The organism is Ferrovibrio terrae (assembly GCF_943372915.1).
Classification (GTDB): domain Bacteria; phylum Pseudomonadota; class Alphaproteobacteria; order Ferrovibrionales; family Ferrovibrionaceae; genus Ferrovibrio; species Ferrovibrio terrae_A.
In genome coordinates this window covers 166,094-279,129 of the sequence record NZ_CALSAN010000001.1, presented here as the reverse complement: position 1 = coordinate 279,129, position 113,036 = coordinate 166,094, and the positions used below count along the sequence as shown (strand labels likewise).

General features: G+C 64.8%; 107 protein-coding genes and 1 tRNA gene (1 of these 108 cut by a window edge). 64 read left to right on the top strand and 44 right to left on the bottom strand.

Annotated elements, in window-relative coordinates; all coding sequences use genetic code 11:
- On the bottom strand, positions 1–119 hold the 5' end (the start) of the coding sequence (locus AAG821_RS01390; protein ID WP_341916192.1) for a LysR family transcriptional regulator. It extends 739 nt beyond the left edge of the window; only the first 119 of its 858 coding nucleotides appear in the window; its start codon is at positions 117–119; its stop codon lies off the left edge, out of view.
- A gap of 82 nt (positions 120–201) precedes the next feature.
- Between AAG821_RS01390 and AAG821_RS01385 the strand changes: the two genes are divergently transcribed.
- The 3 genes from AAG821_RS01385 to AAG821_RS01375 are packed head-to-tail and all read left to right on the top strand — an operon-like array spanning position 202 to position 3,319.
- Positions 202–1,236, top strand: a complete 1,035-nt coding sequence (locus AAG821_RS01385) for a GntG family PLP-dependent aldolase (RefSeq protein WP_341908745.1) — start codon at positions 202–204, stop codon at positions 1,234–1,236.
- Between the two features lie 19 nt (positions 1,237–1,255).
- The gene (locus AAG821_RS01380; RefSeq protein WP_341908747.1) at positions 1,256–2,218 is read left to right on the top strand and encodes a tripartite tricarboxylate transporter substrate binding protein; all 963 of its coding nucleotides are present in this window, start codon (positions 1,256–1,258) and stop codon (positions 2,216–2,218) included.
- 48 nt (positions 2,219–2,266) lie between these two features.
- A complete protein-coding gene (locus tag AAG821_RS01375) occupies positions 2,267–3,319 on the top strand; it encodes an LLM class flavin-dependent oxidoreductase (protein ID WP_341908749.1) in 1,053 nt (350 codons plus the stop codon).
- A 3-nt stretch (positions 3,320–3,322) separates the two neighbouring features.
- Here AAG821_RS01375 and AAG821_RS01370 read toward each other — a convergent pair whose 3' ends face one another.
- From AAG821_RS01370 to AAG821_RS01360, 3 genes are all read right to left on the bottom strand, one after another.
- Positions 3,323–3,550, bottom strand: coding sequence for a hypothetical protein (locus tag AAG821_RS01370; RefSeq protein WP_341908750.1), 228 nt, complete (start codon positions 3,548–3,550; stop codon positions 3,323–3,325).
- Positions 3,551–3,726: 176 nt separating this feature from the next.
- On the bottom strand, positions 3,727–5,580 hold the full coding sequence (locus AAG821_RS01365) for an AsmA-like C-terminal region-containing protein (RefSeq protein WP_341908752.1): 1,854 nt from the start codon (positions 5,578–5,580) through the stop codon (positions 3,727–3,729).
- A gap of 168 nt (positions 5,581–5,748) precedes the next feature.
- On the bottom strand, positions 5,749–7,434 hold the full coding sequence (locus AAG821_RS01360) for a tetratricopeptide repeat protein (protein ID WP_341908754.1): 1,686 nt from the start codon (positions 7,432–7,434) through the stop codon (positions 5,749–5,751).
- A 194-nt stretch (positions 7,435–7,628) separates the two neighbouring features.
- Between AAG821_RS01360 and AAG821_RS01355 the strand changes: the two genes are divergently transcribed.
- From AAG821_RS01355 to AAG821_RS01340, 4 genes are read left to right on the top strand one after another with little or no spacing between them, the layout of a single operon-like run.
- On the top strand, positions 7,629–8,462 hold the full coding sequence (locus tag AAG821_RS01355) for a phytanoyl-CoA dioxygenase family protein (protein WP_341908756.1): 834 nt from the start codon (positions 7,629–7,631) through the stop codon (positions 8,460–8,462).
- Positions 8,463–8,468: 6 nt separating this feature from the next.
- Complete coding sequence (locus tag AAG821_RS01350; protein WP_341908758.1) at positions 8,469–9,650, top strand: FkbM family methyltransferase; 1,182 nt, start codon at positions 8,469–8,471, stop codon at positions 9,648–9,650.
- A gap of 21 nt (positions 9,651–9,671) precedes the next feature.
- The gene (locus AAG821_RS01345) at positions 9,672–10,331 is read left to right on the top strand and encodes a hypothetical protein (RefSeq protein WP_341908760.1); all 660 of its coding nucleotides are present in this window, start codon (positions 9,672–9,674) and stop codon (positions 10,329–10,331) included.
- A 13-nt stretch (positions 10,332–10,344) separates the two neighbouring features.
- The gene (locus tag AAG821_RS01340) at positions 10,345–12,528 is read left to right on the top strand and encodes a tetratricopeptide repeat protein (RefSeq protein WP_341908762.1); all 2,184 of its coding nucleotides are present in this window, start codon (positions 10,345–10,347) and stop codon (positions 12,526–12,528) included.
- Between the two features lie 100 nt (positions 12,529–12,628).
- Here AAG821_RS01340 and AAG821_RS01335 read toward each other — a convergent pair whose 3' ends face one another.
- Positions 12,629–14,125, bottom strand: a complete 1,497-nt coding sequence (locus AAG821_RS01335) for a CoA-acylating methylmalonate-semialdehyde dehydrogenase (protein ID WP_341908764.1) — start codon at positions 14,123–14,125, stop codon at positions 12,629–12,631.
- A 133-nt stretch (positions 14,126–14,258) separates the two neighbouring features.
- Between AAG821_RS01335 and AAG821_RS01330 the strand changes: the two genes are divergently transcribed.
- Complete coding sequence (locus AAG821_RS01330) at positions 14,259–15,149, top strand: LysR family transcriptional regulator (RefSeq protein ID WP_341908766.1); 891 nt, start codon at positions 14,259–14,261, stop codon at positions 15,147–15,149.
- A 6-nt stretch (positions 15,150–15,155) separates the two neighbouring features.
- Here the strand turns inward: AAG821_RS01330 and AAG821_RS01325 are convergent, their stop codons facing one another.
- A complete protein-coding gene (locus tag AAG821_RS01325) occupies positions 15,156–16,034 on the bottom strand; it encodes a MurR/RpiR family transcriptional regulator (protein WP_341908769.1) in 879 nt (292 codons plus the stop codon).
- A 181-nt stretch (positions 16,035–16,215) separates the two neighbouring features.
- Between AAG821_RS01325 and AAG821_RS01320 the strand changes: the two genes are divergently transcribed.
- The 11 genes from AAG821_RS01320 to AAG821_RS01270 all read left to right on the top strand — a co-directional run bounded on the left by AAG821_RS01320 (position 16,216) and on the right by AAG821_RS01270 (position 26,047).
- A complete protein-coding gene (locus tag AAG821_RS01320) occupies positions 16,216–17,505 on the top strand; it encodes an ABC transporter substrate-binding protein (protein ID WP_341908771.1) in 1,290 nt (429 codons plus the stop codon).
- 67 nt (positions 17,506–17,572) lie between these two features.
- The gene (locus AAG821_RS01315) at positions 17,573–18,493 is read left to right on the top strand and encodes a branched-chain amino acid ABC transporter permease (RefSeq protein ID WP_341908772.1); all 921 of its coding nucleotides are present in this window, start codon (positions 17,573–17,575) and stop codon (positions 18,491–18,493) included.
- Positions 18,494–18,497: 4 nt separating this feature from the next.
- Positions 18,498–19,517 (top strand): branched-chain amino acid ABC transporter permease, encoded by a 1,020-nt coding sequence (locus AAG821_RS01310; RefSeq protein WP_341908774.1) that lies wholly within the window; start codon positions 18,498–18,500, stop codon positions 19,515–19,517.
- Entirely contained in the window at positions 19,517–20,260 is a 744-nt protein-coding gene (locus tag AAG821_RS01305; RefSeq protein WP_341908776.1) for an ABC transporter ATP-binding protein, read from the top strand. Before AAG821_RS01310 ends, AAG821_RS01305 begins: the two co-directional genes overlap by 1 nt.
- Positions 20,260–20,955: an ABC transporter ATP-binding protein gene (locus tag AAG821_RS01300; protein ID WP_341908778.1), complete on the top strand. Its 696-nt coding sequence runs from the start codon at positions 20,260–20,262 to the stop codon at positions 20,953–20,955. The genes AAG821_RS01305 and AAG821_RS01300 overlap by 1 nt, the downstream gene beginning before the upstream one ends.
- Before the next feature lie 2 nt (positions 20,956–20,957).
- Positions 20,958–21,581 carry an ATP-binding cassette domain-containing protein gene (locus AAG821_RS01295; protein ID WP_341908780.1) on the top strand — a complete coding sequence of 208 codons (624 nt, stop codon included), beginning with the start codon at positions 20,958–20,960 and terminating at the stop codon, positions 21,579–21,581.
- The gene (locus AAG821_RS01290) at positions 21,578–21,895 is read left to right on the top strand and encodes a cupin domain-containing protein (protein ID WP_341908781.1); all 318 of its coding nucleotides are present in this window, start codon (positions 21,578–21,580) and stop codon (positions 21,893–21,895) included. The genes AAG821_RS01295 and AAG821_RS01290 overlap by 4 nt, the downstream gene beginning before the upstream one ends.
- On the top strand, positions 21,888–22,895 hold the full coding sequence (locus tag AAG821_RS01285; protein ID WP_341908783.1) for a Gfo/Idh/MocA family oxidoreductase: 1,008 nt from the start codon (positions 21,888–21,890) through the stop codon (positions 22,893–22,895). The genes AAG821_RS01290 and AAG821_RS01285 overlap by 8 nt, the downstream gene beginning before the upstream one ends.
- Positions 22,892–23,725: an SDR family oxidoreductase gene (locus AAG821_RS01280; RefSeq protein WP_341908784.1), complete on the top strand. Its 834-nt coding sequence runs from the start codon at positions 22,892–22,894 to the stop codon at positions 23,723–23,725. Before AAG821_RS01285 ends, AAG821_RS01280 begins: the two co-directional genes overlap by 4 nt.
- A gap of 31 nt (positions 23,726–23,756) precedes the next feature.
- The gene (locus AAG821_RS01275) at positions 23,757–25,196 is read left to right on the top strand and encodes an NAD-dependent succinate-semialdehyde dehydrogenase (protein ID WP_341908786.1); all 1,440 of its coding nucleotides are present in this window, start codon (positions 23,757–23,759) and stop codon (positions 25,194–25,196) included.
- The gene (locus AAG821_RS01270; protein ID WP_341908788.1) at positions 25,196–26,047 is read left to right on the top strand and encodes an aldolase/citrate lyase family protein; all 852 of its coding nucleotides are present in this window, start codon (positions 25,196–25,198) and stop codon (positions 26,045–26,047) included. Before AAG821_RS01275 ends, AAG821_RS01270 begins: the two co-directional genes overlap by 1 nt.
- Here the strand turns inward: AAG821_RS01270 and AAG821_RS01265 are convergent.
- Positions 26,001–26,852 (bottom strand): AraC family transcriptional regulator, encoded by an 852-nt coding sequence (locus tag AAG821_RS01265; protein ID WP_341908789.1) that lies wholly within the window; start codon positions 26,850–26,852, stop codon positions 26,001–26,003. The genes AAG821_RS01270 and AAG821_RS01265 overlap by 47 nt on opposite strands.
- A gap of 73 nt (positions 26,853–26,925) precedes the next feature.
- Between AAG821_RS01265 and AAG821_RS01260 the strand changes: the two genes are divergently transcribed.
- The 6 genes from AAG821_RS01260 to AAG821_RS01235 all read left to right on the top strand — a co-directional run bounded on the left by AAG821_RS01260 (position 26,926) and on the right by AAG821_RS01235 (position 32,624).
- Complete coding sequence (locus tag AAG821_RS01260; RefSeq protein WP_341908791.1) at positions 26,926–28,137, top strand: ABC transporter substrate-binding protein; 1,212 nt, start codon at positions 26,926–26,928, stop codon at positions 28,135–28,137.
- Positions 28,138–28,273: 136 nt separating this feature from the next.
- Positions 28,274–29,161, top strand: coding sequence for a branched-chain amino acid ABC transporter permease (locus tag AAG821_RS01255; RefSeq protein ID WP_341908793.1), 888 nt, complete (start codon positions 28,274–28,276; stop codon positions 29,159–29,161).
- Complete coding sequence (locus AAG821_RS01250; RefSeq protein ID WP_341908795.1) at positions 29,161–30,123, top strand: branched-chain amino acid ABC transporter permease; 963 nt, start codon at positions 29,161–29,163, stop codon at positions 30,121–30,123. The genes AAG821_RS01255 and AAG821_RS01250 overlap by 1 nt, the downstream gene beginning before the upstream one ends.
- Positions 30,110–30,961, top strand: coding sequence for a phosphoenolpyruvate hydrolase family protein (locus AAG821_RS01245; RefSeq protein WP_341908797.1), 852 nt, complete (start codon positions 30,110–30,112; stop codon positions 30,959–30,961). The genes AAG821_RS01250 and AAG821_RS01245 overlap by 14 nt, the downstream gene beginning before the upstream one ends.
- Entirely contained in the window at positions 30,962–31,405 is a 444-nt protein-coding gene (locus AAG821_RS01240; protein ID WP_341908799.1) for an SRPBCC family protein, read from the top strand.
- Positions 31,406–31,421: 16 nt separating this feature from the next.
- Positions 31,422–32,624 (top strand): Tm-1-like ATP-binding domain-containing protein, encoded by a 1,203-nt coding sequence (locus tag AAG821_RS01235; protein ID WP_341908801.1) that lies wholly within the window; start codon positions 31,422–31,424, stop codon positions 32,622–32,624.
- 122 nt (positions 32,625–32,746) lie between these two features.
- Here the strand turns inward: AAG821_RS01235 and AAG821_RS01230 are convergent.
- Positions 32,747–32,823, bottom strand: a tRNA-Arg gene (locus tag AAG821_RS01230).
- 236 nt (positions 32,824–33,059) lie between these two features.
- Here AAG821_RS01230 and AAG821_RS01225 point away from each other — a divergent pair.
- On the top strand, positions 33,060–33,554 hold the full coding sequence (locus AAG821_RS01225) for a hypothetical protein (RefSeq protein WP_341908803.1): 495 nt from the start codon (positions 33,060–33,062) through the stop codon (positions 33,552–33,554).
- A 27-nt stretch (positions 33,555–33,581) separates the two neighbouring features.
- Here AAG821_RS01225 and AAG821_RS01220 read toward each other — a convergent pair whose 3' ends face one another.
- The 4 genes from AAG821_RS01220 to AAG821_RS01205 all read right to left on the bottom strand — a co-directional run bounded on the left by AAG821_RS01220 (position 33,582) and on the right by AAG821_RS01205 (position 38,191).
- Positions 33,582–36,425, bottom strand: a complete 2,844-nt coding sequence (locus AAG821_RS01220) for a helicase-related protein (protein WP_341908804.1) — start codon at positions 36,423–36,425, stop codon at positions 33,582–33,584.
- A gap of 4 nt (positions 36,426–36,429) precedes the next feature.
- The gene (locus tag AAG821_RS01215) at positions 36,430–36,870 is read right to left on the bottom strand and encodes a PaaI family thioesterase (protein ID WP_341908806.1); all 441 of its coding nucleotides are present in this window, start codon (positions 36,868–36,870) and stop codon (positions 36,430–36,432) included.
- 61 nt (positions 36,871–36,931) lie between these two features.
- A complete protein-coding gene (locus AAG821_RS01210) occupies positions 36,932–37,684 on the bottom strand; it encodes a sulfite exporter TauE/SafE family protein (RefSeq protein ID WP_341908808.1) in 753 nt (250 codons plus the stop codon).
- Positions 37,685–37,807: 123 nt separating this feature from the next.
- Entirely contained in the window at positions 37,808–38,191 is a 384-nt protein-coding gene (locus AAG821_RS01205) for a LysR family transcriptional regulator (RefSeq protein WP_341916190.1), read from the bottom strand.
- Positions 38,192–38,359: 168 nt separating this feature from the next.
- On the opposite strand from AAG821_RS01205, the gene AAG821_RS01200 reads away from it, so the two are divergent.
- Together AAG821_RS01200 and AAG821_RS01195 are read left to right on the top strand one after the other, a co-directional pair.
- Complete coding sequence (locus tag AAG821_RS01200; RefSeq protein WP_341908812.1) at positions 38,360–38,998, top strand: glutathione S-transferase family protein; 639 nt, start codon at positions 38,360–38,362, stop codon at positions 38,996–38,998.
- Positions 38,999–39,180: 182 nt separating this feature from the next.
- The gene (locus AAG821_RS01195; protein WP_341908814.1) at positions 39,181–39,864 is read left to right on the top strand and encodes a hypothetical protein; all 684 of its coding nucleotides are present in this window, start codon (positions 39,181–39,183) and stop codon (positions 39,862–39,864) included.
- On the opposite strand, the gene AAG821_RS01190 is transcribed toward AAG821_RS01195, so the two are convergent.
- Positions 39,855–40,961: a hypothetical protein gene (locus tag AAG821_RS01190; protein ID WP_341908816.1), complete on the bottom strand. Its 1,107-nt coding sequence runs from the start codon at positions 40,959–40,961 to the stop codon at positions 39,855–39,857. The genes AAG821_RS01195 and AAG821_RS01190 overlap by 10 nt on opposite strands.
- Before the next feature lie 849 nt (positions 40,962–41,810).
- On the opposite strand from AAG821_RS01190, the gene scpA reads away from it, so the two are divergent.
- Complete coding sequence (gene scpA, locus AAG821_RS01185; protein ID WP_341908818.1) at positions 41,811–43,964, top strand: methylmalonyl-CoA mutase; 2,154 nt, start codon at positions 41,811–41,813, stop codon at positions 43,962–43,964.
- A 17-nt stretch (positions 43,965–43,981) separates the two neighbouring features.
- On the top strand, positions 43,982–44,386 hold the full coding sequence (locus tag AAG821_RS01180; RefSeq protein WP_341908820.1) for an MAPEG family protein: 405 nt from the start codon (positions 43,982–43,984) through the stop codon (positions 44,384–44,386).
- Between the two features lie 3 nt (positions 44,387–44,389).
- Here AAG821_RS01180 and AAG821_RS01175 read toward each other — a convergent pair whose 3' ends face one another.
- Positions 44,390–44,776 carry a response regulator gene (locus AAG821_RS01175; protein WP_341908822.1) on the bottom strand — a complete coding sequence of 129 codons (387 nt, stop codon included), beginning with the start codon at positions 44,774–44,776 and terminating at the stop codon, positions 44,390–44,392.
- A gap of 150 nt (positions 44,777–44,926) precedes the next feature.
- Between AAG821_RS01175 and AAG821_RS01170 the strand changes: the two genes are divergently transcribed.
- Together AAG821_RS01170 and AAG821_RS01165 are read left to right on the top strand one after the other, a co-directional pair.
- On the top strand, positions 44,927–46,825 hold the full coding sequence (locus AAG821_RS01170) for a PAS domain S-box protein (protein ID WP_341908824.1): 1,899 nt from the start codon (positions 44,927–44,929) through the stop codon (positions 46,823–46,825).
- A gap of 238 nt (positions 46,826–47,063) precedes the next feature.
- Positions 47,064–48,527, top strand: coding sequence for a CHAD domain-containing protein (locus tag AAG821_RS01165; protein ID WP_341908826.1), 1,464 nt, complete (start codon positions 47,064–47,066; stop codon positions 48,525–48,527).
- A 2-nt stretch (positions 48,528–48,529) separates the two neighbouring features.
- On the opposite strand, the gene AAG821_RS01160 is transcribed toward AAG821_RS01165, so the two are convergent.
- From AAG821_RS01160 to AAG821_RS01130, 7 genes are all read right to left on the bottom strand, one after another.
- Positions 48,530–49,354, bottom strand: coding sequence for a phosphodiesterase (locus tag AAG821_RS01160; protein ID WP_341908828.1), 825 nt, complete (start codon positions 49,352–49,354; stop codon positions 48,530–48,532).
- A 17-nt stretch (positions 49,355–49,371) separates the two neighbouring features.
- Complete coding sequence (locus AAG821_RS01155; RefSeq protein ID WP_341908830.1) at positions 49,372–50,418, bottom strand: ABC transporter ATP-binding protein; 1,047 nt, start codon at positions 50,416–50,418, stop codon at positions 49,372–49,374.
- On the bottom strand, positions 50,411–51,223 hold the full coding sequence (locus tag AAG821_RS01150; protein ID WP_341908833.1) for an ABC transporter permease subunit: 813 nt from the start codon (positions 51,221–51,223) through the stop codon (positions 50,411–50,413). Before AAG821_RS01150 ends, AAG821_RS01155 begins: the two co-directional genes overlap by 8 nt.
- A 10-nt stretch (positions 51,224–51,233) precedes the next feature.
- Positions 51,234–52,052, bottom strand: coding sequence for an ABC transporter permease (locus AAG821_RS01145; RefSeq protein WP_341908834.1), 819 nt, complete (start codon positions 52,050–52,052; stop codon positions 51,234–51,236).
- A 72-nt stretch (positions 52,053–52,124) separates the two neighbouring features.
- On the bottom strand, positions 52,125–53,135 hold the full coding sequence (locus tag AAG821_RS01140; RefSeq protein ID WP_341908836.1) for an extracellular solute-binding protein: 1,011 nt from the start codon (positions 53,133–53,135) through the stop codon (positions 52,125–52,127).
- A 2-nt stretch (positions 53,136–53,137) separates the two neighbouring features.
- Positions 53,138–53,950: a DeoR/GlpR family DNA-binding transcription regulator gene (locus tag AAG821_RS01135; protein ID WP_341908838.1), complete on the bottom strand. Its 813-nt coding sequence runs from the start codon at positions 53,948–53,950 to the stop codon at positions 53,138–53,140.
- Positions 53,951–54,092: 142 nt separating this feature from the next.
- On the bottom strand, positions 54,093–54,803 hold the full coding sequence (locus AAG821_RS01130; protein ID WP_341908840.1) for a response regulator transcription factor: 711 nt from the start codon (positions 54,801–54,803) through the stop codon (positions 54,093–54,095).
- A 252-nt stretch (positions 54,804–55,055) separates the two neighbouring features.
- Here AAG821_RS01130 and AAG821_RS01125 point away from each other — a divergent pair, with 252 nt between their 5' ends.
- From AAG821_RS01125 to AAG821_RS01095, 7 genes are all read left to right on the top strand, one after another.
- Positions 55,056–55,559 carry a hypothetical protein gene (locus tag AAG821_RS01125; protein ID WP_341908842.1) on the top strand — a complete coding sequence of 168 codons (504 nt, stop codon included), beginning with the start codon at positions 55,056–55,058 and terminating at the stop codon, positions 55,557–55,559.
- A gap of 105 nt (positions 55,560–55,664) precedes the next feature.
- Complete coding sequence (locus AAG821_RS01120; protein WP_341908844.1) at positions 55,665–56,192, top strand: RNA polymerase sigma factor; 528 nt, start codon at positions 55,665–55,667, stop codon at positions 56,190–56,192.
- Positions 56,193–56,259: 67 nt separating this feature from the next.
- Positions 56,260–57,240 carry a FecR domain-containing protein gene (locus AAG821_RS01115; RefSeq protein ID WP_341908846.1) on the top strand — a complete coding sequence of 327 codons (981 nt, stop codon included), beginning with the start codon at positions 56,260–56,262 and terminating at the stop codon, positions 57,238–57,240.
- A 144-nt stretch (positions 57,241–57,384) separates the two neighbouring features.
- The gene (locus tag AAG821_RS01110; protein WP_341908847.1) at positions 57,385–59,826 is read left to right on the top strand and encodes a TonB-dependent receptor; all 2,442 of its coding nucleotides are present in this window, start codon (positions 57,385–57,387) and stop codon (positions 59,824–59,826) included.
- 16 nt (positions 59,827–59,842) lie between these two features.
- On the top strand, positions 59,843–60,946 hold the full coding sequence (locus AAG821_RS01105; protein ID WP_341908849.1) for a PepSY-associated TM helix domain-containing protein: 1,104 nt from the start codon (positions 59,843–59,845) through the stop codon (positions 60,944–60,946).
- Positions 60,943–61,128: a hypothetical protein gene (locus AAG821_RS01100; protein ID WP_341908851.1), complete on the top strand. Its 186-nt coding sequence runs from the start codon at positions 60,943–60,945 to the stop codon at positions 61,126–61,128. Before AAG821_RS01105 ends, AAG821_RS01100 begins: the two co-directional genes overlap by 4 nt.
- Positions 61,129–61,282: 154 nt before the next feature.
- On the top strand, positions 61,283–61,747 hold the full coding sequence (locus AAG821_RS01095; RefSeq protein WP_341908852.1) for a hypothetical protein: 465 nt from the start codon (positions 61,283–61,285) through the stop codon (positions 61,745–61,747).
- Here AAG821_RS01095 and AAG821_RS01090 read toward each other — a convergent pair.
- Positions 61,744–61,974: a superinfection immunity protein gene (locus AAG821_RS01090; RefSeq protein WP_341908854.1), complete on the bottom strand. Its 231-nt coding sequence runs from the start codon at positions 61,972–61,974 to the stop codon at positions 61,744–61,746. The two genes, AAG821_RS01095 and AAG821_RS01090, sit on opposite strands and share 4 nt — an antisense overlap.
- A gap of 78 nt (positions 61,975–62,052) precedes the next feature.
- Between AAG821_RS01090 and AAG821_RS01085 the strand changes: the two genes are divergently transcribed.
- Positions 62,053–63,027 (top strand): complex I NDUFA9 subunit family protein, encoded by a 975-nt coding sequence (locus tag AAG821_RS01085; protein ID WP_341908856.1) that lies wholly within the window; start codon positions 62,053–62,055, stop codon positions 63,025–63,027.
- Here AAG821_RS01085 and AAG821_RS01080 read toward each other — a convergent pair.
- A complete protein-coding gene (locus AAG821_RS01080) occupies positions 63,024–63,890 on the bottom strand; it encodes a LytTR family DNA-binding domain-containing protein (RefSeq protein WP_341908858.1) in 867 nt (288 codons plus the stop codon). The genes AAG821_RS01085 and AAG821_RS01080 overlap by 4 nt on opposite strands.
- Before the next feature lie 69 nt (positions 63,891–63,959).
- Here AAG821_RS01080 and AAG821_RS01075 point away from each other — a divergent pair, with 69 nt between their 5' ends.
- The 3 genes from AAG821_RS01075 to gltB all read left to right on the top strand — a co-directional run bounded on the left by AAG821_RS01075 (position 63,960) and on the right by gltB (position 71,454).
- Positions 63,960–65,102 carry an acyltransferase family protein gene (locus AAG821_RS01075; RefSeq protein ID WP_341908860.1) on the top strand — a complete coding sequence of 381 codons (1,143 nt, stop codon included), beginning with the start codon at positions 63,960–63,962 and terminating at the stop codon, positions 65,100–65,102.
- 339 nt (positions 65,103–65,441) lie between these two features.
- Positions 65,442–66,887, top strand: a complete 1,446-nt coding sequence (locus tag AAG821_RS01070; protein ID WP_341908862.1) for an NAD(P)-dependent oxidoreductase — start codon at positions 65,442–65,444, stop codon at positions 66,885–66,887.
- An 82-nt stretch (positions 66,888–66,969) separates the two neighbouring features.
- Positions 66,970–71,454 carry a glutamate synthase large subunit gene (gene gltB / locus AAG821_RS01065; protein WP_341909237.1) on the top strand — a complete coding sequence of 1,495 codons (4,485 nt, stop codon included), beginning with the start codon at positions 66,970–66,972 and terminating at the stop codon, positions 71,452–71,454.
- 90 nt (positions 71,455–71,544) lie between these two features.
- Here the strand turns inward: gltB and AAG821_RS01060 are convergent, their stop codons facing one another.
- Positions 71,545–72,468: a cysteine synthase family protein gene (locus AAG821_RS01060; protein WP_341908864.1), complete on the bottom strand. Its 924-nt coding sequence runs from the start codon at positions 72,466–72,468 to the stop codon at positions 71,545–71,547.
- 42 nt (positions 72,469–72,510) lie between these two features.
- Here AAG821_RS01060 and AAG821_RS01055 point away from each other — a divergent pair, with 42 nt between their 5' ends.
- Positions 72,511–72,819, top strand: coding sequence for a hypothetical protein (locus tag AAG821_RS01055; RefSeq protein WP_341908866.1), 309 nt, complete (start codon positions 72,511–72,513; stop codon positions 72,817–72,819).
- A 19-nt stretch (positions 72,820–72,838) separates the two neighbouring features.
- Here AAG821_RS01055 and AAG821_RS01050 read toward each other — a convergent pair whose 3' ends face one another.
- From AAG821_RS01050 to AAG821_RS01040, 3 genes are all read right to left on the bottom strand, one after another.
- Positions 72,839–73,228 (bottom strand): MAPEG family protein, encoded by a 390-nt coding sequence (locus tag AAG821_RS01050; RefSeq protein ID WP_341908867.1) that lies wholly within the window; start codon positions 73,226–73,228, stop codon positions 72,839–72,841.
- Positions 73,229–73,249: 21 nt separating this feature from the next.
- Positions 73,250–73,858, bottom strand: coding sequence for a TetR/AcrR family transcriptional regulator (locus AAG821_RS01045; RefSeq protein WP_341908868.1), 609 nt, complete (start codon positions 73,856–73,858; stop codon positions 73,250–73,252).
- An 83-nt stretch (positions 73,859–73,941) separates the two neighbouring features.
- Entirely contained in the window at positions 73,942–75,831 is a 1,890-nt protein-coding gene (locus tag AAG821_RS01040; protein WP_341908870.1) for a methyl-accepting chemotaxis protein, read from the bottom strand.
- A 232-nt stretch (positions 75,832–76,063) separates the two neighbouring features.
- On the opposite strand from AAG821_RS01040, the gene AAG821_RS01035 reads away from it, so the two are divergent.
- Positions 76,064–77,869, top strand: coding sequence for an ATP-binding cassette domain-containing protein (locus AAG821_RS01035; RefSeq protein WP_341908872.1), 1,806 nt, complete (start codon positions 76,064–76,066; stop codon positions 77,867–77,869).
- A gap of 14 nt (positions 77,870–77,883) precedes the next feature.
- On the opposite strand, the gene AAG821_RS01030 is transcribed toward AAG821_RS01035, so the two are convergent.
- The 5 genes from AAG821_RS01030 to AAG821_RS01010 form a co-directional block, all read right to left on the bottom strand.
- On the bottom strand, positions 77,884–78,477 hold the full coding sequence (locus AAG821_RS01030) for a PAS domain-containing protein (protein ID WP_341908874.1): 594 nt from the start codon (positions 78,475–78,477) through the stop codon (positions 77,884–77,886).
- A gap of 46 nt (positions 78,478–78,523) precedes the next feature.
- Positions 78,524–79,108, bottom strand: coding sequence for a PAS domain-containing protein (locus tag AAG821_RS01025; protein WP_341908877.1), 585 nt, complete (start codon positions 79,106–79,108; stop codon positions 78,524–78,526).
- Between the two features lie 201 nt (positions 79,109–79,309).
- Positions 79,310–80,317, bottom strand: coding sequence for an ABC transporter substrate-binding protein (locus AAG821_RS01020; RefSeq protein WP_341908879.1), 1,008 nt, complete (start codon positions 80,315–80,317; stop codon positions 79,310–79,312).
- 25 nt (positions 80,318–80,342) lie between these two features.
- On the bottom strand, positions 80,343–81,134 hold the full coding sequence (locus AAG821_RS01015; RefSeq protein ID WP_341908881.1) for an ABC transporter permease: 792 nt from the start codon (positions 81,132–81,134) through the stop codon (positions 80,343–80,345).
- Positions 81,131–81,997 carry an ABC transporter ATP-binding protein gene (locus AAG821_RS01010; RefSeq protein ID WP_341908883.1) on the bottom strand — a complete coding sequence of 289 codons (867 nt, stop codon included), beginning with the start codon at positions 81,995–81,997 and terminating at the stop codon, positions 81,131–81,133. The genes AAG821_RS01015 and AAG821_RS01010 overlap by 4 nt, the downstream gene beginning before the upstream one ends.
- Positions 81,998–82,370: 373 nt before the next feature.
- Between AAG821_RS01010 and AAG821_RS01005 the strand changes: the two genes are divergently transcribed.
- Positions 82,371–82,718, top strand: coding sequence for a metalloregulator ArsR/SmtB family transcription factor (locus tag AAG821_RS01005; protein ID WP_341908884.1), 348 nt, complete (start codon positions 82,371–82,373; stop codon positions 82,716–82,718).
- On the top strand, positions 82,715–83,164 hold the full coding sequence (locus AAG821_RS01000) for an SRPBCC domain-containing protein (protein WP_341908886.1): 450 nt from the start codon (positions 82,715–82,717) through the stop codon (positions 83,162–83,164). The genes AAG821_RS01005 and AAG821_RS01000 overlap by 4 nt, the downstream gene beginning before the upstream one ends.
- 3 nt (positions 83,165–83,167) lie before the next feature.
- Here the strand turns inward: AAG821_RS01000 and AAG821_RS00995 are convergent, their stop codons facing one another.
- Positions 83,168–83,440, bottom strand: coding sequence for a hypothetical protein (locus AAG821_RS00995; RefSeq protein WP_341908887.1), 273 nt, complete (start codon positions 83,438–83,440; stop codon positions 83,168–83,170).
- 282 nt (positions 83,441–83,722) lie between these two features.
- Here AAG821_RS00995 and AAG821_RS00990 point away from each other — a divergent pair, with 282 nt between their 5' ends.
- From AAG821_RS00990 to AAG821_RS00965, 6 genes are all read left to right on the top strand, one after another.
- Positions 83,723–84,343, top strand: a complete 621-nt coding sequence (locus AAG821_RS00990; protein ID WP_341908889.1) for a DUF938 domain-containing protein — start codon at positions 83,723–83,725, stop codon at positions 84,341–84,343.
- An 18-nt stretch (positions 84,344–84,361) separates the two neighbouring features.
- A complete protein-coding gene (locus tag AAG821_RS00985; protein ID WP_341908890.1) occupies positions 84,362–85,441 on the top strand; it encodes a metal-dependent hydrolase in 1,080 nt (359 codons plus the stop codon).
- 286 nt (positions 85,442–85,727) lie between these two features.
- Positions 85,728–86,084, top strand: coding sequence for a hypothetical protein (locus tag AAG821_RS00980; protein ID WP_341908892.1), 357 nt, complete (start codon positions 85,728–85,730; stop codon positions 86,082–86,084).
- Positions 86,085–86,273: 189 nt separating this feature from the next.
- On the top strand, positions 86,274–86,516 hold the full coding sequence (locus tag AAG821_RS00975) for a hypothetical protein (RefSeq protein ID WP_341908893.1): 243 nt from the start codon (positions 86,274–86,276) through the stop codon (positions 86,514–86,516).
- 281 nt (positions 86,517–86,797) lie between these two features.
- The gene (locus AAG821_RS00970) at positions 86,798–87,145 is read left to right on the top strand and encodes a hypothetical protein (RefSeq protein WP_341908896.1); all 348 of its coding nucleotides are present in this window, start codon (positions 86,798–86,800) and stop codon (positions 87,143–87,145) included.
- 219 nt (positions 87,146–87,364) lie between these two features.
- Entirely contained in the window at positions 87,365–88,705 is a 1,341-nt protein-coding gene (locus tag AAG821_RS00965; RefSeq protein WP_341908898.1) for a hemolysin family protein, read from the top strand.
- 532 nt (positions 88,706–89,237) lie between these two features.
- On the opposite strand, the gene AAG821_RS00960 is transcribed toward AAG821_RS00965, so the two are convergent.
- The 9 genes from AAG821_RS00960 to AAG821_RS00920 all read right to left on the bottom strand — a co-directional run bounded on the left by AAG821_RS00960 (position 89,238) and on the right by AAG821_RS00920 (position 98,194).
- Positions 89,238–90,473 carry an EAL domain-containing response regulator gene (locus AAG821_RS00960; RefSeq protein WP_341908900.1) on the bottom strand — a complete coding sequence of 412 codons (1,236 nt, stop codon included), beginning with the start codon at positions 90,471–90,473 and terminating at the stop codon, positions 89,238–89,240.
- A 49-nt stretch (positions 90,474–90,522) separates the two neighbouring features.
- On the bottom strand, positions 90,523–91,263 hold the full coding sequence (locus AAG821_RS00955) for a phosphatase PAP2 family protein (protein WP_341908902.1): 741 nt from the start codon (positions 91,261–91,263) through the stop codon (positions 90,523–90,525).
- Between the two features lie 156 nt (positions 91,264–91,419).
- On the bottom strand, positions 91,420–92,034 hold the full coding sequence (locus AAG821_RS00950) for a peroxidase-related enzyme (RefSeq protein ID WP_341908904.1): 615 nt from the start codon (positions 92,032–92,034) through the stop codon (positions 91,420–91,422).
- A 26-nt stretch (positions 92,035–92,060) separates the two neighbouring features.
- Positions 92,061–93,170: a chorismate synthase gene (gene aroC / locus AAG821_RS00945; protein WP_341908906.1), complete on the bottom strand. Its 1,110-nt coding sequence runs from the start codon at positions 93,168–93,170 to the stop codon at positions 92,061–92,063.
- Between the two features lie 9 nt (positions 93,171–93,179).
- A complete protein-coding gene (fabI, locus tag AAG821_RS00940) occupies positions 93,180–94,025 on the bottom strand; it encodes an enoyl-ACP reductase FabI (RefSeq protein ID WP_341908907.1) in 846 nt (281 codons plus the stop codon).
- Positions 94,026–94,156: 131 nt separating this feature from the next.
- Positions 94,157–95,461, bottom strand: coding sequence for a hypothetical protein (locus AAG821_RS00935; protein WP_341908909.1), 1,305 nt, complete (start codon positions 95,459–95,461; stop codon positions 94,157–94,159).
- Positions 95,462–95,535: 74 nt separating this feature from the next.
- The gene (locus tag AAG821_RS00930) at positions 95,536–95,907 is read right to left on the bottom strand and encodes a hypothetical protein (RefSeq protein ID WP_341908911.1); all 372 of its coding nucleotides are present in this window, start codon (positions 95,905–95,907) and stop codon (positions 95,536–95,538) included.
- Positions 95,908–96,074: 167 nt separating this feature from the next.
- Positions 96,075–97,832: a cation:proton antiporter gene (locus tag AAG821_RS00925; protein WP_341908913.1), complete on the bottom strand. Its 1,758-nt coding sequence runs from the start codon at positions 97,830–97,832 to the stop codon at positions 96,075–96,077.
- Between the two features lie 71 nt (positions 97,833–97,903).
- The gene (locus AAG821_RS00920; protein WP_341908915.1) at positions 97,904–98,194 is read right to left on the bottom strand and encodes an SCP2 sterol-binding domain-containing protein; all 291 of its coding nucleotides are present in this window, start codon (positions 98,192–98,194) and stop codon (positions 97,904–97,906) included.
- A gap of 173 nt (positions 98,195–98,367) precedes the next feature.
- On the opposite strand from AAG821_RS00920, the gene AAG821_RS00915 reads away from it, so the two are divergent.
- The 9 genes from AAG821_RS00915 to AAG821_RS00875 all read left to right on the top strand — a co-directional run bounded on the left by AAG821_RS00915 (position 98,368) and on the right by AAG821_RS00875 (position 107,987).
- The gene (locus AAG821_RS00915) at positions 98,368–99,240 is read left to right on the top strand and encodes an SDR family oxidoreductase (protein WP_341908917.1); all 873 of its coding nucleotides are present in this window, start codon (positions 98,368–98,370) and stop codon (positions 99,238–99,240) included.
- The gene (locus AAG821_RS00910) at positions 99,240–100,859 is read left to right on the top strand and encodes a carboxyl transferase domain-containing protein (RefSeq protein WP_341908920.1); all 1,620 of its coding nucleotides are present in this window, start codon (positions 99,240–99,242) and stop codon (positions 100,857–100,859) included. Before AAG821_RS00915 ends, AAG821_RS00910 begins: the two co-directional genes overlap by 1 nt.
- 15 nt (positions 100,860–100,874) lie before the next feature.
- A complete protein-coding gene (locus AAG821_RS00905; protein ID WP_341908922.1) occupies positions 100,875–102,032 on the top strand; it encodes an acyl-CoA dehydrogenase family protein in 1,158 nt (385 codons plus the stop codon).
- Positions 102,033–102,180: 148 nt separating this feature from the next.
- Entirely contained in the window at positions 102,181–104,142 is a 1,962-nt protein-coding gene (locus tag AAG821_RS00900; protein ID WP_341908924.1) for an acetyl-CoA carboxylase biotin carboxylase subunit, read from the top strand.
- Positions 104,143–104,147: 5 nt separating this feature from the next.
- Complete coding sequence (locus tag AAG821_RS00895; protein WP_341908926.1) at positions 104,148–104,684, top strand: GNAT family N-acetyltransferase; 537 nt, start codon at positions 104,148–104,150, stop codon at positions 104,682–104,684.
- Between the two features lie 2 nt (positions 104,685–104,686).
- Positions 104,687–105,829: an acyl-CoA dehydrogenase family protein gene (locus AAG821_RS00890; RefSeq protein WP_341908928.1), complete on the top strand. Its 1,143-nt coding sequence runs from the start codon at positions 104,687–104,689 to the stop codon at positions 105,827–105,829.
- Between the two features lie 2 nt (positions 105,830–105,831).
- Entirely contained in the window at positions 105,832–106,299 is a 468-nt protein-coding gene (locus tag AAG821_RS00885) for a hypothetical protein (protein ID WP_341908929.1), read from the top strand.
- A gap of 88 nt (positions 106,300–106,387) precedes the next feature.
- Complete coding sequence (locus AAG821_RS00880; RefSeq protein ID WP_341908930.1) at positions 106,388–106,717, top strand: DHCW motif cupin fold protein; 330 nt, start codon at positions 106,388–106,390, stop codon at positions 106,715–106,717.
- A 43-nt stretch (positions 106,718–106,760) separates the two neighbouring features.
- The gene (locus AAG821_RS00875) at positions 106,761–107,987 is read left to right on the top strand and encodes an MFS transporter (RefSeq protein ID WP_341908932.1); all 1,227 of its coding nucleotides are present in this window, start codon (positions 106,761–106,763) and stop codon (positions 107,985–107,987) included.
- A 2-nt stretch (positions 107,988–107,989) separates the two neighbouring features.
- On the opposite strand, the gene AAG821_RS00870 is transcribed toward AAG821_RS00875, so the two are convergent.
- Positions 107,990–109,720, bottom strand: a complete 1,731-nt coding sequence (locus AAG821_RS00870; protein ID WP_341908934.1) for a Na/Pi cotransporter family protein — start codon at positions 109,718–109,720, stop codon at positions 107,990–107,992.
- Positions 109,721–110,088: 368 nt separating this feature from the next.
- Positions 110,089–111,009 (bottom strand): IclR family transcriptional regulator, encoded by a 921-nt coding sequence (locus AAG821_RS00865; protein ID WP_341916189.1) that lies wholly within the window; start codon positions 111,007–111,009, stop codon positions 110,089–110,091.
- An 81-nt stretch (positions 111,010–111,090) separates the two neighbouring features.
- On the opposite strand from AAG821_RS00865, the gene AAG821_RS00860 reads away from it, so the two are divergent.
- Positions 111,091–112,158 (top strand): ABC transporter ATP-binding protein, encoded by a 1,068-nt coding sequence (locus tag AAG821_RS00860; RefSeq protein ID WP_341908937.1) that lies wholly within the window; start codon positions 111,091–111,093, stop codon positions 112,156–112,158.
- Positions 112,155–113,024: an ABC transporter permease gene (locus AAG821_RS00855; protein WP_341908939.1), complete on the top strand. Its 870-nt coding sequence runs from the start codon at positions 112,155–112,157 to the stop codon at positions 113,022–113,024. The genes AAG821_RS00860 and AAG821_RS00855 overlap by 4 nt, the downstream gene beginning before the upstream one ends.
- The last annotated feature ends 12 nt before the right edge of the window (positions 113,025–113,036 follow it).

Here is a 113,036-nt window from a genome sequence, read left to right as displayed (position 1 = left end):
CCGAACCAGACTTCCAGCTGCTTCACCTGCAGACTGACGGCGCTCGGCGTGCAGCCGACCTGCTGCGCGGCAGCGGCGAAACTGCCGCGCTCAAGAATAGCGGCAAGCGTGGACAGCATGGCCATATTCATAAGAAATCCTCATGTCTCAGATTTCGATATATCGCTTTTCTTATCATAGGCGCCGTCTAGCATCGGCGCCATGCATGATTTCCGCAGCGATACGGTCACGCTGCCGACCCCAGCAATGATGGCGGCGGTGGCGGTGGCGCGACTGGGCGATGCTGCCCGTGGCGATGATCCCACCGTGCTCGCGCTGGAGGCATTGGCATGCGACCTCACCGGTAAGGCCGATGCATTGTTCCTGCCGTCGGGCACCATGGCCAATCTGGCGGCGCTGATCGCACATGACTGCAGTGGTGGCGCGATCCTGCTCGAGGACAGTGCCCATATCCACACTGCCGAGGGTGGCGGGTTCGCGACCCTGGCCGGTGCAGCGGCCCTGCCGTTGCAGGGCCGGCACGGCCTGCTGGCGCCGGCCGATATCGACGCTGCCATCGCGGCTGCCGCGGATGTACGGCTGGTTTGCCTGGAGAATACCCACAACGCCGGCGGAGGCACGGTGATGCCGCTCGACACCATGGCGGCAATTCATGATCTCGCCCGGCGCGCCGGTATCCCGGTGCATCTCGATGGCGCACGGCTGTTCAATGCTGCGGCCTATCTGAACCGGCCGATCATCGATCTCTGCCGGCAGGTCGATTCCGTGTGGTTCGCGCTGTGCAAGGGACTGGGTGCGCCGGTCGGCGCCATTCTTGCGGGTGACGGCGCCTTCATGATGAAGGCGCGCCGGGCCACCAAGATGCTGGGCGGTGCGATGCGCCAGGCCGGGCTGATTGCCGCGCCGGCCATTGTCGCGCTGCAGGACGATCCCTATGCGCGACACCGGCGCGACCATGCGCTGGCGCGCCGGCTTGCCGATGGTCTGGCCGCGCTGGATGCTGCGCTGGTCGATCCAGCCGGTGTGCAGACCAACATCGTGAATGTCTTCCGCGACGACGCCGAGGCGATCCGCCAGGCCTTGCGCGCGCAGGGCGTGCTGGTGCTCGGCAAGGGCCGCAAGATTCGCTTCGTCACCCATGCGCAGGTCGATGCCGCCGCCGTGGACGCAGCCATCGCGGCTTTCGCCGGCATCCTGAAATCACTTCCGGCTGGTCATGGCATGGCGGCACAATAGGAGAGACATGATGACACATATGGCAAAACCGCTGATCGCAGTGTTGCTCGCTGCACTGGCCCTGGCCGGCCCGGCCGCACAGGCGCAGGCCTATCCGGAAAAGCCGATCAGCTTCATCGTGCCCAGTCCGCCCGGCGGTGGCACCGATGCGATGACCCGCCTTCTGGCCAATAAGCTGACCGAGCGGTTGCAATGGACCATTGTGGTCGAGAACCGTGCCGGGGCCGGCGGCAATATCGGCCTCGACTTCGCCGCCAAATCGGTGCCCGACGGCCATACCATCGTGATGGGAGAATCGAGCAATCTCACCATCAATCCGTATCTCTATAAGAAACTGCCCTTCGATGCGGCGAAAGATGTCACGCCGGTCGCGCTCGTCGGCACCGTGCCGCTGGTGCTGGTCGCGGCGCAGGCCAAGCCCTTCGACTCGCTGCCGACCCTGATCGCGGCAGCAAAGCAGAAGCAACTCAGCTTTGCATCCTCGGGCAATGGCACGGTGGGGCATCTGGTCGGCGAGACCTGGCAGCGCGCCGCCGGCATCACGCTGGTGCATGTACCTTACAAGGGCGCTGGCCCAGTGATGGTCGATCTGCTCAGCGGCGAAGTCGACATGCACTTCGCCTCGCTGCCGGCGGCCATATCGCTGATCAAAGGCGGCAAGCTGCGCGCCCTCGCGGTCACGGCACCGCAACGCCTGGCAGCCTTGCCCGATGTCCCCACGCTGATCGAATCCGGCTATGCGGCTGCCGAATACAGCGTGCTCTATGGCGTGATGGCGCCGGCCGGCACGCCGCCGGCCATCGTCACCAGGCTGAATGCCGAAATCAACCGCGCGCTGGCGACCGACGACATGAAGGCGGCACTGGCCGACCGCGGTCTGGTGGCGCGTCAGGGTCCGCCCGAACAGTTCGGTGCCTTCCTGGCGGCTGAACGCACGAAATGGGAAACGGCGGTGAAGCAGTCAGGCGCGACTGTGGATTGACGGCATTGCACGGTTGCCAAGGCCCGGCATCTGTCCTAGATGCCGGGTATGACCCAGCCGATCAGCCTCTCCGTCCTCGACCAGTCCACCGTTTCCGCCGGCACGCCGGAAGACCAGGCGATCCGCGATACCGTGTCGCTGGCCCAGCATGCCGAGGCGCTGGGCTACCGCCGCTTCTGGATCGCCGAACACCATAATCATGCCTCCATCGCCGGCTCCTCGCCCGAGGTGCTGCTGGCGGCGCTGGCGATGAAAACCGAACGGATTCGCTTAGGGTCAGCCGGCGTGATGCTGCCGCATTATTCCGCGCTGCATGTGGCCGAGCAGTTCCGCGTGCTGGATGCGCTGGCGCCGGGCCGCATCGATCTGGGCGTCGGCCGCGCGCCGGGCTCCGATGGCCGCACGGCCTATGCGCTCAACCCGCATAACGACGGCGCCGATGATTTCCCCGCCCAGGTGCGCGACCTGCTGCACTGGAGCCATGGTCTCGAGCTGCCCGAGGGCCATCGCTTCCGCAGCATAACGGCGCATCCGATGTCAGACGCCACCGCGCCGGATCTGTGGATGCTGGGCAGTTCGGATTACGGCGCGCAGCTGGCGGCGCATTTCGGCCTGCCGTATTCATTCGCGCATTTCATCACCGACGGGCGCGGCGCCGGCCAGGCGCTGGAACTGTATCGGCGCGGCTTCAAGCCATCGCCGTTTCTCCAGGCGCCGCAGGCCAATCTCTGCGTCTGGGCACTCGCCGCCGAGACCGAAGATGAGGCGCGCCACTGGTTCCGCAGCCGGGCGCGCTGGCGTATCGACCGCAACCGCGGCCGGCTCGGGCCCTTGCTGGCGCCCGACGACCTGCCGCCGTTCAGCCGCGACGAGGAAACGGAGATGGAAAATCTCTGGGCCAGCTCCTATGCCGGCTCGGCCAAACAGGTGGCGGATAAACTGCGCCGGCTGGCGCAGGAGCAGCAGCTGGACGAGATCGTCATCCTGACCTGGGCGCACAGTCGCGACGTGAAACGCCGCAGTTACGAATTGCTGGCACAGGAATTCGATCTCGCCGCCACGGCGGCAGAGCCCCGGCGCACGGCGCGGGCGGGACTTTAGATTTCAGCTGCGCTGCTGCCGCATTGCCAGGGTGAAGGCGACGCGGGCTTCGCGCATGGCAACGCGTTCGGCATCCGGCGCCGCATAGCGGGCGGTCGGCTTGGCGCGGATGAAGGCAACGTCGTAACTGCCATTGGTGCCGTCATACAGCGACACCACGTAATCATCGTTCTCGGCAATCATGGCGGCGGCGTCGACAGTCCAGTCCAGGCTCTGGATATTGGTCTGCATGGGGAGCACTCCTTTTATCCTGATCCGACAGCCCGATGTGCGACACAGTCTGTGGCCGCATGGGGGCAGGACAGGTTTAGGCTGTTTATATAACGCGGCGTTGACAGCACCGTTCCGTTCGCCATCACAGTTTTGGCGATTCTGCGCGATATGGCGCAGAACCGCGACGAATGGCGTCACTGCATGCAGGGATTGGCGCGGGCCAATGCGCTCTGCTCGGGTGGCAGGGCCGGGGCCGGCAGGTTCGGCAGGCTGGCGCCGCGCAACGGCTGCACCGACAGGCTGGCCAGCGGGCCATGGATGCGCAGCGGAATATCCAGCGCCAGCAGGCCGGTGGTTTTCGGGTCGGAACGCAGGGTCATTTCCAGTTGTTGCGGCGCCAACTCGATCTGCCCGGCGCCACGCACCGTGCCGCCATCGCTGCGCAGCACCAGCGGCGCCAGCAGCAGCGTGCCATCTTTCAGCGTGGCGGCAGCCAGCAGGCAGCGCAGCGCGGTGTCGTCCTCGCGGCTGCGGAAGATGGCGCTCAGGTCGGCCGAGGCGGCCTCCACCAGCTTGCGCGCGATGCGGCCCTGCTGCATCGCCAGTACGGCATGGCCGCGTGCGGTTTTCATCGCATCGCCCAGCGTGATGCCGGTCAAGGCCAGATTGGCGCGGCCATCCACGTTGCCGGCCAGCAGCGATGCATCGCTGCCGAGCCCGAGCAGCTGCAGCAGGGCGCCGGCATCGGCCTGCTCCAGCCGCACTGCGGTCTGCAGCGTGGCATCCTTCTGTCCGCTGCCGGCAGCCAGATGGCCATTCAATTCAAGATGGCCGTCGCCGAGTGAAGCTTTGGCGCCATGCAGGCGGATATGGCCGGCCGCGACTTCCACGGCGGCGGCGACACGCTGCAGCCGGCGGCCGTGATGCAGCAGGGTCTGGGCGCTGACCTGAAGATCCAGATGCGCGGTATCGGGTGCGGTGGCCGGGGGCAGGGTGATGCGGCGCCAGTCGCCACCGTCATCCTTCGGCAGCACGGTGGGCAGATCCAGCCGGTCGAAATCGAGGTGGATCTGCAGTGCATCGGCTTCGCCGCGGCCGCCTTCATCCAGTGCGAAGCGACCCTCGAAACGGTTGCCGCCGATATCGCCGGCCATGTTCTCCAGCCGCCAGGCATCGCCGGCGCGACTGAAGCCGCCGGCCAGTTTCAGCGGTGCGGCGATGCCGACCGGTTTATCGAAAATGGCAATCACATCATCCAGCCGCCGTGCCTCCAGCCCCAGGCGGCCTTCGACATCATCGAAATCCAGCGGGTTGCCGATCACGCCCTTGAAATCCAACCTGGCGCCGGGGGTGACGATGCTGAAGGCGGCATCGAAGGGCCGGGTCGCATCGCGGAAGGCATTGAAGGATGCGGTGGTGGCGGTCAGCTGCGCATCGGTGTCGTTATAGCCGCCATCGAAAATGATGCTAGCCGGCGCATCCTCGTCACTCGCCTGGATGGCCAGATCATCCAGCGGCAGGCGCAGCCATTTGCCGGAAGACGTGCGGATGCGCAGCTCGCCGTGGCTGAGGCGGAAATCCAGCAGGCTGGGAAACTGCCGGCGGTTTTTCGGCACCAGCACCAGCCGGCCGGTCGCTTCGGCACTGTTGCTGCTATCGTCGCTATTGCTGCCGAATTCCCAGTTGCCGCGACCCTGGGCATCGCGCTCCAGTGCGATGCGCGGCCGTTCCACGCGCAGCTGCCGATAGATCAGCTTGCCCTGCAGCAGCGCAGCACGATCGATGCTGGCCTCCAGCCCTGCAATCGCCACCATGGCGGTGTCGCTGCCGCCCGGCATGTTGGCGATGCTGAGGTCCTGCAGCGCGATCTGCACCGGCTCCTGCCACCGGATGCTGAAGGCGCCGAGCGTCACGCGCCGGTCGAGCAGATGGCTGGCGAGATATTCCACCGCCGGGCGCGGCCAGGTCAGCAGCAGCGCCACGCCCAGCATCGCCAGCAGCAGCAGGGCAACAGCGGTGACGGCAGCAATCTTGGCGACACGGATCATCCGGCGCGGGCGTCCTGTGCATGGCTATCGGGCGTGGCAATATGCTCGCGTCGCGGCTCCAGCGCAATCTGGCGCGGCGCGAGTATGGGTCCATGTGTCGAACGCGCGGGCATGGAAAAAATCCCGCAGATCCTGCAGCCAAGCATCGCTGCGGTGCCGTCAGCACCTTCAGGTTTTCGGCGCCAGCCGGCTGAATTTGTCAAACGCGCGCTGCACGCGGTCGGGCCGGTGCGGCGGCAGCGGCGGGGGCTCCAGCCCGCACGGCTTGCCGTCGCGCCAGGCCTGCTCCACCACCGCCGGGGCATGATGGGCATCGAAATGGGCACGCGCCAGCGCCGACTGCCGCGCCAGTTCGGGTCGCGACTGTGCCGCCTGCAGCGCGGCGGCCAGGCTGTCATGGTCATGCCAGAACAGCGCATCCGGATACATCATGTCGGCCACGCCGCTGCCAAAGCGCGACAGGTAATTACGATGGCACAGCACCGGCGTGCCCGATGCCATCGCTTCCACGCCGGCCTTGCTGCCGCCGCCGGGGAAGGAGGTGAGATAGAGATCGACATCCAGCTCGCCCAGCGCCCGGCTCAGGCTCGGCACATTGGCGATATGGCGGAACCGAGCGGTGGCAATGCCGGCGCGCTGCAGGTTGCCGGCGATCAGGCCGAGGAAATCCGCTGGCAGCGGGCCGATATGCACATGCTCGCCATCGGTGCGCGCCAGGATGAAGGGCACCATCTCGGCGTAGCGATAGGCATAATCCTGGTCGGTGAACTTGTTGGCGCTGGCGCAGACCGCGGTGCGCAGCGGGCGCGGCGCCAGGAAACCCTGCGGATCGCGCGCGCCGGGATCGGGAATGGTGAGCGGGATATACAGCGGGTTCAGCCCCGGCGTGGCGCGGCACAGCACATGATGGCAGGCCGGCGTCTCGTCGATATGACCGGTCACCGGAATGCTGGCGCCCAGGCTGAAGCCGCCATCGGCATGGTGGTTGAAATACACCAGGCCGGGTTTCAGCAGCGCAATCGCCGCCGGGCCGATCGGATCGTAGGGATGGTTGAAGATGAAGCTGGCGGCGGGTTTCAGCGCGGCGAGCTGCTCGAACAGCCAGCGCGCGATGGCGTCGTTGCGGCCGCCGGGCGAGCGCAGGATGGTGTAGTCGATGCCGGCCAGCTGGGTGTCGAGGATCGGCTGCAGCACGGCGGGCGGCACGCGGATATTCATCTCGGTCAGCAGGATGACATGGCGGCGCGTCGGCTGGCGCCGGATGTAATCCATCAGCACGCGGCTATGGCCGCCGAATTCATGGATCGCGGTGGCGACATAGACGATCGGGCCCTCCGGATCAGACCCTATGGGCGTCAGGCCAAGCCGGGCGGTCAGCGCCGCGCCGGCCTGCAGGCAGAGCGCATCCAGCCGTGCATCGTTGCTCGGCTCGTATTCGCCGCGCGAGGTTTCCTTCACCAGGCGATAGGCCGCCTCATGCAGCACGGTAAGGGCATAGTCGATATCGCCCGTGGCCAGGGCTGCCTCCACATCCTGCCGCAGCGCCAGCACGGTGGGATAGAAGGGCGCGCTGCCATGCTGCTGCGCCAGGAAGCGGCTGCGCCGGCTGGTGCTGCGCAGCTGGGCGATGCCGGGATTGCCCGGATTGGCGGCCGACAGCGCATCGAGAATCTGGATCGCCGGGTCATACTGCTGGGCGGTAAGATACAGCTGGGCCAGCGGCATCAGCAGCCGTGCATCCTGGCCGCTCTGCGCATAGGCCTGCTGGGCATAGGCCAGCGCCGCTGCCGCGCCCTCGCGCTGCAGCCTCTGTTTGATCTCGGCCAGCACGGCCTCGAGTGTCACCCCTGTCATGCCTGCGCCGTCATGCTTCCCTTCGCCGGCCGCAGCTTCGGCCCGGCTGTCTGAATAAGCCGGGAAGTCTAAATAAAATATGACGTTAGCGACAGCGACCGGCTGCCCGCGCTGCTTTATAATTTATTAAACGCTGATCGGTCAGATTGGGCCGCCGGCCAGAACGGCCGGGCATGCAGGAAGGACTTGAGACGATGACGACGCCGGAGCCGGTTCATGCCCATGCGGTGCTGCGGCGCGACAGTGCCGACACCGAGGTCGAGCGCCATGTCGAGGAAATCCGCCGCATCGGCCTTACCATCATCCGCAATGCCTTCACCCGCGCGCAGATGGAAGATGCCCGCGCCCGCCTGCATGAGATCTATGCCAAGCAGGTGGCCGAGGTCGGCGGCGAGGAGAACCTGTTCCTGATCAAAGACGCCAATATCGTGCGCACGCCGGTCGCCTATGACGATGCCTTCCTGGCGATCTGCAAGCATCCGCTGGCGCTCGCGGTGGCGCGCGCCTGCTTAGGGAACGCCATCACGCTGTCGGCCCAGGTCGGCATCCTCAATAAGCCCGGCATCACCAATTACGTCAATCACTGGCATCGCGAGCTGCAATACCAGCATCTGACCTCGTCGCGCCCGCTGGCGGTGCAGACGCTGGTGGCGGTGGATGACTTCACCTTTGACAACGGCGCCACCTTCTTCCTGCCCGGCACGCATCTGTTCGAGAATTTCCCGTCTGACGATTTCGTGCGCAAATGGGAGGTGCAGTTCGAGGCGCCGGCCGGCAGCATCTTCATGTTCGATTCGATGACCTATCATCGCGGCGCACCCAACCGCACCGACAAGCCGCGGGTGGCGATCAACAACCTCTACACCCTGCCGATCATCGCCCAGCAGATCGACATCGCCAGCATGCTGGGTGGCCGCCATGCCGAGACGGCGGAAGACCGCCAGCTGTTCGGCTATCAGTGGAATCCGCCGCGCAGCGTGCAGGCCTGGCGCCAGCAGAAGATCGACGCCGCGCAGAAGCCGGGCTGAGGCGCCTTGAGCCTGGCCGACATCCTCGCTCCCGCGCGCCTGCAACAGGCCGCCCTCACGCGCCGCCGCCTGCGCGATGCCGTGCAGCAGCAGGGCTGCCTGCTGTTCGGCGCCGGCAACAACGGGCGCCAGCTGGCGCGCCGGCTCGCCGCCCTGCCCGATGCGCCGGCGCTGCATGGATTTATCTCCGATGTCGCCGCCGATCAGGGCCGCGACATCGCCGGCCTGCCGGTCTGGTCGCGCAGCGATGCGCTGGCCAAATTCGGCGCACAGGTTCCCGTCGTCAACTGCGTCTATCGCGCCGACGTCACCATCGGCACGGTGATGCAGGGCCTGAGCGACAGTGGCTTTGCCCGCGTGCTGTCGCTGCCCGATCTCTACACCGCCTTCGATACGCTGCCGCCGATCTATGGCTATGGCACGCCGCAGCTGCTGCACGACAGCGCAGCCCGGATCGCCCGCGTCGAGGCCCTGCTGGCGGATGATCTTTCGCGTACGATTTTCCGTGAGCTGGTCAACCAGCGCGTCACCCTGGATTTCACCGCACCCCGCATGGTCGACCGCGCGATCTATTTCCCCGCCGGTCTGATCACGCGGCCGCGGCTCTGCGCCGATGATGCCACGCTGGTCTTTGTCGATTGCGGCGCCTATACCGGCGATACCCTGGACGGCTTCGCCGCCTGGCATCCCGACAGCCATGCCCATGCCGTGGCCTTCGAGCCCGATCCGGCATCCTTTGCCAAACTGCAGGCAGCGGCCACGCGCGTGCAGGCCGCCACCGGCATGCAGGTCAGCTGCGTGCCGGCCGCTGCCGGTGCCGCGCCGGGCCGCATCGGTTTCCTGCCACTGGGCAACGAGGCCTCACATACCGTATCCGTTTCTGAGGCCGAAGCCGCCGGCGGGTCGACCGTGGCGCTCGACAGCGTCGATCATGCGCTGGCCGAGCGCGGCCTCACGGCGTCTTACGTGAAATACGATGTCGAGGGTTTCGAGCGCGAGGCGATTGCCGGCACGCATATGGCGATCACGCGCGATGCAGCAGCACTCGCCGTCAGTGTCTATCACCGGCCCGATGATCTGTGGGATATTCCGCTGCTGCTGCAGGGCCTGCAGCCACGCTATGACTTTTACCTGCGCGAACACGGCCCCGACGGGGTCGATACCGTGCTCTACGCGCTGTCGCGCTGATCCATTCAATCAGGAACAATCATGCAGGGTGAAGGCTTTCTGGCGATCTGGAGCGATGTCGAATCCGCACAGGAGACCGACTATCTGCACTGGCTGACCCGCGAACACACCACCGAACGCCTCGGCGTCGACGGCTTCCTCAGCGTGCGTGTGTTCCGCGCCATCAGCGACAGCATCAACCGCTTCCTGATCGTCTACGAACTGGAAACCCCGGCGGCGCTGTCCGGTCCGTCCTATCTGGCGCGGCTGAATGCGCCCACCGCCTGGTCGCAGCGCATCATGCCGATCCTGCAGAATTTCGTGCGCGGTGGCGGCCGGCGCGTGCTGTCGCAGGGCATCGGCCGCGGCAGCTATATCGCGGCCCTGCCCTCGGCGGATGACTTGCCGGATGCGGCCGCCATCCTGGCCGGCCTGCTGGCGCAGGACCGCATCGTGCGGGCGCATCTGCTGCAGACCGACCAGGAAAAGACCGCGATCCAGACCAGCGAGAAAAGCCTGCGCCCGAAGGACAGGTCGTTTGACAGCCTGCTGCTGGTGGAAGGCCTCGACCCGCGGGCGCTGCGTCGCGCGCTCGCCGTCTATCCGGCGCTGCTGCCGGCCGGCCTCTCGGCCGATCATGTGCCGCTCTATGCGCAGATCTTTGCGCTGGACCGCCGCGCCGCTATGGTTGCGGCGGGTTAGGGCGGGGCAAGCCATGGCGGTCGACAAGGCTCTGGTCCAGGCGGTGCAGGCGCACCAGGCCGGCCAGCTGGAGGAAGCGGAAAAGCTCTATCGCAAGGTTTTGCTGCGCCAGCCGCGCAATCCGCTGGCGGCGCAGAATATGGGCGTGCTGCTCTATGGCCGTGGTGAGCTGGACGAAGCCGCCAAGCTGCTGCGGCGCGCCATCAGCATCGATCCGAAAAGCTCAGAGGCCCATAACAATCTGGGCAATGTGCTGCGCAACCAGGGCAAGGCCGACGAGGCCATCGCCGCCTTCCGCCAGGCGCTCCGGCTGCAGCCCAACGAATCCGCCTACAACAACCTGGGCAACATCCTGCGCAGCCGCGGCGAGACGGCCGAGGCGATTGCCTGCTACGAGGCGGCGATCCGCATCCGTCCGGACTATCTGCAATCCTATTACCATCTCGGCATCACCTATCGCGAGCTGGGCCGGCTGGAAGACGCGATGGCCAGTCACCAGAAGGCTGTCGCACTCAATCCGCGCTTCTACCAGGGCATGACCCATATCGGCGTCTGCCTGTTTGAGCTCGGTCGCTATGCCGATGCGGTGGCCTGGCATCGCCGGGCCCTGGAGGTGGCGCCCAACATCGCCGAGACCCACAACAATCTCGGCAATGCGCTCAAGTCGATGGACGACATGGCGGGCGCCGAGGCGGCCTATCGCATGGCGCTGCAGGTCAAACCCGATTTCACCAGTGCACGGCTCAATCTGGGCACATTGCTGATCCTGCTCGACCGCCGCGACGAAGCCATCGCGCAGTTCGAGGCGGTGGCTGCCCAACTGCCCGAGCATCCGGTGGTCTGGGCCAAGCTGTCCTATGAAAAGCGCGTGATCTGCGACTGGCGCGATTTCGAGGAAAGCGTGGATGGCAAGGTACGCCGCTTCGTGCGCCAGGGCCCCACCGAGATCACGCCCTTTGCGCTGATCACGCTGTCATCCACGCCGGAAGAACAGCTGCTCAGTGCCGCCGCCTATGCCGCGCGCATCAGCAAGCAGGCCGCGCCGCTGCCACCGCGCCCCGCACAGCGCCGCGACAGAATCCGGCTCGGCTATCTCTCGGCCGATTTCCATCCGCATGCCACCGCCTATCTGATGGCCGAGCTGTTCGAGCGCCATGACCGCAACCGCTTCGAGACCTTCGCCTATTCCATCGGGCCGGATTCCGACAGCGAGATCCGCCGCCGCCTGGTCGCCGGCTTCGACCATTTCAGCGATCTCAAGCCGCTCGGCTATGACGCGGCAGCGCAGGCGATCTACAACGACCAGATCGATATCCTGGTCGATCTCAAGGGCTATACCCAGAATGCGCGGGCCGAGATTCTGGCACGCCGCCCGGCGCCGGTGCAGGTCAATTACATCGGCTATCCCGGCACCATGGGCGCCAGCTTCATCGACTATGTGATCGCCGACCGCTTCATCATCCCGCCCGAGCAGCATCCGTATTTCACCGAGAAGGTGGTGGCGCTGCCGCATTGCTACCAGCCCAACGACACCCAGCGCGCCATCAGCAGCTGGGCGCCGTCGCGCGCCAAATGCGGCCTGCCCGATCAGGGCTTCGTCTTCTGCAGCTTCAATGGCAGCTACAAGCTGACGCCGCGCATATTCGATCTCTGGATGCGGCTGCTCGCCCAGGTGCCGGGCAGCGTTCTGTGGCTATTGGAGGGCGCGCCGGGCTCGACGCAGAATCTGCGCCGCGAAGCCCAGGCGCGCGGCATCGATCCGGTGCGCCTGGTGTTTGCACCGCCGCTGGCTTTGCCCGATCACCTGGCACGCCACGCGCTGGCCGATCTGTTCCTCGACACGTTGCCGGTCAATGCCCATACCACGGCGTCTGATGCGCTCTGGGCCTGCCTGCCGGTGCTCACCTGCGCCGGCGACACGTTTATCAGCCGCGTGGCCGGCAGCCTGCTCACCGCCATCGGCCTGCCCGAGCTGATCACCACCAGCCTGGCTGATTACGAGGCCCTGGCCCTCAGCCTGGCGCGCGATCCGACGCGCATCGCCGCCTTCAAGCAGCATCTGCAGGCACAGCGTCTCACTGCGCCGCTGTTCGATATCGCGCGGCTGACGCGCAATCTGGAATCGGCCTATGCGCGGATGTGGGATATCCATCTCGCCGGCCAGCCACCGGCGGCGTTCGATGTGGTGGAGGCGTGAGGGAAAGTGGCGTTAGCGGAGAACGCGAACGCCACTTCAACACGCGCCCGGACAATCGCGCAATGGCATCCAGGCCTCATGCGGATCGGACCAGACTCCGCTACCCCATCGTCGGCATGACAAACTCGGCACCGGCCCGGATTCCGGTCGGCCAGCGGCTGGTGATGGTTTTCAGCCGCGAGTAGAACCGCACGCCCTCCGGACCATGCATATGCAGGTCGCCGAACAGCGATGATTTCCAGCCGCCGAAGGAATGGAAGGCCATCGGCACCGGAATCGGCACATTGATGCCCACCATGCCGACCTTGATCTGATGCGCGAACTCGCGTGCGGCATCGCCGTCGCGGGTGAAAATGGCCGTGCCGTTGCCGTATTCGTGCTGGTTGATCCACTTCGCCGCCGTCCCATAGCTGTCGGCGCGTGCGACCGCCAGAACCGGACCGAAGATCTCTTCCTTGTAGATTTTCATGTCGGTGGTGACGTGGTCGAACAGCGTGCCGCCGATGAAGTTGCCATTCTCGTAGCCCTGCAGTTTCAGGCCGCGACCATCCACGACAAGCCTGGCGCCTTCGGCCACACCGGCATCGATATAGCCGCGCACCTTCTCCAGATGCTGGCGCGTCACCAGCGGCCCCATTTCGGCGTCCGGATCGGTGCCCGGGCCGACGCGCAGCGCGCGTACCTTCGGCTCCAGCTTCGCCATCAGCGCATTGGCAGTGGCCTCGCCGACCGGTACCGCCACCGAGATCGCCATGCAGCGTTCGCCCGCCGAGCCATAGGCCGCACCCATCAGCGCATCCACGGCCTGGTCCAGATCGGCATCGGGCATGACGATCATGTGGTTCTTGGCGCCGCCCAAGGCCTGGCAGCGCTTGCCGGTGCGCGCGGCGGTTTCGTAGATATAGCGCGCAATCGGCGTCGAACCGACGAAGCTGACGGCCTGGATGTCGGGGTCATGCAGGATGGCGTCGACCGCCTCCTTGTCGCCCTGCACCACGTTGAACACGCCGTCGGGCAGCCCGGCTTCCTTGAGCCACTGCGCCAGCAGCAGCGAGGCCGAGGGATCGCGCTCCGACGGCTTGAGGATGAAGCAGTTGCCGCAGGCCAGCGCGACCGGGAACATCCACATCGGCACCATGGCGGGGAAATTGAATGGCGTGATACCGGCGACCACGCCCAGCGGCTGGCGCAGCGCATAGCTGTCGATGCGCGTACCGACATTCTCGGTCATTTCGCTTTTCAGGATCTGCGGCGCGGCGGTGGCGAATTCCACCACTTCCATGCCGCGCTGGATTTCGCCCTTGGCATCCGACAGCACCTTGCCATGTTCGGCGGTGATCACGGCGGCCAGCTCATCGATGCGCTCGTCCAGGATGCGCAGGAAAGCGTTCAGGATACGGGCGCGCTTCAGCGGCGTGGTAGCGGCCCAGTCATCGGCCACGGCTGACGCGGCCTGCACGGCAGCGCGCACCTCGGCGGCCGAGGCCAGTGCTACATTGCCCGATTGCACGCCGGTGGCGGGATTGAACACGGCAGCGGTGCGGCCCTGGCCAGCCACCAGGCGGCCACCGATGAAATGGGAAATCTGGTTGGGCATTGCCGCGCTCCTCGAAGGACTTCGGAAGGATTTGACCGGATGCCGGAATTGATCCAACATCAACCTGTGCACAGCAATCTGAAATAATCATCAATCATTGTGCGTAAATTGAAGTCATAGCCCGGGATCAGACATGGATTGGGATCATCTGAGGGTGTTTCTCGCCATCGCGCGCGAGGGCCAGCTGCTGGCGGCGGCGCGCAAGCTCGGCCTGAATCACGCCACGGTCTCGCGGCGGCTGGATGCGCTGGAGGAGTCGGTCGGCTCGCAGCTCTTCGTCCGGCGGCCGGCCGGGTCGACCTTGACCACGGCAGGGGAGCGACTGATGGAGGTGGTCGAGCGCCTGGAAACCGAGGTGCTGGGCATTGCCGAAGAACTGCGCGCCGTGGCGGCCGAAGTGTCAGGCACTGTGCGCATCGGCGCGCCGGATGGTCTGGGCAACTGCTTCCTCGCCGGCGAACTCGGCGCCCTGGTTGCCATGCATCCCGGGTTGACGATCGAGCTGGTGCCGATGCCGCGCATCTTTTCGCTGACGCGGCGCGAGGCAGACCTGGCCATCGTGCTGGACCAGCCGGCGGATGGGCGCCTCGTGGTTTCTCGCCTCACCGACTATTCGCTCAGCCTCTATGCCGCGCGCGCCTATCTGGACCGCGAGGGCACGCCAAACAATGCCGAAGCCCTGGCCGACCATGTGCTGGTCACCGGTGTCGAAGACATGGCCTATGCATCGGCGCTGGATTACGGCGCGCTGCTGGACAAGGCGCCCGGGCGGAAATTCCGCTGCGCCAGCGTGGTCGGACAACTGGAGGCGGTGAAAGCTGGAACCGGAATCGGCATCCTGCATGATTTCGCGGTTGGCGGGGACAGCGGCCTGGTGCGCATCCTGCCCAAGATCGCGTATCGGCGGAGCTATTATCTGCTGAGCCATCCCGAAGCCGCATCGGTGCGCCGGATCACCACCTGCCGCGATTTTTTGGCCAAGCGATTCCGCGAGGAACGGCGGCGGTTTTTGCCAGAGGACTGATGCCGGTCAGTCGGTCTTGGGTGCCCAGTTCAGTGCGGTGACCAGAGTCTGCACCAGACCGATGGCACCCGAGATCGGCTGGAAGGCGGAAGCCGCTCCGGCATCCACATAGATCTGCACATGGGAGTTGCTGGCCAGTGGGCTGGCGGGTCCGTCGGTGACGACCAGCACCTTGCGGCCACTGACATAGGCATCCAGCACGATATCGACCACCGGCCCTGAATAGGGCGGGAAGGCGATGGCGACCAGAATGTCGTCGGGGCCGATGGTGGCGATCTGCGGGCCGGCCATGCCGCCGGCAAAATCAAGCAGGCTGCTGGCGCGTTCAGAGCGCGTCAGGGCGTAAGCAAGATAGGCGGCGATGGGGCGCGAGCGGCGCAGGCCGGCGATATAGACATGCCGTGCCTGGCGCAGCATGTCGACGGCTTTGGCCAGGCTGTCGGTGTCGCAATGCGTCAGCAGATCGTTCAGCGCGGCGACATGCGCGGCGACGCAGGTCTGTAGCAGGTCGCGCACATTCAGCGGTCCCGGACGTGCGGTCTCTTCGGAATAGACGCGCTCGCGCACCGTCGGCTCACCCTCGATCAGGCGCTGACGGAACACGCGCTGCAGATCGGAGAAACCGGAATAGCCGAGCTCCTTGGCAAAGCGGATCAGGGTGGACGGCTGGATTTCCAGATCGGCGGCGATCGTCGCGGTGGTGTTCAGGGCGAAGCCGTTGGGCTCTTCCAGGGATGCCCGGGCGATGCGCTGCAGATGCGGGCTGAGGGTCGCGAAGCGGTCGCGGATGCGCTGGCGCAGACCGTCAAAGGTCTCGGTTCCGGGTGAAATCACCAGGTCGTCAGCTGAAATGGGGGAGGTATTGGAAGCAGGCTGATCGCTCATGTCCTAGCCTTTACAGCATTTTAGCCAAGGATTCCATCATTGAACGGAATATTCTATCTGATAGAAAAAATATTCATTGACGTAAATAGAATTTCTGTTCAATTTGCCCGAACCGGCGTTCGACGCACCAGCGACGCCACAAATCAGGCCCGTAAAGAGCGCCAACCAGGGAGAAAACAACATGGCTCAGTCAAAGATCAGCCGTCGTCGGTTACTGACCACGGCAGCCGCCGCCACGGGCGGCATGGCCTTCATGGGGCCGTGGACGCATACCCGCGTCTATGCGCAAGGCGCGGCCAAGCCGATCAGGATCGGCATCACCTCCGACGCCAGCGGCCAATATGCCAATTCCGGTGCCAGCGACCGCCGCGGCATGATGATGGCGATTGCCGAAGCCAACGCCAAGGGCGGCGTGCTCGGCCGCAAGATCGAAACCTTCCATCTCGATACCGAGACCACGCCGGCCACCGGCAGCCGCGTCGCCGAGCGCATGATCACCCGCGAGAATTGCGGCTTTCTGGTCGGCGCCATCCATTCCGGCGTCGCCAACGCGATCAGCCAGGTGGCGCAGAAATATGGCGTCATCTACCTCAACACCAATTCGAGCGCGCCGTCGGAAGCGGGGCAGAACTGCCATCGCGTCAAGTTCGTCTGGGATGCCAACGGCACCAACTTCGCGAAGGCATCAGTAAAGGCTGCGATCGAGAAATACGGCAAGAAGTGGGTATTGCTCACCAACGACTATGTCTGGGGCCACAGCACTTCGGCAGCCACTAAGACGCTGCTGAAACAGTATGGCGGCGACATGGTTGAAGAAATCCTGGTACCCCAGGGCACGCGCGATTTTTCGTCGCAACTGCTCAAGATCCAGCAAATCAATCCAGGCGTTGTGGCTGCCGCCATCGGTGGCGACGATCAAAAGGCCATGCGGCAGCAGATCGCCCAGCTCGGCATGGGCAACAAGCCGGTCTGGCTCAACAATCAGCAGGACTGGCCTGACGTCTACGGCCTGCCTCTGGATAACCTGTTCGGCATGTTTGGCACCACCTGGTATTACAAGCTCGATCTGCCGGGCGTTGCCGACTTCGTCAAACGCTATCAGGCCATGTATCCGGATACCGGAATGCGCGTGCCGGGCAATGTCTTCTACAACGGATACTTTGCCACTCGCGAACTGATTGCGGCCATCGAGCGCGCTGGATCCACCAACAACATCAAGGTGATCAAAGCTCTGGAAGGTCACAAGATGTCTGCGCGCGACCGCATGCAACACCACGATGCCTGGATCGACCCGGTAACGCATCAGGTGCAGCAGACGATCTACCAGGCCACGGCGAATGTCGGCACGCAGGACAAGGACGATATGTTTAAGATCGTCGCCAGCACATCGCCGCAGGATGCCATGGACTCCGACGCGAACGGCGCCTGCAAGCTGGAATCCTACGAGTCTACGCCGACATTCGACGCTTAACCCTGAAACTGCGGGCGGCCAGCGCGCCGCCCGCTCTTTTTTTGTCACCGTCGAAACGCTGATTCATATGACCAGTCTTGTTCCGCATCTCGTCAACGGGCTCACGCTTGGCCTGCTGTTTGCCCTGATTGCCCTGGGCTTCACCCTGATTGTGGGTGTGATGGAGGTCATCAACCTCGCCCATGGCTCGCTCTTCACGCTGGGTGCATACCTGGCCCTGTCCACCATTGGCGCCGGCTGGTTTGCCGGCACGCCGTTCGGCATCTGGTGGCTCGATCTGCCTATGGCCAGCCGCTATTTCGTCGGTCTGGCGCTGGGACCGGTGGTGGCGGGCGCGGCCGGCATGCTGCTCGAACTCTGTCTGCGCCCGACCTATGGCAAGGCACCGCTGTATGGCCTGCTGCTTACCTTCGGCGCCGCCATCGTCATCGAAGAGGCGATCCGGCTGATCTGGGGCACCGGCGAGCAGAACATGCCGGTGCCGCAGATGATCAGCGGCGCCTTCCTGATGGGCGGACTGATTTTCTCGACCTACAAATTCTACGCCGCCGGCTTTGCCATTGTCGCCATCCTGATGGTCTGGCTCTTCCTGGAGCGCACGCCCTATGGCGCGATCATCAAGGCGGGCGCCCATGACAGCGAGATGGTGCGGGCGCTGGGCTACGACCTTGCCCGCCTGCGCCTGATGGTTTTCGGCTTTGGTTCGGCGCTCGCCGGCATCGCCGGCATGGTGATGGCGCCGATCTGGGGCCTGCGCCCGCATCTGGGCATCGATGTCGTCATCCCGGCCTTTCTCATCATCGTGATCGGCGGTGTCGGCAGCTTCTGGGGCGCTGTTGCCGCCGCCCTTCTTGTCGGCATGGCCACGGGCGTCACCGGCGCCTATGCGCCGGCCTGGTCGCTGATGTCGATGTATATCCTGTTGATCGCGATCGTCGGGTTCCGTGCGCGCGGCCTGCTGGGACGCCGCAGTGCGCTGGAGAACTGAATCGATGATCACGCTTTCCGATATTCCGGCCCGCGGCGGCACGCCCTTCACGCTGCCGATGGCGCTCTTCGTCGTCGTCCTGGCGACCGCACCCTTCTGGCTGCAGTGGGTGGGGCTCTACCAGTATCTCGGCGTCGAGATTGCCATCTGGATTCTGTTCGCCATGGGCTTCAACCTGCTGTTTGGCTATACCGGCCTGCATTCCTTCGGCCATGGCGCCTATCTCGGCATCGGTGCTTATGGTTTTGGCCTGTTCCAGCAGGGCGTGGCGGTCAGCCTGTGGGGTGGCCTGCTGGCCGCCATCGTCGCGGCGACGGTCGCCGGCGCCATCGTCGGTGCATTCCTGTCGCACCGCCGCGGCATCTATTACGCGCTGCTCACCATCGGCTTCGGCCAGGTCTTTTGGTTCACGGCCATGAAGCTGCACTGGCTGACCGGCGGCGAGGATGGCCTGCTGAATATTCCGCGGCCCGATCTCGTCATCGGCCCGTGGCGTGTCAACCTCAACGACAATGCGGCTTTCTACTGGTTCGTCGCCGCCATCACGGTTGTGGCGGTGGTGCTGATGTGGCGGGTGGTCAATGCACCGGTCGGCCGCATCCTGCAGGCGATCCGCCAGAATGAAACCCGCGCCCGTTTCGTCGGCTATGATGTCTGGCGCTGGAAATGGCTCGCCTTCACCGTATCGGCGGCTTTCGCCGGGCTGGCCGGCGGACTGTTCGCGATGGCGCAACAGAGCGCCTATCCCGATGTGATGAGCCTGCATCAATCCGGCATCATCGTGATGATGGTGCTGGTGGGTGGCGGCCTGGTCAGTTTCTGGGGGCCGGTGCTGGGCGTGATCCTCTATTTCATCGCGCGCGATGTGCTGGGCGGCCTGACCGAGGCCTGGCTGCTCTGGTACGGCCTGATCTTCGTCGTCATGGTCATGGTGCGGCCGGAAGGCGTGGCCGGACTGATCCATACCCTGGCCCGGCGTGCGCCGCCCGCTGTTGCGCCTGCAGCCAAGCCGGAGACGGTGTGATGGCGCTGTTTCAGGTACAAGGCATCCAGAAGCGGTTCGGCGCCCGTGTGGTGCTGGAGAATATCTCGCTGTCGATTGAAGCCGGCACGGTGCACGGCATCATGGGGCCCAACGGTGCCGGCAAGACCACCTGCTTCCACGTCCTCACCGGTCATCATGCGCCCGATGCCGGCCACATTCATTTCGACGGGCAGGATATCACCGGGCTCAAGCCGCATATCATTGCGCGTCTGGGCGTCTCGCGATCCTTCCAGCTGATGAACCTGTTCGACGATGCGGTGGTCATCGAAAATGTGATGCTGGCGCTGCCGGCCTTCCGTGCGATTGGCAGCAGCCCGTTCCGCGCCACCTTCGGCGATGCCCGGCTGACCAAGGCCGCGCTGGCGGTTCTGGATCAGGTCGGTCTTGCCGATCGTGCCTGGCACAAGTCGAAGGATCTGAGCTACGGCGAGCGGCGTGCGCTGGAAATCGCCGTCGCGCTCGCTGCCGAACCGCGCATCCTGTTCCTGGACGAACCCACGGCCGGCCTGGGCGCCAAGGGCACGCAGGCATTGGCACAACTGATCCGCCAGCTGCGCCGGCAGTACACCATCTGCCTGATCGAGCATGACATGCGGTTCCTGTTCGAACTGGCCGACCGGATTTCGGTCATTCACTGGGGCCAGGTTATTGCCGAGGGTACGCCCGCGGCGCTTCAGGCCAACAAATGGGTCGCCCGTTCGGCCCTGGGAGCGGTGGCCTGATGCTCAGCGTATCCGGAATTGAGACCTTCTATGGCGAGACGCAGGCGCTGTTCGGCGTGTCGCTGGAGATCGGCCCGGGCGAGGTCGTCGCCCTGCTCGGCCCCAATGGCGCCGGCAAGACCACGACGATCCGCTCCATCCTCGGCCTGTCGCCGCCGCGGCGCGGCCAGATCCGCTTCGATGATCGCGACATCACGCATATGCCGACCCACCGCATCTCGCGCCTGGGGATTTCCTGGGTGCCCGATGATCGCCGCGTGTTCCCGACGCTGACCGGCGCCCGCAACCTGCGCCTGGGCACGCGCCGTACGCGCTTCCGTGCGTGGGGCCAGGACGAGATGTTCGGCATCTTCTCGGCGCTGGAACACCTGATGCGCCGGGAATGCGAGAACATGTCGGGCGGCGAGTTGCAGATGGTGGCCATCTCGCGCGCGCTGCTGGCCTCGCCCGGACTGGTGCTGTTCGACGAGCCCAGCCAGGGCCTGGCGCCCAATATCGTGCAGGGCGTGATGCGCACCATCCGGCGGCTGCGGGACGAAGGCATCTCGGTTCTGGTGGTCGAACAGAATGCGCTGGCAGCGCTCGAAGTGTCGGACCGCACCTATGTGATGGATCGCGGCCGTGTCGAATACGAAGGCCGTGCCCAGGATCTGCTGGACAATCCGGTGCTGCGCCAGCGCCTGATCGGAGTGTGAGCATGACCGCGATGCTGGACGTCAAATCGCTCGAGAAAATCTACCACCGCAGCCGTTTCGACCGCACGCCGACCTTCCGGCTGACGGCCGATTTCACCATCGAACGCCCCTCCATCGTCGGCATGATGGGGCCGAACGGTTCGGGCAAGACCACGCTGTTTGAACTGGTGACAGGATCGAACGCGCCGACCGCGGGCGAGGTCCGGGTGATGGGCCGCAACATCCATCGCGTCCGCACCGACCAGCGCGACCGGCTGGCCATCCACTACCACCAGTCCTATCAGGTGCGTCATTTCCGTTCCTGGATGCCGAATGTGCTGCTGGACCCTGCCGGTTCAGACTATCCGATGGTGCATCTGTTCGATGAGCCGCAGTTCAACACGCAGGATGGCTATATCGGCTTCATGCTCGATTTCTTCCGGCGCCTGCGGTCGGAGGGCCGGCTGGTCTTTCTCTGCGTTCACCCGAACGAGAAATTCCATCTTGAGATCCTGCAGGAAATCTGCGAGCAGTTCATCTTCGTGCAGAAGGGTGCGGTAACGCCACTTCCCGATTACGACGCGCTGCTGGCCTTTGAACCGGCGCGCGCCTATCTGGGTGGCCTGCTGGCGGATCGTGCCGCGTGAGTGCGTTCCGATCAAATGCCTATGGCGTCCCGGTTGCTCCAGATGCCATCCGCGCGGATTTTCCCGATTTCACCTTCGATACCTATATCGACCCGCCCGGGCAGGTCTGGGCGGATTTCAGGCATGGCAGCGATGAATTCGTGGTCGTCGCCGAAGGCCATGTCGAGATCGAGGTCGGTGGCGAACGCAGTCTGTGCAAGCCCGGCGACCTGGTGCGGATTCCCGCCGGCGTCCGCCACACCCTTCGCACCACAAACGATTCCGGCAGTGTCTGGCATTATGGCTACGGAACCTTCGGGAGCCGTCATGGCTGACCCCAGGCTGCGTGTTGCACTGATCGGTTGCGGCCTGATCAGCCTGTATCACCTGCGCGCCTGGACAGCGGCGGGTGCCGAGATCGTGGCGGTCTGCGATACCGACCGCACAAAGGCGGAAACGCGCGCGCGGGAATTCGGCGTCTCGCGCGTCTACAGCAATGCCATCGACATGTTCACCCATGGCGGCTTCGATGTTGTCGATATCGCGGCATCGGTTGGCGCCCATGCGCCGATGGCGCGGCTGGCGGCCGATTTCGGCGTCCATATCATGGTGCAGAAGCCGATGTGCGCCACGGTGGCCGAGGCTCGCGGTCTGGTCGCGGATGTGGGTGACCGCGTGCGCTTCATGGTGCATGAGAATTACCGCTTCCGGCCGCATTACATGACAGTGCGACGCTGGGTCGATGAAGGCCGCATCGGCAGGATCCGCCATGTGGCGATCTCCTGCCGCGGCTCGGGACTGTGTGAACGCGAGGGCACGGTGCCGTTCCTGATCGAGCGGCAGCCATACCTGAAGTGGTTTCCGCGCAATCTCGTGTTTGAAACCATGATTCATCATCTGGATATTCTGCTCTGCCTGGTCGGGCCGCTGCGGGTGGTTGCGGCGCGGCTGGGGCGTCTGGCCGAGGGCCTGCCCGGCGAGGATACCGCCGCCATCCTGATGGAAGGCGAGGACGGCCTGATCGCCACCGCCGATGGCAGCCTCTGCGCACCCGGCTATCCGCCGCTGCATGGCGACCGGCTCGAGGTTGTCGGCACGCAAGGCACCATCGTGATGGAGCTGAACCGCATCTTCATCGTCGGCCGTGAAGCGGACACCGTCGAGGAGGTCGACCTGCCCGGTCGCTACCAGGAATGTTTCGATACGGCCATTCAGGCCTTCATCACCGGCCTCAGGGATGGAACGCCGTTTGAAACCGACCGGCTCGTCAACCTGAAGACGCTGGAGCTGATGGAAAGTGTTTACCGTGCCGCCGGCGTGGAGGTCGATCAATGAATGTTCAAACTGAAAGTCTCACGCCAAGTCTCACGCCGGGGATCGACCTGGGGCAAGTCGACAGCCTGTTCAGCATTCGGAACCTGCGCGTCTTCATTCCGGGCGGTTACGGCGCCATCGGTGAAGCCATCTCGGTTGCCATGGCCAGGCTGGGTGCCGAGGTCTGCGTCGCCGGGCCCAGCCTGGACAAGGCCGAAGCCCTGGCAGAGCGCGTTGTCGCCACCGGTGGCAGGGCCCATGGTTTTGCGCTGGATGCGCGCAAGGAGCAGTCCATCTTCGCCGCCACCGCAGAGGCGATCGGGCGCATGGGCGGCATTGACGTCCTGGTCAACTGCGTCGGTATCCAGCGCGAGCAGACCATCCTCGAGGTCACGCCGGAAACCTTCGATGAGGTCTATGCGACCAACCTGCGGTCGGCGATGTTCCTGGGGCAGGCGGTGGCGCGCGACCAGATCGCGCGCGGCCAGGGCGGTCGCCAGATTCATCTCCTGTCGGTCCGCTCGCAGCTGGCCTTGCGCGGGCGTGGCTACTCGGCCTACTGCGCTACCAAGGGCGCCCTGGTCATGCTGGTGAAGCAGCATGCGATGGAGCTGGCGCCGCACAACATCACGGTCAACGGCGTGGCGCCGACCTTCATCCAGTCGGATCGCATCCGGCCGCATCTCGACCGGCCGGCCTTCAAGAATTTCATCCTGGAGCGCAATCCGCTCGGCCGCATCGGCGAGCCCATCGAGGTCGTTGGCCAGATCATCACCTTTGCCGCGGCGGCCGGAAGCTACATGACCGGCCAGGTCGTCTACATCGATGGCGGCGTCACCGCCTCACAGTGAAAACCACACAGATTCCAAGAGGACAGACAGCATGACCGTGGACCAGCCCTGCGCGCTGATTGGTGGCGCATTCCGCAGCAAGACCGACAATGAATCGCTGCCGGTGATCGATCCCTGCACCGAAGAGGTGCTGTGGCTGCAGCCGGCCTGCGGTCCGGCCGAGGTGGCCGAGGCGCTGGGCCATGCCCGTGCCGCCTTGCCGGCCTGGTCGGCGGTGCATGGCTGGGAGCGCGGCAAGATCCTGCGTCGCATCGCGCGTGAGATGGAAGCGCGCAAAGGCGCCATCGCCCGCGCCCTGTCGATGGAAATCGGCCGGCCGATTGCGCAGTCTGAAGGCGAGGTCAACGCGGCCATCGAACAGTTCGACTGGTTCGCCGGCGAGGCCGAGCGCCTGTTCGGCGAGACGATCCGCTCGCGGCAGGGCGGTCGCCTGATCGTGACGCTGGAGCCGGTCGGTATCGTGGCGGCCTTCTCGGCGTGGAATTTCCCGGTCAACCTGCCGGCCCGCAAGATTGCGCCGGCGCTGGCGGCTGGCTGCCCCGTCATCGTGCGGCCGTCCGAACAGGTGCCGATGACCACCACGTTGATCGCGGAAGCCTGCGTGGCAGCCGGCGTGCCGGCTGGCGTCGTGCAGGTGCTGACCGGCCGCGCCAACGACATCGTCCCCAGCCTGATGAAGGCGGAAGAGGTGCGCAAGATCTCGCTGACCGGATCGACGCCGGTCGGCAAGATGCTGCTGGCGCAGGCGGCCGAAACCGTCAAGCGCTGCTCCATGGAGCTGGGTGGTCATTCGGCGGTGGTGGTCTGCGCCGATACGGATGTGGAGGCCGCCGCGGTCCAGTGCGCCACCTTCAAGTTCAGGAATGCCGGCCAGGTCTGCATCGCGCCGAACCGCTTCTATGTCGAAGAGGCGGTGGCGGACCGCTTCATCGACAGGATGGTGGCGGAAGCAAAGGCCCTGAAGCTGGGCGACAGCCGCGATCCGGCCACCACCATGGGCCCGCTTACGCTGGCTTCCGGCCGCAACAAGGTCGAGGGGCTGATTGCCGATGCGGTCCAGCGCGGCGCGAAGGTCCGCAGCGGCGGCCGCCGGCCGGAAGGCCGCAACAAGGGTTTCTTCCTCGAGCCGACGGTGCTGTCCGATGTGCCCGACGATGCCCGCATCATGAGCGAGGAACCCTTCGGTCCGGTGGCGCCGGTGGCGACCTTCCGGTCTCTCGACGACGCGATCACGCGCGCCAACAGCACGCCCTATGGCCTGGCGGCCTATGCCTTCACTGGCAATGCGGCCAAGGCCGAAAAGCTGTCGGCGGGCCTGCGCGCCGGCATGGTCGGGATCAATTCCTTCCTGATCGCGCATGCCGAAACGCCGTTCGGCGGCGTCGATCATTCCGGCATGGGCCGTGAAGGCGGGCGTCAGGCGATCCAGGATTACCAGAACATCAAGCTGACCAACATGACATGGGCCTGATGAGTGGGGGCCTGAGCATGCCCTTTGCCCATCGCCTGCGTCAGGCCCGGACTGGCGCGGCAATCCTCAATGGCTGGATCGCGCTGCCGTCGCCTTTGGCGGCGGAGGCCCTGATGCAGGCCGGCTGGGACAGCGTCACCATCGACCTGCAGCACGGCACGGCGGATTACGCCGATCTGCTGGCACTGCTGCCGATCATCGAAAAGGCCGGCGCGGTGGCGCTGGTGCGCGTGCCCTGGCTGGATGAAGCCGCCATCATGCGGGCGCTGGATGCCGGTGCCCGCGGCATCATCGCGCCGATGATCGAAACGGCCGCGGATGCCCGCCGGCTGGTGGCGGCATGCCTGTATCCGCCGCTGGGGGCGCGCAGCTTCGGGCCGATCCGGGCGCGCCTCGCGCTCAGCGAAGCCTATGCCGATACCACGCGCGCCAATGCGGGGATCGTTCCGCTGGCCATGATCGAGACGCGCACGGCTGTCGACAATCTCGACACGATCCTCGCCGTGCCCGGTCTGGGCGGGCTCTATATCGGCCCGGCGGACCTGGCGCTCTCCCATGGCTACCCGCCCGGCTTCGACCGCGAGGAACCCGAGCTGCTGGCGCTGCTCGACCACATTCTGGCGCGCTGCACCGCCGCTGGATTGCCCTGCGGCCTGCATTGCGGCGCGCCTGCCTATGCGGCGCGCATGGCGGCAAAGGGCTTTGCCCTGGTGACCGTCGGATCGGATGCACGGTTTCTGGAAGCCGGGGCGCGGGCGGCGACGGCGGCGTTTCGCGCGGCCTTAGCCGCGCCAGAGGCAGGCATCAGGCATCCGGGCTGCGGTGGCGGCTGCGGAACAAGGATGGCCTGAAGCCGGTCATGCGCTTGAAGGTGTTCGAGAAAGCGAAAGGATTCTGGTAACCGACGCGCAGCGCGATATCCTCGATCTTGGCCTGCGTGGTGGCAAGCTGGTGTGCGGCATGCTGGATGCGCAGATAGGTCAGCTGCTGCATCGGGCTGCGGCCCAGGCTGGACTGGCAAAGGCGGCGCAGATGTTCACCGCTGATATGCGCCATCCTGGCCAGCGCAGAAACCGTCCAGTTGCGCGCCAGGTCCTTCTGTACGGTTTCCCATAATGCGCGCAGACGATGTTCTTTCTGCAGCGGCTCGGCGATCTGGCTGATGTAATGCTCGATCATGTCGATCCACAGCATCGCCGCACCGGCATCGGCGCGCGACTGCATCTCCTGATACAGGCCCAGAATGCCGTGTTTCAGGGCCTCGGCATCGAAATGTGCCATCACCGGCGCCATGAAACCGATCGAGGAGCGCGGCGACTGCGGCATGTAGCGCACCCAGCAATACTGCCAGCGCTTGGACGGGATCGCATGGAAGGCATGCAGCACATGCGCCGGCGCCAGCGACACCATGCCGGCGCGATGCGGCCGCCAGCGCCCCTCCAGCAGGATGCGGCCTTCGCCGCCCAGGCTGGCATGCACATAGGTGCCGCTCAGATGCGTGCGGACAATGCGGTAGGGCACGGCGGCATCGCCGACGCCGATATGGGAAATCTGCCGCGCGGCGAGTGCACTGCACTCTTCCGCCCGCAGGATCAGCTGCTGGGTCCGGGGCCCGACGATGTGGGTTTCAGATAGGTTCTCGTGTAAACCAGCCATGGAAACGCCTTCAGTGCATTCGATAAGGTGGAAAACAATAATAAGTAAAACCATAAACCTCGGGAGGGTTCTAATGAAAAACAGTCTGCGACTGACAGTGGCGGCTGCGTCCCTGGTGGCCTTTGGCGCCACCGGAGCTGCGGCACAGGTTTCCAATGATGTGGTCCGGATCGGCGTTCTGGCCGATATGTCGGGCATCTACAACGACCTGTCCGGCAAGGGCGCGGTCGAGGCCGTGAAAATGGCGGCCGAGGATGTCGGCGGTACGGTGCTGGGCAAGAAGATCGACGTGATCTTCGCCGATCATCTCAACAAGCCCGATGTCGGCGCCGCCAAGGCGCGCGAATGGTTCGATACCGGAGGGGTCGACCTGATCAATGATCTGGCGAATTCCGGCGTGGCCCGTGCCGTTGCGGCCGTCGCCAAGGAAAAGAAGCGCCACATCATCGTCAATGGCGCCTCCAACATGGGCATCACCAACGAACTGTGCTCGCCCTATGCCATCCACTATGCCTATGACGCCTATTCGCTGGCACATGGTACCGGCAAGGCGGTTGTGGATCAGGGCGGCAAGAGCTGGTTCTTCCTCACGGTCGATTTCGCCTTTGGCATCGGCCTGGAACAGCAGGTTTCCGACGTGGTGCGCGCCAACAAGGGCCGTGTGGTGGGTGCTGCCCGCCATCCGCTGGCCACTACCGACTTCTCGTCCTACATCCTGCAGGCGCAGGCATCCAAGGCCGAGATCATCGGCATCGCCTCGACTGGCGCCGATGCGGTGAATGCCATCAAGGCGGCGTCCGAGTTCGGCGCCACCAAGAACCAGAAGCTGGCCGCTCTGCTGCTGTGGATCGAGGATATCCATTCCCTCGGCCTGCCGACCGCACAGGGCCTGATGCTGACCAATGCCTGGTACTGGGACCAGAATGACGAGACGCGCAAATTCGCCAAGCGCTTCTACGACCGCGTCGGCAAGATGCCCAACATGGCCCAGGCCGCCGACTATTCCTCGACCATGTTCTACCTGAACGCCGTCAAGGAAGCCGGCACCGACGATCCGGACAAGGCCTCGGCCAAGATGCGCGAAATGACCGTCAGCGACATGTTCACCAAGCAGGGCAAGGTGCGCGTCGACGGCCGCTTCATGCACGACATGTATCTCTGGCAGGTCAAGACCCCGGCCGAGTCGAAGGCACCCTGGGATTATCTCAAGCCGGTGGCCACCATTCCGGCAGAGCAGGCCTTCCAGCCGCTGTCGGAAAGCAAGTGCGACCTGGTGAAGAAGTAAGCGTCAGTCTGCGTCAGCCCGGGCCGGTGTCCTCCGGCCGGTCCGGGTCCTTTCCGCATCCCGGATTCCGTGAACGGCCTTTGGGGCCGATGTAAGATCAGTACGGGTGTAATCGGGAACGGTGTTCGGGCGTCCTATGGAAATCTTCGGTATTCCCCATCAGGCATTCCTTGGCCAGATCATGCTGGGCCTGGTCAACGGCGCTTTCTACGCCGTGCTCAGCCTGGGGCTTGCCATCATCTTCGGTCTGCTGCGCGTGGTGAATTTCGCGCATGGCGCTTTCTTCATGGTCGGCGCCTTCATCGCTTTCCTGCTTGGCCGCAATCTCGGCCTTGGTTACTGGCCGACGATGATTGCCGCGCCGATGATCGTCGGTTTTGCCGGCATCCTGTTTGAGCGCTTTGCGATTCGGCGGATCTATGGGCTTGATCCGCTTTATGGCCTGTTGCTCACCTTCGGGCTTGTGCTGGTGATGGAAGGTGGCTTCCGCGTTGCCATGGGATCGTCGGGCCATCCCTTCCAGACCCCAGCCCAGTTGCGCGGTGTCTGGGATATTGGCTTCATGATGCTGCCGATCTACCGCGCTTTCGTCATTCTGATCGCGGTGGTGGTCTGCGCCGGGACCTGGATCGTGATCGAGAAAACCCGGATGGGCGCGTATCTGCGCGCCGCCACCGAACGGCCAGACCTGACCCAGGCTTTCGGCATCAATGTGCCCCTTCTGCTGACGCTCACCTATGGCGTCGGCGTCGGCCTGGCCGGCTTTGCCGGCGTTCTGGCGGCACCGATTCAGCATGTGAATCCTTCGATGGGGTCCGATCTCGTCATCATTGTCTTCGCGATCGTTGTGATCGGCGGGCTTGGCTCGGTCCTGGGCTCGGCGATTACCGGCCTTGGCCTTGGCATCATCGAAGGCCTGACCAAGGTCTATTATTCGGAAGCGTCCACCACCGTGGTCTTCCTGGTCATGGCGCTGGTGCTGCTGCTGCGCCCCGCCGGCCTGTTCGGCCGGGAAGAAGCCTGATGCGCAGCCTGTCCCGCCTCGGCCTCCTGCTCTTGCTCGCTGCCCTGGTCGCAGTGCCCTTCGTGCCGCATATCATCTACCCGATCTTCCTGATGAAGGTGATGTGCTTCGTACTGTTCGCCTGCGCCTTCAATCTCCTGCTCGGCCATGCTGGCATCGTGTCGTTCGGCCATGCCGCTTTCTTCGGGTCGTCTGCCTATGTCACCGGCTATGTGCTGCGCGACCTCCAGCTCGATCCAGGCCTGGCCATTGCTGCCGGCGTGCTGTTCGCAACGGCGCTGGGTGGCGTTTTCGGCGCCCTGGCGATCCGTCGTCAGGGCATCTATCTCGCCATGATCACGCTGGCGTTGGCCCAGCTGGTCTATTTCAGCTTTCTGCAGGCGCCGTTCACCGGCGCAGAGGATGGCATGCAGCCGATTCCGCGCGGCGTGTTCCTCGGTCTGCTCGACCTCAACGATGACACCAATCTGTATTTCCTGGTGTTGGCCTGCGTCGGCGGCGGGTTGTGGCTGGTGTACCGTATCGTGCACTCGCCGTTTGGCCAGATCCTGCGCGCCATCCGCGAACATGAACCGCGCACCCGCTCGCTCGGCTATGCTGTCGAACGCTACAAGATCACGGCCTTTGCCCTGTCGGCCGGCCTGTCCGGCCTGGCCGGTTCACTGAAATGCATCGTCTTCCGTCTGGCCTCGCTCACCGACGTGCACTGGCATATGTCGGGCGACGTCATCCTGATGACGGTTCTGGGTGGCATGAACTCGGTCTTCGGCCCGGCCATCGGCGCCATCATCATTTCCGCCCTGCGCCATTACTTTGATGCGCTGGGCGCCTGGGTCACCATCATGGTTGGCCTGGTCTTTATTTTCTGCGTGCTCGTTTTCCGCCGTGGCGTGCTGGGTGAGCTCACCCATTTCCTCGCGGTCCGTCACCCTGCCAAGGAACAGAAGAATGCCCAGATTTGAACGCAAGGCCATCGTGGAGCACTTCCAGGATATGTTGAAGCGCGGCGAGCCGATCATCGGTGGCGGCGCCGGCACCGGCATTTCTGCCAAATGCGAGGAGGCCGGCGGTATCGACCTGATCATCGTCTATAATTCCGGCCGCTATCGCATGGCGGGGCGGGCCTCTTCCGCAGGTCTGCTGGCCTATGGCAATGCCAACGATATCGTGAAGGAGATGGCGTTAGAGGTTCTGCCGGTCTGCAAGAAAACGCCGGTGATCGCCGGCGTCAACGGTACCGATCCCTTCGTCATCATGCCGGTCTTCCTGAAAGAACTGAAAGACCTCGGCTTCTCGGGCGTGCAGAACTTTCCCACCGTCGGCATCATCGACGGTACCTTCCGCGTCAGCCTGGAAGAGACCGGCATCAATTTCTCCAGCGAGATCGACATGATCCGCCAGGCGCATGAACTGGATATGCTGACCACACCCTATGTCTTCTCGGCCGACGAGGCTGTTGAGATGGCCAAGGCCGGTGCCGACCTGATCGTGCCGCATATGGGCGTTACCACCGGCGGCAGCATCGGCGCCACCACATCGAAGACGCTGAAGGACTCCGTGCGGCTGATCGACGAATGGGCGGAGGCGGCCCGGCGCATCCGCAAGGACGTTATCATCATCGCGCATGGCGGCCCGATCTCTTCTCCGGAGGATGTCGACTTCGTGCTCAGGAACAGCAAACATTGCAATGGTTTTTATGGCGCCAGCAGTGTTGAGCGGCTGCCGGTTGAAACCGCCATCACCAACCACATAAAAACCTTCAAGGGACTGGACTCGCTTAAAGACAGGAAGGGGGCATAAATGGCTCGCGTCTATATCAGCGCCGTAATGGATATTCCGTTGGAGCAGGCTTGGGGCGTGCTGCGCGATTTCAACGCGCTGCCGGTCTATCACCCGTTCTTTTCCAAGAGCGAGATCGAGGGCGGCCTGCCCTCGGACCAGGTCGGGTGCGTGCGGAATTTCTTCACCCATGAAGGCGGGCATATCCGCGAGGAGCTGTTGACCTTGTCGGATCGCGAACATGTCTGTTGCTACCGGATTCTGGAAGCGACATTGCCTGTCCAGAATTATGTGGCCGAGATGCGCCTGAAGCCCATCACCGAAGGCAACAAAACCTTCGGCGAGTGGTGGGCGGAGTATGATGTGGCAGAGGCTGATGCAGCCAGCGTCCATCAGACCGTCAGCGACACCTTCCGTTTCGCGTTCGAGGGTGCGGTGAAGGTCGCCCGGCAGAACACGCGCTGATCATCTGGCGTCGACCATGAGCGGCACTGCATATGTCATCGGCACCTTCGACACCAAGGCGGAGGAGCTGCGCTATGTTGCCGGCCTGCTGCGTGCTGCCGGGCTGCCGGTTGTCACCGTCGATGTCGGTACAAAGACGCCAGCGGCAGATGCCGATGTGGGCGCACGGGCGGTTGCGGCCTGCCATCCGCAGGGCCTTGATGCGGTTCTGAAAGCAGGCGACCGCGGTGCCGCCGTCACCGCGATGACCGCGGCGCTGCTGCGCTTCATGGCATCGCGCCAGGATGTCGGCGGGATCATCGGTCTTGGTGGGTCGGGCGGCACCAGCATCATCGCGCCGGCCATGCGGGAGCAGCCAATCGGCCTGCCAAAGCTGATGGTGTCCACGCTGGCGGCCGGCGATGTCTCGGCTTTCGTTGGTGTTCATGACATCACCATGATGTATCCGGTCACCGACATTGCCGGGTTGAACCGGTTGTCACGCGTCATTCTTGCCAATGCCGCCCATGCCCTTGCGGGAATGATGACGCGGCAGGTTCCGGTTTCTGCTGACAGCCGGCCAGCGCTGGGGCTGAGCATGTTCGGCGTGACGACCCCTTGCATTCAGCAGCTTACGGCCCGCCTGGGTAGTGATTACGAATGCCAGGTTTTTCATGCCAATGGCGCCGGTGGGCGATCGCTTGAGGCCATTGCCGCAGCCGGCCTGCTGCAGGGCATGGTGGATATGACGACCACGGAAGCGGCCGACCATCTGCTGGGCGGGGTATGCACGGCAGGGCCAGATCGTTTCGATGTTGTGGCCCGCACCGGCATTCCCTGGATCGGGTCCTGTGGTGCCCTGGATATGGTCAACTTCTGGGCGCCGGACACGATTCCTGAACGCTATCGCGGCCGCCTGTTCCATGCGCATAACGCCAATGTCACGCTGATGCGCACCACGGCTGCCGAGCTGGAGCGCATCGCCGCCTGGATATCGACGAAACTGAATGCTTCGCCGGGACCGGTGCGTCTGTTGCTACCAGAGGGTGGAGTCTCGGCGCTGGATGCGCCCGGACAGATATTCCATGATCCTGCCGCCGATGCCGCGCTGTTTGCGGCGTTCCAGCGGCATTTCCTGCAAACCGAGACTCACAGGCTGATATCGCTGCCGCACCACATCAATGACGAAGCCTTTGTCGCGGCGGTGGAAGGTGAAGTGAGGCGTTTGATCCCGGCCTAGCCTTTGCCCGCCGGCCATGCCGGCTGCATCCCAGTCGCTGTCACATCACGCCATTCACAAAGTCGGCAGGGCGGATATTCGCGTTCGCAGACAGTCCGTTTAAATTTACGGAAGCGAAGGAATGGCGTCCCCGGAGAGATTCGAACTCCCGACCCGCTGCTTAGGACGCAGCCGCTCTATCCAGCTGAGCTACGGAGACGCATGCCGGGAACATAGTCACCCGACCCCGCCGCCGCAACCCGCCGCATACGGCTGAGTGCCGTGCCGGCCGCGAAAGCCCTGTGCCGCCATCGCTTTTCGGCCGCCGCCGGGCATATCCGAAAAGTAACTGCATGCCCGCCTCGATGCGGTGGCAAAGTTGCTCTCGCCGGTTCCTCCCAGCGGGTCTCCCCAGCCGCGGGTCGCAGTCCAGGGATCGGCAGCCAGGAGCGCCGCATGCCGCAATCCTACACCGACCTCGCCCGCCAGCATCTGCATGATGGTGCCAGCTTCATCGGCGCCACCGCGATCAGCCCCGCCATGACCGCCGGCATCGCGCCGCTGGAAGACTGGATCGCGGTGATTGAAAACGCCTATCACGGCCTGCTCTGCCTGGTCGCCGCCCAGGCCAACCTGCATTCCATCGCGCCGATCCAGGCGCTCGACCTGCTCAGCATCAGCGAAGAGCGCGGCATCGGCCAGCATGTGCGCGCCCTGCTCGGGCCTGACTCGATCGGCCATAAGGCGCCGCTGGCGGCCATGCCGGTGGCCGAGCGGCTGCAGTTCCTCGGCCTCATCGCGCTGGAGCTGCAGGCCGCGCTTGCCGACCTGGTGGCGGCCCAGCGGGATTATGTGATCGACGCGGTCGCCATGAGCGACCTCGATGCCGGCCTGCGCCGCCTGATCACGGCGCTGCGCCTGTCGGAAACCGGCACACGGCTCCGCCTGTGACGTCTGGGCTGTGATGCAGGCCGGCGTCTAGCGCCGGCCGCCGCTGCCCTGCTGCTGCTTCAGTTTCATCAGCGCCGCAAAGGGTGAATCCGCCATCTTGGCCTCGTCTTCCTTGCGCTTCTGCTGCTCGCGTTCGCGCTTGGCGACGATCGCCTTGTGCGAACGCAGGTAAACCGGCACATCGGTTTTGGTTTCCGGGTCGCGCACCATGATAGTCTTGTAGCCGAGCGCCCAGAGCAGGCGCTGCAGCTCGTCGGCGCCGCAGCCGGCCAGGTTCATCCAGGCGGTATCGGCGACGAAGCTGCCCGGCGGGCCCAGACGCTTCTTCGCTTTCGGTGCTTCGACAGGCGCGGCATCCACGGGTGCTGTATCCACGGGTGCTGCATCCACAGCCAGGGCCGGCAGCGGGGCTTCCACTGCCGCTTCCACCGGCTGCTCGATGACCTCGCCAACCGGCTCGACAGGGTCGACGGCAATCGCTTCGGCACTGATCTCTTCGGTCGGCGGCGTTTCGGCCGCCGGCGCTTCAGGCCTGGGCCGCGCGTCTTTCTTGGGTCCGTGACGCGCCGCCAGTTCGGCCTGGCGCGCGCCCTCGGCGATGCGCTGCACCACATCCAGGCGATAGGCCTGCCGCCCGGCGCGCAGGAAGCCCGCCGCCAGCCACCAGGCATCGTCGCGCCATTCCAGCAGCGGCACCGAGGTCAGGCCCGGCGTCGGCGGCGCCGCCGGCTCCTTGCCCTCATACACCGCCCAGAGCAGCGTCTTCAGCTGCGTCGGTTTCGGCTTCAGCAGTTTCGGCACCAGGATATGGGTCTCGCCGAAGCTGACCCCCATCTTGCGCAGCGGATGCCGCTCGGCCTGGCCCATGTTGCGCACCAGGTCCGACACGTCATCGCGCTTCAGCGCGCCGAGATCCATGGCGAGCTGGAAGGCGACGCCGCGCGCCGCGCCCTTCAGCTCGGCATCGCGCAGGCGATAGAGATCGCCCAGATGCTGGCGCAGATGGCGCTGCAGCCAGCCGCCCAGCTTGGCCTCCACCGCCTTGCGGGTGTCCGCCGGCAGCAGGTCGTCGGCCAGCAGGGTGAGCTTGGGTTCCAGCCGCTCGGTACCCTTGGCCAGCACGGCCAGCATCACGCTGTCCTTTTCCGGCGTCACATGCATCAGGCCGCCTTCGGGCGACAGCGCAAAGGCGGCATCGGGCAGCTCGAGCAGCGCGGCGGCGCGCTCCTGCAGCGCCGGCCCCAGCACGCGAAGGGCGGCCGAGCGCAGGATGCGGCGCTGCTCCACGCTGTCATGGCCGGCCGGGCGGAAGCGCAGGCCGCGCAGATGGCCGATGATCTCGCCTTCCACGGTCAGCGCGTCGTCCTCGCCCAGCTTCACATCCAGGCTGGCGATGTCTTCGGCCAGGCCGCGGCTCAGCACCGAGGTGCGGCGGTCGACAAAGCGCTCGGTCAGCTTTTCATGCAGCGCATCCGACAGGCGGTCCTCGATGGCCCGCGTCTTCTCCTGCCAGCCCTGCGCATCGTCCAGCCAGCCGCCGTCGGCCGATATGCCGCGATTGGCCACGGTGGTCCAGGTGCGCACATGCGCCAGACGCTGCGACAGCGTATCGATATCGCCATCGGTGCGGTCGATGTTGCGCAGCTGGCCGGCCACCCAGTCACCCGGCAGTTTGCCGTTGCGGTCGCACAGATTCACATAGAGCTGGCTCAAGAGCCGCGCATGGCTGTCATGCAGGTCCTTGGCGAAATCGGGAATCGCGCAGACCTGCCACAGCAGCTCGACGCGGTCCTTGCTCGTCGCACGCTCCTTCACCGCCGCATCCTCGCGCAGCGCCTGCAGGCTCAGCAGGTCGTCGGCATCGCGGCCGCGCGTCAGGCCGTCGCGCGGCGGCGGCATGTCCAGCGTGCGCACCAGGGCCTCCACGCTGCGGAAATCCAGGTCGTAGTTGCGCCAGCGCGCCGCCGTCACCGGCTCGAAGCGATGGTTCTCGATGCGCTCGATCAGGTCGGGATCCAGCGGCGGGCAGTCGCCGGTGGTGCCGAAGGTGCCGTTGCGCAGATGCCGGCCGGCGCGGCCGGCGATCTGGCCGACTTCCGATGGCATCAGCGGGCGCATGCCGATGCCGTCGAATTTCGACAGATCGGCAAAGGCCATGTGTTCGATATCCAGGTTCAGCCCCATGCCGATGGCATCGGTGGCCACCATCACATCTACATCGCGGTTCTGGAACAGCGCCACCTGGGCATTGCGGGCGCGGGGCGACAGCGCGCCCAGCACCACGGCGGCGCCGCCGCGCTGGCGCTTGATCTGTTCGGCGATGGCATAGACATCGCTGGCCGAGAAGGCCACCACGGCGGAGCGCTTGGGCAGTCGCGACAGTTTCTTGGCGCCGGCATAGGTCAGCTGCGACAGGCGTGGCCGGGCGATGAATTCGGCATTCGGCACCAGGCGGCGGATCAGGCCGCGCATGGTATCGGCGCCCAGGAACATGGTTTCTTCCAGCCCGCGCGCATGCAGCAGCCGCTCGGTGAAGACATGGCCGCGTTCGGCATCGTTGCACAGCTGCACTTCATCAATGGCGAGGAAGTCGTATTTGCGCTCCAGCGGCATCGCCTCGACGGTGCAGACGAACCAGTTGGCGCCGCGCGGCACGATCTTTTCTTCGCCGGTGACCAGCGCCACGTTGCGCTCGCCCTTCAGCGCCACGGCGCGGTCGTAGATTTCGCGCGCCAGCAGGCGCAGCGGCAGGCCGATAATGCCGCTGCGATGGCTCAGCAAGCGTTCGACCGCCAGATGCGTCTTGCCGGTGTTGGTCGGGCCCAGCACGCAGAGGATGCGGCCTTTGTCGGACGTCTTGATCTCGGTCACGGCTTCAACTCGCCTTGCTCTGAATGGTTTTGGTTATGCGTGCTGTCGTGCAGATCGTGTCGCCCACCCGCGCCGTCACATCGCAGAAGGCGACGCTGCGGCCACGCTTGAGCAGCGTGCCGGTCATCGTCACGCGCTCGCCGGCCAGCACCGAACGGATATGCTGCAGATGCACATCCACGGTCATGGCGCTTTCATCTTCGCGCATCTGGCCCAGCAGGGCGAGCAGCGCCGGCGGTTCCAGCAGGCCGTTCAGCACGCCGCCATGCACATATTTGCCGAAAACCAGCATCTCGCCCTGGGCGGTGAAGCCCACCTCGGCGCGACCCGACGCCAGGCTGAGCAGTTCCAGCCCGGCCCAGCGGTGGAACGCCGTCTGGTCGATCAGGGCCTGGGCAAACGGCCCGACCCAGCCTTCTAGGCTGGCATCGAAGCGGACGGACATGGACGGAGGCTCCGGTTTTGCCGGTCAGTATACGGCGCGCGGCGCGGCTACCTCAACTGCCTCAGGTCAGGATCAGTTTCACCGCCGCGATCAGCAGCACGCCGCCGAGCAGATATTGCAGCAGCCGCACCGGCAGCCAGCGGATCGCCAGCTGGGTGCCCAGCAGGGCGCCGGCCAGCGCCGCACCGGCATAGATCGGCAGTTCGGCCGGCAGCGATTGCAGCGAAACGATATTGCCGGCCAGGCCGGAGATCGAATTGAGCAGGATGAACGGCGCCGCCATGCCGGCCGCCTGCCGCGCACCGGCCCAGCCGAGCAGCAGCAGCAGCGGCGAAAGGAAGATACCGCCGCCGGTGCCGGTGAGGCCCGACAGCAGGCCGATGCCCGCACCGGCGATCATCGCCGCCGGCAGCGGAATCGCCACATCGCCATGGCCGCGCGCCGCCACCGCTTTTTCGCGCGGATCGACCAGCAGGCGGAACCCGGCAAACAGCAGCACCACGCCGACCGCGATGCGATAGGCACTGACCGGCAACTGCACGGCGCCGCCGACAAAGGCCATCGGTACCGAAAAGATGATCAGCGGCAGCAGGGCGCGCGGATTGATCAGCCCGGCGCGCCACAGCCGGTAGGTGCCGATGCTGGCGACCAGGATGTTCAGCGTCAGCGCGGTCGGTTTCATCTCGATAGCGGCGACGCCGACAAAGGCCATGGCGGCGATATAGCCCGACGCCCCGGCATGCCCGACGGTGGAATACAGTGCGGCGGCCATGAAGATCAGCAGCGCCAGCAGGGTTGTGTCGTCGATCAGCATCCGTCCACCGTTATGTCCGTGTGACTATAACGGACGGTATAGTCATGGAGCAATAGTGGATCTGGCCGGGATCTTGGTTACTCCCAAACCGTCATCCCCGGGCTTGACCCGGGGATCCACGCCTTACCGGCTGCGCAGCCTGCGCAAGGCCGCGATCTCTGTCGCGCAGGCCGCCTCGGTGGCGGCCATCATGGCCTGATAACGTGCCAGCACCTGCACCCCCAGCGGCGTCAGCGTCGCGCCGCCGCCGGCCTTGCCGCCGGTGGCAGCCGTCACCAGCGGGGCCCTGAAATAGCCGTTCAGGGTTTCCACCAGCTGCCAGGCGCGCTTGTAGCTCATGCCCATGCGCCGCCCGGCGGCAGAGATCGAGCCGGTGACGGCGATGCCCTCCAGCAGCTCGGCCTTGCCGGGGCCGAGAAACACGCCGGGCGCCAGCACCACGCGCAGGCGGGTGGCCGTCGCCGCCGGCGCGGGTTTCTTCACAGTCTTCTTCACAGTCTTCTTCACAGTCTTCCTTACTGGCTTCTTTACTGGTGTCTTGCCCATGGCGTCCCGGTCAGCGCTGTGTTGCGCCCATCATGCTGCCATGCTTTCGCGCGGCAGCCTATGGCCGATGGCGGTACCAATGCGGCATGGACTAGACTGGCGCCTCCCGTATCCGGCTTCGGAGTGTGCATGCTCACCGTCCATCATCTCGGCGTCTCGCAATCGGAACGCATCGTCTGGCTCTGCGAGGAACTGGGCATTGCCTATGACCTGAAGCTCTACCAGCGCCTGCCCACCAAGCAGGCGCCGCCCGAGTACAACGCGCTGCATCCCATGGGGCTGGCGCCGGTGATCGACGATGGCGGCGTGGTGCTGGCCGAATCCGGCGCGGTGGTCGACTATATCCTGGCGAAATACGGCAAGGGCGTCTTGAAGCCCGGTGCCGATGATCCGGCCTTTGCCGATTATCTCTACTGGTTCCATTTCGCCAACGGCAGTTTCCAGCCGGCGATCATGCGCGTGCTGGTCACCCAGCGGCTGGGCGCGGCACCGGATCACCCGGCCGCCTCGATCGGCGTGAAGCGCTTCGGCATGATGCTGGCGATGCTGGATGCGCGGCTGAAAGACAACACCTGGCTGGCGGGCGCGGACTTCACCGCCGCCGATATCATGCCGGTGTTCACCCTCACCACCATGCGCCACTATGCGCCCTACGATCTCACGCCCTATCCGAATATCCTCAGCTATCTGCAGCGCGTGGCCGCGCGCCCGGCCTACCAGCGCGCCATGCAGAAGGGCGATCCGGGGATGGAGCTGCTGTTGGCATAGGAAGCCATGCAAGGCTCTACCGCACTGTCGCCCTGGACGCTGGCACCGCGACATCGCCGCAGAGCTGACGATACCGCCGTATGCGCGCCGCGCCGCCCGTGCATTTTCGCTCGCGCCTGCGACGCTTTTACGCAACGATGCGCGGGCCGGCGCAGCCTGCCGGCAGCACGGGAGGCTTGGCGATGCCGCAGGGGCTCGATCTCTTCATGCAGGTGCAGGACGACCTGCGCAACATGGCAGGAGTGAAGGCCTTCCTCGGTTCGAATTTTTTCGTCGCCAGCATGGGCCTGAACCCGGTGATGGGGCAGTCCGATATCGTCGTCGTCGAAGGCGCCGGTCTGCACCAGTCCTATCCGACGATCGGCGAGGTGGGGAATCCGCTGATCCTGAATGCGCCTGCCGCATTCCGATACGGGCCGGTCGCCGGTTATGTGCTCCCCACCACGCGCTACACCGCGGTGAAGGATACGCTGCATGCCCTGGTCGGCCTGACATTGCCCAGCGGCGGCGGTCCCACCATTGCCATCTCGGCGCAGCTATCGGGCTGTTCGATCTGCTATCGGCCATCAGGCAACGGCCTCACCGATGCGAAGGTGATCCATATTCAGCCCGATGGCCTGGCCAACACACCGCCCATCGGCCGCAAGGACAGCGTCAAGCTGCAGAACATTCTTGAATTGCGCAATGCCTGCTTTGCCGGGGATCTCGCGCGTCCGACCCGGGTCTATGGCGGCAAGGATACCGGCGACCAGCGGGCCAACATCATTTTCCTGCGGCGCGACGGCAGGTGGACGCTGTTCGCGCAGCGTTACCCCACGGGCAGCAGCAATGTCAGCGGTGTGGATATGGTGCCGCTTTACACCTGACGCCGTGCGCGCGGTTTCGGCCGCTTCGCAAGCGCGGCGGCGCCCAGGCCGGAGGCGGTGTATGTCTCGCTGCCCATGTTGATGCTGGTGGTCGGCGGCGGCGGCGGCGGCGGCGGCGCGGGCAGGCTGCCGGGCTTATAATCCCGGCTGATCATGATCGGGCTCTGCACCTGCGTGATGCTAGTCACCGGCATCATGCCGCCGGGGCCGTTGGCCGGCGGCGGGAAACCGGTGACCGGCGCTGCCTCTGTCATGCTCTGCGACGGCGTATAGGTCTGGAATACGGTGATCACGTCGGTGAGCTGCCAGCGCAGGAACATCTGCGTGTGCTTGGTCGTGTTGTTCAGTTCCAGCGATTCATACTGGGTCGATTCGGTGGAGACCGAAACCTGCTGGAAGCTGGTCGAACTTGAGCTCAGGTTAGCCGACAGGCTGGCAGATACCGGCCCCCAGCCGAAGGAGCCGCTCAGGCCCAGGCTTTTCGAAACCGCATCCTGTTCCGAAGAGGTATTCTGCATGCCGGAAATCAGTGTGGTGGAGACGGTGCGCTTGGTGCCCGGCGCCAGCAGGTAGGAATCGCCGGCGCGCTGCCAGAACTGCTCACGCACGATCACATTCGGCGGTGTCGTCGGGGTGGTGCCGACGCCGACCAGAACGCGCGGCGAATCCGGCGGGATCGGCATGACGGGATTGGGCTCGGGATACAGGCCGATCTGGTTCGGCGGCAGCAGCAGGCTGGCATCGATGGTCACTGTCGCGGTCGACCAGCCCTTCTGATTGTACAGCAGGGTAACGAAAGCACCGGAAAACGCGGTGCGCACGATGAAGAAGGAATTGTTATACATGATGAACGGCGTCGACTCCCCGGCCGGAAACAGCAGCGGCTCGCCGCTGCCATCGAGGCTCAGGTTCACGCTCTGCGTGCCCGTCGTGGTCACACCATAGAGATACAGCGGCACCGGAAGCTTGTTGTCGAGCGAGAGGCGGATGCCGCCGGCGCTGTTATTCCAGTTTGGCGATACCAGCGAGCCGTTCAGCGCGGCCTGCGTATACTGATCCATCATGCCATTCCCCGTGATGCGCCTGCGCGCGGTCATGCATCACAGCATTCCAGCGGCGCCGCCACAAGCACGTCTGCAACGGCACGCATGATACCGTATGCGCGCCTGCCGGAAGGATGCGCGATGCGTAAGGGCGATCCGGGGATGGAGTTGCTGTTGGGATCAGTGGTGCACAGCGATATATTGACGCGGCGCGTCGTCGGAGAGTCTTGAGCTGAGCCCCGTCAGATTGGCATTTCCGATGGTATGTGGCGGCGACGAAATGCAGATTGAAATGATGAGAGACGAGGTCGGCATGAACAATGTAAGTGTGGTCCTTAGCAGCCTGCTCGGCGCCGCGCTTGTACTTTGGTTATATCCGATGGTGGTCAAGAAATTCGGGCCCCAACAGCGGCCGGATCAGATCAGGCGGGGGGCATTCATTCTTGCTGGCGTGATCGTAGCAATCGGAATAGTGCGCGTCTCACTCTGAGCATGCAGTCTCATGCCCCGCCCACGCGATGAGCCAGTCTAGAACTTGTGGATTTCCTGTGCGCATGTTGCTATAATGTTCCAGTGCCAGTTGCGACTGTCGCAGCTTTCAGTCTGTTCAAGCGATTTCAATCACTTAACGACCCTGCGAAGCGGAATAAGACGGAATTAGCATCGCATAAGAGGAAATAAGGGTCGAATAAGCCGGAATAAGCCCCGGATAAGCGGGATGAAGGCTCAGATACGCCGTTCGGAGGCCCGGTTCAGCGATTTTGCCCCTTCCGCTCCGGCTGGCAGGGGTATGATTGATCTATAGGCCGGCCTGAATTTGACAGTCCCTCAAAGCCCGGCATACTGGCTTTTGCACCGCAGCATGAGTTTGCGGCAACAAGCGTAAACGGGTGGACGTAAGAGATGACCGGCAAAGAGATCCCCTTCCCCGAAGCCTGGGCGAAACTCGCGCAGAAGGAACTGGGCGAGAAGCCGCTGGCCGATCTGGTCTGGACCACGCCCGAGGGCATCCCGGTCAAGCCGCTCTATACCGCCGCCGATCTCGAAGGCCTCGAAGGCCTCGACAGCCTGCCGGGCCTCGCGCCGTTCACGCGCGGCGTGCGCGGCACCATGTACACCAACCGGCCCTGGACCATCCGGCAATATGCCGGCTTCTCCACGGCGGAAGAATCCAACGCCTTCTATCGCAAGAATCTCGCCGCCGGCCAGCAGGGCGTTTCCGTCGCCTTCGATCTCGCCACCCATCGCGGCTATGACAGCGATCATCCGCGCGTGGTCGGCGATGTCGGCAAGGCCGGCGTGGCGATCGACTCTGTCGAGGACATGAAAATCCTGTTCGACGGGATTCCGTTGGACAAGATGAGCGTGTCGATGACCATGAACGGCGCCGTGCTGCCGGTGCTGGCCTGCTATATCGTCGCCGGCGAGGAACAGGGCGTCAAACCTGAGCAGCTCTCGGGCACCATTCAGAACGACATTCTGAAAGAGTTCATGGTGCGCAACACCTATATCTATCCGCCCGCGCCCAGCATGCGGATTATCGCGGATATCATCGGCTTCACGGCGACGAAGATGCCGAAGTTCAATTCGATCTCGATTTCCGGCTATCACATGCAGGAAGCCGGCGCCACCGCCGTGCAGGAGCTGGCCTTCACGCTGGCCGATGGCAAGGAATATGTGCGCACCGCCATTGCCAGCGGGCTGGATGTCGATGCCTTTGCCGGGCGGCTGTCCTTCTTCTTCGCCATCGGCATGAACTTCTTCATGGAGATCGCCAAGCTGCGCGCTGCGCGCCTCTTGTGGACGCGCATCATGCAGGAGTTCAAGCCGAAAAAGGCCGGCTCGCTGATGCTGCGCACGCACTGCCAGACGTCCGGCGTCTCGCTCACCGAGCAGGACCCCTATAACAACGTGGTGCGCACCGCGATTGAAGCCATGGCGGCCGTGCTCGGCGGCACCCAGTCGCTGCACACCAATGCGCTCGATGAAGCCATCGCGCTGCCGACCGAATTCTCCGCCCGCATCGCGCGCAACACCCAGCTGATCATCCAGGACGAGACCTACGTCACCAAGGTGGTCGATCCGCTCGCCGGCTCCTATTACGTCGAGGCGCTGACCCATGCGCTCGCCACCCATGCCTGGGCGCTGATCGAGGAAGTCGAAAGCATGGGCGGCATGACCAAGGCGGTCGAATCCGGCATGCCCAAGCTGAAGATCGAGGAGGCGGCGGCGCGCCGCCAGGCCCGCGTCGATCGCGGCGAGGATGTCATCGTCGGCGTCAACAAATACCGCACCACGCAGAATGATGTGCCCGACACGCTGGAGGTCGACAACACCCGCGTGCGCGACAGCCAGGTGGCGCGGCTCAACACCATCCGCAACACGCGCGACAAGGCGCGCGCCGAAGCGGCGATCAAAGCATTGGAAGCCGGCGCCGCCGGCACGACCAACCTGCTCGAACTCTGCGTCGAGGCGGCGCGGGCGCGGGTCACCGTCGGCGAGATGTCCGATGCGATGGAGCGCGTCTTCACCCGCCACCAGGCCACCGTGCGCTCGATTGCCGGTGTCTATGGCGCCGCCTATGCCAATGACGAGGGCTTCATGAAGATCCAGCAGGATATCGAGGCCTTTGCCGCCGAAGAGGGCCGCCGCCCGCGCATGCTGGTCGTCAAGCTCGGCCAGGATGGCCATGACCGCGGCGCCAAGGTGATCGCGACGGCTTTCGCCGATCTCGGCTTCGATGTCGATGTCGGCCCGCTGTTCCAGACGCCGGAAGAGGCGGCGAAAGACGCCATCGAGAATGACGTCCATGTGGTCGGCATCTCGTCGCAGGCCGCCGGCCACAAGACGCTGGTGCCGCAATTGATCGAGGCCCTGCGCAAGCAGGGGGCGGGCGACATCCTGGTCATCACCGGCGGCGTGATCCCGCCGCAGGACTACGACTTCCTGCGCAAGGCGGGTGTGGCCGGCATCTACGGCCCGGGCACGAATATTCCGCAGGCAGCCGCGGAAATCGTGAAACTGATTCGCCAGCAGCACGTTAAGGCTGCTGAGTAAACCGCAGAAAGTTTCACATGCTGCCGCCCTTTGCCATCACACCGCTTTATGCCGCGCTTTGCGGCCTGTTGCTGCTCATCCTGGGACTGGTGGTGATCCGCCTGCGCCAGCGCTATGGGGTCAATACCGGCGATGGCGGCCATGACGATCTGGCGCGGGCGATGCGCGTGCAGGCCAATTTCATCGAATATGTGCCGCTGACCCTGCTGCTGCTGTTCATGCTGGAGATGTCGCGGCAGCCGGCCTGGGCGCTGCATCTGCTGGGCGCCGGCCTGTTCGTCGGTCGTGTGCTGCATGCCTGGGGGTATCTCAGCAGCCCACGGCTCACCTTCGGCCGCATGATCGGCATCCTGCTGACTCTCAGCGTGCTGGGTGTCACGGCGCTGTGGCTGCTGGCCGTGGTACTGCAGCGCTACCTGTAGGCGTCAGCCGGACTTGCGCAGGTTTTCGCGCAGGGCGGCATCAACGGCAGAAATCAGGTCATCGCGCCGCACCGGCTTCTGCAGCACCAGATCGGCACCCAGCCGCTCGGCCATGCCCAGCAGATCGCCGGCGTCGATCCAGCCACCACCGGAAATCGCGATCACCGGCAGGCCGGGCCAGTGCTGCTTGGCCGCCCGCAAAACCTCAATGCCATCGCGCTGGGGCATCAGGATATCGGTCAGCACGATATCGATGCCACCCCGGTCCAGCACAGCCAGGCCCTGGTCGCCATTCCCGGCCAGCGCCACCTGATGGCCGTTGGCCTCCAGATGCGAGCGCAAAATTTCCCGGAATTCCGCGTTATCGTCGATTACCAGGATATGAGCCATGCGCGTGCTCCGGCCATGGTGGCGCCAAAAACGGCATTTTCCACGATATAAGCGAGACGACACCACCATTTTACCCGAGAATATGCGGGAATCGCTATATATTTGAGATTGTGCTTTTTCGCCGGTTTTCTGCCAATCGGGTAACACAGCATGAACGATGATCTGCTGAAGGCGGTTGTCGATACAGCCATCGATGGCCTGATCGTGATCGCGGCCGATGGCCGCATCGCCCTGTTCAATGCCGCCTGCGAGCGCCTGTTCGGCTACGCACCCGAAGAGGTGCTGGGCCGCAACGTGTCGATGCTGATGCCCGAGCCGGATCATTCGGCGCATGACGGCTATCTGCACAACTATCTCAGCACCGGCGAGAAGAAGATCATCGGCATCGGCCGCGAAGTGCGGGGGCGCCGCAAGGACGGCACGGTGTTTCCGTTTGAACTGGCGGTGGGTGAGTCGCAGACCGGGACTGGCGCGCGCATGTTTGTCGGCGTCATCCATGACTTGAGCAATTACAAGCGCAGCGAACAGGCGCGCCGCGAAAGCGAGGCGCGCTTCCGTCTGCTGGTCGATGCGATCACCGACTATGCGATTTTCCTGATGGATGCCGATGGTGTCGTGCTGTCATGGAATACCGGGGCGCAGAACCTGACCGGGTACACGCCCGAGGAAGCCATCGGCAAGACCCGCGACATGTATTACGTCGATGCCGAGCGGGTCGGGCAGGTGCCGCTCAATGCGCTGCTGATCGCCGCCGAGAAGGGCCGCTATGCCAACGAGGAATGGCGCGTGCGCAAGGATGGCAGCAAATTCTGGGCCAGCGTGGTGATCAGCGCCCTGCGCGATACCAGCGGCGAACTGACCGGCTTCGTCAATATCACGCGCGACATGAGCGAACGGCGCCAGGCCGAGGAGCTGCGCGACCAGCTGCGCCAGGCGCAGAAGATGGAAGCGCTTGGCCAGCTGACCGGCGGCATCGCCCATGATTTCAACAACCTGCTGGCCGTGATCGTCGGCAATCTGGAATTGCTGACCGACCGCACCACGGACAAGGAAAACCACCGGCTGATCGAACAGGCGCTGCGCAATGCCACGCGTGGCGCCGATCTCACCCGCCGCCTGCTCGCCTTCGGCCGGCAGCAGAAGCTGAAGCCATCACGGCTGGACATCAACGAGCTGCTTCTCGGCATGCTGGATGTGCTGCGCCGCACGCTGGGCGACAGCATCTCGGTACAGCCGGCGCTGGAACTCGATGTCTATATGGTGGAGGCAGATCCCAACCAGCTGGAAAATGCCCTGCTCAACATCGCGCTGAATGCCCGCGATGCCATGAACGGCGCCGGACAGCTCACCATCCGCACCGCCATTACACATCTGTCGGAACCGCGCGTGATGCCTACGCGCGTTGCCCCCGTCGGCACCTATGTGATGATCGGTTTGCGCGACACCGGCTGCGGCATGTCGCCCGATATTGCCGCCCGCGTCTTCGAACCCTTCTACACCACCAAGGAGGTGGGCAAGGGCAGCGGCCTGGGGCTGAGCATGGTCTATGGTTTCGTCGTGCAGTCCGGCGGCTTTATCGAACTCGACAGCATGCCCGGCGCCGGCACCGAATTCCGCCTGTATTTCCCGGCGCTCGAAGGCGACCGCCTGTCGGCGCGCCGGCCCGAAAACGAACCCGGCCGCCGCCTGATCCTCTGCGTCGATGACAATGCCGATGTGCGTGCCACCATGACGGCGCTGCTCGGCAGCCTGGGCTTTGCCGTGCTGCCGGCGGCAACCGCGGCCGATGCGTTGCAGGAAATGCGGCGCGGTCTGCCGATCGACCTGCTGCTCACCGATATCCAGATGCCTGGCGGCATGGGCGGCATCGAGCTGGCCGACCGCGTGCTGGCCAAGAAGCCCGGCATGCCGATCCTGTTCATGTCGGGTTCGGCGGGCGAGGACGAGTTGCGCCACACACGCTATTTCGGCATCTCGGAAATCCTGCCCAAGCCGGTGCGCAAGGCGGCGCTGGCCGAAGCATTGAAGAAGATGCTGGGCGAGATTTGAGTATTGCTGGGAAGGGGGAGGGCCGCCCGGCGATGCCGGGGGGATGGCGGGTACCGGACGGCCCTGCACAGGTCACGAATATAGTGACCTGCAAGTGGGGACACTCTGGTCTGAGAAAGCGGCAGAATTAGGGCGATTCCAAATGCATCCGGCGGATGCTGGTTTCGCAGAACTGTAACAATCGTAAACGCCTGTCCTGTTTGACTTTTTTCCAAAGGCTCCGATAGAGTCCGCCGCCATGAGCGAACCGCCCGCGCTGTTGCGTTTCGGCCTGGCCCCGGGCGGGCTGACGCTTGTGCGCCGCCATGCCCTGCTGGCCGGCAAACGCGGGCGCCTGCTGAAATCCTCGCTTGCTCTGCTCGACACCGTTGATCGCGGCTTTGCCTCTGCCGGCTGGCTCTGTCTCGCCATCGACGATGGCCATGGTCGCCGCATCGTGACGTTGCCGGTCGCCGGCCTGGCGCTGAAGCCGGCGCCGTCGCTGGATGCCGTCGACGATCTCGCGGTGCTGGCAGAGGGCACGCTGAGTGGCCAGATGCACACGCTCACCCGCGACGGCCAGGCGGTCATGCTGCAAAGCTACAAGGTGCAGCTGAAAACCCCCGCCAAACAGAGCGCGGCCTATGAAGCCCTCACCCTGCAGGCCGCGCCCGAGGCAGCGCTGACGGTCGATGCCATGGCGGCGGAGCTGCTGCGTGACCTGCCGCTGCGCTGGGGCGGTGTTGCACCGATGGTGCAGGCGGCCAGCAGCCTTGACCTGATCGAACCGCCGGCGGTGCGTGCCGCCGCGATCGATTTCGATCTGCCCGACGATGCCAGTGCGGCAGCGGTGTTTGCCGCCATCGGCCGCCATTGCCTGGCGCAGTTCGATGCCAATCTGCTGCCGGTGCTGCGCGATCGCGACCTGGAAGGCGTGCACCAGATGCGCGTCGCCCTGCGCCGCCTGCGCTCGGCCATCGGATTGTTCTCACCGCTGCTGCAGGACGATGCGCTGCAGCCGCTGCTGGAAGACCTGCGCTGGCTTGGCGCCCCGCTCGGCCGCAAGCGCGACCTTGATGTGTTTCTCACCGAGACGCTCAATCCGCTGCGTCGCCTGCCCGACGCGCCGAAAAGGCTGCAGCATCTCTCCACCATCCTGGAAGACCGCCGCGCTTCGGCGCAGGTCGCGCTCGACTCTGCCCTGCAGGCGCCACGGGTTGCCGTGCTGCGGCTCGGGCTGGAGAGTTTCCTCAGCGCCGTCGAACGCGGCGAGGCCACGGCGGTGAAGGATGCTGATATGGCTGCCGCACCGGCCGCCGGCTTTGCCGCCGCCGTGCTGCGCCGCCGCCGCAAGAAACTCAAGGCGCTGGGCAGCCAGCATGCCGAGCTGGATATCGCCGCCCTGCATGACCTGCGTATCCGCGCCAAGAAGCTGCGCTATGCCGCGGAATTCTTCCGGCTGCTGTTCCCGCACCGCAAGGGATCGCGCCGCTTCATCGCTGCCCTGGCGCACTTGCAGGATTGCCTCGGCATGCTGAACGATGCCGATGTGGGGGCGCGGCTGGTGCAGGATCTGCTGCCCGATGCCGCCAGGGATCCGGCGCCGGCGGCGATTGCCGCCTGGTTCGCCGGGCGCCAGCAGCTGCAGCTCGCGCAGCTGGGTGAGGCCTGGGACAGTTATGCGGTGATCAAGCCCTTCTGGAAGGGCCGCCGCGACAGCTGATTTCAGTCGATCAGCTTGCCATCCGGCCCATGGAAGGGATGCGGGCCGTCGTAATCGCCGATACAGGCGGTGTGGCTCACCAGCCGGCCATCGTTCCACCAGTGCAGCATGAAGCCCGGTGGTTCCATGGTGAAGCGGCTGGGGGCTTCGGCGTCGATATCCAGCGCCACCTGATGCGCCGGACTCGGGCAGGTCAGTGCCGTGCGGCCACCGATATCGGCGCGGATGGTGCGATGCAGGTGGCCGCACAGGATCAGCCGGATCTGCGGATGGCCGGCGACGATGGCTTCAAAGCCGGCAGCACCCTTCAGGCCGATCTTGTCCATATGGCCGATGCCGGTGGTGAACGGCGGGTGGTGCATCATCACCAGCGTCGGCGTGTCGGGACGCTGCGCCAGCGCGGCATCCAGCCAGCGCAGGCGGGTGTCGCACAATTCGCCGCCGCCCTGGCCGGGGATCAGGGTGTCGAGCCCGATGATGCGCAGCGGATAGTCGTCATCAATGGCAAACTGCAGGAAGCTGCCGCGGTCTGTCGGCAGATAGCCGCCATGGGCGAAGGCATCGCGCATCGCATCGCGCTCATCATGGTTGCCGGGAATGGCGATGATGCGCTGTTTCAACGGCGCCAGAATCGATTTCAGGTGATCGTATTCCTCCGGCCGGCCGAGATCGACCAGATCGCCGGTCAGCAGGATCAGGTCGGGCTGCTGCTTGAGGTTCTGGATTTCCGCCACACAGCGCGCCAGCATCGTTGCTGTATCGACCTTCTGATAGGCCAGCTTGCCGGGCAGCTTGATATGGGTATCGGTGATCTGGGCAATCAGCATGGGGGCACTCCTTACGCTTACAACACCAGCAGGCCGCGCGGATCGATCTGCAGCCCGACGGTTTCACCATGGGCAAAGTCGCGCCGTGCCGTGCTTTCCACCACCAGCGGCTGGGTCTCGCCCACCTCGACGAACAGCCGGGTGCGGTCGCCCAGATAGAAGGCGGCGGCCACGGTGCCGCGCAGGCTGCTGGCCTCGGCCGAGTCCGTAACATGGATATCCTCGGGGCGGAACAGCACCTCGCTGACATCGGCGGGTGCGGTGGCCCAGGGCATGTCGCCGGCGCGGCAGGTGAACACGCCGTTGCGCACGGCGCCGTTCAGGCGGTTCATGGTGCCGATGAACTCGGCGACGAAGCGCGTCGCCGGCTTCTGGTAGATGTCGCGCGGATTGCCGATCTGCGCCACGCGGCCATGTTCCATCACCACGATGCGGTCGCCCAGCGCCATCGCCTCGGCCTGGTCATGGGTCACATAGATGGCGGTGATGTTCAGCCGGCGCAGCAGGGTGTCGATTTCCAGCCGCAGGGTGTCGCGCAGCTTGGCATCCAGCGCGGTCAGCGGTTCGTCCAGCAGCAGGGCGCGCGGCCGTACGGCGAGCGCGCGCGCCAGGGCCACGCGCTGGCGCTGGCCGCCCGACAGCTGGTCGATGCGGCGGTCGGCCAGTTTCTCGATCCGCATCATGCCAAGCATCTCGCCGACGCGGGTGCGCAGATCGGCGGATGATTCGCCGCGGATCTTCAGGCCGTAGCCGATATTTTCCGCCACGCTCATATTGGGGAACAGCGCGTAGGACTGGAACACCATGCCGACATTGCGCTTCTCGATCGGCAACGACGTGATGTCCTCACCATCGAACAGCACGCGGCCGCCGGCATCGGGCTCTTCCAGGCCGGCGATGATCCGCAGCGTCGTGGTCTTGCCGCAGCCCGAGGGGCCGAGGAAGACGATGGTCTCGCCGGCATTGATCGAGAGATTGAGCGGCTCCAGCGCCCGGGTGCCATCGGCAAAGGTCTTGGCGCAGTTCTCCAGCGCAATCGACAGCGGCTTGTTCTTGTCAGTCATGGTGGTCGTCCTCGGCAACGAATTTGGTCTGGCGTGGCTGCGCGAAGGCCTGCAGGGCCAGCAGCAGCGGCACGATCATCAGGAAGAAGACCAGCGTATAGGCGCTGCCGATCTCCAGCCGCAGTGAGGCATAGGCATCGGCAAGACCCACCGGCAGCGTCTTGTTGAACGGCGTGTGCAGCAGCCAGGTCATGTTGAACTCGCCCATCGACAGCGTCACCACCATCAGCGAACCGGCGAGAATCCCGGTGCGACAGTTGGGCAGCACGATATCGCGGAAGCGGTCGATGAAGCCGGCGCCCAGCGAGGCGGCACCCTCTTCCAGTGTCTTCAAATCGATTGCCATCAGCACGGCCAGCACGCTGCGCACCATGAAAGGCAGGGTGAACAACACATGGCCCACCAGGATGAAGGCCCAGCTGGTGCGGAAGCCCGACAGGCTGCCATAGGTGACGATCAGCGCCAGCGCGGTGGCCAGGCCCGGCACGGCCACTGGCATCACCAGCAGCTCCTCGATGGCGCGCGTCAGGCCGCTCTGGCGCTTGGCCAGAACATAGGCGGTGGGGATGCCGATGATCAGCGTCACCACCAGGCAGGCCAGCGACAGGCCGATGGAGAGGAAGATGGTGTCGCGATAGCCGTCCCACACGGCATAGACCCAGCGCAAGGTGAGTCCGCTTTCGATGCCGACGAGATAGTTCACCGTCAGGCCCGCCAGGATGGAGAGGATCACCGGCACGATCAGGAAGGCGCAGACCAGCAAGGTGAAGCCGAGCTGCAGGGTGAAGAGCCATTTGTTTTTCATGGCGCGCTCCTCAGCCGGCTGCCGCGACGGTGGAACCCGCCGCCGTGCGCGCAATCGCCAGCACCACCCAGGTGACGGCGCCGAGCACGAAGCTGAGCGCAGCCGCCATGGCGATGTTCGCCGACAGCGTGAACTCGGTGTAGATCACCATCGGCAGCACGTTGATGCGGGTGGCCAGCGTGAACGCCGTGCCGAAAGCGCCGACGGCAGTGGCGAAGCAGATCGCCCCGGCCGAGATGAAGGCGGGCTTCAGCCCCGGGATGATCACATCGCGCACCACGCGCAGCGGCGAGGCACCCAGCGAGCGCGCCGCCTCTTCCAGCTTGGGGTCGAGCTTTTCGGCCGCCGCCATCACGGTAAGGATAGTGCGCGGCACCGAGAAATAGACATAGCCCATGAACAGTCCGGCCATCGAATAGGCGAACACCACCTTGTCGCCGCTGACGAACTCGGTGATCTGGCCGATCAGGCCCTGGCGGCCGGCTAGCATGATGACCATGAAGCCGATGACGACACCAGGAAAGGCGAGCGGAAAGGTCAGCATCGCCACCAGCGCGGCATTGCCGGGAAATTTATGGCGCTGCAGGAACACGCCGGAAATGCCGCTGATGATCAGCGTCACCACCGTGGTGGCCGAGGCGACGCCCAGAGTGGCGAGCAGGCTGTTGAAATAGTTCTTGTCGGTCAGGATCGCGGCATAGGCGCTCCAGCCGGTCTTGCCGCTGCCGCCGATGACGAACAGCTCGGCCATCGGAATGAGGAAAAAGCCGGCGAAGAAAATCCCGGCCGGCAGCAGCAGCAGAATCAGTCGTTGTGTTTCCCGGCGCATGGTTGCGTGCCGTTTCCCCGCGGTAAAAAATGGCGGAGCAGCCTGATGCCGCTCCGCCAGACGTTTCTTGTCTCAGTTCACTTCGTTCTTGTAGCGCTCGACGATCTTGGCCTGCGCGGCGGCCAGCTTCTTCAGGTCGATCGGCTTGGCGCGGGCATAATCGGCATCGGGCAGGAACTTTGCCTTGGCTTCGGCCGACAGATGCTGGGCGAAGACCGGGCGCAGATAGGCATTGCCCCACATCGCCTGGCTTTCATCCGACAGCACGAAATCCAGCACCTTCTTGCCGCTCTCGGCATTCGGCCCCTTGTTGACCAGGCCCATCACATAGGGGAAGACCACGCTGCCTTCCTTGGGGATCACGAACTGCACCGGCGCCTTGTCGGTATACTGGCCGCGATAGGCGTTGAAGTCGTAATCCAGCAGGATCGGAATCTCACCCGAGATCACGCGGGCATAGCTGGTCTGCTTCGGCACGATCGGCTGGTTCTTGGCCAGATCCTTGAAATATTTGATCGCCGGATCGAGATTCTCGTAAGTGCCGCCCATGGCGAGATTGACCGCCATCACGCCCAGCTGGCCGACGGCCGCCGAGGTGGGATCGAGATAGCCGACCAGGCCCTTGTAATCGGGCTTCAGCAGGTCGGCCCAGCTCTGCGGCACCGGCTTGTTGCCCAGCGCCTGCTTGTTGACGAAGAAGCCGAGCGTGCCTGAATGGATGGTGAACCAGTTGCCATCGGCATCCTTCAGGTCGGCGGGGATCTTATCCCAGTTCTTCGGCTTGTAGGGCGTCAGCACGCCGGCATCCTTGGCCGGATCGGCGGCGATGCCGCCCAGATAGGTGACATCGGCGACCGGGTTGGCCTTCTCGGCGATCAGCGCCGCGATGGCCTGGCCGGAATTCTTGTTATCCGCCGGCACGGTGATGCCGAGCTTGGACTGGATCGCCTTCAGCTGCGAACCCCAGTCGGCCCATTCCGGCGGGCAGTTGTAGCAGATCGCGCGCTGCTGCGCCGATGCGTCGGCAATGCTGCCGAGTGCGGCGATGCCCAGCGCAGTCGCCAGTAGGATACGTTTAAACATGGTCAGCCTCTCCCGTTGGATGATGCAGTGTGGGTGGCGTCGTCAGACCAGACGACGAGACGGATGCCGGCTTCTTTCAACTGTCCGGCAATGGCGGGAGGCACCGGCCTGTCGGTGAAGACAGCCGTGGCCTCGGTGATATGGCCGCCGCGCACGGTGGCGTCGCGGCCGAATTTGGAATGGTCGAGCACCAGGAAACGCTGGCGGCAGTGCTGTGCCAGGCTGCGGCGCATCTCGACCTCGTCGAGACCGAAATCCAGCAGCGTGCCGTCCTCGGCGACGGCGCCGACGCCATAGATGCCGATATCGACGGAGAAGCGGCTGAAGAAATCCCGCGCTTCGGCGGCGACGACATCACGGTCCAGGTTGCGCAGGCGCCCGCCGGCAATGGTGATCTCGCAGGAGGGATTGCGCGTCAGCGCCATCGCCACATTCAGGTTGTTGGTCATCACCCGCAGGCCCGGATGATCGCTCAGCGCCAGCGCGCATTGCTCGGGCGTGGTGCCGATGCCGAAGAACAGCGTCGCATTGTCAGGCACGTTGCGCGCCACCAGTTCGGCGATGCGGCGCTTGGCCTCGATGTTCAGCACCTGGCGCGCGGGATAGGCGAGATTCTCGTCTTCGGGCGGCAGTTCGACACCGCCATGCTTGCGGCGCAGCAGCCCGCGATCGCACAGCAGGTTCACATCGCGGCGGATGGTCTGGGTGGTCTTGCCGAACTGGGCCGCCAGCGCCTCGATGGTCTGGTAGCCCTGGCCACGCACGAGATCGATGATCGCCCGCGCGCGGTCGTCGGCCGGTAATCCGGCGCCCATTGGTGTTTCCTGTCCCGTGCGGCTCGTCATGTTCATTTGAACATTGCCAGCCGCTTATTTCGTTCAAATGACCATCACATGAACATTTTGTGTCGTCAAATGAACATTATCCACAAGGGACGGGTCCAGTAAAATCAATGCGTTAGGATGCGGCCTCTTCGGTGGAGGTCTGAGCGTTTTCCAATCGCATCCGATAGCCGGTCTCTTCGGTCAGCAGGCGGCTGGGGTCGTCGGGCTGCGCTTCGATCTTTTTTCGCAGTCGCCAGATCAGTACGCGCAGGGCGGCGCGGGTCTGGGTGTCGTCCCGGCCCCACAACTCATTGACGATGGTCTCGAAGGGCAGTGTCTGTCCGCCGTGATCGAGCAGCATGCCGAGCAGGCGAAACTCCATCGCCGAGAGCCGCAGTGGCTTGTCCATGTGCCAGATCTGCGCGCGCGCGCGATCGAAGTAGAAATCCTCGTTATGCTGCGGCTTGTGCGTGGCCGTGCTGCGCCTCAAGGCTGCGAAGACGCGCGCGGCCAGCTCGGCGGGATCGAACGGCTTGATGATGTAATCATCGGCGCCGGCAACGAAGGTCTCGATCTTGCGGTCGCGATCTTCGTGGCCCGAGAGAATGATGATGGGGAATTTGGCCTGCTGCCGCATGGCCTGCAGTGCCGTCAGTCCACTCATGCCCGGCATCGACAGATCGAGAATGACCAGATCGACATTCTCTTTGCCGATCACGCGCAGGGCTTCCTCGCCGCTGCCGACTTCGGTATAGCGATACCCGACAGTGCCAATGGCGCTGCCGACCACCTCGCGTATGCGTGGATCGTCATCCACGATCAGGATGTGCTGGCGTTCTGGCATTTCCAATCTCTGCCCGCCTTATTTCTACTTTTGATCTCATCTGGCGGCGGTGAATCAGTACCAGCAGCGGAGCCTGACCGTCAGGTTGATATTTGAATATGCCCGGTCGATTACAAAACTGTAATCTATTGAAATTATTGGTTTATAATTCGCCCGCCCGCGCACCGGCCCCTAATCTCCCCGCTTGGAATTGTCCCCAGGGATTGCCTGCGGAAGCCGCTGGCTTCCGGTTGCGAAGCGGAGAAGAGAGTGATGCCACTGCAATCGTCCGTGCTGGTTCTGGTGGGGCTCGGCCGCATGATGCAGGCCGCCGAGAAGCGGTTTGGTCTGCAGGATGCCGTCCTGCTGCGGGCGCGGCTGGTTGAGACTCTCATCTGTTTTCGTGGCAAAACGGCCTGCTGGCTGAAAGACGATGCTTATGGCGAGGTGACCTCCGATCGGCGTTTCGAACACCAGCTCCTGGCGTTCGAGGGCCGCATGAAAACCAATCTCATGATTCCCTATCAGCAGATCGACGAGAGACACTCTACGACCTCGGCATTGACGCTGACCATGCGCATGATTGCGGAGGTTGGACTGTCGCAGCAGCGGCATGCGATCCACATCGTCGGCCCCTGGTACGATGGCGAGGATGCCGAAGTCGATCTGATCGCCTATGCCTTCCGGGGCCTGCGCTTCACCGCGACGATCGATGCCGCGGTTGGCTATTTGCCCCGGCTGCCTCGGGTGCGGAACGACGATGCCATGGCGGCCTAGGCTCACGACCCAGCCGGACGGCTGTCCGGTTCTATACGGACGACAGTAGCAATCCCCGGCGTATTTTGATAATCGTTCGCATCTAATGCGGGCGGATGCGGCGGTTTGCAACACGATCACGACAGGCTGAAGCTTTACCTGACCCACCGGTCGGCGCTGGTGGATTACGCCACGCCATTGGCTGGCGGCAGCCGGGCCCAGGCCGAGGATATCGTCCAGGAAGCCTATTTCCGCTTCGTGCCCCGCGATCCGGACAGCGCCGCGCCGATAGCGGAAAAGCCGCTGCCATATCTCTATCGTATTGTGCGCAATCTGGCCTTTGACTGGATGCGCCGCGGAGCGGCCGAAACGCGGCGCGACAGCAGCCATGCGGTGTTGAGCGATCCGGCGCGTGTGCAGTCCTCGCCCGAGGAAGAGCTGCAGCATCGCGAGGATCTGCGCATCGTGGCCGCCGTGCTGGCCGACCTGCCATTGCCGATGCGCCAGGCTTTCGAGTTGCAGCGATTCGGCGGTCTCAGTTTCCAACAGATCGGCGCCAGGCTCGGCGTTTCGTCGGCGACGGCGCATCGGCTGGCACAGGCCGCGCTGGTGGAAATCATGCGGCGCCTGCAGGGCCCGCGACGGAAACCCTGAGATGAAACGCCCCATGCTTCGTCTTAGTTCTTGAGGAACACGCGTCCGAAAACCGCCTATGCCAGCCATGACCATGCCCCCTCTTGATGATGCCCTCCCCGAGGCACTGCTGCAGGCTGCTGCCGAGTGGCATTTCCGCCTGCGCGCTGCCCCGCAGAATGAGGCTCTGCAGGTCGGTTTCGATGCCTGGCTCGCGGAAGATGCGCGGCATGCCGATGCCTGGTTGCTGGCGCAGCGGGGCTGGAGCCTGGCGGCTGAATGCGATGCGATGGCCATATCAGTGCTTGCGCCGCCGCAGCCGGAACCGCGCCGCATGACCCGCTCGCTTGCCGCTATGGCTCTTCTTGCCGCCTGCCTCGGCCTTGCATTGATCTGGCCGGACTTCACCGGGTTTGGCGCCGATTACAGCACCGGCACAGGACAGTCGCGCGATGTGGCGCTCAGCGATGGTTCAACCATTGTACTCGATGCCAGCAGTGCGGTGGATGCTGCCGTCGATGCCGCGCGGCGCAACATTACACTGCGGCGCGGCGAGGCCCACTTTGCCGTCACGCCGGATGCGGCGCGGCCCTTCGTGGTGCGCGCCGGCGATCTCACCGTCACGGTCACCGGCACGGCCTTCACCGTCGGCATGACCGAGCGCAGTTATACAGTCGCGGTCGCCGAGGGCGCGGTGACTGTGCGGCATGGTATGCATGATGCGGTCGCGCTCAGTCCGGGCGAACGACTTGAGATCGACCTCAAAAGCGGTGCCGCGCATATCGATGCCATCGACCGTGCCGCCATTGCCGCCTGGCGCAGCGGGCGGCTTGCCGTGCAGGATGCAGCCCTTGGTGATGTGGTCAGTGCCATCCGCCGCCATCATCGCGGTGTGATCCTGACCCCGGACGCGAACCTGCTGGACCACAAGGTCACCGGTGTCTTCGATCTGCGGGACGCCCCCCGTGCCCTGCAGGCCCTGGCCGGCCCCTATGGCGCCAGGGTCGTGCAATACTCACCTTATCTTATTGTTTTATATGATATAAATCCGTCACCCCGGAAAAACTGAAAAAAGTCTGAGATGGTCCCGGCCGACCTTCGTCCTTTCGGTAAGTGCAAGTGACAGTTATTCGCAAACCGAAATACAGGCGTTGGGGGATTGGGCGTAATGCAATCAGGCGGGACGGCAGCCGACCGGTGCAGCCGGATATCGGTGAACGGGCGCAAGGATAAGGCTGGGCGGCTGCTCGGCTCGGCGCTGCTGGCAGCAGCGCTCTGCACACCGGTCGTGATCGCATCGCAGGCCATGGCGCAGGCGGCGGCACCATCCGAAGCACGCATGAGTTTCGACATTCCGGCACAGGCACTCAGCAGCGCGCTCACCGCTTTCGGCATCCAGTCAGGTTACCAGGTGGCGGTCGATCAGGCCACGCTTGCCGGGTTGCAGAGTCCCGGTCTGCGCGGCAGTGCCACGCCGCGCGAGGCGCTGCGCCAGTTGCTCGGCAGCACGGGACTGATCGCGCGGTTCACCGATTCCCGCAGCGTGGTGCTCGACCGTCCGCCGCAAGGCAGCGGCGCTGCCGTGCTGCCGCCGGTGGTGGTGGAAGGACAGCACGCCGCGCCGCTGACGGCCACCATCGGCAGCCTGCCGCCCGAATATGCCGGCGGCCAGGTGGCGCGTGGCGGCCGCGTTGGTGTGCTGGGCAACCAGGATGCCATGGATGTGCCGTTCTCCATGACCAGTTACACGTCGCAGACGATCCGCGATCAGGGCGCCACCACGATCGGCGAAGTGCTGGCCAACGATCCCGCCGTGCGCACTGGCTATGGCTTCGGCAATTACTCCGAGCTGTTCGTCATCCGTGGCTTCCAGCTCGCCGGTGATGATCTCTCGGTCGATGGCCTCTATGGCATGGCTCCGCGTCAGATCGTCAGCACTGAAATGTATGAACGCGTGGAAGTGCTGCGCGGCGCCACGGCCTTCCTGAACGGGGTACCGCCGGGTGGCACCGGCATCGGCGGCAGTATCAACCTGGTGCCCAAGCGTGCTGCCGACACGCCATTGACCAGCATCACCGGCAACTTCACGCCGGAAAGCCATGCCGGCGGTCATATCGACATGGGCCGCCGCTTCGGTCGCGACAATGCATTGGGCCTGCGCATCAATGCCGCCCATCGCGAAGGCGAGACCTCGATTGAGCATGAGCAGCGCTCCACCACGATGGGCTCGCTCGGCTTCGATTTCCGCGGCGACGACACGCGTGTTACGCTCGATATGTCCAGCCAGCGCCAGCGTATCGACCAGGGTCGTCCTGTCGTGAACGTGAATGCGACGACCGTCGTGCCCCGCGTACCGGATTCCACGCATAATTATGGCCAGACCTGGTCCTATTCCGATCTGACCGACACCTCGGCCCAGTTGCGCGCCGAGCACGACGTGACAGCGAACACCACGGTCTATGCCGTGATCGGTGCTCGCCAGATGCGCGAAGACGGCGACTATAGTTCGCAGACGGTGACCAATGGTAATACCGGCGCATCGACCGCGTCGCGGCTTACCGTGCCGCGTGAGGACAGCGCCGAAAGCGGCACCATCGGCATGAACGGCGAATACATCACTGGCGAAGTGCGGCACAAGATCAGCCTGGGCGCTGCCGCGGTGCACAACATCAACCGCAACGCGTTTTCGTCCGGTGCCGCGCAGGCCACCAACATTTATGCCGATCAGACACTGTTGCGTCCGGTGAACAGCAGCATCTCGGCAGGCGGTTTCAACACGCCGCCGAAGGTTAGCGAGACTACCTTCACCAGCTTCTTCATCTCCGACACGCTCGGTTTCTTCGAGGATTCGGTCCTGCTGACGCTTGGCCTGCGCGAACAGCAGCTGCGCACCCAGAACTACAATCGCGCCGGCCCGCAGACCAGCAGCATCAGCGAGCGTGCACTGTCGCCGGTGATTGGCCTAGTCTACAAACCGGTGCCGAGTGTTGCGATATATGTCAACCGTATTGAAGGCTTGGCCCAGGGCCCGGTCGCGTCGGGCACTGGCATCACCAACGCCGGCGAGGTGTTTCCGCCCTATATCTCGACGCAGTATGAAGCCGGCGTGAAATACGACAGCGGCAAGCTGGGCTTCGGCGCGGCAGTGTTCCAGACCGAACAGCCGCTCAGCCTGACGGAGAACAACCGCTTCAAGGTTGAGGGCGAGCAGCGCAACCAGGGTGTCGAGTTCAGTTTCTATGGCGAAGCGATCGATGGCCTGCGCGTTCTTGGCGGCGTCACCGTCACCGAGGCGATCCAGACCAACACCGCCAACAACACCAACGACGGTCGCCATGCGATCGGCGTGCCGCAGTATCAGGGCAATCTCGGCCTCGACTGGGATGTACCAGGTGTGAAGGGCCTCGCACTCAGCGGGCGCCTGCTCTACACGGCGACGCAGTATCTCAATGCCTCCAACAGCCAGGAAATCCCAGATTGGCTCCGTCTGGATGCCGGCGCGCGCTATGCCACCGAGATCCACCAGCAGCCGGTGACCTTTCGCCTGTTCGTCGAAAATCTTGCCAACAAGGACTACTGGGCCTCGGCCAATGGCGGCTACTTGACGCAGGGCCGGCCGCTGACGGCGCGCCTGTCGGCGACGGTCGACTTCTGACCGGTCTGTGCCGCGCATGACGAGCCGCAGCATCCGGGTCTGGTATCTGGTCCATAAATGGACCAGCCTGGTCTGCACGGCCTTCATGCTGCTGCTCTGCATCACCGGCTTGCCGCTGATCTTCCACGACGAGATCGACGCGCTGTTCGAGGATGATCTGAAGCTTGCCGACCTGCCGGCGGAGACGCCGCTGCGCAGTCTGGACGAGGCAGTTGCCGCTGCGGTCGCCGCCTTTCCGGGCGAGCAGCCGCTCTATATGAGCTTCAACCGCGACCAGCCGGTGGTGAATGTTACCACCGGGCCGCATGTGAAGGCGGTGCGACAGCAGATGCATCTCTCGCCGATCGACCTGCGCCAGGCTCTGGTAATCGGGCAGATCGTCGACGATGGCATCATGCACATCATCCTGCGGCTGCATGTCGACATGTTTGCGGGTCTGCCGGGCGAACTCTTCCTCGGCTTCATGGGCTTTCTGATGTTCATCGCCATCGTTTCTGGCGTGGTGGTCTATGCGCCCTTCATGCGGCGGCTGCGCTTCGGCGCCATCCGGGTGTCGCGGAGCCGGCGGGTGAAATGGATCGATGCGCATAACATGCTCGGCATCGTCACTCTGCTCTGGCTCTCGGTGGTGGGGCTCACCGGCGTGATCAACACGCTGTCCAAGCCGCTGGTGGATGTGTGGCGGGCCAACGAACTGGCCGACATGGTGGCGCCCTACCGGGACAAGCCGGTACCGACGCAGCTGGCCTCGCTGGAGCAGGCCGTGCGCACCGCGATGGATGCGGCGCCAGGCACGCGGCCACAATTCGTCGCCTTCCCCGGCGTCCGTTTCAGCAGCAACCATCATTATGCCGTCTGGCTGCGCGGCGCCACACCGGCCACTGAACGGCTGCTGACCCCGGCGCTGGTCGATGCGCAGACCGGCGAACTGACGGCGATCCGTCGCATGCCCTGGTACATGCTGGTGCTCAAGCTGTCGCAGCCGCTGCATTTCGGCGATTACGGTGGCTTGCCGCTCAAGATTCTGTGGGCCGTGCTCGATATTGTCGCCATCGTCATTCTCGGCAGCGGGCTGTATCTCTGGCTCGCCCGCCGCCATCCGGTTGCGATCTCCGCATGACAAGGATAAGGCCGCAGTCGCTGCGTGCGATCTTCGCCGCGCCCCTTGCCATTGCGATTTTCAGCCTGGTCGGTCTTGTCGCGGCCCTGCTGGATGATGGTCTGTACGATCTGCTGTCTTGGCTCGGCTTGGCCGTGCCGGTGGCGGTGATCGTCTGGTCGCTGCGCTGGCGCCGGCAATAGACGGGGCTCTCAATAGCCGCAGCCAAGCGGCAGTTTTAAAGCTTTGCCCATGGATGGCCAGCTTATACCGGATGTGTGAACGCATCTATGGCACTAACTGGCGGCTGGGGAGTTGCTGTTGGGACAGACAGTGTTCTCACCCGAAGGAATCCCGATGAAGCAGACAAAAACCGCCCGCCGCAACGCCGCTGCCCTGCGCAGCGTAGCAATCAAGACAGCGGCGCTGGGGGTCACATCCGCGCAGGTGGTAGGCCGGCGCCTGGCACTGGTCGCCACCGGCGATCATGCCGAAGTCAGCCGCATGGTGCCGGAAAAGCTCGGTGCCGCGACAGTGTCGGGCATGGCGGTGATGCAGCACACGATGCTGATGAGCATGCGCCTGGCCGGCTTTGCGGTGGCAGAGGCGTTCCGCATGGCGCGTGTGGCGGGCGTGATGTCGGATGCCCGCACGCCGGCGGCGGTTTTCGGGGCGCAGGTCGATTTCATGCAGGCCTGGCTGCCGCGCTGGCAGAGCCAGGCCATGCTGATGGGCGGCGCCTGGACTCGATCCGGCAGCGCGATGCTGGCGCCGGTGCAGCGGGTGGCGGCGGCCAATGCCCGCCGGCTCGGCCGCAGCTAGGGCGCGTCACCCTTGGGCCGGCTGAGGGCCAGGCCCATGCAGACCGCCCAGCCGATCACGGTCCAGCCGACCACCAGGTTGGCCAGCATGATCTTCTGCCGCCATGGATGCTGGCGCCGCCAGGCCAGCAGGCTGGGCAGGAAATACACGGTGCCGATCAGCAGGCCCATGACAACAGTGGGGAATCCGGCGCCCATCGGCCGACGATAGACCACCCCCTGCGGCATCGCAAACTATTGGCCGGGACGGCAAAATCGCTATAGTCCGGGCCAGAGAAACTACTTTTGTCTGCAGGGGTGCCCCCAATGACCCAGCTGTCGCTGCGCAACCAGCTCGTCACCGTTTTCGGCGGCTCCGGCTTTATCGGCCGGTATGTCGTGCAGAAGCTGGCCCAGCAGGGCGCCCGGGTGCGCGTCGCCATCCGCCGCCCGGAAGAGGGCCTGTTCCTCAAGCCGATGGGCGCGGTGGGCCAGATCGACATCGTGCAGGCCAATATCCGCATGCCGATGTCGGTGCAGGCCGCCGTCAAGGGCGCCGATATCGTCATCAACTGCGTCGGCATCCTGCATGAGGGCGGCGCGCAGAAATTCGCCGCCGTGCAGGCGCGCGGTGCCGAGGTGATCGCGCTCTGCGCCAAGGAAGCCGGCGTGAAAAAGATGGTGCACCTTTCCGCCATCGGCGCCGATGCCGCCAGCGGCTCGCGCTACGCGCAGAGCAAGGCGGCCGGCGAGGCTGGCGTGCGCCGGCACATGCCGCAGGCCACCATCATCCGCCCCAGCGTGGTGTTCGGCCCGGAAGACGATTTCTTCAACCGCTTCGCAGCCCTGGCGGCCTTTGCCCCGGCGCTGCCGCTGGTCGATGGCGGCCATACGAAACTGCAGCCGGTCTATGCCGGCGATGTCGGTGCCGCTGTCGTGCAGGCGGCACTGGATGATGCGGCGGCCGGCCAGACCTATGAACTGGGCGGGCCGAAGGTCTACAGCATGAAAGAGATCATGCAGCTGACGCTCGACACCATCCACAAGAAGCGGCTTCTCGTGCCAGTGCCGGGTTTCGCGCTCAAGCCGCTGGCCTTTGCGCTCGAGCTGCAGCCGCTGTTCGCGCCGCCGATCACGCGCGACCAGATCGAGCTGCTGAAAGCCGACAATGTGGTGACCGAAGGCGCGAAGGGCCTGAAGGATCTCGGCGTCAGCCAGCCCACCCCGGTGGAAGGCGTGATCGAGACCTATCTCTATCGCTACCGCCGCGGCGGCGGCAAATTCGAGCCGCGCTTCAGCTAGGACGACAGCAGCGCGTCGCGCCAGCGCCGGCCGCCGGCTAGCTGACGTCCATCGGCCAATATCACGGTGAAATCGCCGCTGTCATTGCCGGCCACGCTGCGCACATGACGGCGGTTGACCAGGCGCGAGCGATGGATGCGCACGAAATCATGATCGGCCAGCTGCTGCTCCAGGGCCGCCAATGTCTGCCGCTGCAGATGGCTGGCGCCGGCCAGATGCAGCTCGACATAGTTGCCCGCCGCCTCGGCCCATAGAATCTCGGCTGGATCGACCCAGATGCGCCGCGCGCCATCGCGGATTTCCAGCCGCGCCGCCGAGGATGCGGTGGCCGGCTGCACGATCACCGTGACCTGCGCCCGGCGCCGCGCGCGGGCGACCAGCCAGAGCAGTGCGACCAGGCCGAGATAGATCACCGCATCCTTGCGGATTTCATACACCAGCTGCAGGCCGAGATGGCCGGGCGTGCCAAAGCTGTAGCTGCGGCCGAACAGCGGAAACAGCAGCAGGCGGAGCGCCACCATGCCGGCGATATGCGCCGCACTGCCGAGCGCGAAGCCAGCCAGATGCCCCAGCAGGGTGCGCGGCCAGCCGATCCGGCGCGGGTCGAGCCGGGCGGTCAGGCGCAGCAGCAGGGGCGTAAGGACAAACAGCATCACGACGCTGGTTGCCTCGGTGACGGCATAGCACCAGGCCGGCGCGGCGATGCCGTTGCGGGTGTCCTCGATCCAGAAGGAGGACGCACCCAGCGCCGCCGCCAGGATCAGGGCCATGCCATAGCCGAGCCACAACCGGCGCGAAAAACCGATGTATTCCGCGGTGGCGCGATCCGGCCCGCCGCTCGTCACAGCCGACCCGCCGCTCATCCCATCGGTCTTGGTGTCCGCCGTCATCCCAGGCATTGAGGGCTGGTGACGGTATGGGCGAGAGGATTCATGTCAGAGACTGGGTTGCACAAGGATGCACGGCGTTGCGATCTCGACTGGTTGCGCATCATCGCCTTCGGGCTGCTGATTTTCTATCACATCGGCATGTTTTTCGTCGCCTGGCCCTGGCATGTCAAAAGCAGCCATGCCGGACCCGGCCTGCAGCCGCTGATGCTGCTGACCAGCCCCTGGCGGCTGGCGCTGCTGTTCCTGATCGCCGGCTGTGCCACGCGGTTCATGGCGGATAAAATGGCGCGGGGCCGCATGGCCCGGCTGCGCAGCCTGCGCCTGCTGCTGCCGCTTTTGTTCGGCATGCTGGTGATCGTGCCGCCACAGACCTATGCCGAGATCGTCGAGAAGCTCGGCTACAGCGACGGTGTGCTTGCCTTCTATGGCAAATATATCGGCTTCCATGGCGGCTGGCGCGTCGATGGCAAGCCGCTGATCGTGCCGACCTGGAATCACCTGTGGTTCGTTGCCTATCTCTGGGTCTACACCATGATCGTGATTGCGCTGCGGCCGCTGTTGCATGCGCTGCCGCTGTGCGGTGTTGCCGCCGCGTTGCGCCAGCCGATGGCGCTGCTGCTGGTGCCGCCGCTGCTGATCGGTACGCTGCGCCTGCTACTGCGGCCGGTCTTCGGCGAGACCCATGCGCTGGTCGACGACTGGTATCTGCATGCGCTGTATCTGTCGCTGTTCCTGTTCGGCTATGGCATCGCGCGGCAGGAGGGCATCTGGCTCAGCCTCGAACGCCTGCGCTGGCTCGCGCTGGCGCTGGCCGTGACGGTCTATGCCGTCATGGTCTGGGCCGTGCTCACCGATTCAGGCGGCCGCGTCCGGCCGTTCATCTGGGCGCTGGATCAATGGGCCTGGATCGTCATGCTGCTCGGCTTCGCCCGGCGCCATCTGAACCTCGATACGCCGCTCCGCCGCTATCTCACCGATGCGATCTTCCCCTTCTATATCCTGCACCAGACCATCATCGTGGTGCTGGGCCACCGGATCAGCGGCCTTGGCCTCTCGGCTGCCACCGAGGCGGCGCTGTTGGTGGGCGCCACCGTGGCCGGCTGCTGGGCGGGATATGAGGTGGTGCGCCGGGTCGGCTGGCTCAGGCCGCTGTTCGGGCTGCGCCCGGCAGCCAAGCCTGCCTGAATGCTGAGCGCCCTAGGGTATTCGCGGAATCAAGGGGTTAAATACTATATAGTTCCATATCGGACCTAATACTGGGGTATGTGACAGGTGCAACCCGTTCGCAGGCCCACAAACCCCCTGCGCAAGAATCGAAAAGGTCAACAAATGTGACCTATCGGAGATTTTATGCTTGATTGCGGCGGCATTGGGCAATAAAAGTTGCGCTCCGCCCCAGTTCGACAGTTCTTTGCATCCTGAAGGTGCCGGGAACCTGTCGCTCCGGGGTGTCTCTGTCCCCAAGACCCGACCTGCCGCCCTTTTTTTCCTTTCGACCAGCCGGCAGGTCATGCGGAGCGCGCCATGGCCGAGAAGATGCTGAAGTTCGTACAGACCGCCCAGGCGATGCCGGAAAAGCGCAGCGCCTCGGAGCGCGCGCATGACTTCGACGAGATCTACCGCGAATTCGCCGCCACCAAGGCCAACGAGCAGGCTTCGCGCTGCTCGCAATGCGGCGTGCCCTTCTGTCAGGTGCATTGCCCGCTGCACAACAACATCCCCGACTGGCTGCGCATGACGGCCGAGGGCCGGCTGGAAGAAGCCTATGAGCTGAGCCAGGCCACCAACACGTTTCCCGAGATCTGCGGCCGCATCTGCCCGCAGGATCGCCTGTGCGAAGGCAACTGCGTGATCGAGCAGTCGGGCCATGGCACCGTCACCATCGGCTCGATCGAGAAATACATCACCGAGAAGGCCTGGGAGTCGGGCTGGGTGCAGGCGCCCAAGCCGGTGAATGGCGAGCGTGCCCAGAGCATCGGCATCGTCGGTGCAGGTCCCGCTGGTCTCGCCGCCGCCGACAAGCTGCGCCGGCTCGGCTATCAGGTGCATGTCTATGACCGCTACGACCGCCCCGGCGGCCTGCTGATCTACGGCATCCCGAATTTCAAACTTGAGAAGAGCGTGGTCGAGCGCCGCTCGGCCTTGCTCGAAGCCGCCGGCGTGAAGTTCCACATGAATTTCGAGGTCGGCCGCGATGCCACGCTGGACGAGCTGCGCAAGAAGCATGATGCCGTTCTGATCGCCACCGGCGTGTACAAGGCACGCGACATCCAGGCGCCGGGCTCAGGCCTTTCCAATATCGTGCCGGCGATGACCTATCTCACGGCCAGCAACAAGCATGGCCTGGGCGACAAGGTGCCGGAGTTTGAGAACGGCACGCTGAATGCAGCGGGCAAGAAGATCGTCGTGATCGGCGGCGGCGACACCGCGATGGACTGCGTGCGCACGGCGATCCGCCAGGGCGCCACCGCCGTGCACTGCCTGTATCGCCGCGACAAGGCCAATATGCCGGGCTCGATGCGCGAAGTGAAGAATGCCGAGGAAGAGGGCGTGGAATTCGCCTGGCTCTCTCTGCCCAAGAGTTTCCGTGGCGAGGGCAAGGTCACCGCCGTGCATGCCGGCCGCATGAAGCTCGGCCCGTCTGATGCTTCCGGCCGCCAGATGCCGGTGGAAATCGCAGGTTCCGATTTCGACCAGCCGGCCGATATCGTCATCAAGGCGCTGGGCTTCGATCCGGAAGACCTGCCGCAGGCCTTCAAGGCGCCGCATCTGGAAGTCACACGCTGGGGCACCGTGAAGATTTCGGCGCGCAGCAAGATGACCAATATCCCCGGCGTGTTCGCCGCCGGCGACATCGTGCGCGGCGCCAGCCTGGTGGTATGGGCGATCCGCGACGGTCGCGACTGCGCCGATGCGATCCACCAGTATATCCAGGCCAAGGCGCAGCCCGCTGCCGCCGCAGCCGAGTAAGGAGGAGTCCACCATGACCGACATCCAGAACACCTACGTCGAGCAGTGGCAGGACGAGACCAAGCGCCTGTCGGATACCGGCATGTATCGCCGCGAGGACGAGCATGACGCCTGCGGCGTCGGCCTGATTGCTTCGCTGGACGGCCAGCCGCATCGCAGTGTTGTCGCCGCCGGCATCACCGCACTGAAGGCTTTGTGGCATCGCGGCGCGGTCGATGCCGATGGCAAGACCGGCGACGGCGCCGGTATCCATCTGCAGATCCCGCAGGATTTCTTCCGCGAGCATGTGCGCCGCTCGGGCTTCGAGCCGGGCGAGGGCAAGCTGGGTCTGGGCATGGTCTTCCTGCCCAAGACCGATCTGTCGGCGCAGGAAACCTGCCGCACGATTGTCGAGACCGCGATCCTTGATTTCGGCTACGGCATCTATGGCTGGCGCCAGGTGCCGGTGGATGCCACCATCATCGGCGAGAAGGCCAATGCGACGCGGCCCGAGATCGAGCAGGTTCTGATCGAGAACCGCCTGGCCAAGGATGACGGCGCCTTCGAGCGCGACCTGTTCCTGATCCGCCGCCGCATCGAAAAGCTGGTGCTGGCCGCCCATATCAGCGACTTCTACATCTGCTCGCTCAGCTGCCGTTCGCTGATCTACAAGGGCATGTTCCTCGCCGAACAGATCGACTATTTCTATCCCGATCTGCAGGACGAGCGGTTCGTCTCCACCTTCGCCATCTATCACCAGCGCTATTCCACCAATACCTTCCCGACCTGGCGCCTGGCCCAGCCGTTCCGCATGCTCGCCCATAACGGCGAGATCAACACCCTGCGCGGCAACGTCAACTGGATGAAGAGCCACGAGATCAAGATGGCCTCTGAGGCCTTCGGCGATTTCTCAGACGATATAAAGCCGATCGTGCAGTCGGGCTCGTCCGACTCCGCCGCGCTCGACAGCGTCTTCGAGGTGCTGGTGCGCGCCGGCCGCAATGCGCCGATGGTGAAGACCATCCTGATTCCGGAGCCGACCTCGAACAAGCCGCTGATGCCGCAGGCGCATCGCGACCTCTATGCCTATTGCAATTCGATCATGGAGCCGTGGGACGGCCCGGCGGCGATCTGCGCCACCGATGGCCGCTGGGCGGTCGCCGGCCTCGACCGCAACGGCCTGCGTCCGATCCGCTACACCGTCACCACCGACAATCTCCTGATTGTCGGCTCGGAAACCGGCATGGTGCCGGTGCCGGAGCAGAAGGTGGTGAAGAAGGGCCGCGTCGGTCCTGGCGAGATGATTGCCATCGACCTGAAGAAGGGCCGCTTCTATCTCGACCGCGAGATCAAGGACAAGCTGGCCGGCGAGCATCCGTATGGCGAGTGGGTCAAGAACATCCTGACGCTCGACAAGATCAAGGATGCGGCACCCACCGCCAAGAGCTTCTCCAAGGATGAACTGCGCCGGTCGCAGCTGGCCTTTGGCCTGACGCTGGAGGATATGGAGCTGATCCTGCATCCGATGGCGGAAGACGCCAAGGAAGCCGTCGGCTCGATGGGTGACGACACGCCGATCGCCGTGCTGTCGGAACAGTATCGCGGCCTGCATCATTTCTTCCGCCAGCAGTTCAGCCAGGTCACCAACCCGCCGATCGACTCCTTGCGCGAAAAGCGCGTGATGAGCCTGCGCACCCGCATGGGCAACCTGACCAACGTGCTGGATGAAGACGCCAAGCAGGTCGCCATCCTGCTGCTGGAATCGCCCTGCCTGTCGAATGCCGATTACGGCAAGGTGCTGAAATATGCCGAGAAGAGCACGGCCAAGATCGACTGCACCTTTGCCGTCGAGGCCGGCGCCAGCGATACCGGCCTGCGCGATGCGCTGAAGCGTATCCGCGCCGAGGCCGAGAATGCCGTGCGCGGCGGTGCCGCCCATATCGTGCTGACGGATGAGGGCATGAATGCCGCCCGCGCCGCCATCCCGATGATCCTCGCCACCGGTGCCGTGCACAGCCATCTGGTGCGCCAGGGCCTGCGCACCTTTACATCATTGACCGTGCGCTCGGGCGAGTGCCTGGATGTGCATTACTTCGCCGTGCTGATCGGCGTCGGCGCCACCACGGTGAACGCCTATCTGGCCGAAGCCTGCCTGGTCGACCGCGTCAATCGCGGCCTGCTCGGCAAGCTGACGGCGGAAGAGGCCATCGGCCGCTTCAAGGAAGCCGTCGATGGCGGCCTGCTCAAGATCATGTCCAAGATGGGCATCTCGGTGATCAGCTCCTATCGCGGCGGCTACAATTTCGAGGCGCTCGGTCTGTCGCGCTCGCTGGTGGCCGATCTGTTCCCCGGCATGCCGTCGCGCATTTCCGGTATCGGCCTGATCGGCATCCAGAAGAAGGTTCTGGCGCTGCATGAGAAGGCCTTCCGTGCCGATGTCACCGCGCTTCCTGTTGGCGGCATCTACCGCTACCGGCGCGGCGGCGAGGCCCATGCCTGGGAAGCCAACCTGATCCACATGATGCAGACGGCGGTGGGCAGCGAGAATTACGCGCTGTTCAAGAAATATACCGCTGGTTTGCGTGAACTGCCGCCGATCTCGGTGCGCGACCTGCTGGAAATCAAGCCGGCCGCAGCCGCGCTCCCCATTGAGCAGGTGGAATCGGTCACCGAGATCCGCAAGCGTTTCATCACGCCCGGCATGTCGCTCGGCGCGCTCGGCCCCGAGGCCCATGAGACGCTGACCATTGCGATGAACCGCATCGGCGCCAAGTCGGATTCCGGCGAAGGCGGCGAGGCACCGGAAAACTTCAAGCCGCGCCCCAATGGCGACAATGCTAATTCCGCGATCAAGCAGGTGGCCTCGGGCCGCTTCGGCGTGACGGCGGAGTATCTCAACAACTGCCGCGAGCTGGAAATCAAGGTCGCCCAGGGCGCCAAGCCCGGCGAGGGCGGCCAGCTGCCCGGCTTCAAGGTCACAGAGCTGATCGCCAAGCGTCGTCTGGCGACACCGGGCGTGATGCTGATCTCACCGCCGCCGCATCACGACATCTATTCGATCGAGGATCTGGCACAGCTGATCTACGACCTGAAGCAGATCAACCCCGATGCCCAGGTCTGCGTCAAGCTGGTCTCGGAAGCCGGTATCGGCACCATTGCCGCCGGTGTCGCGAAAGCTAAAGCCGACGTCATCCTGGTGTCCGGCCATGTCGGCGGCACCGGTGCGTCGCCGCAGACTTCGGTGAAGTATGCCGGCACGCCGTGGGAAATGGGCCTGAGTGAAGTCAACCAGGTGCTGACGCTGAACAAGCTGCGGCATCGCGTGAAGCTGCGCACCGACGGTGGCCTGAAGTCGGGCCGCGACATCGTCATCGCCGCCATGCTGGGCGCCGAGGAATACGGCGTCGGCACGGCGGCCCTGGTGGCGATGGGCTGCATCATGGTGCGCCAGTGCCATTCCAACACCTGCCCGGTCGGCGTCTGCACGCAGAACGACGCGCTGCGGCAGAAATTCACCGGCACGCCGGAGAAGGTGATCAACCTGTTCAGCTTCATCGCCGAAGAGGTGCGCGAGATTCTCGCCAGCCTCGGCGTGAAGTCGATCGACGAGATCATCGGCCGCACCGACCTGCTCACCCAGGTCAGCCGCGGTGGCGCGCATCTCGACGATCTGGATCTCAACCCGATCCTGGCCCAGGCCGACAGCGGCGACCATGCGCGCTTCTGCACGCTGGAAGGCCGCAACGAGGTGCCGGATACGCTGGATGCGCAGATGCTGGGCGATGCCGCCCCGGTGTTCAGCCATGGCGAGAAGATGCAGCTCGCCTACAACATCCGGAACACCCATCGTGCCATCGGCACGCGGCTCAGCTCGCATCTGGTGCGCAAGTTCGGCATGAAGGGTCTCAAGCCCGGCCATATCACCGTGCGGCTCACCGGCTCGGCCGGCCAGTCGCTCGGCGCCTTTGCCGTGCAGGGTCTCAAACTCGAAGTCTTCGGCGATGCCAACGACTATGTCGGCAAGGGTCTCTCGGGCGGCATGATCGTGGTGCGGCCGTCGCCGGCCTCGCCGCTGATGCCGGTGACCAATGAAAACACCATCATCGGCAACACGGTGCTCTACGGCGCCACCGGCGGTAAGCTGTTTGCGGCCGGCCAGGCCGGCGAGCGCTTTGCCGTGCGCAACTCGGGTGCCACGGCGGTGATCGAGGGCTGCGGCTCGAATGGCTGCGAATACATGACCGGCGGCCGCATCGCCATCCTGGGCAAGGTGGGCGACAACTTCGCCGCCGGCATGACCGGCGGCATGGCCTTCGTCTACGATGCCGAGGATGAACTGCCGATTGCCATCAACGACGAGAGCGTGGTCTATCAGCGTATCGCCTCCAGCTACTGGGACGGTGTGCTGCGCGGCCTGATCGAGGAGCATATCCGCGAGACGCAGTCGATCTATGCCAACAACCTGTTCGCCGACTGGGACCAGGTGAAGAGCAAGTTCTGGCAGGTCTGCCCGAAGGAAATGATCGCGCGGCTGGAGCATCCGCTCAGCGACAAGGTGGCGGCGGAGGCGGCCGGCAAGCGCGCGTAACGCGCAGGACTTCTGGTTCCGGCCTGCCCCAATTGGCCGGGCCCAGGGAAGCGGAAACGCCGTCGGGAGCAATCCCGGCGGCGTTTTTGCTTATGCGGCATACAGCGCCGTGCTGAGATATTTCATGCCGCTGTCGCAGGCAATCGTCACCACGGTCCTGTCCGGCCCCAGTCGTTCGGCGACGCGCAGCGCCACCAGCAGATTGGCACCCGTCGAGGTGCCGGCGAAAATGCCTTCCTCGCGCGCCAGCCGCCGCGCCATCGCCATGGCATCAGCGCTCGACACCGGCGCGATCTCGCTGGCCAGCTCCGGTCGCCATTGCGGCGGCACGAAGCCCGGCCCGGTGCCCTCGATCTTGTGACTGCCACTCGGCCCGCCGGACAGCACGGCAGATTCCGCCGGCTCGACCGCCACCGCATGCACCTGCGGATTCAGCATGCGCAGCCGCGTGGTCACGCCGCGAAACGACCCTGCTGTGCCGACGCTGTGCACGAAGGCATCGACTGCGCCTTCGCTCTGCTGCCAGATCTCGTCGGCCATGCGCGCATAGCCGGGATGCACGTCGGTATTGTTGAACTGGTCGGTCCAGAAGCTGCCGGGCCGGGCTGCCGCGATCCGCCGCGCCGTCTCGATCATCTCCAGTGTCAATTCTTTGGTCGTACCGCCGGTCGGGCTCCGCACCAGTGTGAGCCTGGCACCCAGCGCTTGCATGTGATCGCGCTTCTCTCGGGAGAAAATCTCTGAGGTCACCAGCTCCAGCGGAATCCGCTTGGCGGCGCAGACGAAGGCGAGCGAGACCCCGGTGCTGCCGCCGGTATATTCCACCACGCTGCCGCCCGGCTGCAGCCGGCCATCGCGCTCGGCGGCCTCCACCATGGCCAGGGCCATGCGGTCCTTCATGCTGCCAGTCGGGTTCTCGGCTTCCAGTTTCACCAGGATTCTGGCGCTTTTCGGCGACAGCATATTGCGCAGCGGGATCAGCCGCGTGTTGCCGATGGTGTCGAGAATGCTCATCTCTTAACCCCGCTTTCAGGACTCGGGCCTAAGCTGCGCACCATGCTGAAACCCGCCACGCTCGCCTTCGCTCTCGCCGTCATCTGCTCTGCCGGTCCGGCCGCGGCCTTCTGCGTATCCAATGAAGGCTCGACGCCGATCAGCATCCAGGCCGGCGGTCCGCCGATGCCGATCTATGCGAAGCCCAACCTGATGCCGGGCCAGCGCGACTGTTACGAGCCGCGCAAGCCCGAGGGCATCACCGTGGAAATCTACGACAGCGCCAATCGCCGTCTGCGCTGCCGTCATTCGGTGCCGGCCAAGGCCGCCACCATCACCGTGGGCCAGACCTGCAAGGTGAAGCTGGACTAGCCAGCTTCACCGTCTGCTGTCAGGTCACGATGCCATACAGCACCATCGCCATGCCGACCACGCCACCGATCCAGGCGAAGGTGCGTACCCACGGCACGCCAGCGATGTACACCACCGCATGGGCCACGCGGCTGTAGAAGAACACCTGTGCGCCCAGCGCGGTCCAGGCATCGGCCTTGCCGGCGACGGCCGCGGCCAGCACCAGCACGGCGAAGGGCACGATGTTTTCCACCATGTTGAGATGGGCGCGATGGGCGCGGCCGATCCAGCCGCTGCCGGGCGGGAAGTCCTCGCGGTTGCCGGCCATCACATAAAGGCCGCGCGTCAGCATGAAACCGGTGGAATAGGGCAGTGCCAGCAGCACGGTGAGCACCGCGCTGGCAATCAGCATCATCAGGTCTGTGGTCATGGTGGTTCCTTTTCTCTGTGTTTAAGCGGCGGGGCGAAATTCGGGCGCGGGCTGCAGGGCCAGCACGGCGGTCATGGCGATGCCGGTGAGCGTGTCGCGGTCGGCGCCGCTTTTCGCCATCACCATCAGGCCATGCGCCATGCCGACAAGATATTTTGCCAGCGCATCGACATCGGCACTGGCGGCGATCTCACCGCGCGCCCGGGCATTGCCCAGCGCATGGCGAAAGGCGGCGGCCATGTTGTCCATATGCGCGCGCACTTTGGTGGCCACGGCGGCGTCATGCGGCGCCAGCTCCAGCGTCGTGTTGGCCATCAGGCAGGCGCGGCGCTTGGGGAACTGGATCAGGAAATCGATGATCCCCATGCCGGTCTCATGCAAAGCCTGCAGCCCCGCATCGGGCGCTTTCAGGGGCTTCAGCATCGCGGCTTCCAGCATGGCGCAATAGCTGTCCATCGCGGCCATGAACAGGCGGTGCTTGTCGCCGAAGGTGTCGTACAGGCTCTGGCGGCCGATCCCCATGGCGGTGACCAGCTGCTCCATCGAGGTGGCGGCATAGCCCTGTTCCCAGAACAGCTCCATGGCCCGCACCAGGGCGGCCTCGGTATCGAAGGCTTTCGGTCTTGCCATAGCCAGCTCTATAGCAATTCCGGAACGATCATTCAATAATTTAGTAGATTACGGCTAACCTCTTATTTTTGCTGCACGAAGGATTAGGTCGTGCGGAAAAAGCCGACCTGCTGGATCAGTTCGCCGGCCTGGGCGGACAGCGCCTGGGCCGAGGCCGACGTCTGCTCGACCAGGGCGCCGTTGCGCTGGGTCATCTCGTCCATATTGGCGACGGCGACATTCACCTCTTCCAGACCTATCGCCTGTTCTTTGCTGGCGGCAGCGATCTCGGCGACGATGTCGCTCACCTTCTTGATGGCGGTGACGATATCGGTGAGCGAGGCACCGGTCTGGTTCACCAGGGCCGCGCCGGTCTTCACCTGCGCATTCGATTCCGTGATCAGCGACTTGATGTCCTTCGACGCATTGGCCGAGCGCTGCGCGAGCGCACGCACCTCCTGCGCCACCACGGCAAAGCCCTTGCCGGCCTCGCCGGCGCGGGCGGCTTCGACGCTCGCATTCAAGGCGAGCAGGTTGGTCTGGAAGGCGATCTCGTCGATCAGCGACACGATATCGGCGATCTTCTGCGCACTCGCCTCGATCTTTGTCACTGCGGCCACCGCATCGCTCACCACGCTGCCGCCCTTTTCGGCTGTATCGCGTGCGGCGAGTGCCAGCTGGTTGGCGGCCTGCGCGTTGTCGGCATTCTGCTTCACCGTCGTGGTCACTTCATGCATCGATGCGGCCGTTTCTTCCAGCGCGGCGGCCTGCTGCTCGGTGCGGCCGGCCAGATCCTGGCTGCCGGTCGAGATTTCGGCCGCAGCATTGCCCTGGGCTTCAGCGGCGACTGCAATGTTCTGCACCACGCCGGTCAGTGTCTCGGCCATGGCATTCAGGTCGGTCTGCAGGCTGGCGAACACACCCTGATAACGACCCTGCATGCGGCTGCGCAGATCGCCCTTGGCCAGCCCGGCCACGGTGGTCTGGATATTGGCCACCGCATTGCTCAGCGTATCCAGCATGCCGTTCATCTGCTGGCCCACCTTGGCCATCACGCCATTCAGCTCGGTTGTATCGATGCGGCGGTCGAACTCGCCAGCAGAAGCCGCGGCCACCACCTGGCCGATGGAGAGATCGAGCGAGGCTTCCTGTGCGATGCGGGTTTCCTCGTTGCGCAGGCGCTCGGCCTCGATCTGGGTCTGCAGCCTGTCGCCCGCGATGCCGTTCTCTTTCAACGCGCTGACCGCCCGGGCGATATCGCCAATCTCGTCGCCGCGATCACCGCCGATGACATCCGCCTGCCAGTCGCGCTGCGCGAGACGACCCAGCGCAGCCGTCAATTGCCCCAGCGGATGGCTGATACCGCGGATCATGATCCAGCCCAGTCCGGCCAGCAGCAGAACCACCACGCCGATGATGCTGCCATTGGCGATCAGCTGCTGCTTGAAGATGGTGTTGACGTCATCGATGTAGATGCCGGTGCCGACGATCCAGCCCCAGGGCGCAAAGCCCTTCACATAGGAAATCTTCGGCACCGGATCCTGCAGGCCGGGTTTCGGCCACAGGTAATCGACAAAGCCACTGCCGTCCTTTTTCACCACATTGACGAATTCGACGAACAGGCGCTTGCCGTTGGGGTCCTTGTTCTCGCTGAGATCCTTGCCGACCAGCTGCTTGGCGAAAGGATGCATCACCATCACCGGGGCCATGTCGTTGACCCAGAAATATTCCTTTTCGTCGTAGCGCAGCACTTCCAGATCGGCGAGCGCCAGGCGCTTGGCATCGGCCTCGCTCAGCTCGCCGGCCTGGGCGCGGGCGTGGTAGCGCACCATCAGGCTGTGCGCCACCTCGGCCAGGTTGCGTGTCTTGATCATGCGGTCGTCGATCAGACTGCTGTGCAACCGGTAGAGACCGAGCGCGCCAACCAGGATCAGGCCGATGACAGCGATAATCAGGATGGACCACAGACGTGGTGCCAGACGCAGGTTCTTCATTCCGGTCCCCCAAATTGTCTCTAGTCGAAATGACTTCACGTCATTTCAACCGAAACGCGGGGCTTCGTATATCCTTCAGTAGTATAGTATTTATTTGGAAACAAATCATGGTTGCATTGATTTTGGGCAGACGGCCATTCGATATGCATCATTTGCCCCGCCAATAATCAGCGCTGCGGCTTTTCGTGGCCTGCAGGGATTGCTATCACCGGCGCCCCAGATAAGGACCGTCATGGCGCCGCCGCTTCTCACCCTTGCCGATATCCACCTCACCTTTGGCGGCACCCCGTTGCTGGAAGGCGCCAATCTGAGCGTGATGGCGGGCGATCGGCTTTGCCTGGTCGGCCGCAACGGCTCGGGCAAGTCGACCCTGCTGAAGGTCGCCGCCGGTTCGGTGCAGGCCGACAAGGGCGAGCGCATCGTGCAGAGCGGCGTCACCCTGCGCTACCTGCCGCAGGAACCCGATCTCTCGGGCTTCGACGACACGCTGTCCTATGTGCTGGCCGGCCTCGGCCCCAGCGACGATCCGCATCGCGCCGCCACGCTGCTCAATGCGCTCGGCCTGACCGGTGCGGAAAACCCGAAGGAACTCTCGGGCGGCGAGGCGCGGCGCGCGGCGCTGGCGCGCGTGATCGCACCCGAACCCGATATCCTGCTGCTGGACGAGCCGACCAACCATCTCGACCTGCCGGCCATCGAATGGCTGGAAAGCGAATTGCAGCGTCTGCGCTCGGCGCTGGTGCTAATCAGCCATGACCGCAGATTCTTGAGCAACCTCACGCGCGCCACCATCTGGCTCGACCGCAGCGCCACGCGGCGCCTGGAGCAGGGCTTCGCTGCGTTTGAAGACTGGCGCGATGCGCTGCTCGAACAGGAAGAAACCGAACGCCACAAGCTGGATCGCAAGATCGTCGCCGAACTCGACTGGGTGCGGCACGGCGTGTCGGGCCGGCGCAAGCGCAACATGGGCCGCATGCGCGCGCTGCAGGATCTCAAGACCGAGCGCCGCGACCAGCGCAAGGTCACCGGCAATGTCACGCTCAATGTCTCGGAAGCCGAGACCTCGTCCAAGCTGATCGCCGAGGCGAAAGCCATCTCGAAAGCCTGGGGCGATCTCACCGTGCTGCGCGAGGTCAGCATCAAGGTGCAGCGCGGCGACCGGCTCGGCATCGTCGGCGCCAATGGCGCCGGCAAGACCACGCTGCTGAACATCCTCACCGGCAAGCTGGCGCCGGATTCCGGCAGCATCCGGCTGGGCGAGAATATCGCCCTGGTGACGCTGGACCAGAAGCGCGAGACGCTCGATCCGGAAATGACCCTGCAATACGCCATGAGCGGCGGCAGCGACAAGGTGACGCTGAACGGCCAGCCGCGCCATGTGATGAGCTACATGAAGGATTTCCTGTTCACGCCGGAACAGGCGCGCACGCCGCTTAAAGTTCTGTCGGGCGGCGAACGCGGCCGCCTGATGCTGGCGCGCGCACTGGCGAAACCCTCCAACGTGCTGGTGCTCGACGAGCCGACCAACGATCTCGATCTGGAAACGCTCGACCTGCTGCAGGAAATGCTGGCCGATTATCCCGGCACCGTGCTGCTGGTCAGCCATGACCGCGATTTCCTCGATCGCGTCTGCACCTCCGTGCTGGCATCCGAAGGCGACGGCCGCTGGATCGCCTATGCCGGCGGCTACAGCGACATGGTGGCGCAGCGCGGTGTGGGTGTGCAGGCGCGCGCGGCGGCTGCCAAGGCGGCACGGGCGGAAACCGACAAGGGCGAGGCGGCGCCGCGCGCAGCGTCGAAGCGCAAGCTAAGCTTCAAGGAAAAGCATGCGCTGGAAACCCTACCCAAGCGCATCGCCGCCTTGCAGGCCGAGATCGCGCAGCATCAGGCAACCTTGAACGATGCCCAGCTGTTCAGCCGCGATCCGGCGAAATACGAGGCCGCCAGCAAGGGCCTCGAAAAGGCCGGCACCGAATTGAGTGCGGCCGAAGACCAGTGGCTGGAGCTGGAAATGCTGCGCGAGGAAATCGAGGGCTGAGCCCTGCGGCTTGCTTACTGCACCGGCCGCGGCTCCTGGCGCTCGGCGGGCACCAGCGGCGGCACGCCATAGCCGATATCGATGAAGCGCATGCCGTCGCCCTCGACATAGGAATCCGGATCGAGCGGCTGCTTGCGGTTCGCGGTATCGGCCAGCCCGGTGGCGCAGCACAGGATCAGGCTGGGTTCGGCGGCGCCGTCCTCATAGAGCGGCGCGCCGGTGAATTCGACCGGCAGCACGGCGCCATCGGGGAAGCGCAGCCAGTAATAGATCAGCACGCCGCAGGGCTGGGCGGCCTGGGCGATGGTGAGATGGGCGCGCCAGTGCCGATTGTCCTTCGAGGTCAGGTCGAGATAATTCATCCCGGTCAGGTCGAAGCCCATCTTCTCGATGATGGTGCGGCCGACATTTTCCATGCGGATCTCGTCGGCGCTGCGGATGTTCAGCAGCAGGCAGTTGTCGGCCAGGGCGCCGAGATCGCCCAGCGACAGGTCGCTGCGCTGTGGCAGGCGGCGTTCGCCGCGCCAGCGCTGCCAGATGGCAAAGAACTGCCGCGCCTGCTGTGACAGCGGCGTTGGCAGTGTGTCGAGAAAATCCTCAGAGCCCATGGGATGGATTTAAGCATTGTTGCCGCAGCATGACCAGCCGACAGAATCAGACAGCGCGCAGGATATGCTGTGGCGTGGACGGGTCAGCGGGCGGAATGCCGAAGCCCAGATCGATGAAGCGCATGGCCTCGCCGATCTGCCAGGATTCCGGATCGGCGGCGGTCTGGCTTTTCAGCCGGCTCAGCGGCGTGCCGCAGGAGATGAACAGGTTGGGCGTGCTGGCGCCATCCTCGCAGAACGGCGCGCCGACGAATTCAAATGGCACGATCGTGCCATCGGCATAGCGCAGCCAGTAATACAGCATGAAACCGCAGGGCTGCAGGATCTGCTCCAGCGTCAGCTTCGCGCGCAGGCTGCGGTTTTCCGGGCTGGTCAGGTCCAGATAGTTGTAGCCGGTGAGGTCGATGCCGATGTATTCGGCCAGCCGCGGTCCGACGCTGAGGATCGGGATTTCCTCGCGGCTGCGGAATTCGGTGATGATATGCGATGCCGCCAGCGGGCCGAGATCGTCGAGCCGCACGGCACGCCGCTCGGGCAGGGCACGTGAGCCGCGCCAGCGATCCCAGACCGCGAAGAACTGCCGGCTCGCGGCACACAGCGGCGTCGGCAGGCTGTTGAGAAAACCGGTCATGGCGCCGGCCCCCTGTTGCTGCGCCTTGCCACTTTTGGCCAGTATACCGGGCCGGGGGATAAGCCTGCAAATGATACCGGTATCAGGATGGGCGCCAAAACGGCAGCGGCCGGGATGTCGCCATCCCGGCCGCTGTTTGCGCATGGAATACAATCCGGTTCAACCCCCGGCCGCCTCACGCGCCGGGGATGAATGGTGCGATTATTTCTTCACGGCTTTGACGAATTTGTCGGTGAAGGTCTTGTTCAGGTCGAGATTGGCCTTGGCCAGGCCCTCGTCGAACTGCGCCAGCATGTTGTAGGCGCTCTTCATGCCATCGGCGCTGATCAGGCCGGTGCGCGAATAGGTCTCCATCGAGTTTTTCACCGCAGCGAGATAGAGCGGCTTGTCGCCGAGGTAATAGGCCTCGGGCACGGTGGCGGCGACATCCTCGGGCTTGGCGGTGCTGAGCCAGACCAGTGCCTTGTGGAAGGCATTGACCAGCGCCTGCGTCGTCTGCGGGTTCTTTTCGATGAACTCGTTCTTCAGATACAGCACGGCAGCCGGGTTGGAGCCGCCGAAGATCGCCTTGGTGCCGGCTTCGGTGCGGCTGTCGGCCATCACCACCACGCTCTTGTCGAGCTCCAGCTTGGAGATCACCGGATCGAGATTGGAGATCGCGTCGATCTCGCCCTTCTGCATCGCTGCCACCGCACCGGCGCCGGCGCCGACGCCGATGAAGGCGGAATCCTTGTAGTTGCCGCCAGCCTTGGCGATCAGGTAATTGACGAAGAAGTTGGTCGACGAGCCCGGCGCGGTGACGCCGATCTTCATGCCCTTGAGGTCGGCCGGCGTCTTGATCTTGCCGGCCAGTTCCTTCTTCACCGCCAGCACGATGCCGGGGAAGCGGCCCAGCTCGATCACGGCGCGGATATCCTGGCCCTTCTCCTGCATGCGGATGGTGTGCTCATAGGCACCGGTCACCGCATCGACGCTGCCGCCGACCAGCGCCTGCAGCGACTTGGCGCCGCCGCCGAAGTCGTTGATGGTGACATCCAGGCCCTCGGCTTTGAAATAGCCCTTCTGCTCGGCGATGGTGAGCGGCAGGTAATACAGCAACGGCTTGCCGCCGACGCCGAGTTCCAGCTTGGCCTTCTCCGGCGCCGCCTGCGCGGCACCCATCATCACGCCCAGTGCCGTCAGCGCGGCCAGTGCAATCCTGATCTTCATGGTGGTTTCCTCTCCTTGTGGTGGTTCAGGCGGTCTTCGCCGCCGTATCGGGCCGCCAGACCAGCAGCCGGTTTTCGATGAAGGTGACGCAGGTGTCGATGACGATGACAAAGAGGGCGAGGATCAGCATGCCGGAAAACACCCCGGTCACATCGAACACGCTTTCGGCCTCATGGATCTTGTAGCCCAGGCCCGCGGCCGAGCCGAGATACTCGCCGACCACCGAGCCGACCAGCGCGAAGCCGACACTGGTGTGCAGGGATGAGAACATCCAGGTCAGCGCGGCGGGCCAGTAGACATGGCGCAGCAGCTGGCGCTCGTTCATGCCCAGCATGCGCGCATTGGCCAGCACCGTGGGGCTGACTTCCTTGACGCCCTGGTAGACGTTGAAGAAGACGATGAAGAAGACCAGCGTGAAGCCGAGCGCCACCTTCGACCAGATGCCAAGGCCGAACCACAGCGCGAAGATCGGCGCCAGCACCACGCGCGGCAGCGCGTTGGCGGCCTTCACATAGGGGTCGAACACGGCGGCCAGCAGCTCGCGGCGGGCAAAGGCAAAGCCGACGACAATGCCGCCGGCAGCGCCGATGATGAAGGCCAGCACGGTTTCCAGCAGCGTGATGCCGAGATGGCGCCAGATCTCGCCGGAATAGAAATCCTTCCAGGTGCGCGCCAGCACATCCAGCGGCGTGGAGAAGAAGAAGGGCGCAAACAGCGGCTTGCCGTTGAACACCGGCACGGTGGTGAGCAGATGCCAGATCAGCAGGAAGGCAAAGCCGACCAGCGCCTGCAGGATAATGAGCGTAACGCGGTTCATTGTTCGGCTTCCCCGCCCTGGGCATAGGTCTTCTGCACTTCGACGCGCAGGCAGGCCCAGATGGCCTTATGGATCGCATGGAAGGCGGCTTCGGTGCGGATTTCGGCGATGTCGCGCGGGCGGGGCAGCGTGATCGGGAAATCGCCGACGATCTTCGCTGCCGGCCCGGCCGACATCACCACCACGCGGTCGGCCAGCGCGATGGCTTCTTCCAGATCGTGGGTGACGAACAGCACGGCCTTGCGGTTCGCCGCCCACAGGTCGAGCAGAAGGTTGCCCATGATCTGCCGGGTCTGCGCATCCAGCGGGCCGAAGGGTTCGTCCATCAGCAGGATCTGCGGATCGCGGATCAGCATCTGCGCCAGCGCCACGCGCTTGCGCTGGCCGCCCGAGAGCATATGCGGATAGCGCTGGGCGAAGGTCTTGAGGCCGACGCGGCCGAGCCAGGCCTGCGCGCGCTGCAGCGCCTCAGTGCGCGGCACGCCCTGCGGCTCCAGCGCCACGGCGACATTGTCGATCGCGGTTTTCCACGGCATCAGCGCATCGGCCTGGAACAGATAGCCGGCCTTGCCATTCAGGCCGGCGAGCGCATCGCCGAAAATGCTGACCGTGCCGGCCGAGGGTTTCAGCAGCCCGGCGGCGGCATTCAGCAGGGTGGACTTGCCGCAGCCGGTGGGGCCGACGATGGCGACGAATTCGCCCGGCGCCACGCCCAGGTCGATGCCCTGCACGGCGCAATGGGTCTCGCCGGTTTTCAGCGCGAAGGTGATGGCCAGATCGCGCAGCGCCACGGCGGCGGGCTGGGCCGATACGGCTGGGGCGGCCACAAAGGATGAGGCTGGACTGACGGCGCCCTGGGACAAGGCCGGTTTCCTCCCGCGGAAAAACATGCGCCGCGTTCTCAACCCTGCGCGGCGCTTATCCGCACCCTACAAAGCCGGGCGGGCCCAGGTAAAGCACCGCGCCCGGACATTCCTGCCCAGGCTTCCGTCCGGTTCGCTGGGGTTCATTCGGGTTCGCTGGGGTTCGCTGGGGTTCGTACAGGTTCGCTGGAGTTCGCGGCGGTTCGTTGAGATTCGCTGTGGGTCGTGGCACTTCGCATGAATACATATTTATGCAATCGAGATAGTGAACATTATAGCAACAAACCTACCAAACCGCCAGTTTTATCACTGTGCTTGACGATATGATGTGTGACGTATACATAACTCAAAGGTTATGTATCAGGAGGGCGCCATGCCCGCTGTCACGCAGAAATCTGCCGCCCGCCCCGATCCGCTCAGCATCACCTTTGCCGCGCTGGCCGATCCCACGCGGCGCGCGATCCTGGCGCGGCTGAGCAGCGGCGAAGCCTCGGCGGGCGAACTGGCCGCGCCCTTTGCCATGAGCCAGCCGGCGATCTCGAAACATCTGAAGGTGCTGGAACGCGCCGGGCTGATCACCCGCGGGCGCGAGGCGCAGTGGCGGCCGTGCAAGCTCGACGCCACGCCGCTGCAGCAGGCGAACGAATGGCTCGAACGCTATGCCGCCTTCTGGTCGGGCAGCCTCGACCGGCTCGCCGCCTTTGTCGAAGAGAAAAAATGACGGCGCCGGCGCCGGTCGCGCCGAGTCTGACACTGAAGCGGCGCATCAAGGCGCCGCCGGAAAAGGTCTTCGCTGCCTGGACGCAGCCAGAGCTGATGCGGCAATGGTTCGCGCCCGCGCATGCCGCCACGCTGCAGGCTGAATGCGACCTGCGCATCGGCGGGCGCTATCGCGTGCTGATGCATACCGAGGATGATGGCCGCGACCATGAGGCCAGCGGCGTGTATCGCGAGATCGTGCCGCATGAACGGCTGGTCTTCACCTGGACCTGGCTGAACCGCCCGGAAGAGGGCGAGACGCTGGTGACGCTGCACTTCAGGTCCGATGGCGGGCACACGCTGTTCACGCTGACCCATGAGCGGTTTGCCAGCGCACAGCTGCGCGACGAACACAGCGATGGCTGGAGTGGCGCACTGGACAAGCTGGCGCAGCTCGCGGAGGCCTAGGCCTCACACCGCCCGTAACAGCACCTGGCCGGCGCCGGCACTCAGCCGGATCGCGCCCTCGCTGAGCCGCACGCGTTCCATCGCATTGTCGACCAGGCGGTCGTCGATGCTGGTTTCGCCGCGCGCGATCAGCGTGCGGGCGGCATCGCGGTTGACCGCCAGGCCGGCCAGCACCAGCAGCTCGGCCAGCGACACGCCTTCAGACAGATGCGATTTCTGCAGCGCAATCTGCGGGATTTCAGAAAGAGTGGATGGGGTATTGATCTGGGTATTCATGATGGTCTCCGGTGATGGCCAGGCTGTGTGTAGCCGGAAGGCCGGAGACCCGATGTAAACCTGCAAGCCGCCGACCTGGCGGCTGCAATGGTTCAGACAATAACCAGCGCGCCGCCCTTATGGGTGGTGATAAACCAATAATAATAGTTGGCCGCGTGGGTCATGGCCGGCACTCTAAGCCGGCCGCGCCGCGATCGTCAACGGCGGACTGGCGGTGGCGGGCGATTCCGTGATCGCGGCTACGGCGCTAGCCCTCGCGGTCTGTCGCGCTATCTTGGCGGCATGACGCCTGATCCCCGCCGGCATGCCCCGGCCACCCTGCGCAACCGCGAGGCCATCCTCGCCGTCATCAAAGATGTTCTGGCGCCCCAGGTGGCGCAGGGCGGCCTGCTGCTGGAACTCGCCAGCGGCAGCGGCGAGCATGCCGCTTTCATGGCGCCGCAGCTGGCGCCGCTGCAGTGGCAGCCCAGCGATTACGAGGCCGAAGCGCTGCCATCCATCGATGCCCATGCGCGCGACAGCGGCGCGGCGACGATCCGTCCCGCCCTGCAGCTGGATGTGACCGCGCGGCCCTGGCCGCTGGCCGCCTGCGATGCACTGCTCTGCTGCAACATGATCCATATCGCGCCCTGGGCGGCAGCCGAGGGGCTGTTTGCCGGGGCCGCCGCGATCATGCCTGCCGCGGCACCCTTGCTGCTCTACGGCCCGTTCCGTCGCGATGGCGCTCACACCGCGCCATCCAATGCCGATTTCGATGCCGGGCTGCAGCAGCGTGATCCGCGCTGGGGTGTACGCTGCCTCGATCACGAGGTGACACCGCTGGCGCAGGCGCAGGGTTTTGTGCAGGATCGCATCATCGCCATGCCGGCCAACAACCTGATCGTCCTCTTCCGCAAAACCTAACAAGGCCAGACCGCCGCCATGGACAGCATAACCCAGATCCTGTTCGGCGGCGTGGTGGCCGCTGCCGGCTTCCGCAGCCGTCTCGGCCGTCGCGCGGTGATCGCCGGCGGCGCGATTGCCACCTTGCCCGATCTCGATGTGCTGGCCGATCTGGTGGGTGAGCCATCCGTGATCGATATCTGGCTGCATCATCGCAGCATCACGCATTCCTTCCCGATCACGCTGGTGGCCGGTGCGGCGATTGGCGCGGCGATCTGGGCCGTCGAAAACCGCGGACGTGCTTCGCGGCAGGATGCGCAGCCAGAGACGCGCCGCACCGCATGGATGTGGCTCGGCGCGCTGAGTGCCGTTACGCATCCGGTGCTCGACCTGTTCACCAGCTATGGCACGCAGCTGCTGGCGCCGTTCAGCAGCGCGCGCTTTGCCATCAATGCGATGCCGATCATCGATCCGGTCTATTCTCTGCCGCTGCTGGCGGTGTTTCTGTTTGCCCTGCTGACGCGCCGTCATGTCGGCCTGGCTCAGCGCGCGGCGCAGCTGGCCCTGATTTACATCGGACTCTACACCACGGTGGCCTGGGGTGTCGGCCGGCATATGGAGGATCGTGCGCGCGAAGAGCTGCGGGCGATCAATCCCGGCGCTGCAGCCGCGGCGCGCATCGACGCCTATCCGGTGATCTTCCAGATTTTCTGGCGGCGCATCGTCGCCGATCTGCCCGATGAAATCCTGATCGGCTTTGCCTCGCCGTTTCGCGCTGCGCCGATCCAGTGGCATCGCACGCCGCGCCCCGATACCGTGCCGGTGCTGTCTGCCATCCAGGCCACGCATGAGGCGCGCGTGTTCCGCTGGTTCGCCGATGGCCGCGTGCACTGGCGCCTGCAGCCCGATGCGACACCGCAGAATGCCGGCGGCTTCATCCTCGAGGCGCGCGACTATCGCTACGGCCTGCCGGGCGACAGCATCCTGGGTTTCTGGGGCCTGCGGTTCCGCACCGATGCGCAAGGCCGCATGCTGCAGGCGCCGACACCGCTGGCCGAACGGCCACCGTTCAGCCGCGCCGGCCTGGCTGAATTGCGCGATGGCGTGCTGGGGCGGTGACGGCGGCAGCGATGCCGCAACGCCCTCTATTCAAATACGCCTCAAATAAACGCAAAGAACACACCGACTACCTCTAAATATAAAGTGAGCGATTGCAGCGGCTTACCAAGTAAAAGCCAAGCGCGGCCATAATAATAACCTATTGAATTATTTATATTTCTCGCTAATCCGGCGGCGAGGTCTATAGTCCACGCCATTCCGACATCGCATTTCGGGCACCGCCTTGCCGCCGGTACCTGCGCTTTTCCCATCCCGCCGCAGCCGGCTTGCGGCGCAGGAGTCCATCATGTCTTCCACCCACGATCTCAAGACCACCTGGCAGGATCGCCTTGCCGCGCAGTGGACTACGGTAAAGCCGCTCGCCATCATGCTCGTCATCGGCCTGATCGCCGGGCCGCTGATTTCCAACTATGTCGGCTGGCAGGTGACGCGTGGCAGTGCCGACCGCCAGAGCAACGCCAGCGCGGTCGACCAGCAGGCGATGATCTGCTCGGCGCAGGCCAAGCTGGAAAACGGCGATCCCGGCGCGCTCGACTGGTCGGCGCGGCGCGAACTGGCCGAGAAGCATGCCGTGATGCCGGGCCGCACCACCGCAGACAGCGGCGTGGTGAATGCCTGCATCAACAAGCTGATGGCGACCTAAGCACAGCTGCGCACGTACATTCGCCGGATATCGCTGTTTGCGGGGGGATTCGACAGCGGTATCCGGGCCGAATTCCCACCCTTTTGGGGGCGAAAGGGTATAGGATGCCGGCTTAACACGCCCGGCTCAGGCCGCCCGGTCCAGATTCATTCGTTCCGGCAGCCACAGCGCAGCAACAGGAGCCACCCCATGACAGCCCGCAGGATTCAAGCCGAGATCGATCGGCAGCGCGCGCAATTGCGCCAGGACGTGACCTTGCAGCGCCAGCAGGCCGCCGCCGATGCGGTGCGCGAAATCGAAGATGAACGCGACGCGGTGACCGCCAAGGTGATGCAGCTGCGCCAGCTGCGGCTGACCCGCGAGGCCACCCGCGCCGCGCGTGCAGCGCAACCTGCGGCACCGGCAGCCGCCGTCGCCGGCGACGGCGAATAAGACGCACCACGATCACAGCATAACAGGGTGTTGCCGCTGGACTTGCATGCGTCGGGCTGCAACACCATATATACACACATCGCCAATCCCTGCGCATAGCATGCGTGCCGTGTGCAGCCGCGTGCCGAGATCGCGGCCCGCCATTTTTCCTGACGTCGCACACTTGTGACGTCGCACCGCCGACCGCGTGCAACACCGACCGCGTGCAACACCGCGCGCACTATCCCCTTCGCCTTCGCCTGCACGGCGCGCTGGCACAGCATGACTGGAGACTCCCGCCCATGACGTCGCGTACCATCACCTCCGAAGACGCCCGCGCCCGCGCCGAACAGCGTTTCCAGAAAGCCTCGCAGCGCGAGCGCGAGGCCGAGGCCGCGCAGAAGGCTGATGCCGATCAGCGCAAGGCGGTTAACGCCAAGGTCGATCGCCTGCGCGCGATGCGACTGGCCAAGGAAGCCACCGCAGCAACGCCGCTGCAGGCCGAAGCCGATGCGCTGGCCAAACAGCAGCGCGCTGATCTGCTCGGCATTGCCAAGCCGGCGCCGCGCGCCAAGGCCGCGCCGCGCAAGCGCAAGTCCGCTGCCGAGGCGACCGAAGCCGAGAACGACCGCTATTCCGACGCGGACTGATCGTTACGCCGCCGGACCGTCGCGCATCCGGTTTTATGCACCGGATGGGCGGCAGTATCGGAATACCGTAAGCTCTAGCCGGGACAGGGCGCTTCCCCTATAGTGCCGCCGCTATGCCAGACCGACCTAGCGCGGGCCTTCCGCCCCAAGCCGGCCGCCACACCACATTCCGTGTCGCCGCTTTCATAACATTGCCATGTCAGCCCGCGCGGGGGACTCATGTCGCTCGCGCTTGAACTGCTGCTGATCGTGGCGCTCGTGCTGCTCAACGGCCTGCTGGCGATGTCCGAGCTTGCCGTCGTCTCCGCCCGCAAGGCGCGGCTGGAAGCCATCATTCGCAAGAAGAAGCGCGGCTGGCGCGGCGCACGCATGGCGCTGCAGCTCGGCACCGAACCGGGCCGCTTCCTCTCCGCCGTGCAGATCGGCATCACGCTCGTCGGCATTTTCGCCGGCGCCTATTCGGGCGCCACGCTGGCCGAACGGCTGGCCGCCTGGCTGATGGAAAACTTCGGCATCGATGCCACCATTGCCAGCCCGACCGCCTTTGCCGTGGTGGTCAGCTGCGTCACGTATCTGTCGCTGATCATCGGCGAGCTGGTGCCCAAGCAGCTGGCGCTGAAGAATCCCGAAGTGATCGCCGCCACCATGGCGCCGCTGCTGAACGCGCTGGCACGCATCGCCGCGCCGCTGGTCTGGCTGCTCGATGTGTCGTCGCAGCTGGTGCTGCGCCTGATTGGCGCCGGCGCCGGCAATAGCGATGCGGTGACCGAGGAAGAGATCCATCATCTGGTGGCGGAGGCCGAAAGTGCCGGCACCGTCGAGCCCGCCGAACGCCTGATGATCACCGCGGTGATGAAGCTGGGCGACCGCGCGGTGCGCAGCGTGATGACGCCGCGCCATGATCTCGACTGGCTCGATCTGTCGCTGCCGCATGAAGAACAGATGCTGCGCCTGCGCGAGACCACGCATCTGCTGCTGCCGGCGGCGCGCGGCTCGATCGATGAACCGCTCGGCAGCGTCAGCGTGAAAGACGTGCTCAACCAGCTGCTCGACAGCGGCCGCGACGGCCTGATGCAGGCCGGCATCGGCAGCTTCGTGCGCCCGGTGCCGGCGCTGCATGAAAGCGCCGACCTGCTGAGCGCGCTGTCGCTGCTGCAGAAATCGCCGGCCGGCATGGCTTTCGTGGTCGATGAATTCGGCAGCCTCGAAGGCGTGGTGACGGCAAACGACATTCTCGAAAGCATCGCCGGCAATTTCGCGCTGCCCGATGGCGAAACGCTGCCCGGCGCCGTGCAGCGCGAGGATGGCTCCTGGCTGCTCGATGGCCTGCTGGCGCGCGAGGAACTCGCCAGCCAGCTCGGCCTCAACCTGCCGGCCGAAGAAGACGACTATCACACCGTGGCCGGCTTCGTGCTGGCGCGCTTCGGCCGCCTGCCGGAGACCGGCGACTATGTCGAATGGCATGGCTGGCGCTTCGAGGTGGTCGACATGGATGGCCGCCGCATCGACAAGGTGCTGGCCCTGCCCCCGGTCACGCCCCATGCCGCGCATGATTCGTAGGATCTGAATCGCCGGCCGCCGGCGGAAACTTGCAGCGACGCGCGACGTTATGATCCGCAAGCGGAGTGATAGCCGCGCCCCGAGGCCCCGCTGCCTCTTATAAGGCTGCTCGAAAAAGGCACTTGTATGACAGGGGCTTATCGCCCCGGCGCGGCTCTCCCGCGGCCGGGCGGCGGCGCTTTGGACAAAAAAAGGGGCCGCATCAAAGATGCGGCCCAAGTCTAGGGAGGAAACGCCCGAGAAGGGCATGCAACAAACCGGAAGCTTGTTGCAACGCAAAAACTATAGAAAGACCGTGTGCAGCGCAAGAGGAAAAATGCGGCCAACTTGTCGCACCTTTAATATCAATGACTTGTGAAATTTTGTGATTCAGTCGCAGGCTTGCGAGAAAGATTGTTTGCCCACATTCCATTGTGCAGGCGCGAGAAGTTGAGAACTGTTGCGCCCGGAACACAGGCAGCCGATTCTCAGCCGTAATTTTAGGCAGTGATTTTATCCACAGAGGGGCGGCTGCAATGTCGGGCCGTCCGGATCAGTCCTTGCGGGTCAGCCAGGCGGCGATCCAGCCCGGCAGGGCCTCGGGCTTCAGCGGCGCCGAGACGAAATAGCCCTGGGCAACATCGCAGCCCTGCTCGGCGGCACAGTCCCAGTCGGCCCGGCTTTCGATGCCTTCGGCCACCGTGGTCATGCCCAGCTTGCGCGCCAGCCGCACCGACGAACTGACGATGGCGCGCGCGGCCTGATCCTGGGCCGCCATGCCGACGAACTGGCGGTCGATCTTCATTTCCTCGAAGGGGAAACGCTGCAGCTGCTCGAGCGAGGAATAGCCGGTGCCGAAATCGTCGATGGCGAGGTTGAAGCCCTTCAGCTTCAGCCGCGTCAGCACTTCCAGCGCGGCGGTCTGATCTTCGATCAGGCGGCTCTCGGTCACTTCCAGCACGATATCCAGCGGCTTGAGGCCGTGATCGCTCACGGCGGTGGCAATGCGCTGCGGCAGATCGAGCCGGGTGAGATTGGCGGTGGAGAGATTGACCGCCATCTGCAGCACCAGGCCTTCGGCGCGCCAGTGCGCGGCAGCGCGCAAAGCCTGGCCGAGGATCGCCTCGAACAGCGGCTCGGCCGCCGCGCCATTCTCGGCCAGCGGAATGAAATGCCCGGCGCCGATCACGCCGCGCTGCGGATGGCGCCAGCGCGCCAGCGCTTCGACACCCACCGGCTGGCGCGTTGCCATCGACACCTTGGGCTGCACCACGATCTCGATCTGGCCGAGCCGGATGCCATCCAGCAGTTCGGCCTCGCTCAGCGGTTCATCGGCATTGATGGTGGCGCGCGCGGCGCCGCCGGACAGCTGGCCGAGCAGGCGCAGGATGGCGGAATCGGTGAGCGGCTTTTCGACAAACCCGAGGATGTTGAGGTTATGGGCGCGCGCCAGGGTTTCGGCGGTGCGCAGCACGCGGGCGGATTCGGCACTGAACAGCGCGATCGGGCCTTCATAACTGCGTTCGGCCAGATGGCGCAGCACCTCGATGCCGTCCATGCCCGGCATATTGAGATCGAGCAGCATCAGATCGCAGGCGAGCTCTGCTGCATGCAGGCGGTCCAGCGCCTGCAGCGCGGTGGCGCCGTCGTCGCAGGTCTCGACGATGCCGATGCCCTGGGCGCGCAGCATGGCAGACGCCATGTCGCGCATCAGCTTCATGTCATCGACCACCAGCACACGCAGGCTGGCGGGGTCGATGATGGCGGGGTCGGATTCGGCGGCTGACACAGTGTTACTCTCAGGCGCCGCCGCCGCAGGGTCAAGCAAAACAGAAAGATCAGGGCTGAGCGCCGGTCGGCGATGCGCGTTCGACATCGCCCTCGATCCTGCCCTGGCGCTGCAGCAGCACCGCCAGGCTCCAGCAGCCGGCCGCCCAGGCACTGCCGATCATCCAGCCGCCCAGCACGTCGCTCGGCCAGTGCACGCCGAGATAGACGCGGCTGACGCCGACCAGCAGGGTGACGCTGACGGCCAGCAGCAGCAGGAAGGCCTTCAGCCGCGCGCGGCTTTCGCTGCGCGCCAGCAGGGCGGCAAGCGTCAGGTAGACGATGGCGGTCATCATCGCATGGCCGCTTGGGAAGCTGGCCGTGTAAACGGTCATGCCATGCGGCACCAGGTCGGGCCGGGGCCGCTCGAACCCGGCTTTCAGCAGGCTGGACATCAGCTGGCCGCCGGCGATGGCGAGGAAGACGAACACAGCCGTGCGCCGGCGGCGGCGCAGCAGCAGGTAGAGGCAGCAGGCAGCGGTGATGAAGGCGAGCGGCCCGGTGCCGCCAAAGGCGGTGACATCGCGCATCATCTCCTCCAGCCAGGCCGGGCCGAGCGGGTCGGAAATATCCTGCGGGTTGCGCAGGCGCAGCAGCAGCCGGCGGTCGGCATCGCCGGTGTCGCCTTCCAGCATTTCCTCGGCCAGCGCGACAAAGCCCCACAGCCCCAGCGCCGCAAGGCCGGGCAGCACCAGCAGCGGCAGCTCGAAGCGGCCGAGACGGGTAAGCGCGGTGCTGAGGATGGAGCGCATGGCTGTTATTATAAACGCTTGGTATCAGAAATCGTCGTCACCCTCGGGCTTGTCCCGAGGATCCATCCCGCCGTCATGGCATGCGGGATGGGGCAGATGGATCCCCGGCACAAGGCCGGGGATGACGGCTTTCTTATTGGTGGCGTGATGGCTCTCTCACCGGAAGGCGCCGTGATACTCGTCGTTGGGCTGCATCTCGATGGCGGCGGCCATGCGGTTGCTCATGTTGTAGAAGCTGACGGTGGCGGCGATGTCCCAGATGTCGCGGTCGCTCCAGCCGGCCTTGCGCAAAGCCTCGCGGTCGGCCTCCACCATCTTGGCCGGCGTCTCGGTCAGCTTGGCGACGAAATCCAGCGCCGCGCGGATCTTCGGCGCAAGATCGGCGGCGCGATAGTTCATCACCATCAGCTCGCCCAGTTTGGGGTCGCCGGAAATCTGCCGCACGGCGGCGCCATGGGCGGTGAGGCAGTAGAAGCAGTGGTTGATGCTGCTGACCACCACGGCGATCATCTCGCGCTCGAGCTTGGACAGGCCGCTCTCGCCCAGCATCAGCTCGTTGTACATCTCGGAAAAGGCGCGCAGCTTTTTCTGATCGAAGCTGTAGCTCAGCAGCACGTTGGGCACGAAGCCGATCTTCTCGTCGCACTTGGCGAAGTAGGCCTGCGTCGCCGGATCGAGCTTGTCGCGCGCCGGCACCGGAATTTTCAATGCATGTGCGCGGGTGGTTTTTTTCGGCGCGGTCTTCTTCGGGGCAGCTTTGGCTTTGGCCATGGGTTCCTCCTGGGCTGGAGGAAAGCCTAGCGCGGATCGAAGCCCTGTTTAAAGTCTCCGACCTGGCCGCGATGGCGCAGCAGGTGATCGACCAGCACCAATGCCAGCATGGCTTCGCCCACCGGCACGGCACGAATGCCGACGCAGGGATCGTGGCGGCCCTTGGTCATGATCTCGGTCTCGGTGCCGAACCGGTCGATGGTGGCCCGCGGCGAGAGGATCGACGAGGTGGGCTTCACCGCGAAACGCACCACGATCTCCTGGCCGGTGGAAATACCGCCGAGAATGCCGCCGGCCTGGTTCGACTGGAATTCGGCCGTGCCGCTCTTGAGCCGCATCTCGTCGGCATTGGCCTCGCCGCTTAACGCCGCAGCGGCAAAGCCGGCGCCGATCTCGACGCCTTTCACGGCATTGATGCTCATCATCGCCGCTGCCAGATCGGCATCCAGCTTGCCATAGATCGGCTCGCCGAGGCCGGCCGGAATGCCGCTGGCGCGCAGCTCGACCACGGCGCCGACGCTGGAACCCGCCTTGCGGATGCCGTCCAGATAGTCTTCCCAGTCCAGCGCCATCTTCGGGTCGGGGCACCAGAAGGGATTCTGCGTCACGCTATCCCAGCTCCAGGTGCTGCCGTCGATTTTCTTCTCGCCGATCTGCACCAGCGCGCCGCGGATCATCACCTGCGGGCCGAGCAGGGTCTTCAGCACCTGGCGCGCCACCGCACCGGCGGCAACACGCGCCGCGGTCTCGCGCGCCGAGCTGCGCCCGCCGCCGCGATAGTCGCGGATGCCGTATTTGCTCCAGTAGGTGTAGTCGGCATGGCCGGGGCGGAACTTGTCCTTGATCTCGCCGTAGTCCTTCGAGCGCTGGTCGACATTCTCGATCATCAGCATGATCGGCGTGCCGGTGGTCTGCCCCTCGAAGGTGCCGGACAGGATCTTCACCGAATCCGGTTCCTGGCGCTGCGTCACGAACCGCGAGGTGCCCGGCTTGCGCTTGTCCATCCAGTCCTGGATATCGGCCTCCGACAGCGCCACGCGCGGCGGCGCGCCGTCGATCACGCAGCCCAGCGCCGGCCCATGGCTTTCGCCCCAGGTGGTGACGCGGAAAAGCCGGCCGAAGCTGTTATCCGACATGACGTGTGCTTACTCGGCCTTCTTGCCGCCGAGCGAGAGCAGCAGATCGGCGACCTGGGCTGCCTGATCGACCGCCACCATGCCGACGCTGTGATAGCCGCTGTCGACATGATGCACTTCGCCGGTGACGCCGGAGCCCAGCTCGCTGAGCAGATACAGGCCGGCGCCGCCGACCTGCTCGATGCTGACATTGCGGCGCAGCGGCGCGTTCAGTTCGTTCCACTTCAGGATATAACGGAAGTCGCCGATGCCGCTGGCGGCCAGCGTCTTGATCGGACCGGCCGAGATGGCGTTGACGCGGATATTCTTGCGGCCGAGATCGGCGGCGAGATAGCGCACGGAGGCTTCCAGCGCGGCCTTGGCCACGCCCATCACATTGTAATGCGGCATCACGCGTTCGGCGCCGTAATAGGTGAGCGTGATGGCGGCACCGCCATCGGTCATCAGCTTTTCCGCGCGCTGCATCACGGCGGTGAAGCTGTAGCAGCTGACATTCATGGTGAGCGCGAAGTTGTCAAAGCTGGTGTCAATATAGCGACCCTTCAGCTCGTTCTTGTCGGAGAAGCCGATGGCATGCACCAGGAAATCGAGCTTGCCCCAGGCCTTCTCCAGCACGGCGAAGGTGGTGTCGATCGAAGCGGCATTGGTGACATCGCATTCCAGCACATGCTCGGCGCCGATGGTGCCGGCGAGCGGGCGCACGCGTTTTTCCAGCGCCTCGCCCTGATAGGTGAAGGCGAGTTCGGCGCCATGATCGTGCAGCGCCTTGGCGATGCCCCAGGCGAGCGAGCGGTCGTTGGCGACGCCCATGATCAGGCCACGCTTGCCATGCATGAGCGGTTGCGGTTGCGGCATGTAATCCCTCGGAAAACGGTGCGGGCGAGACGGCCGGCGCAGCCCCGAAGGCCCCCCGGCACGAAACACTGGCTGTGTTACGGGCCGGGAGAGTAACCGAAAGACCGGTTCAGGCCAAGTCAGCTAACCCATTACGGTGCATAGAAAATCGGCCCTTCATCGGGTTCCGGCCAGGGATCGTTGCGCGGGGCCGCTGCCCAGCCCTCATCCGCAGCCGCAATACGGCCGATGCCCTGCTGCAGTGACGCCAGGCCGAAATTCGCCTGGGCCTGATCCAGCGCATCGGCCGTCACCGGCCCCAGATCGCCGTCCACCAGGATCGGCCCGCTGCGATAGGGCTTGCGTGCGGCCTCATCGGCATCGGGCACGCGTTTGCCGGGCCAGAGCAGATCGTTCAGCCCGCGCTGCAGCCAGCCGGTGACGCGGCCCCAGGCGTCTTCGCCGCCGCCGAGTTTGTCGTGCCAGCGATCGAGCTGTGTGCCGAGGCCGGCGAGATCCTCGCGCCGCCGGCGTTCATCGGGGCCTTGTGCGGAGGAGTCCGGCAGGCTCTGGCGCGGCGCGCCGCGCTGCGGCCGGCCGGTGGCATCGGTCTCCTGCGGCGCATCGCCATAGAGATGGCGGTAGGTGTCGCTGACCAGCTTGAACGTCTCGTCATGGCGCGGATGCTGCGGTTTCAGATAGGCATCGCTCGCCTGCAAGGCATGCAGATCGCGCGCGCTCAGATCGCCGGGTTGCTTCTGCAGCGTGAACTCCAGCCAGCGCCGGGGCGGCGGCGGCAAGGTTGCGAGCCGCTCGGCAAACGATGCGGGCTGCTGCGGATCGCCGTGAAAGCCTTCGATTTCCATCAGTCCCTGCTGGGGCAGGTGTTTGCTGGCTTCGATGATTGTGTCGCGCAGGCGCTGGTCGCTGACCGGTTTCCAGTCTTTCTGCGCCCACTCTTTGATTTCATCGGATGGCAGTCCGGTGGGCACTCTCGCATCGGGCAAGCGGATGCCGGCGAGCAGTCCCCATGAGCCGCCGAAATCGGGCTGCAGCTCGGTGGGGAAATAGGCTTCCTTGGGAATGCCGCGCGCTTCGAAAACCTGCGCGTGGTAGTCCACGCTCTGCTGGCCGGTGATGCGGTGGTTGCCCTGCTCCTGCAGATTGCGGTCGCGCTGGGCCAGGTCGGCGGCGGCAACCGCGTTGCGGATTTCATCGCGCTCCGCCTCGGTCAGCGGCTTGCCGCGCAGGTCGCGGGCGAAACGCTCCAGCCGCGCATTGGCACTCTGGCCCAGTTCGCCGCGATTGGCGGCGGCATCGCCGGCAAGGCCGGCATACGGATCCTGTTTTTTCAGCGTGCTCCAATAGCCGTCGATATCGCCGGCCTTCAGACGGTCGCGCGCGCTGTCGAGCAGGGCCTGCTGCTCGCGGCGGGATGCGCTGGGTATGTAAACCATGGAAATCCCTTTCAATATGATCTTGTTATGTTCTTATTTGGCTTGAGAAATACCATTAGAATCGCCGCCAGCCGTCAGCCGACGATGGACCGTAAAAATGCGATCAGGATTGAGAAAAAGGCGATCAGGCCGATGGGCGAGATCATCAGGGCGGCAATCACGCCCAGCACGATCCAGTATTTTCGCCGCCGCTGTGGCGTCATGAAGTGATGGACGGCCCAGGCTGCGAGCCCGAACAACACCAGATAACCGGTGCCGCGCAGCACGTAATAAAGGAAAGCCTCACTTCCTTTATGGTCGACGAGCGTACTGCTGCCGAACTCAATGACAAAAATCGCGCAGAGTAGCAGCACGCCGCCCAGGCCAACGGCAAGGGCTCCTGCCACCAGCTGCATCAGTCGCTCGCTGGCGGGTGGACGGGGTTCGGATGCGGGGGAAGGCTGCATGAACACTATCTTAGTGATGCCTAGCTGAACTATAGCATCCTTAAGGATGCATTGTCAATACATAAGAGGAACTAAATAGGCAATTTTTCCTAAAATCTTAACCAAGCGCGTTCGGCCTATCGCTCGCCGCCTGCCATGGCATGGGCCGTCAGTGAAGCGATGTCCGTCTAGCGCGCCTTGTCTTCGGCCGCTTTGACCGCCGCCATGCGGATGCGCTCCAGGCGTTGCCGCACGGCATCATCGGGCAGCCCGGTCTGGTAGAGCGCCATGGCGCCCAGCTGCAGCGAGGCTTCCTCGGCTTCGGCCACCACATCGCTGGCGCCCAGCCGGCGCAGGTGATCGGCATGGGGAATGTCGCGGGCGCGGGCCAGGATCGGCAGAGCTGGCCAGCGGCTGCGGGCCGCGCTGACCAGATGACCGGCGGCGACCGGATCGTCCAGCGTCACCACCAGAGCCTGCGCCCGCGCCGCGCCCAGCCGGGTCAGTAATTCATCATGGCTGGCATCGCCGTAGTGCACCGGGCGGCCGGCGGCGCGTTCGCGCGCCACGGTGGTTGCGTCATGGTCCAGCGCCAGCCAGGGAATCGTCTCGGCATCCAGCACGCGCGCCACCGTCTGGCCGACACGGCCGAAACCGCAGATCAGAACATGGCCTTCCATGGCCTCATCGTCGTCGGCAATGCCGTGATCGCGGGTGGCATCATGGTGGCTGGCGGCGCGGGCCAGCCGCTGGCCCAGCTGCGCGGTCAGCGGCGTCAGCGCCATCGACAGCGACACCACCAGCAGCATGAACTGCGACACTTCAAGCTGCAGCAGGCCGAGCCGCTCGGCCAGGCCGACGACGACGAAAGCGAATTCGCCGCCCTGGCCGAGCAGCAGCGCCATTTCCAGCGCCACGGCGCGACCCTGGCCGAACAGCAGGGCCAGCAGGGCGATGATGCCGCCCTTGAGGACGAACAGGCCAATCACCGACAGGATCACCCAGCCGGCATGATCCAGCGCCACGCGCAGGTCGATGCCCATGCCGACCGACAGGAAGAACAGCCCGAGCAGCAGTCCCTTGAAGGGCTCGATGCTGACCTCGACCGCATGGCGGTATTCGCTTTCGGCCAGCAGCAGGCCGGCGAGGAAGGCGCCGAGCGCCATCGACAGGCCGGCCAGGCCGGTGGCTGCCGCCATGGCGATCACCACCAGCAGGGTCAGCGCCATGAACAGTTCCGGGCTTTTCGCCGCGCCGACCAGGCGATAGAGCGGTGCCAGCAGGTAGCGCCCGAACAGCATGATGCCGCCGATGGCGATGGCGGCGCCGAGCAGGGTTTCGCCCAGCTGCGGCAGCAGTGCGGCGCCGCCCGCACCCTGGCCGGCGGCGGCAAGAAACCCCAGCAGCAGCAGGATCGGCACCACGGTGAGATCCTGCATCAGCAGCGTGGCGAAGCTGGCGCGGCCGAGCGCCGTGCCGCTGCGGCGCTTCTCGACCAGCAATTGCATGACAATGGCGGTGGAACTCAGCGCCAGGCAGCTGCCCAGCACGATGGCGGCCGGCAGGGCGTTGCCAAACAGCAAAGCGATGCCGGCAATCGCCGCCGCGGTCAGCGCGATCTGCGCCAGGCCGAGGCCGAAGACCAGGCGGCGCAACTGCCACAGCCGGTCGAGCGACAGGTCGAGGCCGATGGTGAAGAGCAGGAACATGACGCCGAACTCGGCGATCAGCCGCACACCGTCGATATCGCCGATGGTGACATAGGCCAGTGCCGGCAGCCGGTCGGCAAACAGCGTGAGGCCGAAGGGTCCGATGGCCAGCCCGACCACCAGGAATCCCAGCACCGGACTGAGGCGCAGGCGATGGAACACCGGCACGACAATGCCGGCGGCGACCAGAAACACCACCAGCTCGCGGAAATACGGAATCGTCTCGTTATGCTCCATGCCGCAGGATCGCGGCTGGAGGCGATGGTTGCAAGCCTACCGCTAACGACAGCGGCTTATTACAGCGAAACTCAGCCCAGGATCGACTGCAGCTTCATCGCCACGCCCATATTGCCCTTGACCTTCAGCTTGCCCATCATGAAAGCCGTGGTGGGATCGAGGTCGCCGCTGGCGAGCGCGGTGAAATTGGCCATCGAGATGGTGATGGTGCAATCGGCCTCACCGTCTTCGTTGGTCACGGTGCCGGCGTTGCCGTCGACGAAGATCAGGCCGTCATCGCCGAAATCGAACTTCACCGTGGCATCCACGGCGCCGGGCTTCACACGCTGGCTCATCTGCTGGGTGATCTGGTCGAGCGACATCTCGGGCTCCCGGTTGATTTCACGACACTGCGGCGAATTGACGTAACGTCAGGCGCCATGCGGGTTTTTCGCACCCTATATTGACGCTTACGTTAGCGTCAAGTAGCGTTCAGACACGATAAAATACAACGCAACGGCCCACCATAGAGCCGTGCAGGGAGAGAAACAGTCCGATGCCCTATCGCTCGGTCTTCCGCGATGCCGTCTTTGCCGGCCAGGTCGTCATGGTCACCGGCGGCGGCTCGGGCATCGGCCGCTGCACCGCCCATGAACTGGCCGCCCTGGGCGCGAAACTGGTGCTGGTCGGCCGCAAGATCGAAAAGCTGCAGGCGGTGGCCGAAGAACTGCGGGCCGATAATCCGGGCGCGGAGGTCGAGTGCCTGAGCTGTGATATCCGCGAGGAGGAGCGCGTCGCTGATACGGTGAAGGCGGCGCTCGCCCGCTTCGGCCGCATCGACGGGCTGGTCAACAATGCCGGCGGGCAGTTTCCCGCACCCTTGAGCCAGATCAGCCAGAAGGGCTGGGACGCCGTGGTGCGCAACAATCTCACCGGCGGCTTTCTGGTGGCGCGCGAATGCTACACCCAGTGGATGGCCGATCACGGCGGCAGCATCGTCAATATCGTCGCCGATATGTGGATGGGCATGCCCAATATGGGCCATTCGGGCGCGGCTCGGGCCGGCATGGTGAATTTCACCGAGACGGCGGCCACGGAATGGGGCGTGTCGGGCGTGCGGGTCAATGCCGTGGCACCGGGCTGGATCGCGTCCAGCGGCATGGACACCTATCCGGACTGGATGAAGCCGCTGATCCGCGACATGCGCAACCATGTGCCGATGCAGCGGCTGGGCAACGAGGCGGAAGTCTCGGCCGCCATCGTCTTCCTGTTGTCGCCGGGCGCCAGCTTCATCAGCGGCACGACCCTGCGCGTCGATGCCGCGGTGCCGAATGCGCGCCGGCATTATCCGCTGCCCAAGCATAATAACGCGCCGAAGCCCTTCGATGGCTTCCACCGCGCCGTGACGCCGAAAGTGCTGGAGGACTGATGGCCGTCTGGCGCTCGCAGATCGACACCGGCTCCGACGCCTACCGGCAGAACCGCGCCGATATGCTGATGCTTGTGGAGAGCTTCAGGACACTTGAACAGCGCGTGCGCGATACCTCCAATGCGCGCCGGCCGGTGTTCGAGAAACGCGGCCAGATCACGCCGCGCGACCGCATCGCGCATCTGCTGGATCGCGGCGCGGCATTTCTGGAAATCTCGACGCTCTGCGGCTACCAGATGCACGATGATGACGGCGCCGAGAATATCATGGGTGGCGGCTTCATCGCCGGCATCGGCTCCATTGCCGGTATCCGCTGCCTGATCACGGCCTCTGACTCCGGCATCAAGGGCGGTACGATCGCGCCGATGGGCCTGCGCAAATCCTTGCGCGCGCAGGAGATCGCCTATCGCAACAAGCTGCCGGTGGTGAACCTGGTGGAATCCGGCGGCGCCAATCTCAACTACCAGGCCGAGATCTTTGTCGATGGCGGACGCGGCTTTGCCAACCAGGCGCGGCTCTCGGCCGCCGGCATTCCGCAGATTACCGTGGTGCATGGCTCCAGTACCGCCGGCGGCGCCTATATCCCGGGCATGAGCGATTATGTCGTGGTGGTGAAAGGGCGCGCGAAAATCTTCCTCGCCGGCCCGCCGCTGCTGAAATCCGCCACCGGCGAGATCGCCACCGATGAAGAGCTTGGCGGCGCCGAGATGCACACCACCGTTTCCGGCGTGGCCGAATTCATGGCGGAAGACGACGCCGACGGCTTGCGCATCGCCCGCGAGATCATGACGCGCCTGCCGTGGACCGAGCGCGGGCCGCAGCTGCAGAAGAAGGCGTGGTCTGCGCCGGCCTACGATATCGACGAGCTGTGCGGCATCGTGCCGGTAGATTACCGCAAGCCCTATGATGTGCGCGAGGTGATGGCGCGGCTGTCGGATGCCAGCGACCTGACCGATTTCAAGGCCCTGTACGGCGCGCATACCGTCTGTGTGCAGGCGAGCATCGAGGGCGAGGCGGTCGGCCTGATCGGCAACAATGGCCCGATCGATACCGAGGGTGCGGTGAAAGCCGCGCAGTTCATCCAGCTCTGCGACCAGGCCGACATGCCGATCGTGTTCCTGCAGAACACCACTGGCTACATGGTGGGGAAAGACGCCGAGCGCGGCGGCATCGTCAAGCACGGCTCCAAGATGATCCAGGCAGTGACCAATGCCCGCATGCCCAAGCTGACGCTGCATATCGGCGCCAGCTTTGGCGCCGGCAATTACGGCATGTGCGGCCGCGCCTATGATCCGCGGTTCATCTTTGCCTGGCCCAACAACCGCATCGCCGTGATGGGGCCGGATCAGGCGGCCGGCGTGCTGGCCATTGTGGCGGAGGAAAAATTCCGCCGTGCCGGGGCCGAGCCGGATATGGCCGCACTGGACAAGATGAAGGCCAAGGTGGTGGCCAAGATGGAAGCCGAGAGCACCGCCTATTTCGCCACCGCGCGGCTGTGGGACGACGGGCTGATCGATCCGCGCGACAGCCGCCGCGTGCTGGCGCTGTGCCTTGATGTCTGCCGGATGGCAGATGCGCGCGAAACCAAGAGCAATGCCTTCGGCATTGCCCGCATGTGACAAGGAGACTGCGCCATGGAATTCACCCAGGAACATGACGGCCTGCGCCGCAACCTGATCAAGTTCATCGACGCGGAAATCAATCCGCATGTCGATGACTGGGAGCGCGACGGCATCTTCCCGGCCCATGAGCTCTTCAAGAAGATGGGCAATCTCGGCTTCCTCGGCATCAACAAGCCGGTGGAATATGGCGGGCTTGGCCTCGATTACTCCTACCAGATGGTGATGATCGAGGCGCTGGGCCATATCAACTGCGGTGGCGTGCCGATGGGCATTGGTGTGCAGACCGATATGGGCACGCCGGCCCTCAGCCGCTTCGGCTCCGACGAGTTGCGCAAGGAATTCCTCGCACCGGCCATTGCCGGCGACCAGGTGGTCTGCCTCGGCGTGTCGGAGGTCGGCGCCGGCTCCGATGTCGCCGGCATCAAGACCACGGCCAAGAAGGACGGCGGCGATTACGTCATCAACGGCGGCAAGATGTGGACCACCAACGGCACCCAGGCCGACTGGATGTGCCTGCTGGCCAATACCGGCGAAGGCCCGATCCACCAGAACAAGTCGCTGCTCTGCGTGCCGATGAAGACCAAGGGCGTGCAGATCGCGCGCAAGCTCGACAAGATGGGCATGCGCTGCTCCGATACCGCGCAGGTCTATCTCGATGACGTGCGCATCCCGCAGCGCTACCTGATCGGCCAGGAAGGCCAGGGCTTCGTCTACCAGATGCAGCAGTTCCAGGAAGAGCGGCTGTGGTGCGCCTTCTCGTCGCTGATGGCGTTTGACCGCCATATCGACGAGACGATTGAGTATACCCGCCAGCGCAAGGCCTTCGGGCAGTCGATCCTCGACAATCAGGTGGTGCATTTCCGCCTGGCCGAGCTGCGCACCGAGGTGGAGCTGCTGCGCTCGATCAGCTATCGCGCCGCCGACCTGATGCTGAAAGGCGAGGATGTCACCATGCTGGCCTCGATGGCCAAGCTGAAGGCCGGCCGGCTGGCGCGCGAGATCACCGATGCCTGCCTGCAGTATTTCGGCGGCATGGGCTTCATGAACGAGACGCCGATCAGCCGCGCCTATCGCGACAGCCGGCTGGCCTCCATTGGTGGCGGTGCCGACGAGGTGATGCTGGGCATCATCTCGAAATACATGGGCATCCTGCCGGGCAAGCGGAAATAGGCCGCGAGAGGATGGATAGAGCGTTTCACATAAACCGTCATCCTCGGCCTTGTGCCGAGGATCCATCTGCGCGTTCCGATGCGCGGATAGTTGGGATGGACCCTCGGGACAAGCCCGAGGGTGACGATCTTTGGTTGGACCAAGTATAGTGAAACCATTCACCACCATCCTGATCGCCAATCGCGGCGAGATCGCCTGCCGGGTGATCCGCTCGGCGCAGGCGCTCGGCTACCGCACGGTGGCGGTGTATTCCGAGGCCGATGCCGGCGCGCTGCATACCCAGCTGGCCGACAAGGCCATCTGCATCGGCCCGGCCGAGGCAAAGCAGAGCTATCTCAGCATTCCTGCCGTGATCGCAGCAGCGAAAATCGCCGGGGCCGATGCGGTGCATCCGGGCTATGGCTTCCTGTCGGAGAATGCGGACTTCGCGCAGGCCTGCGCCGATGCCGGGCTGGTCTTCATCGGGCCGCCAAGCGCTGCCATCGCCGCCATGGGCAACAAGGCGGCTGCCAAGCAGCGCATGATCGCGGCGAATGTGCCCTGCGTACCGGGTTATCAGGGTGCCGACCAGGCAGATGCCACGCTGATCCGCGAGGCCGAGAAGATCGGCCTGCCGGTGATGGTGAAGGCGGCGGCCGGCGGTGGCGGCCGTGGCATGCGGCTGGTGACGGATGCCGCCGCTCTGCCCGATGCGATCCGCACCGCACGCGCCGAGGCCGAGAATGCCTTCGGCTCGGGTGAGCTGATCCTGGAAAAGGCGATCACCGGTGCGCGTCATATCGAGATCCAGGTGTTTGCCGATCAGGCCGGCAACACCATCCATCTGGGGGAGCGCGACTGCAGCGTGCAGCGCCGGCACCAGAAGGTGATCGAAGAGGCGCCCTCGCCGGCGGTGGATGCTGGCCTGCGCGCCAGGATGGGTGCGGCCGCCGTGGCAGCGGCGAAAGCGATTTCCTATGTCGGTGCCGGCACGGTGGAATTCCTGCTCGATGGCGATGGCCGCAGTTTCTATTTCCTGGAAATGAATACCCGCCTGCAGGTCGAGCATCCGGTGACCGAGGCGATCACCGGCCTTGATCTGGTGGCGCTGCAGATTCGCGTGGCAGCTGGTGAATCCCTGCCGCTGGCGCAGGATGATGTGGCGCTGCACGGCCATGCCATCGAGGTGCGGCTCTATGCCGAGGCGCCGGCGCAGAATTTTCTGCCGCAATCCGGCAGGCTGGCCCTGTGGTCGCCGCCAGGCGGCATCCGCGTCGATCATGGCCTGCACCATCGCGACCAGGCGATCACGCCGTTTTACGATCCGATGATCGCCAAGCTGATCAGCCATGGCGCAACGCGCGACGAGGCGCGGCGCCGGCTGATCGCCGCGCTGGAGTCGACTGCGGCACTGGGCATCGAGACCAACCGTGCCTTCCTGATCGACCTGCTGTCGCACCCGGACTTTGCCGCCGGCAAAGCCACCACGGCTTTCATCCCGCAGCATTTCGCTGCGGTCGCGGCCCCTGCCGCCGATCCCGTGCTGCAGGGCATCGCTGCGCTCCTGTGGTTCGAGCAGGGCGCGGCGCGCTTCGGCCATGATCCGGCGCGCAGCTGGTATTCCGGCGGCAGTTTCAGCTGGCCGGTCAAGCTTGGCATCGGTGACAGCCGCATGACACTGTCGGTCACGGTGACCGGCGCCAACCGCTATCGCATCAATGATGCGGACTATAGTGTCACCGCGCGCGGCGAAAACCGGCTGCGTGTCGCGGTCGGTGGCATCGAGCAGGATGTGGTCTACGCCTTTGCCGGCGACCTGCTGCATCTGGCCTGCGGTGCACGGGATCTCAGTGCGGTTGATCTGACCTGGGCGCCGCCGGCCGAAGCGGAAGGTGCGGCCGAGCGCGAGCTGCGTGCACCGATGAATGGCAAGATCGTTGCCGTGCTGGCCGCTGTCGGCGATCAGGTCCGCAAGGGCCAGCGCCTGGTGGTGATGGAGGCGATGAAGATGCAGCATGAAATGGTGGCCCGCGTCGATGCCACGGTAGACAGCCTGCCGGTCCGGGTCGGCGACCAGGTGGCGACGCGCCAGCTGCTGGCGGCGTTGACGCCCGCGGTGGCGGCGGAGTGAATACGATGAGCGAAAAGCCGACCGCCATCCTGCGCCCGATCACCGAGGCCGATGCCGAGGGCTATCGCGCCTGTCTTGATCGCGTGGCGGCCGAGCGGCGCTATCTGGCGTTCACTGCCGCACCGGCGCTCTCGGAAGTGAAATTCTATCTCAAGGCCATGCTGCAGCGCGGCCTGCCCTTCATTGTCGCGGTCGATCCGCAGGGCCAGGTGGTGGGCTGGTGCAACATCCATGTGCAGCCACAGACGCCGCATCGCAACGGCTTTGCCCATGTCGGCACTGTCGGCATGGGGCTGGATGCCGCCTGGCGCGGCCAGGGCCTGGGGCGGCTGATGCTGCAGACGGTGTTCGACACGGCCGGCCGTGTCGGCATCGAACGGGTCGAGCTGCAGGTCTATGCCAGCAATGAATCGGCCGTGAAGCTGTATCGCAAATTCGGCTTCGTCACCGAGGGCGTGAAAAGCCGGGCGCGCAAGCTGGATGGCGAATACGACGACATCATCATGATGGCGCGGCTGCGCCCGCCGCAGAATGGTGTCTGAGCATGCTCGGCGCCTCGCCTTATTACACCCCCGATCATGAGGCTTTCCGCGACCAGCTGCGCCGTTTCGTGGCGAAAGAGATCGCGCCCTTTGCCGACCAGTGGGACGAGGCTGGTGAATTCCCGCGCGACCTCTACAGGAAGGCGGCGGCCATCGGCCTGCTGCAGCTGAATTTCCCGGAGGAAGTCGGCGGCGTGCCGGCGGATCGCTTCTACGGCATCATTGCCGGCCAGGAGCTGGCGCGCGGCGGCTCTGGCGGTGTGGCCGCCTCGCTGATGAGCCACACCATCGGCTGCCCGCCCATCGCCAAGCTGGGGTCTGACCATCTCAAGCGCAAGGTGCTGCCCGGCGTGCTGAGCGGCGAGAAGATCGCGGCCCTGGCCATCACCGAACCGGGCGGTGGTTCCGATGTGGCGAATCTCAAGACCACGGCCAAGCGCGACGGTAACGACTATATTGTGCGCGGCGAGAAGACTTTCATCACCTCTGGCATGCGCGCCGATTACTACACGGTCGCGGTGCGCACCGGCGGGCCGGGCATGGCCGGCGTGTCGCTGCTGCTGATCGAACGCGACACCCCGGGCTTCACCCGCACGTCGCTGAAAAAGATGGGCTGGTGGGCATCCGATACCGCGACGCTGCATTTCGACGATTGCCGCGTGCCGGCGGAGAACCTGATCGGCGAGGAGAATGCCGGCTTCCGCGGCATCATGCTGAATTTCAACGACGAGCGGCTGGGCCTCTCGGCCTCGGCCATCGGCTTCGCCCAGGTGGCTTATGAAGATGCGCTGGCCTATGCGCAGCTGCGCGAAACCTTCGGCAAGCCGCTGATCCGCCACCAGGTGATCCGCCACAAGCTGGTCGACATGGCGCAGCGCATCGAAGCCAGCCAGGCGTTACTGGAGCGCATAGCATGGGCTTTGGACAACGGCGAGAGCCCGATTGCCGCGCTCTGCCTGCTGAAGAACCAGGCGACGCAGACCATGGCGTTTTGCGCCTCCGAAGCCGTGCAGATTTTCGGCGGCGCCGGCTTCATGCGCGGCGCGCGCGTCGAGCGCATCTACCGCGAGGTGAAGGTGAATGCGATTGGCGGCGGCGCCGAGGAGATCATGAAGGATCTCGCCAGCCGCCAGCTGGGCTGGTAGCGATGGATGACCTGCTGCTGGCCCGCCTTCTGCATGTGCTGGCCATCATCGTCTGGTTCGGCGGCATCGCCTTCGTGACCTTCGTGGTGCTGCCGCAGGCCCGCCGCCTGCCGGCCCCGGCCCGACTGGCGCTGTTTGAAAGCATGGAGAAGCCGTTCGGCGAGATCGCACGCTGGGCCGTGGTCATCGCCGGGGCCAGCGGCTTCTGGCTGCTGTGGCGGCTCGATCTGTGGCATCGCTTCACCATGGAGTATCTCGCCACCTATTGGTGGATGCAGGCGATGGCGGTGCTGTGGCTGCTGTTCGTTTTCGTGCTGTTTGTGCTTGAACCGCTATGGCTGCATCGCGCCTTCCGGCGCTGGGCCGCGCGCGATTCCGATGCGACTTTTGCCTGGGCCTGGCGGCTGCACCTGGTCCTGCTGTTGGCCGGCACCATCACCATCGGCGGCGCGGTTTTCGGCGCGCATTAGGCCGCGATATTGTCGCCTGACAATTCCGCGCTGGATTTGCGTGGAATCCGGGCCTAGAAGCGGATGGATTTCAGGAGCCCGTACCATCATGCAGATGAGCAACATTCCCTTCGGCACCACCGACTGGTCGAAGATCGAGCCGACCCAGCACAAGGGCGAGACCGGCAGCGCCACCTGGCGCACGCAGACCTTCGGCGGCATCCGGGTGCGCCGCGTCGACTACACGCCGGGCTATCTGGCCGACCACTGGTGCGTGAAGGGCCATATCCTGTTCGTGCTGGAGGGCGAGCTGATCACCGAGCTGGAAGACGGCCGCGAATTCGTCATGACCGCCGGGCAGTCGTATCAGGTGGCCGACAATGCCGAACCGCATCGCTCGCGGACCAGCACGGGTGCCAAGCTGTTCATTGTCGACTAAGCTGCAAGAATAAGAAAAGACCCGCCACCCTGGAGGACTGCCCGTGACCGAGAGCCGCGTCGATTCCGGATATGCCTGGGTCAGGCTGGCGGCTGCCATGGTGATCGGCACCATCGGCGGGGTGGGCATGTGGTCGCCGGTGGTGGTGGTGCCGGCGGTTCAGGCCGAGTTCGGCATTGCCCGTGCCGATGCGGCGCTGCCGTATACGCTCACCATGATCGGCTTCGTTTTCGGCACCGTGCTGATGGGCCGGCTGGCCGACAAGCGCGGCATCACCACGCCTTTGCTGATCGCCACCGTCGTGATGGCGGCCGGCTATGCCGCCGCCGCCTTTGCCACCAATGTGTGGATCTTCGCCATCATCTCCGGCGTCGCCATCGCCATGCTGGGCAGTGCGGCGCTGTTCGCGCCGCTGCTGGCCGATACCTCGCTGTGGTTCGAGAAGCGGCGTGGCCTGGCCATCGCGCTCTGTGCCTCGGGCAATTATGTCGCCGGCACGATCTGGCCGCCGGTGCTGGAGCATTTCATTGCTGAGGTCGGCTGGCGCCAGACGCATCTTTATACGGGCCTGTTCTGCCTGGTCACCATGCTGCCGCTGGCGCTGATCCTGCGGCCGAAACCGCCGCTGCTGAAACCCGCCACCGAGGCCGCTGCCGCCGCCGGCTTCGTGCGGCCGCTCGGCCTGCATCCGAATGCCATCCAGGCCTGCATCGTCATCATGGGGCTGTGCTGCTGCGTCGCCATGTCGATGCCGCAGGTGCATATCGTCGCCTACTGCGTCGATCTCGGTTATGGCCCGGCGCGCGGCGCCGAGATGCTGTCCTTGATGCTCGGCTTCGGCATCGTCAGCCGGCTGGCGTCAGGTTACATCCTCGACCGCATCGGCGGGCTGAAAACGCTGCTGCTGGGATCGACCCTGCAGATGCTGGCGCTGGCGCTCTACCTGCCCTTCGACGGGCTGATGTCGCTCTATATCATCTCGGCGATTTTCGGCCTGGTGCAGGGCGGCATCGTGCCCAGCTATGCCTTCATCGTGCGCGAGCTGTTCCCCGCTGGCCAGGCGGGCTTCCGCGTCAGCCTGGCGATTTCATCCACGCTGGCCGGCATGGCGCTGGGTGGCTGGATGTCGGGCAAAATCTATGATCTCACCGGCTCGTATCAGGCCGCCCTGCTGAACGGCATCGCCTTCAACCTGGTGAATGTGCTGATCGCCTTCTGGCTGCTGACGCGGCAGAGCGGCCAGCGCCGGCTGAGCGCCGCAACAGCTTAAGCTCACGCCAGGCTGGTGCGGCTGCTTTTCGCGGTCGTGTCGGCGGCCTGCTGCGAGGAACGGTCGAGCCGTTCATCGGCGCGCAGCCGCGTCGCCGTCAGCTCGCCGGCCTGTTCCAGGATCGGATAGGCGACGGCGGTGAGATGGCTGTTGATGCGCTTCAGGTCGCGGATCAGGTCGAGATGGATGGCGCTGGTCTCGATGCTTTCGGCGCGGCCGTCGCGGATGCGCTGGTAATGGTTCTCCGCCGCGCGCTGTTCGGCGATGCGCAGGTCGACCTTTTCCTGCAGCAGCTGGCGCGCCATCTTCACATCGCCCGACATGAACAGGTTGCAGGCCATCTGCAGGTTGGCGGCGACGCGATGGTGGAAGTCGGTCAGTTCGGCCAGGCCTTCCTTGGAGAAGGCCAGCTTGTTCTTGATCTTCTTCTGCGCCAGCTCCATCAGGTTCTTGTCGATGATGTCGCCGATATGCTCCAGATTGGTGGTAAACGTCAGCACGTCGACATAGCGGCGGCTTTCCGCTTCATCCAGGCCATGCTTGGAGAGTTCGGTGAGATAGAGCTTGATCGCCTCGTAGAGGCCGTCCACCGCATCGTCGGCCTGTTCCACGGCTTTTGCCAGTTTGGAATCGTCGCGGGTGAACACTGTCATGGTGTCATCCAGCATGCGCGCCACGGCATCGCTGAGCCGCAGCGTCTCGCGCGCGGCGGCGGCCAGCGCCACGGTCGGCGTTTCCAGCGCGGATTTGTCGAGATAGCGCGGCTTGCCGGCGGACTCTGCTGCCGGCAGGTCGGGCAGCAGGCGATGCGTCAGCCTGTCGAGCACGACGACGAAGGGCAGGAAGGCTAACGCGATGGCAATGTTGAAGGCGGTGTGGGCATTCACCGCCATGCGGGCGCCGTCTTCACCGGCCCAGGCCAGCAGCTGTGGAATCTGGCTGAGGAAGGGAATCGCCACCAGCGTGGCGATCACGCGGGTGATCAGATTCGCCAGCTGGGCACGGCGGGCCGCTGGCGGCTGGCCGCTGCTTGCCACCAGCGGCGAAATCGCGGTGCCGAGATTGGCGCCGATCACCAGTGCCACGGCGAGCGTCGCGTCCACAGTGCCGGCTTTCGCCAGCGAGGCAGCCAGCAGTACGGTGGCGAGGCTGGCATGACTCAGCCAGGTCAGCAGGGTGAACAGCAGCACGCCGAGCACCGGTTCGCGCTGCAAGGGATTGAGGATGGCCGCCAGGCCCGGCGCATCGCGCAGGGGGGCCGAGGCGCTGATGATCATCTCCAATGAAAGCAGCATCAGGCCGATGCCGATCAGCAGGCGGCCGACATGGCGCGGCAGGCCGCTTTCGGAGGCGAAGAAGCCGATCACGCCGAGAATGATGCAGAGCGGCCCGAGCCAGTGCAGGTCGAGCGAGAGATACTGTGCGGTGATCGATGTGCCGATACCGGCCCCCAGCAGCACGGCAATGGCGGCGCCGCCGACGATCAGGCCGCGGCCGGCGAAGGAGGACACGATCATCGCCGTTGCCGTGCTCGACTGCAGCAGGGCGGTAACGCCGATGCCGGCGAGAAAGGCCTGCACGCGGTTGCGCATCGCCTGGCCGAGATAGCGCCGCAGCGGCGCGCCGAAGGCGCGCGTCATGCCGGTGCGGACCATGCGCACGCCCCAGAGCAGGAGCGCCACGCCGGCAACGAGATGGAGAAGGAGTTCGGTCGCGCCTGCACTGCTGCTCATCACGCGGCCCCCCGGTCATGGCGCGCCAGAAAACTGCTGGCGGGGGGCGCGGACGCGTCCGGGCTACCGTCGGGGTCGGGGTCTGGATCGCGGAAAACAGACATTTTCTGGGGTGCTTTCTGGGCTAAAACTCGATTATGACAGATTCATTACACCCATATGACATAAAGCCCAAGGGTTTAAATGTGGTTCATAGAGGGCTGTCTCTCAAATGCAGGGTTCGCTGCACAGTGTGCGGCCTCTGGTGCACAGGACCGTGCCAGATTGAATGAACAGCTAATCCGAGAACTTGTTCAGATTGAGACAGATAGCGTTAGCCGAGCTCGGCCTGGGACGCGAACGGCCATGGCAAGTCGCTGCCTGCCCTTTCACAGGCCGCTCAAACTTGCGGCTGGTCTGCGCAGGACGGGGTCAAATGGATTGACCTGGCGGCTGAGCGTTACTGCCTCGCGTTTCAAGATATCGGCAACGACCGGCAGACGCTCCGGATTGAGCCTCTCGGCGATGGTGCCCATGCTCAGTGCCGCCACCGCCTTGCCGTCGCGGTCGAGAATCGGCACCGCAATGCCAGCCATGCCGGGCAACAGGCCAGTCGAGCGGCTCGCATAACCCAGTTCGCGCACGCTGGCGATCTCGCTGCGAATGAAGACTTCGTCCAGCCGGTGCTGGTCATACAGGCGCGGCAAGTTGAAGCGAATCACCTCTTCGCGTTCAGCCTCGGGCAGGAAGGCGAGGATCGCCATACTGCCCTGGCCCACGCCCATGATGACGCGTCCGCCGATATCGCCCGTGAAAGAGCGGATCGGGAAGGGGCCTTCGCTACGGTCGAGACAGACCGCATCAAAGCCGCTTCGTACCAGCAGGAATAATGTGTCATGCAAGGTGGCAGACAGGCGCAGCAGGATAGGGCGGCAGAGATCTCGCAGGTTGGCCGGATTGCCGGCGCGGGCGGCCAGCGTGAAGAAATCGACGCTCAGCCGGTACTGCCGGCGCTCCTCGTCATACTCCACCATGCTTTCGGTGATCAGGCCCCGCAGCAGGCGCAGCGTGGTGGAGGGCGTCAGCCCGGTACGGCGGGCCAGATCGGTCAGCCGGTTTTCGCCGTTTGCCTCTGCCGCCAGGGCACGCAGCAGGTCGAAACTCCGATTCAGGGCGGCTTTGGCCGGGGACTTATCCATGGCGTTTCTACTCAGTGAAAGCGGGGTGTAGCGAAACAGATTTACTTTTTCATTTGATAGAATAATTTCATAAAAACTTCTACTCAATAGAAAAACCTTTTGTTGCTGCATCAGAATTGTGACGGAATTGAAACACCGGTTACGAGATTTTCCATTCCGTTCGTATCCGGAGCACCAGCCCCGGAGCCCCCCATGGCCTTCCTCACCCTGACCGACATCCGCAAAGACTACGGCGCCGTCAGCGCGGTGACCGATTTCAGCCTGGGTGTCGAGAAGGGAGAGTTCGTCTCCCTGCTGGGCCCCTCGGGCTGCGGCAAGACCACCACGTTGCACATGATCGCCGGCTTCGTGCCGGTGACGCAGGGCCGCATCCAGCTGGATGGCCGCGATATCACCCATGCCAAGCCCAACAGCCGGGGTCTGGGCATCGTGTTCCAGAGCTACGCGCTGTTCCCGCATATGACGGTCGCGGAGAATGTCGCCTTCGGCCTTGAGATGCAGAAGGTGCCGAAGGCTGAGCGGGAGACTCGCATCGCCGAGGCGTTGTCGCTGGTTCATCTGGAGCAGTATGCCGCGCGCTATCCGCGTGAGCTTTCAGGCGGCCAGCGGCAGCGCGTGGCGCTGGCGCGCGCCATCGTGATCCGGCCGCCGATCCTGCTGCTGGACGAACCCCTGTCGAATCTTGATGCCAAGCTGCGTGAGGAAATGCAGTTCGAACTGCGCGGCATCCAGCGCAAGCTCGGCACCACCACCATCATGGTAACGCACGACCAGTCGGAAGCCTTCTCGATCAGCGATCGCGTCGTGGTGATGGAAGCCGGCCGCATCACCCAGGTGGATGCGCCCTATCGCATCTACGAGCACCCGCGCACACGCTTCATTTCGCATTTCGTCGGCAAAACCAATCTTCTGGAGGCGCGGGTTGCACAGTCCGGGCAGGGCGGCCGCGCCGTGGTCGATGGACGCAGCTTCAGCCTCGACCTGCCGGCCCGGCTTGGGGCGAATGCCCCGATCACGCTGGCGATCCGGCCCGAGAAGCTGCGGCTGGTCGGTCAGGCTGCCGGCCGGCTCGATGGCCGCGTCACCAGCCGCTATTTCCTCGGCAGCCAGTGGCTCTATCACCTCGAAACCTCGCTGGGCCAGCTGCTCGCCGTGCTGCCCAACGATGGTGCCGTACCTCGAGAAGAGGGCGAGACCGTCGGGCTCGACTGGGCCGACAGCGCCGTGCGTCTGCTGACCGACGAGGATGTCGCGGCATGAGCGGCCCGGCCAGCATGTCAGGGCCGAAGGCACTGCCCTATGCGATGAGCGCGCCGGCCTTCCTGCTGTTCGCCACCCTGCTGCTGGTGCCGCTGGTGCTGACGGCGCTGCTATCCTTCAGCAACTTCGATCATCATGTCGGCGTGAAGGCCGGCCTGACCTTGCAGCATTACGCCGCCGTCATCTCGGATGATTTCTATCACGAGATTTTCCTGCGTACCCTGCGGCTCAGTGGGCTCACCACGCTGATCTGCATCGCGGTCGGCGCGCCAGAGGCCTATTTCCTCAGCCGCATGTCGCCGCGCTGGCGCGCCATCTGCCTGCTGATCGTGCTGGCCCCGCTGCTGATCTCGGTGGTGGTGCGTGCCTTCGGCTGGAGCATGCTGCTCGGCCGCGAGGGACTGATCAATCAGCTGCTCGAACTCACCGGCATTGGCCGGCAGCGCCTGCTCTATACCGAGACCGCCGTGGTGGTCGGCCTGGTACATATCATGATGCCGTTCATGATCATCCCGGTCTGGACCTCGCTGCAGAAGCTCGACCGCTCCACGGAACAGGCTGCGCTCTCGCTCGGCGCCTCGCCGTTCACCGTGTTCCGCCGCATCGTGGTGCCGCAGGTGCTGCCAGGCATCCTCTCGGGCAGCCTGATCGTCTTCGGCCTGAGTGCCAGCGCCTTCGCCATTCCCGGCCTGCTCGGCGGTCGCCGCATCAAGACGGTGGCGACGCTGATCTATGATGAATACCTGCACGAGCTGAACTGGCCGCTGGGCGCGGCCATTGCCATCATTCTGCTGGTCGCCAATCTGCTGATCATGCTGGGCTACAACCGCCTGATGGAACGGCGCTACCGCCGTGCCCTCGGTTGATGCGGGGAGTTA

Coding starts and splice junctions, on each gene's coding strand:
- AAG821_RS01160 (WP_341908828.1), bottom strand. CDS start 49,354: ATGCTGATTGCCCAGATCACCGATACCCATATCAAGCTGCCCGGCAAG.
- AAG821_RS01000 (WP_341908886.1), top strand. CDS start 82,715: ATGACGGCGCCGGCGCCGGTCGCGCCGAGTCTGACACTGAAGCGGCGC.
- AAG821_RS00865 (WP_341916189.1), bottom strand. CDS start 111,009: ATGCAGCAACAAAAGGTTTTTCTATTGAGTAGAAGTTTTTATGAAATT.
- scpA (WP_341908818.1), top strand. CDS start 41,811: ATGACCGGCAAAGAGATCCCCTTCCCCGAAGCCTGGGCGAAACTCGCG.
- AAG821_RS01015 (WP_341908881.1), bottom strand. CDS start 81,134: ATGAACCGCGTTACGCTCATTATCCTGCAGGCGCTGGTCGGCTTTGCC.
- AAG821_RS01115 (WP_341908846.1), top strand. CDS start 56,260: ATGACCATGCCCCCTCTTGATGATGCCCTCCCCGAGGCACTGCTGCAG.
- AAG821_RS01250 (WP_341908795.1), top strand. CDS start 29,161: ATGCGCAGCCTGTCCCGCCTCGGCCTCCTGCTCTTGCTCGCTGCCCTG.
- AAG821_RS00955 (WP_341908902.1), bottom strand. CDS start 91,263: ATGCGCTCCATCCTCAGCACCGCGCTTACCCGTCTCGGCCGCTTCGAG.
- AAG821_RS01355 (WP_341908756.1), top strand. CDS start 7,629: ATGACGACGCCGGAGCCGGTTCATGCCCATGCGGTGCTGCGGCGCGAC.
- AAG821_RS01240 (WP_341908799.1), top strand. CDS start 30,962: ATGGCTCGCGTCTATATCAGCGCCGTAATGGATATTCCGTTGGAGCAG.
- AAG821_RS01105 (WP_341908849.1), top strand. CDS start 59,843: ATGACGAGCCGCAGCATCCGGGTCTGGTATCTGGTCCATAAATGGACC.
- AAG821_RS00920 (WP_341908915.1), bottom strand. CDS start 98,194: ATGTCGCTCGACCAGATCACCCAGCAGATGAGCCAGCGTGTGAAGCCC.
- AAG821_RS01265 (WP_341908789.1), bottom strand. CDS start 26,852: ATGGCTGGTTTACACGAGAACCTATCTGAAACCCACATCGTCGGGCCC.
- AAG821_RS01225 (WP_341908803.1), top strand. CDS start 33,060: ATGCCGCAATCCTACACCGACCTCGCCCGCCAGCATCTGCATGATGGT.
- AAG821_RS01380 (WP_341908747.1), top strand. CDS start 1,256: ATGGCAAAACCGCTGATCGCAGTGTTGCTCGCTGCACTGGCCCTGGCC.
- AAG821_RS01370 (WP_341908750.1), bottom strand. CDS start 3,550: ATGCAGACCAATATCCAGAGCCTGGACTGGACTGTCGACGCCGCCGCC.
- AAG821_RS01215 (WP_341908806.1), bottom strand. CDS start 36,870: ATGTCCGTCCGCTTCGATGCCAGCCTAGAAGGCTGGGTCGGGCCGTTT.
- AAG821_RS01075 (WP_341908860.1), top strand. CDS start 63,960: ATGTCAGAGACTGGGTTGCACAAGGATGCACGGCGTTGCGATCTCGAC.
- AAG821_RS01340 (WP_341908762.1), top strand. CDS start 10,345: ATGGCGGTCGACAAGGCTCTGGTCCAGGCGGTGCAGGCGCACCAGGCC.
- AAG821_RS00860 (WP_341908937.1), top strand. CDS start 111,091: ATGGCCTTCCTCACCCTGACCGACATCCGCAAAGACTACGGCGCCGTC.
- AAG821_RS01190 (WP_341908816.1), bottom strand. CDS start 40,961: ATGACCGCGCGCAGGCGCATCACGGGGAATGGCATGATGGATCAGTAT.
- AAG821_RS01330 (WP_341908766.1), top strand. CDS start 14,259: ATGGATTGGGATCATCTGAGGGTGTTTCTCGCCATCGCGCGCGAGGGC.
- AAG821_RS01325 (WP_341908769.1), bottom strand. CDS start 16,034: ATGAGCGATCAGCCTGCTTCCAATACCTCCCCCATTTCAGCTGACGAC.
- AAG821_RS01145 (WP_341908834.1), bottom strand. CDS start 52,052: ATGCGCCGGGAAACACAACGACTGATTCTGCTGCTGCTGCCGGCCGGG.
- AAG821_RS01085 (WP_341908856.1), top strand. CDS start 62,053: ATGACCCAGCTGTCGCTGCGCAACCAGCTCGTCACCGTTTTCGGCGGC.
- gltB (WP_341909237.1), top strand. CDS start 66,970: ATGTATCGCCGCGAGGACGAGCATGACGCCTGCGGCGTCGGCCTGATT.
- AAG821_RS01155 (WP_341908830.1), bottom strand. CDS start 50,418: ATGACTGACAAGAACAAGCCGCTGTCGATTGCGCTGGAGAACTGCGCC.
- AAG821_RS00985 (WP_341908890.1), top strand. CDS start 84,362: ATGGACAGCATAACCCAGATCCTGTTCGGCGGCGTGGTGGCCGCTGCC.
- AAG821_RS01135 (WP_341908838.1), bottom strand. CDS start 53,950: ATGGGCGCCGGATTACCGGCCGACGACCGCGCGCGGGCGATCATCGAT.
- AAG821_RS01365 (WP_341908752.1), bottom strand. CDS start 5,580: ATGATCCGTGTCGCCAAGATTGCTGCCGTCACCGCTGTTGCCCTGCTG.
- AAG821_RS00935 (WP_341908909.1), bottom strand. CDS start 95,461: ATGGTTTACATACCCAGCGCATCCCGCCGCGAGCAGCAGGCCCTGCTC.
- AAG821_RS01295 (WP_341908780.1), top strand. CDS start 20,958: ATGACCGCGATGCTGGACGTCAAATCGCTCGAGAAAATCTACCACCGC.
- AAG821_RS01260 (WP_341908791.1), top strand. CDS start 26,926: ATGAAAAACAGTCTGCGACTGACAGTGGCGGCTGCGTCCCTGGTGGCC.
- AAG821_RS01100 (WP_341908851.1), top strand. CDS start 60,943: ATGACAAGGATAAGGCCGCAGTCGCTGCGTGCGATCTTCGCCGCGCCC.
- AAG821_RS01025 (WP_341908877.1), bottom strand. CDS start 79,108: ATGACCGGTTTTCTCAACAGCCTGCCGACGCCGCTGTGTGCCGCGAGC.
- AAG821_RS01090 (WP_341908854.1), bottom strand. CDS start 61,974: ATGCCGCAGGGGGTGGTCTATCGTCGGCCGATGGGCGCCGGATTCCCC.
- AAG821_RS00880 (WP_341908930.1), top strand. CDS start 106,388: ATGCAGATGAGCAACATTCCCTTCGGCACCACCGACTGGTCGAAGATC.
- AAG821_RS01180 (WP_341908820.1), top strand. CDS start 43,982: ATGCTGCCGCCCTTTGCCATCACACCGCTTTATGCCGCGCTTTGCGGC.
- AAG821_RS01170 (WP_341908824.1), top strand. CDS start 44,927: ATGAACGATGATCTGCTGAAGGCGGTTGTCGATACAGCCATCGATGGC.
- AAG821_RS01200 (WP_341908812.1), top strand. CDS start 38,360: ATGCTCACCGTCCATCATCTCGGCGTCTCGCAATCGGAACGCATCGTC.
- AAG821_RS01280 (WP_341908784.1), top strand. CDS start 22,892: ATGAATGTTCAAACTGAAAGTCTCACGCCAAGTCTCACGCCGGGGATC.
- AAG821_RS01300 (WP_341908778.1), top strand. CDS start 20,260: ATGCTCAGCGTATCCGGAATTGAGACCTTCTATGGCGAGACGCAGGCG.
- AAG821_RS01285 (WP_341908783.1), top strand. CDS start 21,888: ATGGCTGACCCCAGGCTGCGTGTTGCACTGATCGGTTGCGGCCTGATC.
- AAG821_RS00925 (WP_341908913.1), bottom strand. CDS start 97,832: ATGGAGCATAACGAGACGATTCCGTATTTCCGCGAGCTGGTGGTGTTT.
- AAG821_RS01305 (WP_341908776.1), top strand. CDS start 19,517: ATGGCGCTGTTTCAGGTACAAGGCATCCAGAAGCGGTTCGGCGCCCGT.
- AAG821_RS00970 (WP_341908896.1), top strand. CDS start 86,798: ATGACGTCGCGTACCATCACCTCCGAAGACGCCCGCGCCCGCGCCGAA.
- AAG821_RS00995 (WP_341908887.1), bottom strand. CDS start 83,440: ATGAATACCCAGATCAATACCCCATCCACTCTTTCTGAAATCCCGCAG.
- AAG821_RS01055 (WP_341908866.1), top strand. CDS start 72,511: ATGCTGAAACCCGCCACGCTCGCCTTCGCTCTCGCCGTCATCTGCTCT.
- AAG821_RS01045 (WP_341908868.1), bottom strand. CDS start 73,858: ATGGCAAGACCGAAAGCCTTCGATACCGAGGCCGCCCTGGTGCGGGCC.
- AAG821_RS00895 (WP_341908926.1), top strand. CDS start 104,148: ATGAGCGAAAAGCCGACCGCCATCCTGCGCCCGATCACCGAGGCCGAT.
- fabI (WP_341908907.1), bottom strand. CDS start 94,025: ATGCCGCAACCGCAACCGCTCATGCATGGCAAGCGTGGCCTGATCATG.
- AAG821_RS00885 (WP_341908929.1), top strand. CDS start 105,832: ATGGATGACCTGCTGCTGGCCCGCCTTCTGCATGTGCTGGCCATCATC.
- AAG821_RS01150 (WP_341908833.1), bottom strand. CDS start 51,223: ATGAAAAACAAATGGCTCTTCACCCTGCAGCTCGGCTTCACCTTGCTG.
- AAG821_RS00905 (WP_341908922.1), top strand. CDS start 100,875: ATGGAATTCACCCAGGAACATGACGGCCTGCGCCGCAACCTGATCAAG.
- AAG821_RS01125 (WP_341908842.1), top strand. CDS start 55,056: ATGCCACTGCAATCGTCCGTGCTGGTTCTGGTGGGGCTCGGCCGCATG.
- AAG821_RS01235 (WP_341908801.1), top strand. CDS start 31,422: ATGAGCGGCACTGCATATGTCATCGGCACCTTCGACACCAAGGCGGAG.
- AAG821_RS01005 (WP_341908884.1), top strand. CDS start 82,371: ATGCCCGCTGTCACGCAGAAATCTGCCGCCCGCCCCGATCCGCTCAGC.
- AAG821_RS00890 (WP_341908928.1), top strand. CDS start 104,687: ATGCTCGGCGCCTCGCCTTATTACACCCCCGATCATGAGGCTTTCCGC.
- AAG821_RS01360 (WP_341908754.1), bottom strand. CDS start 7,434: ATGACAGGGGTGACACTCGAGGCCGTGCTGGCCGAGATCAAACAGAGG.
- AAG821_RS01275 (WP_341908786.1), top strand. CDS start 23,757: ATGACCGTGGACCAGCCCTGCGCGCTGATTGGTGGCGCATTCCGCAGC.
- AAG821_RS00915 (WP_341908917.1), top strand. CDS start 98,368: ATGCCCTATCGCTCGGTCTTCCGCGATGCCGTCTTTGCCGGCCAGGTC.
- AAG821_RS00930 (WP_341908911.1), bottom strand. CDS start 95,907: ATGCAGCCTTCCCCCGCATCCGAACCCCGTCCACCCGCCAGCGAGCGA.
- AAG821_RS01060 (WP_341908864.1), bottom strand. CDS start 72,468: ATGAGCATTCTCGACACCATCGGCAACACGCGGCTGATCCCGCTGCGC.
- AAG821_RS01310 (WP_341908774.1), top strand. CDS start 18,498: ATGATCACGCTTTCCGATATTCCGGCCCGCGGCGGCACGCCCTTCACG.
- AAG821_RS00950 (WP_341908904.1), bottom strand. CDS start 92,034: ATGGCCAAAGCCAAAGCTGCCCCGAAGAAGACCGCGCCGAAAAAAACC.
- AAG821_RS01270 (WP_341908788.1), top strand. CDS start 25,196: ATGAGTGGGGGCCTGAGCATGCCCTTTGCCCATCGCCTGCGTCAGGCC.
- AAG821_RS01095 (WP_341908852.1), top strand. CDS start 61,283: ATGAAGCAGACAAAAACCGCCCGCCGCAACGCCGCTGCCCTGCGCAGC.
- AAG821_RS01020 (WP_341908879.1), bottom strand. CDS start 80,317: ATGAAGATCAGGATTGCACTGGCCGCGCTGACGGCACTGGGCGTGATG.
- AAG821_RS01130 (WP_341908840.1), bottom strand. CDS start 54,803: ATGCCAGAACGCCAGCACATCCTGATCGTGGATGACGATCCACGCATA.
- AAG821_RS01035 (WP_341908872.1), top strand. CDS start 76,064: ATGGCGCCGCCGCTTCTCACCCTTGCCGATATCCACCTCACCTTTGGC.
- AAG821_RS00990 (WP_341908889.1), top strand. CDS start 83,723: ATGACGCCTGATCCCCGCCGGCATGCCCCGGCCACCCTGCGCAACCGC.
- AAG821_RS01195 (WP_341908814.1), top strand. CDS start 39,181: ATGCCGCAGGGGCTCGATCTCTTCATGCAGGTGCAGGACGACCTGCGC.
- AAG821_RS00910 (WP_341908920.1), top strand. CDS start 99,240: ATGGCCGTCTGGCGCTCGCAGATCGACACCGGCTCCGACGCCTACCGG.
- AAG821_RS01320 (WP_341908771.1), top strand. CDS start 16,216: ATGGCTCAGTCAAAGATCAGCCGTCGTCGGTTACTGACCACGGCAGCC.
- AAG821_RS00975 (WP_341908893.1), top strand. CDS start 86,274: ATGACAGCCCGCAGGATTCAAGCCGAGATCGATCGGCAGCGCGCGCAA.
- AAG821_RS01140 (WP_341908836.1), bottom strand. CDS start 53,135: ATGTTTAAACGTATCCTACTGGCGACTGCGCTGGGCATCGCCGCACTC.
- AAG821_RS01080 (WP_341908858.1), bottom strand. CDS start 63,890: ATGAGCGGCGGGTCGGCTGTGACGAGCGGCGGGCCGGATCGCGCCACC.
- AAG821_RS01030 (WP_341908874.1), bottom strand. CDS start 78,477: ATGGGCTCTGAGGATTTTCTCGACACACTGCCAACGCCGCTGTCACAG.
- AAG821_RS00965 (WP_341908898.1), top strand. CDS start 87,365: ATGTCGCTCGCGCTTGAACTGCTGCTGATCGTGGCGCTCGTGCTGCTC.
- AAG821_RS01385 (WP_341908745.1), top strand. CDS start 202: ATGCATGATTTCCGCAGCGATACGGTCACGCTGCCGACCCCAGCAATG.
- AAG821_RS01345 (WP_341908760.1), top strand. CDS start 9,672: ATGCAGGGTGAAGGCTTTCTGGCGATCTGGAGCGATGTCGAATCCGCA.
- AAG821_RS01070 (WP_341908862.1), top strand. CDS start 65,442: ATGGCCGAGAAGATGCTGAAGTTCGTACAGACCGCCCAGGCGATGCCG.
- AAG821_RS01175 (WP_341908822.1), bottom strand. CDS start 44,776: ATGGCTCATATCCTGGTAATCGACGATAACGCGGAATTCCGGGAAATT.
- AAG821_RS01375 (WP_341908749.1), top strand. CDS start 2,267: ATGACCCAGCCGATCAGCCTCTCCGTCCTCGACCAGTCCACCGTTTCC.
- AAG821_RS01245 (WP_341908797.1), top strand. CDS start 30,110: ATGCCCAGATTTGAACGCAAGGCCATCGTGGAGCACTTCCAGGATATG.
- aroC (WP_341908906.1), bottom strand. CDS start 93,170: ATGTCGGATAACAGCTTCGGCCGGCTTTTCCGCGTCACCACCTGGGGC.
- AAG821_RS01040 (WP_341908870.1), bottom strand. CDS start 75,831: ATGAAGAACCTGCGTCTGGCACCACGTCTGTGGTCCATCCTGATTATC.
- AAG821_RS01315 (WP_341908772.1), top strand. CDS start 17,573: ATGACCAGTCTTGTTCCGCATCTCGTCAACGGGCTCACGCTTGGCCTG.
- AAG821_RS00870 (WP_341908934.1), bottom strand. CDS start 109,720: ATGAGCAGCAGTGCAGGCGCGACCGAACTCCTTCTCCATCTCGTTGCC.
- AAG821_RS00980 (WP_341908892.1), top strand. CDS start 85,728: ATGTCTTCCACCCACGATCTCAAGACCACCTGGCAGGATCGCCTTGCC.
- AAG821_RS01210 (WP_341908808.1), bottom strand. CDS start 37,684: ATGCTGATCGACGACACAACCCTGCTGGCGCTGCTGATCTTCATGGCC.
- AAG821_RS01255 (WP_341908793.1), top strand. CDS start 28,274: ATGGAAATCTTCGGTATTCCCCATCAGGCATTCCTTGGCCAGATCATG.
- AAG821_RS01165 (WP_341908826.1), top strand. CDS start 47,064: ATGAGCGAACCGCCCGCGCTGTTGCGTTTCGGCCTGGCCCCGGGCGGG.
- AAG821_RS00855 (WP_341908939.1), top strand. CDS start 112,155: ATGAGCGGCCCGGCCAGCATGTCAGGGCCGAAGGCACTGCCCTATGCG.
- AAG821_RS01335 (WP_341908764.1), bottom strand. CDS start 14,125: ATGCCCAACCAGATTTCCCATTTCATCGGTGGCCGCCTGGTGGCTGGC.
- AAG821_RS01050 (WP_341908867.1), bottom strand. CDS start 73,228: ATGACCACAGACCTGATGATGCTGATTGCCAGCGCGGTGCTCACCGTG.